General features: G+C 66.3%; 102 protein-coding genes, 7 tRNA genes, 6 pseudogenes and 1 riboswitch (1 of these 116 only partly in view). Of the genes and pseudogenes, 75 read left to right on the top strand and 40 right to left on the bottom strand.

The window, feature by feature from the left end; genetic code table 11:
- The first annotated feature begins 102 nt into the window (after positions 1-102).
- The 5 genes from B1A87_RS10205 to B1A87_RS24640 all read left to right on the top strand — a co-directional run bounded on the left by B1A87_RS10205 (position 103) and on the right by B1A87_RS24640 (position 4799).
- On the top strand, positions 103-1704 hold the full coding sequence (locus B1A87_RS10205; protein WP_078026838.1) for a cytochrome ubiquinol oxidase subunit I: 1602 nt from the start codon (positions 103-105) through the stop codon (positions 1702-1704).
- 18 nt (positions 1705-1722) lie between these two features.
- Entirely contained in the window at positions 1723-2094 is a 372-nt protein-coding gene (gene cydB, locus B1A87_RS24980) for a cytochrome d ubiquinol oxidase subunit II (protein ID WP_395940236.1), read from the top strand.
- 37 nt (positions 2095-2131) lie between these two features.
- Positions 2132-2791 carry a cytochrome d ubiquinol oxidase subunit II gene (locus B1A87_RS24975; protein ID WP_395940235.1) on the top strand — a complete coding sequence of 220 codons (660 nt, stop codon included), beginning with the start codon at positions 2132-2134 and terminating at the stop codon, positions 2789-2791.
- Positions 2792-2797: 6 nt separating this feature from the next.
- Positions 2798-2995, top strand: coding sequence for a hypothetical protein (locus B1A87_RS22975; protein ID WP_185982297.1), 198 nt, complete (start codon positions 2798-2800; stop codon positions 2993-2995).
- Between the two features lie 130 nt (positions 2996-3125).
- Positions 3126-4799 (top strand): ABC transporter transmembrane domain-containing protein, encoded by a 1674-nt coding sequence (locus B1A87_RS24640; protein ID WP_313902469.1) that lies wholly within the window; start codon positions 3126-3128, stop codon positions 4797-4799.
- 89 nt (positions 4800-4888) lie between these two features.
- On the opposite strand, the gene B1A87_RS23805 is transcribed toward B1A87_RS24640, so the two are convergent.
- Positions 4889-5191, bottom strand: coding sequence for a hypothetical protein (locus B1A87_RS23805; protein WP_260680780.1), 303 nt, complete (start codon positions 5189-5191; stop codon positions 4889-4891).
- Between B1A87_RS23805 and B1A87_RS23800 the strand changes: the two genes are divergently transcribed.
- Entirely contained in the window at positions 5178-6311 is a 1134-nt protein-coding gene (locus tag B1A87_RS23800; protein WP_260680778.1) for an ATP-binding cassette domain-containing protein, read from the top strand. The two genes, B1A87_RS23805 and B1A87_RS23800, sit on opposite strands and share 14 nt — an antisense overlap.
- Before the next feature lie 174 nt (positions 6312-6485).
- On the top strand, positions 6486-7331 hold the full coding sequence (locus B1A87_RS10190) for a GNAT family N-acetyltransferase (protein WP_395940234.1): 846 nt from the start codon (positions 6486-6488) through the stop codon (positions 7329-7331).
- Between the two features lie 198 nt (positions 7332-7529).
- Here B1A87_RS10190 and B1A87_RS10185 read toward each other — a convergent pair whose 3' ends face one another.
- Positions 7530-8048, bottom strand: a complete 519-nt coding sequence (locus B1A87_RS10185; protein WP_078026834.1) for a DinB family protein — start codon at positions 8046-8048, stop codon at positions 7530-7532.
- A gap of 35 nt (positions 8049-8083) precedes the next feature.
- Positions 8084-10594 carry a DNA topoisomerase (ATP-hydrolyzing) subunit A gene (locus B1A87_RS10180; RefSeq protein ID WP_078026833.1) on the bottom strand — a complete coding sequence of 837 codons (2511 nt, stop codon included), beginning with the start codon at positions 10592-10594 and terminating at the stop codon, positions 8084-8086.
- Between the two features lie 56 nt (positions 10595-10650).
- Between B1A87_RS10180 and B1A87_RS10175 the strand changes: the two genes are divergently transcribed.
- The 4 genes from B1A87_RS10175 to B1A87_RS10160 all read left to right on the top strand — a co-directional run bounded on the left by B1A87_RS10175 (position 10651) and on the right by B1A87_RS10160 (position 16116).
- Positions 10651-13341: a bifunctional GNAT family N-acetyltransferase/acetate--CoA ligase family protein gene (locus B1A87_RS10175; RefSeq protein WP_078026832.1), complete on the top strand. Its 2691-nt coding sequence runs from the start codon at positions 10651-10653 to the stop codon at positions 13339-13341.
- Between the two features lie 43 nt (positions 13342-13384).
- A complete protein-coding gene (locus B1A87_RS10170) occupies positions 13385-14128 on the top strand; it encodes a DUF5998 family protein (RefSeq protein ID WP_078026831.1) in 744 nt (247 codons plus the stop codon).
- Between the two features lie 70 nt (positions 14129-14198).
- Positions 14199-15407, top strand: coding sequence for an alkaline phosphatase family protein (locus tag B1A87_RS10165; RefSeq protein WP_395940233.1), 1209 nt, complete (start codon positions 14199-14201; stop codon positions 15405-15407).
- Positions 15400-16116 carry a thymidine kinase gene (locus B1A87_RS10160; protein WP_078026829.1) on the top strand — a complete coding sequence of 239 codons (717 nt, stop codon included), beginning with the start codon at positions 15400-15402 and terminating at the stop codon, positions 16114-16116. The genes B1A87_RS10165 and B1A87_RS10160 overlap by 8 nt, the downstream gene beginning before the upstream one ends.
- Here the strand turns inward: B1A87_RS10160 and sepH are convergent.
- A complete protein-coding gene (gene sepH, locus B1A87_RS10155) occupies positions 16113-17519 on the bottom strand; it encodes a septation protein SepH (RefSeq protein ID WP_078026828.1) in 1407 nt (468 codons plus the stop codon). The two genes, B1A87_RS10160 and sepH, sit on opposite strands and share 4 nt — an antisense overlap.
- 260 nt (positions 17520-17779) lie before the next feature.
- On the opposite strand from sepH, the gene B1A87_RS10150 reads away from it, so the two are divergent.
- Positions 17780-18079 (top strand): DUF4193 domain-containing protein, encoded by a 300-nt coding sequence (locus B1A87_RS10150; RefSeq protein ID WP_078026827.1) that lies wholly within the window; start codon positions 17780-17782, stop codon positions 18077-18079.
- Positions 18080-18123: 44 nt separating this feature from the next.
- On the opposite strand, the gene B1A87_RS10145 is transcribed toward B1A87_RS10150, so the two are convergent.
- On the bottom strand, positions 18124-18612 hold the full coding sequence (locus tag B1A87_RS10145; protein WP_078026826.1) for a DUF3093 domain-containing protein: 489 nt from the start codon (positions 18610-18612) through the stop codon (positions 18124-18126).
- 108 nt (positions 18613-18720) lie between these two features.
- On the opposite strand from B1A87_RS10145, the gene dut reads away from it, so the two are divergent.
- The 4 genes from dut (at position 18721) to B1A87_RS10125 (ending at position 21258) form a co-directional block, all read left to right on the top strand.
- Positions 18721-19266, top strand: coding sequence for a dUTP diphosphatase (dut, locus tag B1A87_RS10140; protein ID WP_078026825.1), 546 nt, complete (start codon positions 18721-18723; stop codon positions 19264-19266).
- 126 nt (positions 19267-19392) lie between these two features.
- Complete coding sequence (locus B1A87_RS10135) at positions 19393-20106, top strand: DUF3710 domain-containing protein (protein WP_078026824.1); 714 nt, start codon at positions 19393-19395, stop codon at positions 20104-20106.
- On the top strand, positions 20099-20503 hold the full coding sequence (locus tag B1A87_RS10130; protein ID WP_078026823.1) for a hypothetical protein: 405 nt from the start codon (positions 20099-20101) through the stop codon (positions 20501-20503). Before B1A87_RS10135 ends, B1A87_RS10130 begins: the two co-directional genes overlap by 8 nt.
- Positions 20500-21258, top strand: a complete 759-nt coding sequence (locus B1A87_RS10125; protein WP_078026822.1) for a DUF3159 domain-containing protein — start codon at positions 20500-20502, stop codon at positions 21256-21258. Before B1A87_RS10130 ends, B1A87_RS10125 begins: the two co-directional genes overlap by 4 nt.
- Here the strand turns inward: B1A87_RS10125 and B1A87_RS10120 are convergent.
- Together B1A87_RS10120 and B1A87_RS10115 are read right to left on the bottom strand one after the other, a co-directional pair.
- Complete coding sequence (locus tag B1A87_RS10120) at positions 21225-21998, bottom strand: TrkA family potassium uptake protein (RefSeq protein ID WP_078026821.1); 774 nt, start codon at positions 21996-21998, stop codon at positions 21225-21227. The genes B1A87_RS10125 and B1A87_RS10120 overlap by 34 nt on opposite strands.
- Positions 21999-22670 (bottom strand): TrkA family potassium uptake protein, encoded by a 672-nt coding sequence (locus B1A87_RS10115; protein ID WP_078026820.1) that lies wholly within the window; start codon positions 22668-22670, stop codon positions 21999-22001.
- 93 nt (positions 22671-22763) lie between these two features.
- Between B1A87_RS10115 and B1A87_RS10110 the strand changes: the two genes are divergently transcribed.
- From B1A87_RS10110 to B1A87_RS10055, 12 genes are all read left to right on the top strand, one after another.
- A complete protein-coding gene (locus tag B1A87_RS10110; protein WP_185982397.1) occupies positions 22764-24740 on the top strand; it encodes an APC family permease in 1977 nt (658 codons plus the stop codon).
- Positions 24737-26110 carry a class I SAM-dependent RNA methyltransferase gene (locus B1A87_RS10105; protein ID WP_078026818.1) on the top strand — a complete coding sequence of 458 codons (1374 nt, stop codon included), beginning with the start codon at positions 24737-24739 and terminating at the stop codon, positions 26108-26110. Before B1A87_RS10110 ends, B1A87_RS10105 begins: the two co-directional genes overlap by 4 nt.
- Before the next feature lie 152 nt (positions 26111-26262).
- Positions 26263-29073 carry an aconitate hydratase AcnA gene (gene acnA, locus B1A87_RS10100; protein WP_078026817.1) on the top strand — a complete coding sequence of 937 codons (2811 nt, stop codon included), beginning with the start codon at positions 26263-26265 and terminating at the stop codon, positions 29071-29073.
- A gap of 141 nt (positions 29074-29214) precedes the next feature.
- The gene (dxs, locus tag B1A87_RS10095; protein ID WP_078026816.1) at positions 29215-31188 is read left to right on the top strand and encodes a 1-deoxy-D-xylulose-5-phosphate synthase; all 1974 of its coding nucleotides are present in this window, start codon (positions 29215-29217) and stop codon (positions 31186-31188) included.
- Positions 31185-31730, top strand: a complete 546-nt coding sequence (locus B1A87_RS10090; RefSeq protein ID WP_078026815.1) for a DUF402 domain-containing protein — start codon at positions 31185-31187, stop codon at positions 31728-31730. The genes dxs and B1A87_RS10090 overlap by 4 nt, the downstream gene beginning before the upstream one ends.
- Positions 31727-32287, top strand: a complete 561-nt coding sequence (locus B1A87_RS10085; RefSeq protein WP_078026814.1) for a hypothetical protein — start codon at positions 31727-31729, stop codon at positions 32285-32287. Before B1A87_RS10090 ends, B1A87_RS10085 begins: the two co-directional genes overlap by 4 nt.
- Before the next feature lie 33 nt (positions 32288-32320).
- Entirely contained in the window at positions 32321-32539 is a 219-nt protein-coding gene (locus B1A87_RS10080) for a hypothetical protein (protein ID WP_078026813.1), read from the top strand.
- A 94-nt stretch (positions 32540-32633) separates the two neighbouring features.
- Complete coding sequence (locus B1A87_RS10075; RefSeq protein WP_078026812.1) at positions 32634-33611, top strand: aldo/keto reductase; 978 nt, start codon at positions 32634-32636, stop codon at positions 33609-33611.
- Positions 33611-34660 (top strand): nucleoside hydrolase, encoded by a 1050-nt coding sequence (locus tag B1A87_RS10070; protein WP_078026811.1) that lies wholly within the window; start codon positions 33611-33613, stop codon positions 34658-34660. The genes B1A87_RS10075 and B1A87_RS10070 overlap by 1 nt, the downstream gene beginning before the upstream one ends.
- 124 nt (positions 34661-34784) lie before the next feature.
- A complete protein-coding gene (locus tag B1A87_RS10065) occupies positions 34785-35606 on the top strand; it encodes a glycosyl transferase family 9 (RefSeq protein ID WP_078026810.1) in 822 nt (273 codons plus the stop codon).
- 2 nt (positions 35607-35608) lie between these two features.
- A complete protein-coding gene (locus B1A87_RS10060) occupies positions 35609-36367 on the top strand; it encodes an energy-coupling factor transporter transmembrane protein EcfT (RefSeq protein ID WP_078026809.1) in 759 nt (252 codons plus the stop codon).
- Positions 36364-37917: an ABC transporter ATP-binding protein gene (locus B1A87_RS10055; RefSeq protein ID WP_144275776.1), complete on the top strand. Its 1554-nt coding sequence runs from the start codon at positions 36364-36366 to the stop codon at positions 37915-37917. The genes B1A87_RS10060 and B1A87_RS10055 overlap by 4 nt, the downstream gene beginning before the upstream one ends.
- 122 nt (positions 37918-38039) lie before the next feature.
- On the opposite strand, the gene B1A87_RS10050 is transcribed toward B1A87_RS10055, so the two are convergent.
- Positions 38040-38477: a DUF1003 domain-containing protein gene (locus B1A87_RS10050; protein WP_078026807.1), complete on the bottom strand. Its 438-nt coding sequence runs from the start codon at positions 38475-38477 to the stop codon at positions 38040-38042.
- Positions 38478-38532: 55 nt separating this feature from the next.
- Between B1A87_RS10050 and B1A87_RS10045 the strand changes: the two genes are divergently transcribed.
- Positions 38533-40320, top strand: a complete 1788-nt coding sequence (locus tag B1A87_RS10045) for a molybdopterin-dependent oxidoreductase (protein WP_078026806.1) — start codon at positions 38533-38535, stop codon at positions 40318-40320.
- A gap of 161 nt (positions 40321-40481) precedes the next feature.
- On the opposite strand, the gene B1A87_RS10040 is transcribed toward B1A87_RS10045, so the two are convergent.
- A complete protein-coding gene (locus tag B1A87_RS10040) occupies positions 40482-41486 on the bottom strand; it encodes a LacI family DNA-binding transcriptional regulator (RefSeq protein WP_078026805.1) in 1005 nt (334 codons plus the stop codon).
- A 107-nt stretch (positions 41487-41593) separates the two neighbouring features.
- Here B1A87_RS10040 and B1A87_RS10035 point away from each other — a divergent pair, with 107 nt between their 5' ends.
- From B1A87_RS10035 to B1A87_RS23305, 3 genes and pseudogenes are all read left to right on the top strand, one after another.
- Positions 41594-42715, top strand: a complete 1122-nt coding sequence (locus B1A87_RS10035) for a Gfo/Idh/MocA family oxidoreductase (RefSeq protein ID WP_078026804.1) — start codon at positions 41594-41596, stop codon at positions 42713-42715.
- A pseudogene (locus B1A87_RS10030) lies at positions 42712-43502 on the top strand (TIM barrel protein). The gene B1A87_RS10035 and the pseudogene B1A87_RS10030 overlap by 4 nt, the downstream one beginning before the upstream one ends.
- Positions 43503-43734: 232 nt before the next feature.
- Positions 43735-44804, top strand: a pseudogene (locus B1A87_RS23305) (hypothetical protein).
- 33 nt (positions 44805-44837) lie between these two features.
- Here B1A87_RS23305 and B1A87_RS10020 read toward each other — a convergent pair.
- From B1A87_RS10020 to B1A87_RS09980, 9 genes and pseudogenes are all read right to left on the bottom strand, one after another.
- Positions 44838-46994, bottom strand: coding sequence for a 3-hydroxyacyl-CoA dehydrogenase NAD-binding domain-containing protein (locus B1A87_RS10020; RefSeq protein ID WP_078029708.1), 2157 nt, complete (start codon positions 46992-46994; stop codon positions 44838-44840).
- Positions 46991-48283 (bottom strand): annotated as a pseudogene (locus B1A87_RS10015) (thiolase family protein). The gene B1A87_RS10020 and the pseudogene B1A87_RS10015 overlap by 4 nt, the downstream one beginning before the upstream one ends.
- Before the next feature lie 160 nt (positions 48284-48443).
- Positions 48444-49757, bottom strand: a complete 1314-nt coding sequence (locus B1A87_RS10010; protein ID WP_078029710.1) for an HRDC domain-containing protein — start codon at positions 49755-49757, stop codon at positions 48444-48446.
- A 58-nt stretch (positions 49758-49815) separates the two neighbouring features.
- Positions 49816-50539: pseudogene (locus B1A87_RS10005) on the bottom strand (DUF3000 domain-containing protein).
- Between the two features lie 71 nt (positions 50540-50610).
- Entirely contained in the window at positions 50611-51726 is a 1116-nt protein-coding gene (locus tag B1A87_RS10000; protein ID WP_078029712.1) for a low specificity L-threonine aldolase, read from the bottom strand.
- Positions 51727-51747: 21 nt separating this feature from the next.
- The gene (locus tag B1A87_RS09995) at positions 51748-52533 is read right to left on the bottom strand and encodes an SDR family oxidoreductase (RefSeq protein WP_078029713.1); all 786 of its coding nucleotides are present in this window, start codon (positions 52531-52533) and stop codon (positions 51748-51750) included.
- Positions 52530-53942, bottom strand: a complete 1413-nt coding sequence (locus tag B1A87_RS09990; RefSeq protein ID WP_078029714.1) for a DUF6421 family protein — start codon at positions 53940-53942, stop codon at positions 52530-52532. Before B1A87_RS09990 ends, B1A87_RS09995 begins: the two co-directional genes overlap by 4 nt.
- 146 nt (positions 53943-54088) lie before the next feature.
- Positions 54089-54556 (bottom strand): peptide-methionine (R)-S-oxide reductase MsrB, encoded by a 468-nt coding sequence (gene msrB / locus B1A87_RS09985; protein ID WP_078029715.1) that lies wholly within the window; start codon positions 54554-54556, stop codon positions 54089-54091.
- Between the two features lie 14 nt (positions 54557-54570).
- Entirely contained in the window at positions 54571-55062 is a 492-nt protein-coding gene (locus B1A87_RS09980; RefSeq protein WP_078029716.1) for a hypothetical protein, read from the bottom strand.
- A gap of 179 nt (positions 55063-55241) precedes the next feature.
- On the opposite strand from B1A87_RS09980, the gene B1A87_RS09975 reads away from it, so the two are divergent.
- On the top strand, positions 55242-56489 hold the full coding sequence (locus B1A87_RS09975) for a S9 family peptidase (RefSeq protein ID WP_139362930.1): 1248 nt from the start codon (positions 55242-55244) through the stop codon (positions 56487-56489).
- Here B1A87_RS09975 and ybaK read toward each other — a convergent pair.
- Genes ybaK through B1A87_RS09960 form a run of 3 tightly spaced genes read right to left on the bottom strand, consistent with a single transcriptional unit; the run spans position 56486 to position 58469 of the window.
- Positions 56486-57019 (bottom strand): Cys-tRNA(Pro) deacylase, encoded by a 534-nt coding sequence (gene ybaK / locus B1A87_RS09970; RefSeq protein ID WP_078029718.1) that lies wholly within the window; start codon positions 57017-57019, stop codon positions 56486-56488. The two genes, B1A87_RS09975 and ybaK, sit on opposite strands and share 4 nt — an antisense overlap.
- A 16-nt stretch (positions 57020-57035) precedes the next feature.
- Positions 57036-57497: a SufE family protein gene (locus B1A87_RS09965; protein WP_185982295.1), complete on the bottom strand. Its 462-nt coding sequence runs from the start codon at positions 57495-57497 to the stop codon at positions 57036-57038.
- A gap of 51 nt (positions 57498-57548) precedes the next feature.
- Complete coding sequence (locus B1A87_RS09960) at positions 57549-58469, bottom strand: sulfurtransferase (RefSeq protein WP_078029720.1); 921 nt, start codon at positions 58467-58469, stop codon at positions 57549-57551.
- A gap of 220 nt (positions 58470-58689) precedes the next feature.
- Between B1A87_RS09960 and zapE the strand changes: the two genes are divergently transcribed.
- Complete coding sequence (gene zapE, locus B1A87_RS09955; protein WP_078029721.1) at positions 58690-59730, top strand: cell division protein ZapE; 1041 nt, start codon at positions 58690-58692, stop codon at positions 59728-59730.
- A gap of 88 nt (positions 59731-59818) precedes the next feature.
- Here zapE and B1A87_RS09950 read toward each other — a convergent pair whose 3' ends face one another.
- From B1A87_RS09950 to B1A87_RS09925, 6 genes are all read right to left on the bottom strand, one after another.
- The gene (locus B1A87_RS09950; protein ID WP_395940231.1) at positions 59819-60064 is read right to left on the bottom strand and encodes an antitoxin; all 246 of its coding nucleotides are present in this window, start codon (positions 60062-60064) and stop codon (positions 59819-59821) included.
- A gap of 141 nt (positions 60065-60205) precedes the next feature.
- A tRNA-Val gene (locus B1A87_RS09945) sits at positions 60206-60277 on the bottom strand.
- 51 nt (positions 60278-60328) lie between these two features.
- Positions 60329-60401, bottom strand: a tRNA-Gly gene (locus B1A87_RS09940).
- Between the two features lie 56 nt (positions 60402-60457).
- A tRNA-Val gene (locus B1A87_RS09935) sits at positions 60458-60532 on the bottom strand.
- 38 nt (positions 60533-60570) lie between these two features.
- Positions 60571-60641, bottom strand: a tRNA-Cys gene (locus tag B1A87_RS09930).
- Positions 60642-60688: 47 nt separating this feature from the next.
- Positions 60689-60761, bottom strand: a tRNA-Gly gene (locus B1A87_RS09925).
- Between the two features lie 274 nt (positions 60762-61035).
- On the opposite strand from B1A87_RS09925, the gene B1A87_RS09920 reads away from it, so the two are divergent.
- The 14 genes from B1A87_RS09920 to hisF all read left to right on the top strand — a co-directional run bounded on the left by B1A87_RS09920 (position 61036) and on the right by hisF (position 72173).
- A tRNA-Val gene (locus B1A87_RS09920) sits at positions 61036-61107 on the top strand.
- Between the two features lie 94 nt (positions 61108-61201).
- Positions 61202-62047 (top strand): cytochrome, encoded by an 846-nt coding sequence (locus B1A87_RS09915; protein WP_078029722.1) that lies wholly within the window; start codon positions 61202-61204, stop codon positions 62045-62047.
- Positions 62048-62146: 99 nt separating this feature from the next.
- The gene (gene def, locus B1A87_RS09910; protein ID WP_078029723.1) at positions 62147-62719 is read left to right on the top strand and encodes a peptide deformylase; all 573 of its coding nucleotides are present in this window, start codon (positions 62147-62149) and stop codon (positions 62717-62719) included.
- Positions 62716-63618, top strand: coding sequence for a methionyl-tRNA formyltransferase (gene fmt / locus B1A87_RS09905; RefSeq protein WP_144275775.1), 903 nt, complete (start codon positions 62716-62718; stop codon positions 63616-63618). Before def ends, fmt begins: the two co-directional genes overlap by 4 nt.
- Positions 63615-65219 carry an RsmB/NOP family class I SAM-dependent RNA methyltransferase gene (locus B1A87_RS09900; RefSeq protein ID WP_144275774.1) on the top strand — a complete coding sequence of 535 codons (1605 nt, stop codon included), beginning with the start codon at positions 63615-63617 and terminating at the stop codon, positions 65217-65219. The genes fmt and B1A87_RS09900 overlap by 4 nt, the downstream gene beginning before the upstream one ends.
- Before the next feature lie 28 nt (positions 65220-65247).
- Positions 65248-65904, top strand: a complete 657-nt coding sequence (rpe, locus tag B1A87_RS09895; protein WP_078029726.1) for a ribulose-phosphate 3-epimerase — start codon at positions 65248-65250, stop codon at positions 65902-65904.
- A 128-nt stretch (positions 65905-66032) separates the two neighbouring features.
- Positions 66033-66180, top strand: a riboswitch (FMN riboswitch).
- Positions 66181-66366: 186 nt separating this feature from the next.
- A complete protein-coding gene (ribD, locus tag B1A87_RS09890) occupies positions 66367-67479 on the top strand; it encodes a bifunctional diaminohydroxyphosphoribosylaminopyrimidine deaminase/5-amino-6-(5-phosphoribosylamino)uracil reductase RibD (protein WP_078029777.1) in 1113 nt (370 codons plus the stop codon).
- A complete protein-coding gene (locus tag B1A87_RS09885) occupies positions 67479-68120 on the top strand; it encodes a riboflavin synthase (RefSeq protein ID WP_078029727.1) in 642 nt (213 codons plus the stop codon). The genes ribD and B1A87_RS09885 overlap by 1 nt, the downstream gene beginning before the upstream one ends.
- Entirely contained in the window at positions 68117-68830 is a 714-nt protein-coding gene (gene ribB / locus B1A87_RS09880; RefSeq protein ID WP_078029728.1) for a 3,4-dihydroxy-2-butanone-4-phosphate synthase, read from the top strand. Before B1A87_RS09885 ends, ribB begins: the two co-directional genes overlap by 4 nt.
- A complete protein-coding gene (gene ribA / locus B1A87_RS09875) occupies positions 68827-69528 on the top strand; it encodes a GTP cyclohydrolase II (protein ID WP_078029729.1) in 702 nt (233 codons plus the stop codon). The genes ribB and ribA overlap by 4 nt, the downstream gene beginning before the upstream one ends.
- 18 nt (positions 69529-69546) lie before the next feature.
- On the top strand, positions 69547-70029 hold the full coding sequence (ribH, locus tag B1A87_RS09870) for a 6,7-dimethyl-8-ribityllumazine synthase (protein ID WP_078029730.1): 483 nt from the start codon (positions 69547-69549) through the stop codon (positions 70027-70029).
- A gap of 118 nt (positions 70030-70147) precedes the next feature.
- A complete protein-coding gene (locus tag B1A87_RS09865; RefSeq protein WP_056625926.1) occupies positions 70148-70411 on the top strand; it encodes a phosphoribosyl-ATP diphosphatase in 264 nt (87 codons plus the stop codon).
- A gap of 57 nt (positions 70412-70468) precedes the next feature.
- Positions 70469-71329 carry an ATP phosphoribosyltransferase gene (hisG, locus tag B1A87_RS09860; protein WP_078029731.1) on the top strand — a complete coding sequence of 287 codons (861 nt, stop codon included), beginning with the start codon at positions 70469-70471 and terminating at the stop codon, positions 71327-71329.
- Positions 71330-71396: 67 nt separating this feature from the next.
- Positions 71397-72173 carry an imidazole glycerol phosphate synthase subunit HisF gene (gene hisF, locus B1A87_RS09855; RefSeq protein WP_078029732.1) on the top strand — a complete coding sequence of 259 codons (777 nt, stop codon included), beginning with the start codon at positions 71397-71399 and terminating at the stop codon, positions 72171-72173.
- A 74-nt stretch (positions 72174-72247) separates the two neighbouring features.
- Here hisF and B1A87_RS09850 read toward each other — a convergent pair whose 3' ends face one another.
- The gene (locus B1A87_RS09850; protein ID WP_078029733.1) at positions 72248-72892 is read right to left on the bottom strand and encodes a TIGR03085 family metal-binding protein; all 645 of its coding nucleotides are present in this window, start codon (positions 72890-72892) and stop codon (positions 72248-72250) included.
- A 251-nt stretch (positions 72893-73143) separates the two neighbouring features.
- Here B1A87_RS09850 and B1A87_RS09845 point away from each other — a divergent pair, with 251 nt between their 5' ends.
- Positions 73144-75030 (top strand): hypothetical protein, encoded by a 1887-nt coding sequence (locus B1A87_RS09845; protein ID WP_078029734.1) that lies wholly within the window; start codon positions 73144-73146, stop codon positions 75028-75030.
- 34 nt (positions 75031-75064) lie between these two features.
- On the opposite strand, the gene B1A87_RS09840 is transcribed toward B1A87_RS09845, so the two are convergent.
- Positions 75065-76072, bottom strand: a complete 1008-nt coding sequence (locus tag B1A87_RS09840) for a sugar phosphate isomerase/epimerase (RefSeq protein WP_078029735.1) — start codon at positions 76070-76072, stop codon at positions 75065-75067.
- Positions 76069-77247, bottom strand: a complete 1179-nt coding sequence (locus B1A87_RS09835) for a Gfo/Idh/MocA family protein (RefSeq protein WP_078029736.1) — start codon at positions 77245-77247, stop codon at positions 76069-76071. The genes B1A87_RS09840 and B1A87_RS09835 overlap by 4 nt, the downstream gene beginning before the upstream one ends.
- Before the next feature lie 129 nt (positions 77248-77376).
- Between B1A87_RS09835 and B1A87_RS09830 the strand changes: the two genes are divergently transcribed.
- Positions 77377-78396, top strand: coding sequence for a LacI family DNA-binding transcriptional regulator (locus B1A87_RS09830; protein WP_185982294.1), 1020 nt, complete (start codon positions 77377-77379; stop codon positions 78394-78396).
- An 83-nt stretch (positions 78397-78479) separates the two neighbouring features.
- Here the strand turns inward: B1A87_RS09830 and B1A87_RS09825 are convergent, their stop codons facing one another.
- A complete protein-coding gene (locus tag B1A87_RS09825; protein ID WP_078029737.1) occupies positions 78480-79475 on the bottom strand; it encodes an oxidoreductase in 996 nt (331 codons plus the stop codon).
- An 87-nt stretch (positions 79476-79562) separates the two neighbouring features.
- On the opposite strand from B1A87_RS09825, the gene hisI reads away from it, so the two are divergent.
- From hisI to pyk, 11 genes and pseudogenes are all read left to right on the top strand, one after another.
- Positions 79563-80006, top strand: coding sequence for a phosphoribosyl-AMP cyclohydrolase (gene hisI / locus B1A87_RS09820; protein WP_078029738.1), 444 nt, complete (start codon positions 79563-79565; stop codon positions 80004-80006).
- Positions 80007-80127: 121 nt separating this feature from the next.
- The gene (locus B1A87_RS09815; RefSeq protein ID WP_078029739.1) at positions 80128-81744 is read left to right on the top strand and encodes an anthranilate synthase component I; all 1617 of its coding nucleotides are present in this window, start codon (positions 80128-80130) and stop codon (positions 81742-81744) included.
- Positions 81744-82373, top strand: a complete 630-nt coding sequence (locus B1A87_RS09810; RefSeq protein WP_078029740.1) for a Trp biosynthesis-associated membrane protein — start codon at positions 81744-81746, stop codon at positions 82371-82373. The genes B1A87_RS09815 and B1A87_RS09810 overlap by 1 nt, the downstream gene beginning before the upstream one ends.
- Before the next feature lie 96 nt (positions 82374-82469).
- Complete coding sequence (locus tag B1A87_RS09805; protein WP_078029741.1) at positions 82470-82757, top strand: HGxxPAAW family protein; 288 nt, start codon at positions 82470-82472, stop codon at positions 82755-82757.
- 2 nt (positions 82758-82759) lie between these two features.
- Complete coding sequence (gene trpC, locus B1A87_RS09800) at positions 82760-83578, top strand: indole-3-glycerol phosphate synthase TrpC (protein WP_078029742.1); 819 nt, start codon at positions 82760-82762, stop codon at positions 83576-83578.
- A gap of 96 nt (positions 83579-83674) precedes the next feature.
- On the top strand, positions 83675-84991 hold the full coding sequence (trpB, locus tag B1A87_RS09795) for a tryptophan synthase subunit beta (RefSeq protein WP_078029743.1): 1317 nt from the start codon (positions 83675-83677) through the stop codon (positions 84989-84991).
- Positions 84992-85002: 11 nt separating this feature from the next.
- Positions 85003-85791 (top strand): tryptophan synthase subunit alpha, encoded by a 789-nt coding sequence (gene trpA / locus B1A87_RS09790; RefSeq protein WP_078029779.1) that lies wholly within the window; start codon positions 85003-85005, stop codon positions 85789-85791.
- A gap of 8 nt (positions 85792-85799) precedes the next feature.
- Positions 85800-87157: pseudogene (gene lgt, locus B1A87_RS09785) on the top strand (prolipoprotein diacylglyceryl transferase).
- Between the two features lie 268 nt (positions 87158-87425).
- Complete coding sequence (gltB, locus tag B1A87_RS09780; protein WP_078029745.1) at positions 87426-92042, top strand: glutamate synthase large subunit; 4617 nt, start codon at positions 87426-87428, stop codon at positions 92040-92042.
- A complete protein-coding gene (locus B1A87_RS09775) occupies positions 92035-93492 on the top strand; it encodes a glutamate synthase subunit beta (RefSeq protein WP_078029746.1) in 1458 nt (485 codons plus the stop codon). Before gltB ends, B1A87_RS09775 begins: the two co-directional genes overlap by 8 nt.
- 73 nt (positions 93493-93565) lie before the next feature.
- The gene (pyk, locus tag B1A87_RS09770; protein WP_078029747.1) at positions 93566-95056 is read left to right on the top strand and encodes a pyruvate kinase; all 1491 of its coding nucleotides are present in this window, start codon (positions 93566-93568) and stop codon (positions 95054-95056) included.
- A 164-nt stretch (positions 95057-95220) separates the two neighbouring features.
- Here the strand turns inward: pyk and B1A87_RS09765 are convergent, their stop codons facing one another.
- Positions 95221-95826, bottom strand: a complete 606-nt coding sequence (locus B1A87_RS09765; protein ID WP_078029748.1) for an ANTAR domain-containing response regulator — start codon at positions 95824-95826, stop codon at positions 95221-95223.
- Between the two features lie 206 nt (positions 95827-96032).
- Here B1A87_RS09765 and B1A87_RS09760 point away from each other — a divergent pair.
- A tRNA-Leu gene (locus B1A87_RS09760) sits at positions 96033-96114 on the top strand.
- An 884-nt stretch (positions 96115-96998) separates the two neighbouring features.
- Positions 96999-97235 (top strand): annotated as a pseudogene (locus tag B1A87_RS24970) (tyrosine-type recombinase/integrase); the annotation flags it as partial.
- A 61-nt stretch (positions 97236-97296) separates the two neighbouring features.
- On the opposite strand, the gene B1A87_RS23300 reads toward B1A87_RS24970, so the two are convergent.
- The 7 genes from B1A87_RS23300 to B1A87_RS09725 all read right to left on the bottom strand — a co-directional run bounded on the left by B1A87_RS23300 (position 97297) and on the right by B1A87_RS09725 (position 101966).
- Positions 97297-97818 (bottom strand): amidohydrolase family protein, encoded by a 522-nt coding sequence (locus tag B1A87_RS23300; RefSeq protein ID WP_221937576.1) that lies wholly within the window; start codon positions 97816-97818, stop codon positions 97297-97299.
- A 1-nt stretch (position 97819) separates the two neighbouring features.
- A complete protein-coding gene (locus B1A87_RS23295) occupies positions 97820-98374 on the bottom strand; it encodes a hypothetical protein (protein ID WP_221937575.1) in 555 nt (184 codons plus the stop codon).
- A gap of 119 nt (positions 98375-98493) precedes the next feature.
- Positions 98494-98961 carry a fumarylacetoacetate hydrolase family protein gene (locus tag B1A87_RS09745; RefSeq protein ID WP_078029750.1) on the bottom strand — a complete coding sequence of 156 codons (468 nt, stop codon included), beginning with the start codon at positions 98959-98961 and terminating at the stop codon, positions 98494-98496.
- 8 nt (positions 98962-98969) lie between these two features.
- The gene (locus B1A87_RS09740) at positions 98970-99665 is read right to left on the bottom strand and encodes a 3-oxoacid CoA-transferase subunit B (RefSeq protein ID WP_078029751.1); all 696 of its coding nucleotides are present in this window, start codon (positions 99663-99665) and stop codon (positions 98970-98972) included.
- Between the two features lies 1 nt (position 99666).
- A complete protein-coding gene (locus tag B1A87_RS09735) occupies positions 99667-100326 on the bottom strand; it encodes a 3-oxoacid CoA-transferase subunit A (protein ID WP_078029752.1) in 660 nt (219 codons plus the stop codon).
- 3 nt (positions 100327-100329) lie between these two features.
- Positions 100330-101526, bottom strand: a complete 1197-nt coding sequence (locus B1A87_RS09730; protein ID WP_078029753.1) for a thiolase family protein — start codon at positions 101524-101526, stop codon at positions 100330-100332.
- A 38-nt stretch (positions 101527-101564) separates the two neighbouring features.
- Positions 101565-101966: a nuclear transport factor 2 family protein gene (locus B1A87_RS09725; RefSeq protein WP_221937574.1), complete on the bottom strand. Its 402-nt coding sequence runs from the start codon at positions 101964-101966 to the stop codon at positions 101565-101567.
- Between the two features lie 435 nt (positions 101967-102401).
- Between B1A87_RS09725 and B1A87_RS09720 the strand changes: the two genes are divergently transcribed.
- From B1A87_RS09720 to B1A87_RS09690, 7 genes are read left to right on the top strand one after another with little or no spacing between them, the layout of a single operon-like run.
- Positions 102402-103892 (top strand): sugar ABC transporter ATP-binding protein, encoded by a 1491-nt coding sequence (locus tag B1A87_RS09720; RefSeq protein WP_078029755.1) that lies wholly within the window; start codon positions 102402-102404, stop codon positions 103890-103892.
- The gene (locus B1A87_RS09715; RefSeq protein WP_078029756.1) at positions 103889-104902 is read left to right on the top strand and encodes an ABC transporter permease; all 1014 of its coding nucleotides are present in this window, start codon (positions 103889-103891) and stop codon (positions 104900-104902) included. The genes B1A87_RS09720 and B1A87_RS09715 overlap by 4 nt, the downstream gene beginning before the upstream one ends.
- Positions 104903-104906: 4 nt before the next feature.
- Positions 104907-105899: an ABC transporter permease gene (locus B1A87_RS09710; protein WP_078029757.1), complete on the top strand. Its 993-nt coding sequence runs from the start codon at positions 104907-104909 to the stop codon at positions 105897-105899.
- A gap of 8 nt (positions 105900-105907) precedes the next feature.
- Positions 105908-106924: a sugar ABC transporter substrate-binding protein gene (locus B1A87_RS09705; RefSeq protein WP_078029758.1), complete on the top strand. Its 1017-nt coding sequence runs from the start codon at positions 105908-105910 to the stop codon at positions 106922-106924.
- 11 nt (positions 106925-106935) lie between these two features.
- Positions 106936-107736, top strand: a complete 801-nt coding sequence (locus B1A87_RS09700) for an SDR family NAD(P)-dependent oxidoreductase (protein ID WP_078029759.1) — start codon at positions 106936-106938, stop codon at positions 107734-107736.
- A gap of 39 nt (positions 107737-107775) precedes the next feature.
- Entirely contained in the window at positions 107776-108576 is an 801-nt protein-coding gene (locus B1A87_RS09695) for an SDR family NAD(P)-dependent oxidoreductase (RefSeq protein WP_078029760.1), read from the top strand.
- A 34-nt stretch (positions 108577-108610) separates the two neighbouring features.
- The gene (locus B1A87_RS09690; protein ID WP_221937573.1) at positions 108611-109048 is read left to right on the top strand and encodes a nuclear transport factor 2 family protein; all 438 of its coding nucleotides are present in this window, start codon (positions 108611-108613) and stop codon (positions 109046-109048) included.
- 205 nt (positions 109049-109253) lie between these two features.
- On the opposite strand, the gene B1A87_RS09685 is transcribed toward B1A87_RS09690, so the two are convergent.
- The gene (locus B1A87_RS09685; protein ID WP_078029762.1) at positions 109254-110009 is read right to left on the bottom strand and encodes a helix-turn-helix domain-containing protein; all 756 of its coding nucleotides are present in this window, start codon (positions 110007-110009) and stop codon (positions 109254-109256) included.
- 407 nt (positions 110010-110416) lie between these two features.
- Between B1A87_RS09685 and B1A87_RS09680 the strand changes: the two genes are divergently transcribed.
- The 5 genes from B1A87_RS09680 to B1A87_RS09660 all read left to right on the top strand — a co-directional run.
- Positions 110417-111475: a sugar ABC transporter substrate-binding protein gene (locus B1A87_RS09680; RefSeq protein WP_078029763.1), complete on the top strand. Its 1059-nt coding sequence runs from the start codon at positions 110417-110419 to the stop codon at positions 111473-111475.
- 57 nt (positions 111476-111532) lie between these two features.
- Positions 111533-113062, top strand: a complete 1530-nt coding sequence (locus tag B1A87_RS09675) for a sugar ABC transporter ATP-binding protein (protein WP_139362927.1) — start codon at positions 111533-111535, stop codon at positions 113060-113062.
- Positions 113063-113124: 62 nt separating this feature from the next.
- Positions 113125-114168, top strand: a complete 1044-nt coding sequence (locus B1A87_RS09670) for an ABC transporter permease (RefSeq protein ID WP_078029765.1) — start codon at positions 113125-113127, stop codon at positions 114166-114168.
- A gap of 37 nt (positions 114169-114205) precedes the next feature.
- Positions 114206-114934: an SDR family NAD(P)-dependent oxidoreductase gene (locus B1A87_RS09665; RefSeq protein ID WP_078029766.1), complete on the top strand. Its 729-nt coding sequence runs from the start codon at positions 114206-114208 to the stop codon at positions 114932-114934.
- Between the two features lie 44 nt (positions 114935-114978).
- Positions 114979-115343, top strand: the 5' portion of a protein-coding gene (locus B1A87_RS09660; RefSeq protein WP_078029767.1) for a dioxygenase. It continues 583 nt past the right edge of the window; 365 of the gene's 948 nt are visible here — the first part of the coding sequence; its start codon is at positions 114979-114981; the stop codon falls past the right edge of the window.

The following is a 115343-nucleotide window of genomic DNA, read 5'->3' as shown; positions in this document are numbered from 1 at the left end:
AGCGTCGGATGCCGTGTTCTACACTCTGTAGAAGTTGATGTTCTACGTAACGTAGAAAACAGCGCATGAGAGCTTGAGACCTAGCCAAAAGTAGGGACCGCCTTGGAAGCCTTGGAAATCGCACGCTGGCAATTCGGGATCACCACCGTCTACCACTTCATGATGGTGCCGCTGACAATTGGCCTGGGCCTCGTCGTGGCAGTCATCCAGACCATCTGGCACCGGACGGGCAACCCGGCCTACCTGCGGATGACGAAATTCTGGGGCAAGCTCTTCCTGATCAACTTCATCATGGGCGTGGCCACCGGAATCGTGCAGGAATTCCAGTTCGGCATGGCGTGGAGCGAATACAGCCGGTTCGTGGGCGACGTCTTCGGCGCTCCGCTGGCATTGGAAGCGCTGCTGGCGTTCTTCGTTGAATCGACCTTCCTGGGCCTCTGGATCTTCGGCTGGAAGCAGCTCAAGCAAGGCGTCCACCTGGCCTGCCTCTGGATCGCCGTGATCGGATCCTTCTTTTCCGCGTACTTCATCATTGTGGCCAACAGCTGGATGCAGCACCCGGTGGGCGTCAAGATGATCGACGGCCGGCCGGTCATGACCGACGCGTGGGCGGTCTTTACCAACAACACCGCACTCGTGGCCGTGCCGCACACCCTCTTCGGCGCACTCGCGGTGGCCGGCGGTTTCCTGCTCGGCATCGCCTGGTACCACCTCTGGCGGCGGCGCAGGGACGGCATCGACACCGTCGGGGCCGACGGCAAGGTCATCCCGGGCGCTGCCGACATTCCGGGACGCGACCTTACCGACCACACCGTCTGGATCCGCTCGCTGCGGATCGGCGCCGTCGTCGCCATGATCTCCTTCGCAGGCACCGCGCTGACCGGAGACCTGCAGGGAAAGTTGATGTTCGAACAGCAGCCCATGAAAATGGCCGCCGCCGAGGCCGCCTGCCACGACGGGACGGGCTTCTCGGTCCTCAGCGTCGGCAACCTCGGTTCCCGGAACTGCGACGACATCGTGGCGCTGATCGAGGTCCCGGGCATCCTCTCCTACCTCGCCAAGGGTGACTTCACCACCGAGGTCAAGGGCGTCAACAGCCTCCTGGACCAGTACAAGGCCGATTACGGCACGCACGTGCCGAATGACCCGATCTACGGCGACCGGGCCGGCCAAGAGGTCCAGTACGTGCCCGTCATGGAGGTCACCTACTGGGGGTTCCGCATGATGATCGGCTTCGGGGGCGTCGCGGCGCTGGCCGCACTCCTGGCCCTGTGGGTCACCCGGCGCGGCACCGTGCCGGAGTCCCGCTGGCTCATGAGGCTCGCCGTGTTCGGCATCCTGGCTCCGTTTGGTGCGAACGCCGCCGGCTGGATCTTCACGGAGATGGGCCGCCAGCCGTTCGTCGTGGCGCCCAACCCCGACCTCAACGGCATCGACCAGGTCTTCATGTTCACCGCGGCGGCCGTTTCGCCCGGAGTCTCAGCCGGTGAGATCCTCACGTCACTGATCGTGCTCACCACCATCTATGCGGTGCTGCTCGTGGTGGAGGTGAAACTCCTCGTCAAGTACGTCCGCGGCGGCGTCGTTTCGGCCATGCCGGAACTGGTCCACGCACCGGTTGACGAGAACGAGGACAACATTCCGGGCCCGGGCGGGCCGGGGAAGTCCGGAACAGCCGACGACGTCCTGGCATTCGCCTACTAAGAGCTGAGGATACTGAGCATGGAACTGCTGCCGACCATCTGGTTCATCGCCATCGCCGTCCTGTGGACCGGATACCTCTTCCTCGAGGGTTTCGACCTGGGGGTGGGAATGCTGATGAAGATCTTTGCCCGCAACAACACTGAACGCCGCGTGCTGCTCAACACGATCGGTCCCGTCTGGGACGGCAACGAGGTATGGCTCCTGACGGCGGGCGGTGCCACCTTTGCGGCGTTCCCGTTCTGGTACGCGTCCCTTTTCTCGGCCCTGTACCTGCCGCTGCTCCTGGTTCTGGTCGCCCTGATCTTCCGGGCGGTTGCATTTGAGTACCGCGGCAAGGTGGACACCGACCGGTGGCGCAACACCTGGGACCTGTCTCTTATACACATCTAGATGTGTATAAGAGACATCCTTCCTTGCCGCCTTCGGGGTGGGCGCCGCTCTGGCGCTGACCACAACGGGCCTGCCCCTGGACGCCAACGGAGACCGCGACGGCGGCCCGTTCTCCTGGTTCAACGGATACGCGCTGCTTGGCGGGTTCGCGGTGGCGGGGTTCGCCCTGCTGCACGCCCTGGCCTTCCTGGCGTTGAAGACCGACGGCGATGTGCGGCACCGGGCCCGGCGCTGGTTTGTGCGGCTGCTGCCGGTCCTGCTGCTTCCGCTGGCCGGCTGGGCCGTCAGCGTGCAGCTGCTCAGCGGCGAGGCCTGGACGGTGGCCGTGCTCGCCGTTGCGGTGGTCGCGGCGGCTGCCGCCTGGCTCCAGGCCCGGAGGGGCAACGAAGGCCGGGCTTTCCTTGCAGTCGGCGTGTTCCTGCTGTGCGGTTCGGCCTCCATCTTCGGAGCCGTGTTCCCGGTGGTCCTTCCGTCCACCATCGACCCCGCGTTCAGCCTGACCATCTCCAACGCGTCATCGTCCGACTACACGCTGGGCCTCATGAGCATCGTGGCATGCGTCGGCCTGCCGCTGGTGATCGCCTATCAGGCCTGGACCTACTGGGTGTTCCGCCGCCGGGTCAGCGCCTCGCACATCCCGGAGGCGCACAGCTTCCTGCCGGCGGTTGCCGCCAAGGCCTTCACCAGGAATGACTAACCGGCCGTGAGATCGCAGTTCCCCGCCGGTCCCTCAACGCGCCGCGCACTCTACGGCCTTGGCCTGCTCGCAGCGCTGAAGGCCCTGTCCCTGGTGCTCATGGCCCAGGCCGTGGCCTCCGTGTTGGCCGGGCTCATGGCGCACGACGCCGCCTGGGCTGCTCAGCTGGGCTGGGGGCGGCAGGCGTCCTCCTCCGGTCCCTGACCGTCTGGGCGCAGGGAGTCGCCTCGCGCCGGGCCGCCCTTGGCGTCAAGGAGGAGCTGCGTGCACGGCTCCTTGAAACGGCGCTGCGCAACGGTGTCCGCGAGGCCGGCCCGCCGACGGCGGGCTGGCCGTGCTCGCGACCCGGGGGCTGGATGCCCTGGACAGTTACTACACCCAGTACCTCCCGGCACTGGTGAACTGCGCCGCCATTCCGTTGCTGCTGGGCGCCCGCATCCTTCTCGCCGATTGGGTCAGCGCGGTGGTGATCGTGCTGACGGTTCCGCTCGTGCCTGTGTTTATGGTGCTGATCGGCCGCTACACGGAGGACAGGGTCCAGGAAGCGCAGGCGGCGCTGGCCCGGCTGTCCGCGCACATGCTTGAACTGGCCAAGGGGCTGCCGGTGCTGGTTGGCCTGGGCCGCGCTTCAGCCCAGCGCCGAGCCTTGGAGGAAATCTCCGAGGAGTACAGGTCGCGCACCACGGGGACCCTCCGGACCGCATTTCTGTCCGCCCTGGCCCTGGAGCTGATCGCAACGATCTCGGTGGCAGTGGTGGCCGTCTTCATCGGCGTCCGGCTGGTCCACGGCGACATGGTCCTCGAAGCCGGCCTGCTCGCGCTGATTCTGGCGCCGGACTGCTACCTGCCCCTTCGGGAGTTGGGAACGGCACACCACGCAAGCGACGACGGCAGGGCCGCACTCACGGAAACGACGGCGGTGCTGGAAGCAGCCGGGCAGCAGCGGCTGGAGCCCGTGCCGCCAGGCCAGACCGGGCTGGCCGTTCCGGCTGACCTGACCGTCAGGGACCTGACCGTCAGCTACGCGGGGAGGCAGGGCGCCGCCGTCGGCCCCCTCACCTTTTCGGCACCGGCCGGCCTGGTCACCGCGCTGGACGGCCCCAGCGGAGCAGGCAAGAGCACGGTCCTTGGCGTCCTCGCCGGCATCATCGGCTCCGGAGGAGGCGCCGACGTGAGCGGCGTCGTCGGCGGCTACATGGCCGGGGACGTTGCCTGGGTGCCTCAGCACCCCGTGATGGTGGCGGAGACGGTGCGGGACGAGATCCTGCTCTATCTCACGGCTAACGGCCAGACAGCCGCGGGCCAGGCGGCACCGGCCCGGGGACCGCGGACCCGGCACCGGACGGTGACGTGCTGCGCTGTCTTGCGGCCGCCGGCGCCGGGCACCTGGCCGGCAAGCACCCGGCCGAACTCAGCCCCGGCGAGCTGCGCCGCGTTGCCCTTGCCCGAGGCCTGGCCCGCATCGAGGCAGGCGCCACGGTCCTCCTGCTCGACGAGCCGACGGCGCACCTGGACCGGGCATCAGCCAACGTGGTCCATGACGCCATCCGGGCCCTGCGCGGCCGGGCCACGGTCATTCTGGTGGCCCATGACCGCCAGACACGCGAGCTCGCCGACGAACTGGTGCCGCTGGCGGGGTCCGGCCGTGCCGCCGGAGCCACAGAAGCCGCAGGTGCCGAAGCGCCGGGTGCCGGGCGGCATCACGGCGGCATCCGGGCGGCAGCTTGTCGGCTCCGGCTACGGAACCGCGCAATTTACCCGCGCTGCGCACACCGCCCGCGCTGCGCACACCGCCCGCGCCGCGCACACTGCCGGTGCCGCGCACACCCCGCCCTCCGCTCCTCCGACGGCCATGCTCCTGCGCCGCCTGCTCGCACCAGTGGGCGGCAGGTTCGCCCTGGCCGCGTCGTCGGCATACTGGCCGCGCTCTTTGCCGCAGCACTCTCCGGCCTGTCGGGGTGGCTCATCCTGCGGGCAAGCGAACAGCCGCCCATCCTGTACCTGCTGACGGCCATCGTGGGTGTCCGGTTCTTCGGAATCGGCCGGGCAGTCCTGCGCTACTGCGAACGGCTCCTGGTGCATGAAACCGTCTTCGCCTCACTGACCGTCCTGCGGGGCACCCTCTGGCAGTCGCTGAGCCAGCGGGCCCTGTCCCTCCGGCGCCTCCTGCAGGGCGGCAACGTGCTGGGTGCCATCATCGACGACGTCGACACCGTCCGGGACCTGCTTCCGCGGGTTGTCCTGCCGCCGGTCACGGCGCTCGCCGTCGCGGCCGCCGCCGCGGGCACCTCGGCGTGGATACTGCCAGCCGCCCTGCCAGCCGTTCTTGCCGCGGCTGTGGCCAGCCTGGTTGCGGCGCCGGGCGGCCGCACTCGTTGCAGACCGGATGTCGGCAACCACCGAGCAGCGTCTGCGCTCCGGAGTCCTCCGCCGCATCGCTGCAGCGCTCGACGCCAGGGCCGAACTGCATGCCAACGGCGCGGCTCTGCCCGTGCTCGCGGACATCCGATCCCTGGACCGCGCGGCCACCCGTGCCGCCCAGCGTTCGGCCTGGGCCGAAGGACTGGGCACAGCGATGACGGTGGCCGCCTGCGGCGCTGGCGCGCTGGCCACTGCCGTCATGGCGGCGCCGCAGGTGCTGGCGGGGTCCGTCGCGGCCCCGATGGTCGCCGTCGTCGTCCTGTTGCAACTGGCGCTCGTGGAACCGTTTGCGGCCACGACGACGGCGGTGCGCCAGTTCCCGGCCCTGCGTGCCGTGCTGCGGCGGATCGGTGAGTCCGGTGTCCTCAGCCCCGGCGGGCCGGACGCGGGCGTGTCCGTCAAGCCCGGTGCGCGCCAGGGGGACCGGGCCGGACTGGAACTGGCTGGACTGTCCGCGGCATGGCCCGGCGGCGGAACCGTCTTCAGCGGGCTCTCTGCCGTCGCGGAACCCGGCCGCTGGCTCGCCGTCACGGGGCCGTCCGGTGCGGGCAAATCCACGCTGCTGGCCGTGGCCCTTGGCTTCCTCCCGGCCAGCGGGGGAGCGATAGCAGTCACCGGCGCCGCGGCGTGGTGTCCGCAGGAGGCCCACCTCTTTGATTCCACGGTGCGCGGCAACCTGCTGCTCGGACGCCAGGGGCAGCAGGCGGCGGACGGAGATGGCGCCGAACGGGACATGCGGGACGCACTCGCCGCTGTCGGCCTGGCACCGCTCGTCGCCCGGCTGGAGAACGGCCTCGACACGCGGATCGGCCCGGGCGGCGCGTTCCTCAGCGGCGGCGAACGCCAGCGGCTGGCCGTTGCCCGGACCCTGATGACCAAGGCCGACGTGATCCTACTCGATGAGCCCACGGCGCATTTGGACGCCGCATCGGGCCGGGAGCTGATGGCGGACCTCCGGGCCGGACTGAGCGCCCGGACGGTGGTGCTGGTAACGCACAACCCGGCCGACATCAGCCCCCATGACGCCTTGCTTGCCCTCGACGGGGACGGCCGGCCGGACGTGGCCGGGGTGATGGCGCGCTCAGTTTCCGCCGGTTAGCCTGATGCCAGGACGCAAAACGATGTTGCCGCCGCCTGCGCCGTTGACTTTCCGGCGCTGCACTGGCGGAACGCAGAGGCCGGGGACCTCGACTCGTGGGCGGCGCTCATCGCCCGCACGGCAGCGGCCGAGAAGCCCGTCTGGTTTGAGCACCGCGCCGAACTGGAGCAGCTCATGGAGTCCCGGAAGAACCCGCCCCGGTCCAACACCGTGCTGGGATTCGACCCCGACGGCGTCCCGCGGGCCTACGCCCGCATCTCCAAGAACAGGGACGGCGAGAAAGCGCACGGCTTCGGCTGCGTCGATCCGCAGTGGCAGCGCCGCGGCGTCGGCTCAGCCCTCCTGCAGTGGCTGGAGGCGCGGACGCGGCAGCGGTTCGCGGAGGATGCCGGCGCTGCCGGCGGGCCCGATGCCGAACCCCGGCTCAGGATTTTCATCGAGCAAAAGCATGAGCACCAGGCCGCCCTCCTGGCCAGCAGTGGCTACCACGTGGTCCGGTACTTCAATGAAATGCACCGGCCGCTGGCAGGGCCGCTGCCCCAGGCGGTCCTAGACGCCGGCCTGGAGCTCGTGACCATGGAGCCGCACCTGAGCGAAGCCGTTCGCCTGGCGCACAACCAGGCCTTCGCCGATCACTGGGGCAGCGAGCCGCGCGACGAGGAATCGTGGAGGTTTACCGTCAACGACCCCCTGGCCCGCCCAGACCTCAGTGCGGTTGTCCTGGAAACGGGCACCGGTGATGTGGCCGGCTACCAGCTGGCGAGCCATGACCCCGAGAGCGCGGCGACGCGCGGCTTCAGCGAGGGCTACACGGAACTCCTGGGCGTGCGCCGTGAATTCCGCGGGCGGGGCATTGCGCAGGCCCTGCTGGCCGATGCCATGCGGCGGTTCGCGGCCGCGGGAATGGACAAGGCTTCACTGGACGTGGATTCCGAAAACCCGACGGGTGCGCTGGCGCTGTATCTCAAGATGGGGTACCACCCCGTCAACCGGAGCGTGGCCTGGGACAAGGTCCTCTGAACCGGCCTGCCGGAGCTGGCTCCACCCGCCGCGGGAGAGACCGTGGAGCCAGCCCTTAACGGCAGTGTCCCCCGAGGCGAAGACCGTTCAAGCCGCCCCCCAATCAGGTTTGACGGACACTCCCAAGCCAAAGACTATTCACCGGCGCCGCAACAGGCAATGGTCCGGGGGCAGTGAATTGTTTCCTGGCGGGCCCGGTCAGCCGTCGACGTCGTGGAGATGGTGAACGACGTCGTGCAGGAAATACTGCGCCAGTGTCAGCACGGTGAACTCCGAGCCGTTACTGCGGAGCCCGGTCCGGCCCCATTGCGACTCCGCAACGCGGGCGAAGGAGGCAGCCACCTGCTCGCCTTCCGCGGTGAGTTCGGCGCTCACCACGGCGGAGTCCGCATTGGCGTAATCCTTCTCCACCGCGGTGGCGTCCTGGTCCCAGTTCGCAAACTCAGCGTTGTCCTGGCCCAGCATCAGGTTCAGGCGCTGGTCGAAGAGGCTGAAGACATCGCGGACGTGGCAGGAGTACTCCAGCGGCGACCACGTACTGTCATCGGGGCGTTCGGCGGCATCCGGCCGGCGGAGTACGGCGCGCCAGCGGGGCAGCATGTTTTCGACGCTGCCGGGAACAGTCGCCGGCGTAACGGTGGAGGCATCAAATCCGCAGTCGCTGCACGGGCGGGACAGGACCCACGTCCAGTCTTTTTCATCCGGGATGATAGGCATGGCAGTAGTGTAGGCCGGATCCGGCCCGGCGCCGGTCAGGCGGGCTGCTCGTCGGCCCAGGTCATGCTGGGCCCGATTGCCTCCACCGCTTGGGACAGCGGGATGCCGGAACCGTCGCGCCGGCCGTGCTCCTGTGGGAGGGACCGGGCAACTCCGGCGAGGGACGAGGCTTTCGCCGGGCCGTGCCCCGCCCATGCCTGCAGCAGCGTGTCTTCGCCCTTAAGGAACCGGTGCGCCCGGACCCCGCCGGTAGCGCGGCCCTTGACGGGGTACTCGGAGAAAGCCGTGACCTTCGCGGCCCCCGGCGCGGTGCCCGGCAGGGCACCGTCGGTGCCGGAAATCGTGACGACGACGGCGGCGTCGTCACCGGGGGCGACGGCGCCGAAGAACATCACCTGGTCGCCGGGCGCCAGCTTGATGCCCGCCATGCCGCCTGCGGTCCGGCCCTGCGGCCGGACGTTGGCCGCACTGAACCGCAAAAGCTGGGCCTGCCCCGTGAGGAACACGAGGTCGGCGTCGTCGGATCCCGCAGGCGAAACGCCCACTACGGTGTCCTTGTCCTTGAGTGCGATGACCTCCCAGTCCTCGCGGTTCAGGGGATAGTCGGGCTGCACACGCTTGACCACGCCCTGGGCGGTGCCGATCGCCAGCACCTCGTCCAGCGGTGCGAAGGCCACGAGGGATTCCCCCTTGAGCAGCGTGATGAAGTCCCTGGCCTGCACTCCGCCTGCCAAGTTCGGCAGGCCGGACATCGGAGGTAGGACCGGCATGTCCATCACCTGGATGCGCAGCATGCGCCCCTGCGAAGTGACCGCCGCGATCTCGCCGCGGGCCGAGGTCTTGACCACGGAACGGAATACATCGTGCTTCGAGCGCGGCCCGGCTTCCGCGAGGCTGTCCTGGTTGGACGTCCGTGCGATCTGGCCCGACGCCGTAAGAATGGCCCAGCAGGGATCGTCCGCTATTTCGAGGGCCAGCGGGGCCGCCTTGCCCTTGATCCCGGGGAGCGCCGCGGCCGCGACGGTGGGGGAGACGGCCTCGGATTCGAGGAGCACGGTGCGCCGCGGGGTGCCGTACTTCTCGGCGATTTCCGCCAGCTCCCCGGACACCAGCTCGCGCAGCAGCTCGTCGGAAGCGAGGATGGCTTCGAGTTCCTCGATCTCCCGGCGGAGCTGGTCCTGCTCCTTCTCGAGTTCGATCCGGGAGTATTTGGTCAGCTGGCGAAGCCGGAGTTCCAGGATGTAGTTTGCCTGGACCTCGGAGAGGTCGTAGATGGACATCAGCCGTTCCCGGGCTGCCGACACCTCGTCGGATGACCGGATGATCTGGATGACCTCGTCGATGTCCACGATGGCGATGAGGAGGCCCTCCACCAGGTGCAGGCGGTCCTTCTTCTTGCCGAGCCGGAACGCTGTCCGGCGCCGCACCACGTCGATCCGGTGGTCCACGTAGACGGTCAGCAGCTTGAGCAGGCCGAGGGTCTGCGGCTGCCCGTCCACGAGCGTGACATTGTTGATGCCGAAGGAGTCTTCCATCGGCGAGTAGCGGTAGAGCTGCTGGAGCACGGCGTTCGGGTTGAAGCCGTTCTTGAGTTCGATCACCAGGCGCAGGCCGTGCTTGCGGTCTGTGAGGTCGACGATGTCGCTGATGCCGGCGAGCTTCTTGCCGTTGACGGCGTCCTTGATCTTTTCGATCACCTTCTCCGGGCCCACCATGTAGGGCAGCTCGGTGACCACAAGGCCGGTCCGGCGGGCGGACAACTGTTCCACCTCCACCTTGGCGCGCGTCTTGAAGGACCCGCGGCCGGTGGCGTAGGCGTCGCGGATGCCGTCCAGGCCCACGATCCGCCCGCCGGTGGGAAGGTCCGGGCCCGGGACGAACTGCATGACGTCCTTGAGCGTGGCATCCGGGTGGGCGATGAGGTGCCGGGCCGCGGAGATGACCTCCACGAGGTTGTGCGGGGCCATGTTGGTGGCCATGCCGACGGCGATGCCCGTGGCACCGTTGACCAGCAGGTTGGGGAACGCTGCCGGCAGGACCTCCGGCTGGGTGAGCTGGTTGTCGTAGTTCGGGACGAAGTCCACCACGTCTTCGTCGAGGTGGTCCGTCAGCGTGAGCGCCGCCGCCGCGAGGCGGGCCTCCGTGTACCGCGGCGCCGCCGGGCCGTCGTCGAGCGATCCGAAGTTGCCGTGGCCGTCGATCAGCGGAAGCCGCAGCGAGAAGTCCTGGGCCATGCGGACCATGGCATCGTAGATGGCCGTGTCACCGTGCGGGTGGAGCTTGCCCATGACCTCGCCCACCACGCGGGCGCTCTTGACGTGGCCCCGGTCCGGCCGCAGGCCCATCTCGCTCATCATGTACAGAATGCGCCGCTGGACCGGTTTGAGGCCGTCCCGGGCGTCGGGCAGGGCCCGCGAGTAGATGACCGAATAGGCGTACTCGAGGAACGAGCCTTCCATCTCGGAAGTGACGTCTATGTCAACGATGTTTTCGACGTAGTCCTGGACGGTTTCCCCTGCGGGGGTTGAATTCTGGCGGCGGGCCATGGGGCTGGTAAATCCTTTTTGGGGTGCACTTCGGGAGTCTTGGCTAGGCTAAGCCTATGGTGGATCAGCCCGCGGACGGCGTATATCCGGAATATTGGGAAGCCGATGTCGTCCTGCGGGACGGCGGGACGGCACACTTGCGCCCCATTCACCCGTCCGATTCTGACGCGGTGCAGGCGTTCCACACGGGCCAGTCGCAGAACTCCATCTACATGCGGTTCTTCGCGTTCAAGGCCAGGCTCTCGAGCAAGGAGCTCAAGCGGTTCACGGAGGTGGACTACAGGGACCGGGTGGCGCTGGTGATCACCATCGGCGGGGACATCATCGGGATCGGCCGCTACGACCGGCTGGACGATCCCGCGGAGGCGGAAGTGGCCTTCAACATCGCCGACGCCCACCAGGGCCGCGGCATCGGATCCATCCTGCTCGAGCATCTGGCGGCAGCCGCCCGGGAAAACGGGATCCGCCGGTTCAGCGCCGAGGTGCTGCCCGAGAACCGCAAGATGCTGATGGTCTTTTCCGACGCGGGTTACGACGTCAAGCGCCATTTCGACGACGGCGTGGTGAGCCTGGAATTCAACATCGACCCCACCGACAAATCGCGCGCCGTGATGGAATCCCGGGAGCACCGCGCGGAGGCGAGGAGCGTGCGGGACCTGCTGGCGCCGTCGTCGGTGGCCGTGATCGGCGCCAGCCGCAAATGGGGCAAGGTGGGGTACCAGTTCCTGGAGCACATCATTGAGGGCGGATTCACCGGCCCCGTCTACGCCATCAATCCGGAGGCGTTTGAGCTTGCCGGAATGCTGTCCTTCGGCCGGCTCTCCGAAGTGCCCGGGCCCGTACAGCTGGCCATTGTCGCCGTCCCGTACGACGAAGTCCCCAAGGTGGTGGATGATTGCGCAGCCGCCGGCGTCAAGGGAGTCCTTGTGGCCTCGGCAGGCTTCACCGAGGACGGTGAGCGCGGCCTGGCGCGCCAGCGGGCCCTTGTCCGGCAGGCCAGGGCCAACGGCATGCGGGTGATCGGGCCCGCGTCGCTGGGCATTGTCAACACCAATCCGGCCGTCTCCCTCAACGCCTCCATGGCGCCCAGCCTGGCCCGGCGCGGCGGACTGGGGCTGTTCAGCCAGTCCGCGGCCATCGGGGTGGCGCTGTACGCGGCGTCCAGCCGCCGCCGCGCGGGCATCTCCACCTTCCTCTCCGCCGGCAACCGGGCCGACGTTTCCGGCAACGACATGATGCAGTTCTGGGAGGACGACGCCGACACCACTGCCGTGGGACTGTATCTGGAGTCGATCGGCAACCCGCGCAAATTCTCCCGGCTGGCCCGCCGGCTTGCCCTGACCAAACCCGTCATCGTGGCCAAGTCCGACTCCATGGGCCTGCAGCTTCCGCCCGGTCATGCCGTGCGGACCACGCAGGCCCCCGCCGATGCCCTGGATGCGATGATGCGCCAGGCGGGCGTGATCCGCGTGGAGACCATCGAGCAGCTCATGGACGTCGCGCAGATCGTGTCCGGGCAGCCGCTGCCCAAGGGCGCCGGAGTGGCGGTCTTCAGCAACTCGGGGGCGCTGGGGAAGGTGGTGGCGGACAGTGCGTCCGCCCACGGCCTCGGTGTGGAACAACTTGTCGCGGAGCTGGACCTCGACGCCGGCATGTCGCTCGCGCTGCCGGCCCTGCGGGAGAGGCTGCGGGAGGTCCTGGCCAGGGAGTCAGTGCACGCGGCGGTGGTAGCGTTCCTTCCGGCCCGGGGACTGACCGTGGAGAACATCGCCCGGGTCCTGGCCGACTCTTCGGCCGAGGCGGGAAAGCCCGTGGTCGCGGCCTTCACCGGCATCCTGGACCCGTCCGTGTACGTCGAGGGAATGGTGGCGGCGGACGCCGGCACGTCGCCGGTCCCGTGCTACTCAAACCCCGGAGCCGCCGTCGCCGCCCTGGCAGCGGTGGTGCGCTACGCCGAGTGGGCGGGGCGGGACCAGGGCCTCTTTGCGGAACCCGACGGGTGCGACGCGGAAGCCGCCCATGCCGATCTCGAGCGACTGCTGGCCGACGTCAGCGGTGAACAGCTGAAGCAACTGGATTCCGCGGACGCCGCCCGCCTGCTGGGCCACTACGGAATCGACGTGCTGCCCGCCGCCGGCTTCGACACCGCCGATGAGGCCGTGGAGGCAGCCGGAAAACTGGGCTGGCCGGTGGCGCTCAAGACCACTGATCCGACCCTGCGGCACAGGCTGGACCTGGGCGGCGTGCGGCTGGACATCCAGGACGCGGAGTCACTGCGGCTGAACATCCTCCAGATGCGCCGCGCCCTTGAGCCGTACGGTTCGTCCTCGTTGGAGGTCCAGGCGATGGCGCCGGTGGGCCAGGCCTGCACGTTCCGGGCCATCGAGGACCCGCTGCTGGGGCCCGTGGTCTCCTTCGGGCTGGCGGGCGACGCGGTGAACCTGCTGGACGACTGGGCGCACCGGGTGCCGCCGCTGTCCGCCGCCGACCTGCGGGAGTTCATCCGCAGCCCGCGGGCGTCCCGCAAGCTCTTCGGCTACCAGGGCCTGCCCGCCGTGGACGTATCAGCTCTCGAGGACCTGGCCGCACGGCTGGCCCGGCTCAAGGACGCCCACCCGGAAATTGCCCTCGTGGAGTTCAACCCCGTCCAGGCCACCCCCCAGGGGGCGTTCATCCTGGCCGCCGACGTCCGGATCGGCAACGCCGCGCAGCGGACCGACAGCGCACGGCGGGCCATGCGCAGTTGACGCCGGGTTAGCATGTGCCAAGCCGATCTGTGAAAATGGGGAAATGAGCTCCCAGCCTCCCACCTCGAAGCCTCAAGCGCCCGACCACAGCCCGCAGCAGGTTTTCCACCACGGCTCACACAACCACAGCGCCCAGGGCCAGAGCCTTGAAGGCGCGCTCCAGCAGGCCGGCTTCTACCCCCGGCTGGTGGCCGACGTCGTCGATGACGCCTTGGACGGCCGCGACTGCGTGGCCCACCTCGTCCACCTGGAGACGCATTTTGACCGCGCCGAGGTGCGGCGGCACATCACCGTGCTGGTACTCACCGACGACATGCTGGTGATCACCCACGTTGACGACCAGCAGCTGGATGAGGCGGGCGAACAGATCGTCGCGCAGATTTCCACGGAGTCCGTGCCCGTGACCCAGATCCGTTCGGTGGTGCTGAGCTACATGTACTCGCAGCCGCAGAACTACAAGCCGTCGGATCCGGTCCGCGAAGTGACCCTTTCCATTGCCTGGTCCGGCGGGCAGCGGCTCGACATGGGCCCGGCAAGCTGCGGCGATCCGCAGTGCGAGGCCGACCACGGGTACAGCGGAACCATCGCCCAGGAGGACATCGTCCTGCGCATCAGCGCCGAGGCGGACGGACTGCAGGCGGTCCAGGACGCCAAGCTGTTTGCCCGTGCCCTCCGGGCCGTCAACACCGCGTCCGCCGCCCCTGTTCCGCACGGGCTGCCCGTACCCCAGCCGCGTCCCCGCATGGGCGTGTTCTCGAACCGCCTGAGCCGCGGGCACCAGCGCTGAGATGGGGCCGGAACACGAAACGCCCTCCTCCGCCACCCGGTCAACACTTTCCCCGCAGCTATCCGCGGCCGTGCAGTCGCAACCGGCAGCGGCTGAACTGCCCGCCGCCCCGGCCTACGGGCGCCGCTCGGTCGCTGAAGTACTGAGCAGCGCGGCGGCCAGCCTGGGTGTGGACGGGTTCGAGAACGCGCTGGGCCTGCCGCCGGCCAAGCGCATCTGTGTGGTCCTCGCAGACGGGCTGGGCCGCAGCCTGCTCAAGCAGAAGTCCGCCCATACCCCCTTCCTCCGCGGAATCATGCAGCAGGGGCAGGGCGCAGTCCCCGTGTGGCTGGATTCCGCGTTCCCCTCCACCACGGCGGCTTCCCTGGCCAGCCTGGGCACGGGGCTCGCTCCCGGCCAGCACGGACTGGTGGGATACGACGTCCTGGACCCGGCCCAGGACAAGGTGGTCAACATGCTGGGCAACTGGGATGCCGGCGTCGACCCGCTGAAATGGCAGCCCTTCCCCACGGTCTTCGAGCGCGCGGCGGAGCACGTTGACGTCGCCACCGTCAGCCTTCCGCAGTTCGGCAGCTCGCCCATGACCCTCGCGGCGCTCCGCGGCGGCAGGTTCATCTCTGCTACCACCTCGCACGCCCGGACCGCTGCCGCCGCCGAGGCGATGGCCGGGGCGGACGCGAGCCTCATGTACTTCTACCTGAACGACCTCGACAAGGCCGGCCACCGCTACGGCTCCCAATCGCCGCAGTGGGAGCATCAGTTTGAAGAGCTGGACGCCACCGTCAAACGCCTGGACGCCACCCTCCCTACCGGGACCACAGTCCTGGTCACAGCCGATCACGGAATGCTTGACGTCGCCGAGGCCCAGCGCATCGACTATTCCGCCGAGCCTGCGCTGGTCGCCGGGGTCCGGCACACGGCCGGCGAGCCGCGGATGGTCCACTTGTACCTGGAAGACGGTGCCGACGGGAACGCCCGGCAGCGGCTGCTGGACGCCTGGCGCGGCCGGTTCGGCGACAGGATCTGGGCCTTTACCCGGGAAGAAGCCCTGGCTGCCGGACTCTTCGGCCCGGTCCGGCCGGAAGTTGCCGGGCGCGTGGGGGATGTGATGATCGCCGCCCGCGATGCCCTGGCGTTGTACGACACCCGCCGCGTGCGGGCGACCGCCCTGGAGGTGGTGGGTCAGCACGGCTCCCTGACCAAGGCGGAACGGGAAGTTCCGCTGCTTTGCTTCAAGGCGGCAGGGAAGCCCGCCGGCCGGAGGGGAGCCCGTGGCTGAGCTCGTCTTTTTCTCGGGCACCATGGACTGCGGAAAATCGACACTGGCGCTCCAGATGGACTACAACCACCGCGCCCGCGGACGCGGCGGAGTGCGGTTCAGCCGCAACGACCGCGCCGGCGGGTCCCGTATCTCCAGCCGCCTCGGGCTGGAGACGGACGCCGTCGAGGTCGTGGACACCACCGATTTCTGGGACGAAGTGGTGCTCCGCCGCACCCGGGGGATCCGCGTTGACTACCTCATCTGCGACGAAGCCCAGTTCTATTCGCCGGCCCAGGTGGAGCAGCTTGCCCGGGTGGTGGACGAGATCGACGTCGACGTCTTTGCTTTCGGGATCACCGCAGATTTCCGCACGCGGCTCTTCCCCGGATCGCAGCGGCTGATTGAACTTGCGGACCGCGTCCAGGTCCTCCAAGTGGAAGCCCTGTGCTGGTGCGGGCGCCGCGCCACGCACAACGCCAGGACAGTGGACGGCGTCATGGTGATGGAAGGTGCGCAGGTGGTGGTGGGCGACGTCGACATGGCAGGCGATGCGGTGTCCGCGGAGACCGGCCACATGCCGGCAGTCGGCTACGAGACACTGTGCCGGCGCCATTTCATGCGCCGCGTCACCGCCCACGGAGCCAACATCATGGCCCAGCAGGACCAGTTGCTGCCGTTCGAGGTTGATGCATGCCTCTGGCACGGGACCGGCGACAGGACCGCTTAGTCGCCCCGGGTGCCGAAGACGATTTCATCCCAGCTGGGAACGCTGGAGCGCTTCGGCCTCGATGGCTGGCGTTCGGGTTCATCGCGTTCTTGGTCGGGGCGGGGCGTGGTTCCCTGGCCCGGCTGTGTCCGGTTGGCTTCCAGCCGGCGGCGCGGAGTACCGCGGCCCAGCAATTCGTCCAACCCGACGTTGCCGGCCGCCGGCCTTTGCGGGGCCTCGGCAGGCTGGTCCGCCGCAGCGTCGTCGGCTGCCGAACCCGCCGCGGAAACCGCGGCGGTGTCCTTACCCGCAGTGCTGACTGGGCGCAGCCGGGACGGCACAATGGTGATTTCCCGCGTGTCCGTGCTGACGCCGTCGTGCAGCTTCAGGGAATCGTCGTCGGAATCCTGGTGCTGGGGTGCAAGGCTGAGGCGGGAGAGCATCGAGGGCCGGCCATCGCGCCTGCGGCCCGGCTGGCCAAACTGGGCGGCCGGGGAATCGGACAGATCCCCTTCGGCCGGGCCCTGTTCCTGCTCTTCCGGCTCCGGGTCGGTGTCGACGGCGGCAGGAACTTCGGAAGGCCTCGGGTGGGCCGCGGGGACGCCGTTGGTCAGCAGCAGGGCGAGGGCGTCATCGCCATCTTCGTCAACACCGATCCGCTGGCCCCGCCGGGAGCGCAGCATGTCCAGGAGCCCGTCAGGGTCCTTCTGCTGCTCTGCTCCGGTGCGGGCTGCGGCCTCGGCATCGGTTTCGAAATCAAAGGGCCGGTCTGAGACGGCGGAGAGCCGGCGGGCGGGCACCGGCCCGTCCAGGGGCTCCAGCTCGCTGAGCTGCTGCGCCCAACGGTTGGCGTTCTGCAGGGACTTGCGCGAGGGATTGAACGTCCACATGGCCGGGGGTTCTTCGCCGATGCTGGCATGACCGCCCGGCGCGACCTCAAACCGGGCCACTACAGTCCAGGTGCCGTCGGGACGCCGCCAGGAGTCCCACTCAAGCGAGGACGAATCAATGCCGTGCGCGGTGAGCCGGTGGGCCACCATGTCGGCCAGTGTGGCGGGGTTGTCACCGAACGCCGACCGGTAGATGTCGTGGCCGGGGGCCGGCGAAGCGACTTCCACCTTGCGGGCCTGCTGGGCGACGTATTCGCGCTCGGCCAGGACCGGGCCTTCGTAACGTTCAACTTTTTCGAGCGGCATGCCGGAAGCCGCCGCCACCTCCGCAGCCGTGGAGCCGCTGCGGATCCTGGCCTGGATGTCGCGGGGGGACATGGCCACAACACTGGCCGCCGATGTCCTCACCGAGGGCCGGCTGGCCGCCATCCGTAATGCTTCGTTGATCGGCAACTGGAACATTTCGCCGCCGGTGCCGCTTAACAGGAGATGCTCCCCGTCGTCGTGGACGCCTACAAGCCGTAGATCCTGCATACAATCCTCCACCCTGGCATTACTATCAATCGAAACTCTGCCACCCAAGGCGGTCATTTCCTGTTAGGACGGAGGGCGCGCCGCGATATTCCGGGACTTTCGGTGCCGTGGGGCCAAGGCATCGCCAGTCTTCGGCTGGACTCTGGCTTTTCCTTGCGGCTTAGGGAAAAATGTGCCCGTGATCGGGCACAAATCGCACGTGTTCGGTGTTGTGTACGGTGAATTAATCAAGCGAGTCGACGGAGCGTGAACAGCAGACCATGGCGACAGACTATGATGCGCCGAGGAAATCCGAAGAGGACCTCAACGAGGACTCGATCGAGGAGCTGAAAACCCGCCGCGCCGACAAACCGACGGCAGTCGTCGAAGAGGATGAAGCCGATCTCGCGGAAGGATACGAGCTGCCCGGGGCGGACCTGTCCGGTGAAGAGCTGCTGGTCCGCGTCATGCCCGCCCAGGCTGACGAGTTCACCTGTTCCTCATGCTTCCTGGTCCGGCACCGCTCGCAGATCGCCCGCGAAAAGGACGGCCACCTGTACTGCAAGGACTGCGAAGGCTAGGCCCCACCGGCCAGGCTGCCGACCTGCCTATTTTTTCCGTCTGCCTATTTTCCCGTCAGCGCGGCCACGAGTTCGTCCGGGCGGCGCGTGGAAGTCAGCCAGTAGGGAGTGGAGTCCGAGGGGTCGGTGATCTCGATCCGCACCACGGGATCGATCCAGCCGCGGATGCAAAGGTATGCCAGGCCGTTCAGGCGCGTGCCGCGTTCCGCCGTCGCCTCGCTGCCGCGGTAGGCGGACGCCTGTCCCGTGAGGCTGCGCTCAATGCTGGCCCGGCCCACCTGGAGCCGCCCTGCCGTCACGGTCACGGCAGGGGTGGACACAATCAGCAGGACCGCCTCGATGGCAAACAGCACGCAGGCAGCCGTGATCCCGGCCGCCATGCTGATGGGGGCAAAGACCAGGATGCCGGCGCCGGCGATGCCCGCCGCGACCACCCAGATCCAGACGCCGGGCCACAGCTTTTCGCTGAAAAGAACGGTCTCATCGGGGGAGGACTGGTGGTGGGCAGGCATGGCTGCGCTTGAATCGGGCATGCACCCAGCTTTCCACCTTTGCCGAGTCTTTTCATCCCGCGCGGTACGGCGCCGACGCCCCCGCGGCCGGTAGGAGTATGCACCGCGCGGGCGATAGAGTGAGGGACTGTGACTGACGAAACAACGCCTATTACGCCTCCGCCGCATGCAGCGGCACCCGCCGGCCCGGCAGAGCCCTTTCCCGCAGGGTTCGGGTCGCCAACTGTGCAGGTTCAATTGAAAATGCTCGACGCCGGCCTGGAAGCACCGTCCTACGCCCACCCCGGCGACGCCGGAGCCGATTTGCGGGCCCGCGAGGATGTTGTGCTGCAGCCAGGCGAGCGGCGGCTGGTGCCGACCGGCGTCTCCATCGCCCTTCCGCACGGCTTTGTGGCCCTCATCCACCCGCGCTCGGGCCTCGCCACGAAACACGGGCTGACGGTGGTTAACGCGCCGGGCACCGTCGATGCGGGGTACCGCGGCGAAATCGCCGTGACGCTGCTAAACACCGACCGTGACCAGGCAATAGAACTGCGCCGCGGCGATAGAATTGCACAGATGGTCATCCAGCGCGTGGAGCATGCGCAGTTCGTCGCCGTGGGGGAGTTGAACGACTCCGTCCGCGGTGCCGGAGGCTTCGGCTCCACGGGCGGCTTCAACGTTCCGGACGCCTAGCTTCACACCGGACACCCCGAGCGTTCCGCGAGGGCGAAGCCTCCCGCGACGCCGCCGGCGGTCAGCAAGACATGACGCGGCGCCTGCGGGGCTGGCGCGGCAAGATCACAACTAAGGAGACAACCCATGGTTTTTGGGCGTGGCAGGAAAGCCAAGAAGCACGAGGCGGCAGAGCCTGAGGACGTCCAGGCGGACATCGCGGCCGATTCAGCTGACGACGCCGCCGACGGCCGCAGCGCCACCGGCCCCTTCGATGTCTCCGAGATCAGCAGCCGCGACGGCTACGTGGATCTCGGCGCCCTCCTCATTGCACCGCGTGAGGGTCTCCAGCTGAGGCTTGAGGTCGAAGAGGCAACGCAGCGGGTCGTGGCAGTGACCATGGACCTGGACGGCTCGAGCCTGCAGCTGCAGGCCTTCGCTGCGCCGCGCTCGGAAGGCCTCTGGGAGGAAATCCGCGAACAGATCGGCCAGTCCGTGGGCAGCCAGGGCGGCCAGGTGGAGGAAGTCACCGGTGACTTCGGCACGGAGCTGGTGGCCAAGCTGCCGGCCGGAGCTGCCGACGGCAGCCAGGGCTACCGCGTTGCCCGGTTCATCGGCATCGACGGTCCCCGCTGGTTCCTCCGCGGGGTATTCGGCGGCGAAGCAGCGATTGACCGCGGTGCGGCAGCCGGCCTGGAGGATCTGTTCCGTAAAATCGTTGTGATCCGCGGCGACAACCCCATGCCTCCCCGTGACCTCTTGCAGCTGCGGCTCCCCAAGGATGCCACGGGCTCGGTGCCGCCCGGAGCGCCGGAGTTCGAGCAGCCCGAACGCGGTCCGGAGATCACCCAGATTGGTTGATACCAGCCAACCCCCGGGCGCGGCAGTACACATCAGCGGACTGCCGGAGCGGGGGCGCGTCCTTTGCGAGGGCTTCATTGAATCCGTGACGTACGCGCCGGCAACGCAGGTGGCGGCGTTCACCGCGATTGTCACGGACCACGACCGTCCGGGCCGGACCCGGCCCGCCGAACCCGCCCCCGCGGAATCGTCCCAGGCCCCTGCCGGTGCCGGCAGGAACCGTCCTTCGTCCGGGCGACGGAACCGCCTGCGGGTGATCTGGCTGGGGCGCCGCCGCATTCCGGGCATCGATGCCGGAACGGAGTTGCGGCTCGAAGGCATGCTGACGGTACGGGACGGACTGCCCACCATCTTCAACCCCCGCTACGAAATACTGTCCCACCAGGAGAACCAATGACTTTGCCCGAGAACCCGGACCGGGGTACTGGACGGCCGGAGCCGGACTCGGCGCCGGAAGCTCCCGGTTTTGCCGGGCTGGCCGAAGGGTATGCGTCCAAAGCCGGCCTGCACCGTACCGATGACGGGCGCATCGACGTGCTCAAGAGCGCCGGCGGCTACCAGGGCATCGCGGAGAGCATCCTGCCCGGGCTGGTCTTCCTCATTACTTTCACCGCGACCGGTGCGTTGACGCCGTCGCTCATCGCGGCCCTCGGCGCAGCAGCCGTGTTTACCGTGGTCCGGCTCGTGCAGCGCCGCCCCCTGACCCAGGCCCTGGCAGGGATCGTGGGCGTCGCCATCTCCGCGTGGTTCGCCAACAGCACCGGCAAGGCGGAGGACTTCTACCTGCCCGGATTCCTCACCAACGCGGCCTACATCGTCGCGATGGTGATCTCCATTGCCGTCAGGTGGCCCATTGCCGGGCTGCTGTTCGGCTTTATCCGGAACGAGGGGCTGGACTGGCGCCGGCACCCTGCCAGGGTCCGCGCCTACCGGCTCGGCACGTGGATCATCGTCGGCGTACTTGCCCTGCGCCTGCTGGTGCAGGTGCCGCTGTATCTGATGGGCCCCGACGGCCTGGCGGCGCTGGCAACCACGAGGCTCATCATGGGTGCGCCGCTGTACATCCTGGGCGTATGGCTGGCCTGGCTGGTCACCCGGCCCGCGGGCGTTGCCGCGGTTCAGCCGTCGAAGCCGTCAGCCTCCGGCGACTGATCCAGCCGGGTCTGCACGGCGGCCGGCAACTGCGCCCCGGCTTCCCCTGCTGACTCTTCACCGGCGCCGGATCCTACGCTGGAACCGGGTGACAGGAGTTCTCGCAGCTGGTCCTCCGCGGCGATGGTGGTGACGAAGAACAGTTCGTCGCCCCCGTCGATCACGTCGTCCCGGCTGGGGGTAATCGGGGCCTGGTCCCGCAGGATGGCCACGAGCGTCGAGTCCTCCGGCCAGTCGATGTCGCCCACGGTCAGCCCGATCGCGTGCGAGTCATGGGGCACCGTGAACTCCACGAGCGACGACACTCCGGTCTGCAGCGTGAGCAGCCGCACGAGGTCTCCGATCTCCACCGCTTCCTCCACGAGGGCCGTCATGAGCTGCGGCGTGTTGACGGCGACGTCGACGCCCCAGGAATCATTGAACATCCAGTCGTTCTTCGGGTTGTTGACGCGCCCCACGGTGCGCCCGACGCCGAACTCGGTCTTGGCCAGCAGTGACACGACGAGGTTCACCTTGTCATCACCCGTGGCCGACACCACCACATCCGCGTCGTCGAGCTTCGCGTCCTGCAGGGTGCTGAGCTCGCACGCGTCACCGACCAGCCAGTGCGCCCCGCGCAGCCCGCTCCGGCCAATGACTTCCGGTTTGAGATCGATGAGCAGGATCTCGTGCTTGTGGGAAAGCAGCTCACGGGCGATCGAGGAGCCCACGCTTCCGGCTCCGACGATGACGACTTTCACTTAAGACTCCTTGGCGGGTGCTTTGGCCAGAACATGGGCCACTTCGGCGCTGCGGTCCACACGCAGCATGGCGTGGACGGTATCGCCTTCCTGGTACGAGGTGCCGGGGGAAGGAAGGACGCCTTCGCCGAACCGGGTCAGGTACGCGACGCGGACATCGGCGGCCTTCTCGATCGAGGACACGGTATGGCCGATCCAGGCGGGATCCAGTTCGAGTTCGGCCAGCACCAGGCGGCCGGACGGCTCGCGGAAGTCACCGGCGAGGTGCTGTTCCGGCAGGATCCGCCTGAGGACCTGGTCGGCGCTCCAGCGCACTGCCGCGACTGTGGGGATGCCCAGGCGCTGGTAGATCTCGGCACGGCCCGGATCGTAGATCCTGGCGACGACGTGCGGTACATGGAAGGTTTCGCGGGCCACCCGCGTGGCGAGGATGTTGGAATTGTCGCCGCTGGACACCGCGGCGAAGGCGTACGCGTCGGCGACACCGGCCTGCTTGAGCGTGTCACGGTCAAAGCCGACGCCCGTCACTTTCCGGCCGGTGAAGCCGGAACGGAGCCGGCGGAATGCGCGGTCATCCTGGTCGATGATGGCCACGGAATGGCCTGCATCCTCCAGCGTGTGCGCCAGGGTTGCCCCTACGCGTCCACAACCCATGATCACGAAGTGCGCCACACTGTCTCCTCAACTTCTCGCCGACTGCTCCGTAAGACTCTACCGCCGGAATCCTGCCATGACATCGCGTCCGAATCAGACTAACTTTGTGTGGTGCTGACAATTTTGAATGCCGTGAAGCGGGTGCTGGTGGGGCGGCCCTTCCGGAACGACCGGCTGGCCCACACGCTGTTGCCGAAGCGGATCGCGCTGCCCATTTTCGCCTCGGACGCTTTGTCGTCCGTGGCATACGCTCCGGACGAGATCCTGCTCACGCTGGCCTTGGCAGGCGTCAGCGCCGTGGCGTTCTCGCCGCTCGTCGGCCTAGCCGTCATGGTGGTCCTGCTGACGGTCGTGGCCTCCTACCGGCAGAACGTCCACGCCTACCCCTCCGGTGGCGGTGACTACGAGATCGCGAACGTGAACCTGGGGAAGTTCGCCGGCCTGACCGTGGCTTCCGCGCTGCTCGTGGACTACGTGCTCACCGTGGCCGTGTCGATGTCGTCGGCGGCCGCGTACCTCACCACCGCCGTTCCGTCGCTCCACGGCCAGCAGGCCATCATCGCCACCATCGGCGTGGTGATCCTGGCGCTCGTCAACCTGCGCGGCATCAAGGAGGCCGGCAGCGTGTTTGCCGTGCCCACCTACATCTTCATGGCGTCGATCCTGGGCATGACCGCCGTCGGCGTGTTCCAGGCGGTAACAGGCCAGCTTGGCGAGGCGCCGTCGGCCGCGTTCACCATTGTCCCGGACCCGGGTTTCGATCAGGGCCTCGTCGGACTGGCCGGGGCGTTCCTGCTGCTCCGCGCATTTTCCTCCGGAGCCGCCGCCCTGACCGGGGTGGAAGCCATCAGCAACGGTGTCCCCAACTTCCAAAAGCCGAAGAGCAAAAACGCGGCCACCACGCTGCTGTTGCTAGGTGTCATCGGTTCGGCCATGCTGGCCGGCATCATCTACCTTGCCAACGCCACGAAGGTTCACATCGTCCTGGACCCGGCCAAAGAGTTCCTGCTGAACGGCAAGCCGCTGCCGGAGGACTACATCCAGAACCCGGCCATCAGCCAGATTGCGCAGACAATTTTCGGGGCCGGCTCCATCCCCTTCTACATCGTGGTCGCCGCCACCGGCGTCATCCTCGTGTTTGCCTCCAACACGGCCTTCAACGGCTTCCCGGTCCTGGGATCCATCCTCGCCCAGGACGGCTACCTTCCCCGCCAGCTGCGCACCCGCGGCGACAGGCTGGCGTTCAGCAACGGCGTCCTCGCCCTGGCCGCCGGTGCGCTCGTGCTCATCCTCGCCTTCAACGCCGACGTCACCAAGCTCATTCAGCTGTACATCGTGGGCGTCTTCATTTCGTTCACCATGAGCCAGATCGGCATGGTCCGGCACTGGGGCCGGGAGCTGAAGCTGGCCAAGGACAAGGCGCTGCGCCGCCGCATGATCAAGTCCCGCACCATCAACATGATCGGCTTCGGCATGACGGCGCTGGTGCTGGTGATCGTGCTCATCACCAAGTTCGAGCAGGGCGCCTGGATCGCCCTGCTGGCGATGTTCGTGCTGTTCCTGATCATGTGGAGCATCCGCGCCCACTACGACAACGTGGCCAAGGAACTGGCCGTGGACGAGGACTCCTCGCCCCGCGCGCTCCCGACCCGCGTCCATGCCGTGCTGCTCGTGTCCCACGTCCGGAAGCCCGTCCTCCGGGCCCTCGCCTACGCCCGCGCCTCCCGCCCTTCCCGGCTGGATGCGATCACCGTGGACATCAACGCCGAGGAAACGGCGCATACGCTGGCCGACTGGGACAAGCTCGAAATCCCGGTGCCGCTGACGGTGCTCGCGAGCCCCTACCGCGAGACCATCACCCCGATCATGGATTACATCAAGAGCATGCGCCGGGACTCTCCCCGCGACCTCATCGTGGTGTACATCCCGGAATACGTGGTGGGCAAGTGGTGGGAGCAACTGGTCCACAACCAGACGGCGCTGCGGATCAAGACCCGGCTCCACTTTGAGCCCGGGGTCATGGTCGCCAGCGTTCCGTGGCAACTCAAATCATCCGAAGAAGCAAAGAAACTGCAGGACATCCAATGAGCGTGCCGGACACCCAGACCACCCATTCAATCGGCGCCGAACTGGTCGTGGACATCGGCCCCGTGGCCCACGGCGGCCACTGCGTGGCACGCCACGAAGGCCGGGTGGTGTTCGTCCGTCACGGCATCCCCGGGGAACGCGCCCGGATCCGGCTCACCGACGCGGGAGAGTCCGCCAAATTCTGGCGCGCCGACGTCGTGGACGTCCTCGAACCGTCGCCCGACCGTGTCCCGCACTTCTGGCGTGTGGCCGACTCCTCCAGTTCCTGGGCCCACGGGCACCCGCCGGTGGGCGGTGCCGAACTGGGCCACGTCTCCCTGTCCCGCCAGCGCAGCCTGAAGGGTGAGGTACTGACCGAACAGCTCAAGCGGCTGGCCGGCGTCGAACTGTCCACCGATGTTGAGCCGGTGGGCGCGGCCAGCGCCGCAGACGCGGCAACCAACGACGGCGGTGACGGCCTCGCGTGGCGCACGCGGGCGAGTTTTGCGGTGACCGCCGCCGGAAAGCTGGGAATGCACGCCCACCGCTCGGACCACATCATTCCGGTGCGGGAGATGCCACTCGCCGTTGACGGCGTCAACGCCCTGCGCCTGTGGGAGATCGACCTGCAGGGCATCGAGCGCGTGGAGGTGGCGGTGCCGGCCAACGGCTCGCGGGCGCTGGTGCTCCTGGCACCGGCGCCCGGGACCCGCGCCAAACGGCTCAGCACCATCCTCGCCCAGCTTCCCGCGGACGTTTCCGTGGCGAGCTACGATCCCCTCAAGGACGAGACGCTGCAGCTGCGCGGCCGCACGTGGGTGCAGGAGTCCGCCGCCGGGCACGACTACAGGGTCACGGGTGCCGGCTTCTGGCAGATCCACCGCGACGCCCCGGAGACGCTGGTGGGCGCCGTGACGGGCTTCCTGCACGACGGCGGGTTCCTGGAGCCGGGCGCGGCGGTAGCCGATCTCTACGCCGGGGCCGGGCTGTTCACGGCACCGCTCGCGGACGCCGTCGGCGAGACAGGTTCGGTGCTGTCGGTGGAAGGCGCGCCCGGAACGAGCCGGGACGCGCGGAAAAACCTGCACGGTGCACCGCAGGTCGAAATCGTGCAGGGCCGCGTGGAGCGCGTGCTGCGCGAGCGGCCGCGCAGCTTTGACGCCCTCCTGCTGGATCCGCCGCGCGCCGGAGCAGGCAAGGCAGTGGTCAACCAGTTGGTGGCCTCAAGCCCCCGTGCCATCGCCTACGTGTCCTGCGACCCGGCATCGTTTGCCCGCGACATCGGGTACTTCCAGCAGGGCGGCTGGTCCCTGTCGGCGCTTCGGGCCTTCGACCTGTACCCGCACACCCACCACCTGGAGACGGTGGCACTGCTGACTCCCCGCGGCTGATACCACTACTATGGGCCTAGTAGTCCCACGTCGCGCTCCGTAATCACGGTTGACCCATGCAATTTGTCAGGGCCTGCACTAATTAGGTTCCCCTAACTAGCAAGCGGTCTACCGCGCGACAAAGATGAAACTGTTGCGAGAGGAGTCCTGCGATGAGCATTGTGGACAGCTTCGGTTCAAAAGGCAAACTTAATGTAGCCGGTACCGAATACGAAATTTTCCGGTTGAACTCCGTTGAAGGTGCAGAAAACCTTCCGTTCAGCCTCAAGGTATTGCTTGAAAACCTGTTGAGGACCGAGGACGGCGCGAACATCACGGCCGATCACGTCCGAGCACTGGCCGGTTGGGATCCCAATGCCGAGCCCGACACTGAAATCCAGTTCACGCCGGCGCGCGTGATCATGCAGGACTTCACTGGCGTGCCCTGCGTTGTTGACCTGGCCACCATGCGTGAAGCGGTCAAGGAGCTGGGCGGCGATCCGAAGAGGGTGAACCCGCTGGCACCTGCCGAGATGGTGATTGACCACTCGGTGCAGATCGACGCATTCGGTAACTCCGGCGCACTGGAGCGCAACATGGAGATCGAATACCAGCGCAATGGTGAGCGCTACCAGTTCCTGCGCTGGGGCCAGACCGCGTTTGATGACTTCAAGGTCGTCCCGCCGGGAACCGGCATCGTGCACCAGGTGAACATCGAATACCTGGCCCGCACCGTCATGACCCGCGAAATTGACGGCGTCGTCCGGGCCTACCCGGACACCTGCGTCGGCACCGACTCGCACACCACCATGGTCAACGGCCTGGGCGTGCTCGGCTGGGGCGTCGGCGGCATCGAAGCCGAGGCCGCAATGCTGGGCCAGCCCGTGTCCATGCTGATCCCGCGCGTCGTGGGCTTCAAGCTGACCGGGTCCATCCCGGCCGGCGCCACGGCCACCGACGTCGTGCTGACCATCACCGAACAGCTGCGCAAGCACGGTGTTGTGGGCAAGTTCGTGGAGTTCTACGGCGAGGGTGTGGCGGCAGTGCCGCTGGCCAACCGCGCCACCATCGGCAACATGAGCCCGGAGTTCGGCTCCACGGCCGCCATGTTCCCGATCGACGACGTCACCATCGAGTACCTGCGCCTCACCGGCCGCTCCGAGGAGAACGTCGCCCTCGTCGAGGCCTACGCGAAGGAACAGGGCCTCTGGCACGATCCTTCGCACGAGATCAAGTTCTCCGAGTACCTCGAGCTGGACCTGTCCACGGTTGTTCCCTCCATCTCCGGCCCGAAGCGTCCCCAGGACCGCATCGTGCTCACGGATGCCAAGGAGCAGTTCCGCAAGGACATCCACAACTACGTGAGCATCGAAGACGGCAGCGTCGACGAGTCCCTGGAAGAGTCCTTCCCGGCCTCGGATCCGCCCTCCTTCACGCACGCCGATTCCCACACCACGGAAACGGCACGCGTTGAGTCCGCAGCCAACGGCGCCGCAGGGCGCCCGTCCAACCCGGTGCACGTTGTCACCGAAGACGGCCGCGAGTTCGAGCTGGACCACGGCGCGGTATCCATCGCGTCGATCACGTCCTGCACCAACACGTCCAACCCGTCCGTGATGCTCGCCGCAGCCCTGCTGGCGCGCAACGCCGTGGACAAGGGACTGGCCTCCAAGCCGTGGGTCAAGACCTCGGTTGCTCCCGGCTCCAAGGTCGTCACCGACTACTACGAGAAGTCCGGCCTCACCCCGTACCTGGAGAAGCTCGGCTTCTACATCGTGGGCTACGGCTGCGCCACCTGCATCGGAAACTCCGGACCGCTGGACGCCGAAATCTCCGAGGCCATCCAGGCCAACGACCTTTCCGTCACCGCCGTTCTGTCCGGTAACCGCAACTTCGAAGGCCGGATCAACCCGGACGTAAAGATGAACTACCTGGCCTCCCCGCCGCTGGTCATCGCCTACGCCCTGGCCGGTTCCATGGACTTCGACTTCGACACCGACGCCCTGGGCCAGGACGAGGCCGGCAACGATGTCTTCCTGAAGGACATCTGGCCGAACCCGGTCGAGGTCCAGCAGGTCATCGATTCCTCGATCGACAAGGAAATGTTCGCCCGCGGCTACGAGGGCGTCTTCGACGGCGACGACCGCTGGAAGGCCCTCGACACCCCGGCCGGCGACACCTTCGCCTGGGACGAGAAGTCCACGTATGTCCGGAAACCCCCTTACTTCGAAGGCATGAAGGCACAGCCGGAGCCAGTCACGGACATTTCCGGCGCCCGGGTGCTGCTGAAGCTCGGCGATTCCGTCACCACGGACCACATCTCCCCGGCCGGCTCGTTCAAGTCGGACACCCCGGCCGGCCAGTACCTGCTGGCCAACGGCGTGGAGCGCAAGGACTTCAACTCCTACGGCTCGCGCCGTGGCAACCACGAGGTCATGATCCGCGGCACGTTCGCCAACATCCGGATCAAGAACCAGCTGCTTGACGGCGTGGAGGGCGGCTTCACCCGCGACTTCACCCAGGCGGACGGCCCGCAGGCTTACGTCTACGACGCCGCCCAGAACTACCAGGCAGCCGGCACCCCGCTGGTGGTCCTGGCAGGCAAGGAGTACGGTTCCGGCTCGTCCCGCGACTGGGCCGCCAAGGGCACCGCGCTGCTGGGCGTCAAGGCTGTCATCGCCGAAAGCTACGAGCGCATCCACCGCTCGAACCTGATCGGCATGGGTGTCCTTCCGCTGCAGTTCCCGGCCGGCGAGTCCGCTGCCACCCTGGGGCTGACGGGCACGGAAACCTTCGCTGTTGAGGGCGTCACCGCCCTGAACGAAGGCACCACGCCGAAGACCCTCAAGGTCACGGCCACCGCCGAAGACGGCACCGCCAAGTCGTTCGATGCCGTGCTCCGCATCGATACCCCGGGCGAAGCCGACTACTACCGCAACGGCGGCATCCTGCAGTACGTTCTGCGCCAGATCTCCGCGAACTAGGCGGAGTCGCCGGCCAATACCGGTAACGCACGCGAAGGCCCCGGCCGGTCACAGACCAGCCGGGGCTTTCGCGTTCCGGCGCGGCGGCAACGGCAGAGGCGTTAGAGTTAAAAGGCACGTCTACCATCGAAGGAGGGGCCGTTGGGAATCTTGGAGACCATCCGGAACCCGCAGGACCTGAGCAAATTGTCCGCAGCGCAGCTCGAACAGCTGGCTACCGACATCCGGAAATTCCTGATCAGCAACGTCTCACAGACCGGTGGACACCTCGGACCCAATCTCGGCGTCGTGGAACTCACCATGGCCGTGCACCGCATCTTTGACTCGCCCCGGGACAGCATCGTGTTTGACACCGGGCACCAGTCCTACGTGCACAAACTCCTGACCGGCCGGCAGGACTTCGGCACCCTGCGCCAGCAGGGCGGCATGTCCGGCTATCCGGCGCGCGGCGAATCCGAACACGACATCGTGGAGAGCTCGCACGCGTCCTCCTCGCTGTCCTGGGCGGACGGCATTTCACGGGCCCGTCAGCTGACCGGCGACGGCGACCGTTACGTCATTGCGGTGGTGGGCGACGGCGCCCTGACCGGCGGCATGGCCTGGGAGGCCATCAACAACATCGCCGCGGACAAGAAGCGCCGCGTGGTGATCGTCGTCAACGACAACGGCCGCTCGTATGCGCCCACGGTGGGCGGCTTCGCCGACTACCTGGCCTCGCTGCGCCCCACCATCGACTCCTTCCGCACGGCCCCGGCCTACGAGGGCACCCTGGACTGGTGGAAGCAGAAGCTCCAGAACGGCGGCCCGCTCGGCCAGCTGACCTACCGCAGCCTGCACGCCATGAAAAAGGGCATCAAGGACTGGTGGGCACCCCAGGGCATGTTCGAGGACCTGGGCATGAAGTACATCGGGCCCGTGGACGGGCACAACCTCCACGCCATGGAGCACGCCCTCGCGCAGGCCAAGCAGTACGCCGGGCCGGTGATCGTCCATGCCATCACGGAGAAGGGCCACGGCTACGCCCCGGCCCGCGCCCACGAGGCGGACCAGTTCCACGCCGTCGGCGTCATCGATCCCGAGACCGGCGAGCCCACCGAAGGCTCGGGCGCCCAGTCCTGGACCTCCGTCTTTGCCAATGAAATTGCCGATATCGCGGACGAACGCCCGGACATCGTCGGCATCACCGGCGCCATGCTAATCCCCGTAGGGCTGCACAAGTTCGCCGCGCGCCACCCTGAGCGGGTCATCGACGTCGGAATCGCCGAACAGCATGCCCTCACGTCCGCGGCCGGCATGGCCTTCGGCGGACTCCACCCGGTGGTGGCCATCTACGCCACGTTCCTCAACCGGGCGTTCGACCAGCTGCTCATGGATGTGGCCCTGCACAAGGCGGGCGTGACGATCGTCCTGGACCGGGCCGGCGTGACCGGCCCGGACGGCGCCAGCCACCACGGCATGTGGGACATGGCCATGGTCCAGATCGTTCCCGGACTCCACCTCGCCGCACCCCGCGATGCCTCCCGCCTCCGCGAGGAGCTCCGGGAAGCGGTCGCCATCAAGGACGCCCCCAGCGTGGTCAGGTTCTCCAAGGGCAGTGTCGGCGCGGAAGTCGAAGCCATAGAACGGCTGGGCGACGGCGTCGATGTGCTGGCCCGCCGCCCCGCCGGATCCAGCGAAAACGATGTCCTGATCGTGAGCGTCGGCGCCATGTCCGAACTCGCCCTGGATGTCTCCAACCGGCTCGGCGCACAGGGGATCAGCTCCACGGTGGTGGATCCCCGGTGGGTCCTTCCCGTGCGCCGGTCCATCGTGGCCCTCGCATCCCACCACCGCCTCGTCATCTGCATCGAAGACGGCGTGCGCGCCGGCGGAGTCGGATCGCGGATCCGCCAGGAGATGCGCGCCGCCGGCGTGGACACAGCCCTGAACGAGGTCGGACTCCCGGTCGACTTCCTTGACCACGGCACCCGCGGCCAGGTCCTGGAACGGGTGGGACTCACCGCCAAGAAGATCACGCACGACGTCGTGGCGCAGGTTCTCGGGACGAAGGTGCCTTTTGCCCGTCCCCTGCCGGGCCAGGAACGCCCCAGCACCGGCAGCCTGCCAATCCTGTGAGGATTCCGCACGGACTGAAGCAGGGCGACCTGGTGGTGGCCCGCAACCGCAAGTGGGACGGCCGGGCACACTGGGTGGTTCCCGGCCGGTACCTCGGCGAGGACGCGCACGGCTGGTGGATTTTCCAGGGCACCAACGAATTCTGCGCCCGTCCCGGCGCTGCCTTCTACACGGCGTCAGACGCGGTGCTCCTGGTTCCCCGGACCGGTGAATTCGTGGTCACGTTCTATGACGACGCCTATCCCGGTGATTTCCGCGTCTACGTCGACCTCGCCACAGCCCATGAATGGAAGAACGTCAGGCCCGGCGTGGCGGAATTCCACGTGATTGACATGGACCTTGACGTGATCCGCTCGGCGGATCGCGGCGTATTCGTCGATGACGAGGACGAATTCGCAGAGCACAGGATTGAGATGGCTTACCCCGTGCAGCTTGTTGACCGGATCAGGTCGGCATCCGACGAGCTCTACCAGGCCGTAAAGGCACAACAGCCACCGTTCGACGGCACAGACCGTGAATGGTTTAGGAAAGGACGGGCATGAGCGGAATTATCCGGGTCTACAAGCGCGATGAAGAAGGGGCCCTCCAGTTTAGGGAAGCCTGGTTCGACGAGGACTACAGCCAGTTCATCATGAACCACGGGGTAGTGGGGCACCAGAGCAAGACCGAGGAGACGGACGTACCGGATGCCGAGGCCGCCGAGAGGCTGATGGACGCCTTCGCGGTGCAGTGTGCCGAGGACGGCTACGCCGAGATTCCGGAGGAGGAGCAGTTCTGGGTGGTCGCGCAGTACGCGCTGAAGACCAAGGAAGGCACCAGCCGGGACCGCTACCTTGAGGAAAAGGCCAAGGACGCCCTGATCAGCCACCTGGCGTGGCGCGGCCTGGGTGTCGTGGACCGCTCGGAATTCAGCGACTCCAAGCTCAATATCTTCTGCCTGTGCCCGGATGTGAACAAGGCCGTGGCCGCCATCAAGGTCTGCATCCGCGGCGAGGACCTGGATTTCACCAAGCTGAGCATCGGCGCGGCTCCGTTCAGCGACCCGACGGCGTTGAAGCTTAAGCACTCACCCAAGCAGGCCGCCAGCTTCAGCCTCTAAGAGTAGTTCCACGCACAAGGAAGGCAGGACGTCATGACACCGAAGTCAGTCCAACCAGGCCGGACACCGCTTCCGCGGGGCATCGCCTCGCCTGCGCGCCGGCTTCTCGCCCACTCCGGGGTGGAGACGCTTGAGCAGGTGGCGCAGCTGGGGCAGCGCCAGGTTGCGGCACTCCCGGGCATGTGCGCCAAGACCCTGGCGCAGCTTCAGGACGCCCTCGACGAGCACGGACTGGAATTCCAATCCGCCTGAGCTGCGCGGGCTGACGGGGCTGTGCGGGCGCCAGGGCGGCCGCAAGCTTACGCCGGCCAACGGGCGGCCGTCCGTGCCGTTATAGGGTGTTTCCATGACTGAATATCGCCGTCTTGGAAAATCCGGATTGACTGTCTCCGTGGTCGGGCTCGGCTGCAACAACCTGGGCCGGGCCAATACGGTGACGGAATCGCAGGAGGGGACAGACGCCGTCGTTCATGCCGCCCTTGACGCCGGCGTGACGCTGTTCGACGTCGCCGATACCTACGGCCGCGAGCCGGGACTCAGCGAGACCATGCTCGGCAAGGCGCTCGGCAGCAGGCGCGAGGAAGCCATCGTGGCCACCAAGTTCGGCATGGACATGCAGGGTGGCAACGGCAAGGACTTCGGGGCCCGCGGCTCGCGGCGCTACATCATCCGCGCCGCGGAGGCCTCCCTGCGCCGGCTCGGTACAGACTGGATCGACCTCTACCAGTTCCACACCCCGGACCCGCTGACCCCCATCGACGAGACCCTCGACGCCCTCGACGAGCTGGTGACGAGCGGCAAGGTGCGGTACATCGGCCACTCGAACCGGGCCGGCTGGCAGATCGCCGAGGCCGAATTCGTGGCCCGTGCCCGCGGCGGCTCGCGCTTCATCTCGTCACAGAACCACTACAACCTGCTGGACCGGCGTGCCGAACTGGAGGTCACCCCCGCGGCCGAGGCCTACGGGATCGGCCTCCTGCCGTACTTCCCGCTGGCCAATGGGCTCCTGACCGGAAAGTACGCGCCGGACCAGGCCCCCGCCGGCTCGCGGCTCAGCCACACCCGCACCAGCCTGGTACGGGATGCGGACTGGCAGCAGCTGGAGCAGTTCAGTGCGTTCGCGGCTGCCCGGGACCTCACCGAAGTGCAGGTGGCTTTCTCCTGGCTGGCCGCCCAGCCGTCCGTCGGCAGCGTCATAGCCGGCGCCACGCGGCCCGAGCAGGTCCGCCAGAATGCGGAGGCCGTGGCCTGGGTGCCGGACGCGGCCGAATTGGACGAACTGGATGCCATCTTCCCGCAGACACCCAAGGTGGCCCTGTTCTGATGCAGTCCGTCCTGATGGACGTCGACACCGGGATTGACGACGCCCTTGCACTGGTCTACTTGCTCTCCCGGCCCGAGATCGCCATCCGGGCCATCACGTGCACGGCCGGCAACGTGGGTGCCAGGCAGGTGGCCCTGAACAACCTGGCACTTCTGGAACTCTGCGGCCGCACCGGCGTGGAAGTGGCACTCGGCGCCGAGGTGCCGCTGGACATCCCCCTGGTGACCACCGAGGAGACCCACGGCCCGCAGGGGATCGGCTACGCGGAGCTGCCGAAGCCGGCACAGGAGATATCACCGCGGCACGCCGTGGACGTGTGGGTGGAGACGGTCCGGGAACACCCGGGAGAAATCACCGGGCTGATCACCGGCCCGCTGACCAACTTCGCGCTGGCCCTGCGCCGTGAGCCTGAGCTTCCCAGGTTGCTGAAGGGCCTGGTCATCATGGGCGGGTGCTTCAACTACCAGGGCAACACCACGCCCACGGCGGAATGGAACGTGTCCGTGGACCCGCATGCGGCGCAGGAGGTCTTCGCGGCCTACAGCGGCCTCCCGGAGGACGGCCTGCCGGTGGTGTGCGCCCTGGAAACCACCGAGCGGATCGAGATGCGCCCGGAGCACCTGCAGCGCCTGGCCGAGGCCGCAGGCGCGGACGAACCGGAGCTCGTGCTGCCGGAGCAGCCCGAGGGGCAGCGCAGCGTGTCCGGGAATCCGCTCGTGGCCTGCCTGTCCGACGCCATCCGCTTCTACATGGAATTCCACCGGCTGTACGACCAGGGATTCGTTGCGCACATGCACGACGCCTTCGCTGCCGCCGTCGCAATCGGCCGCACGCCGTACGGGACGCGGCCCGCCACCGTCCACGTGGAAACCGGGTCGCCCCGGCTCATCGGCACCACGGTGGCCGACTTCCGCGGCATCTGGAAAGAACCGGCCAACGCGCGGATCGTCATCTCCAACGATCCCGGGCAGTGCTTCGATGAGCTGATCTCGTCCGTGGGCGCGCTGGCACGCACGCTGCCGGTCCGCAGCAGCCAGGATTCCCCGTAGCAGGCACCTCCGGCAGTCGGTAGGATGGTAGCCGCGCCAAGGTGACATAGGCGCCCCACTTTTGCGTACGCGGAGCATCCCGCCACGGGTGCGGACCCCGCCGTCATCAGCCTAAGGAACCACCATGTCACAGCCGTCCCTCACCCTCCCCACCCCCGGCCAGCAGGCGGGCCGGAACCGCCGGCTGTTGGAAATCCTTGGTGCCGCCGCGATCGCAGCCACGTTCATCTACCTGGTGCTCACCCAGCCGGCCGACATCGCCGGCGGGCTCGGCAGCGTCTCCGCCCTCGTCGCGCTCGGCGGGTTCCTGCTCGGCGCGGTCCTGCTGATCGTGGGCGTGCTTCCCACCCTCCCCACCTCCACGGTGGTGCTGATGCCCGTCGCGCTGGTCCTGAACATCGTGCTCGGGCAGCTCATGGGCAGCAGCGGCCTGCCCTTCTACCTCGATGCCATCGGCACCGTGCTGATCGCCGTCCTTGCGGGCCCCGCGGCGGGTGCCGCCACCGGCGCGCTGAGCAGCATCGTGTGGTCCTTCATCAACCCCACCGTCCTGCCCTTCGCGGCAGGCGCGGCGCTCATCGGCTTCCTCGCGGGCACCGCTGCCCGCTACGGGCTGTTCCGGCGCTTCTACCTCGCCCCTGTTGCCGGATTCGTCACCGGGATTGTCGCCGGCGTCGTCTCGGCTCCCATCGCTGCCTTCGTGTTCGGTGGAACCTCCGGAGCCGGGACCGGCGCGATCGTCAGTGCGTTCCGGGCGATGGGTGACACGCTGCTGGCCGCCATCACCAAGCAGGCCCTGATCTCGGACCCCATGGACAAGGCCATCGTCTTCGCCATCGCGGCGTTGCTGGTCTACGCACTGCCTCGCCGCACCACGTTCCAGTTCCCGTTCGTCCGCCGCCACAACGTCCTCGCAGGCAAGGAGCCGGCCAAGCCGAACGCCTGACCGTGGCGTCCCGCCTCAACCCGCTCACCACCCTGACGGCGGCCGCGGCCGTCCTGGTGATCACGACGGCGGCGTCCAGCTGGGCGGTTTCCCTCACCTTCGCGGCAAGTGCGGTGCTGCTGGCCGCCGTCACCGGCACCGCGCGCCGCGTCCTCCTCGCCGCCGGGGTCATCCTGGCGCCGTTCTGGCTGTCGCTGCTGGTGATGCACGGACTGTTCTTCCCCGAGGGCCGCACCGTGCTCGCTAGTTGGGGACCTGCGCGGATCACCACGGAAGGACTGGGATTCGCTGTGGACATGGGGCTGCGCACCGCTGCATTCGTCGTGGTCCTGCTGCTGTTTTCGTTCAGTGTCCGGGTGCCGGAACTGGTCTCCTCCCTGGCCGCACTCCGCCTTCCGCCGCAGTTCGGCTACGTGCTGGCGTCCACGCTGATGCTCGCCCCCATCATTGCCGCGCGGCTCGAGAAGGTCCGCCAGGCGCAGGAATCGCGGGGCCTGGTGGTGGAGAAGGGCCTCGGAAGCCGCCTCGGGGCGGCGCGGCTGCAGATGGTTCCGCTGGTGCTGGGGCTCGTCCACGACGCCGGCATCCGGGCCCAGGCTCTCGATGCGCGGGGGTTTCGGCGCCCCGGCCCCCGGACCTCCTACACGCAGGTCCATGATTCGCCGGCCCAGCGGGGCTTCCGTATTCTCGCTGCCCTGCTGGCCGCGGCTGCAGTGGCAGTGCGCATTGCAGCATCCCTGTCTGGGGGCGGCCAGGCATGAACGGGCACGGACCAGCCGCGGTCACCCTCCGGGCGGTCATAGAATCCTTCACGTTCCACGGCGACTCCCGTCCCGCTCTGCAGGGAGTGGACATGGTGGCGGCCCCGGGCTCGCTGACGGCGGTGCTGGGCGGTTCCGGCAGCGGAAAATCCACCCTGGGGAGGCTGCTCGGGGGCTGGCTGGCCGGCGGCCGTGACGGGACGCTGAAGGGGCGGCTGCAGCTGGAACCCGGGGGAGATCAGGAGGCCTGGCGGCCGCTGGTCTTTTCCGGAGCGGACAGTGACCCGCAGCTCGATCCCGCCGCCTGGGCCGAGCATGTGGGATACGTGCCGCAGGACCCGGCCGCCATGCTGTCTGCGGTCCGGGCCACCGTGGAAGAGGAACTTGCCTTCGGACTGGAAAACCGCGGGACCGAGCGCGCCGAGATGGTCCGGATCGTCGCCGAGGCAACCCGCCGGACCGGCCTCGCCGGCCTCCTCAAGCGCGACCCCGCGACGCTGTCCGGGGGAGAACTGCGGCGCCTGGCCGTGGGCTGCGCCATTGTGGCTGACCCCGCCGTCCTGATCCTCGATGAGCCGCTGGCGTCCCTGGACGCGGACGGAACCCGGACCGTCACGGAGCTGGTGACCGCGGAACTGGCCCGGGGGACCGCTGTCGTGGTCCTGAGCCAGAGCGCGGACCCGCTGACGCGCTCGGCCGAACACTGGCTCGTGCTGGAGGACGGGATCGCGACGGCGGCCGGACCGCCGGACCGGCTCCTTGCCGGCGAGGAGCCGGCCAGATCCGGAGTAGTCGTTAGCGAGCGGTCAGGACAGTACCCGGATCAGGGGCCGGGCTTGGTTCAGGCGCAGCTGTCAGCCCCGTCCCGGCCCGGGACGCGCCCGGCACCCGCCGATGTGCCGGCGGTGGAACTGGACGGCGTATCGTTCGGGTTCGGCGCGAAAAACTCCGGCCGGCCGCTCCTGCTCGAGAACGTGGACCTGGCCGTGTGGCCCGGGGAAATCGTGGCCGTGACGGGGCCGAACGGTGCGGGGAAGTCGACGCTGCTGCGGATGCTCAACGGGCAGCTCAGGCCGCTCCACGGGGAGGTCCGCATTGGCGGCGAGGGCATTGCCGGGGTCCCGACGGGCATCGTCGCCCAGCGGCTCGGGCTGCTGTTCCAGCACCCCCACGACCAGCTGTTCGAACGGACCGTCCTCCGCGAGGTGATGTTCGGCCTGGACCGCATGTTCGGTGACGAGGCCGCCGCCCGCGCCGGTGACGCGTTGGCGTCGGCGGGACTGGGCGCTGCCGGCAGCGCCCATCCGCACGAGCTATCCGGCTCGGGCCAGCGGATGCTGGCACTGGCCACCGTCCTGGCGCGCGAGCCTGACGTGCTGGCCCTGGACGAACCTACGGTCGCACTGGACGCCCGGCGACTGTCCGGCGCCATGGCAGCGGCGGCCGGCCGCGGCGCCGCCGTCGTCCTTGTGACGCATGACATCGCCTTCGCCCGGGCACACTCGCACCGGCTGGTGGAGCTGCGGAACGGTGTCCTCGCAGGCCCGTAGCTGCGCGTCCTCGTGTGCCGAGAAGCCTGCCAATGTTCACCGTGTCCCAAGGGGAATCGGATAGGGTGCTGTTGGCGTCCGGTCGGGTTATTCGTGAGGAGTACAAGCGCGCCGGCCGCGTTTCAGGCCCCGGTGGTTGCGCCCACGTCATGGTGTCCGTGTCCTGCGAGTTGCTGCAGTTCGCGGAGGATCTCCAGCTGTTGCCGGTTGACGTCCATCAGACGTTCGATCTCTTCCTTGGATTTGAGGTTCGTGGCGTAGTCATGCTGGGCCATGACTCCGGCGATTGCGTCCTGGCGTTTGGCTGCGATGAGCAGAATTGCCCCCTGCAGACCTGCCAGCATGGACAGAAAGAGGTTGAGAAGGATGTAGGGGTATGGATCCCAGGCGCGGGATGCCAGTGCCCACGTGTTTACGGCCGCCCAGACCAGCATAAAGCCGATGAAGCCTCCCACGAACGGCCAGCTGCCCATCCCGTTGCGCATAAGGTCCGCCGCCCGCTGCCCGCGGGTGAGGGAAGCCTTGTGTCTTTCGTGCCAGGTGTTCGGTTCGTCGGTCATTCTCTACCTTAGCCGGATCGGACGGGGCGGCGCTGAGGTTCTGTTAGCCTGCACTATGAGCCCTGATTCGCCGGAAAAATCCGACCTTCCGGCACCTGCCCAGTCGGCCGTGACCCCGGAGGTGGTGAAAAGCTATAGGGATGAACTGGTCGAAGGCCTCGACGCCGTCGATCCTGCCACGTTTGCGGGCACGATCCCGCAGGACCGCGGCATAGCCCCACGGGTGCGGGTGGGGAAGAAATGGTTCAATCTGCTGTGGATGCTCCCGCTCGGCTTCGTGCTCCTGATTGCTGCCGTCGCGGTAGCGAAAGGGCTGCGTGAGCTGCCGGACGTCCAGTCGTTCATGCGCCAATTCCCGGGAATGTCAGATCTCCCTTCGGACGCGCCGTTGGGGCTTCCTGCGTGGCTGGGGTGGCAGCATTTTCTGAACCTGTTCTTCATGATGTTCATCATTCGTTCAGGGGCTCAGATTTTCACGGACCACCCCCGGCTGTACTGGACCCGTCACAGTACTCCGGGCAGGGACTGGTTTCGAGCCCAAAAGCCCGTTCCTGCTGACCCGTTGTGGACAGCGAAAAAAGACTCCATCAGTCTTCCCGGCCAGTTCGGGATTCCTGGACTTCGACATTCGATCGGGCTCGCCCGGTGGTGGCATCTGGGAGTCGACACGCTTTGGCTAGCGAACGGCATTGTCTTCTACATACTCTTGTTCACAACAGGGCAATGGATGCGACTGGTGCCAGTGCATTGGGACGTGTTCCCCAATGCACTGTCGGTGGCCATCCAGTACCTGTCCATGGACTGGCCGGCCGAGAGCGGGTGGACCAACTACAACAGCCTGCAACTGCTTTCCTATTGCATAACCGTCTTCATCGCCGCACCCCTGGCCCTTATCACCGGGCTCGGCATGTCTCCGGCACTTTCGACCCGGTTCCGGCGGATCAGCACCGTGCTCAGCATCCAGGCCGCCCGGTCGGTCCACTTCCTGGTGCTGGTGTGGTTCCTGCTCTTCATCGTCATCCACGTTACCTTCGTCTCCACCACCGGAGCCCTGAACAATCTCAACCACATGTTTGCCGGCCGCGCCGACAACTCCTGGACAGGCTTTTGGATCTTCGTCCTGTCTATGGCGGTGGTTGTCACCGGTTGGGTTGCCGCGACGCCCCTTACCATCCGCCGTCCGCGTGTGATCCAACGTGTCGGGTATGCATTGACTGGACCGGCGCAGCGTTTGTTCGAACACGTTGACTCCAGGCCCGGGCAATACAGCGAGAAGGACATATCCCCCTACTTCTGGCACAACGGCCAGTACCCGGACTCCGACGAGTACAAGGCCCTCTTCGAGGGAAACTTCGCCGATTACCGGCTGAAAATCGACGGCTTGGTGGCCAACCCCGTTGAGCTGGACCTGTTGCAGCTGCGCGCCATGCCCTACCGTGAGCAGATCACCCAACACTTCTGTATTCAGGGATGGTCGGGGATAGCCAAATGGGGTGGGGTCTCCATGCAAACCATTCTCGATCTCGTTCAGCCCAAGCCCGAGGCGAAATGGGTGGTGTTCTACTCCCTCGGTGACGGGCCCGAGAAAGGCATCTACTACGACGCGCACCCGCTCGAACAGATGAGTTACGAACTGACCATGCTTGCCTACGATATGAACGGAAAGCCGCTTTCCTTTGGACACGGCGCCCCGCTGAGGCTCCGCAACGAAACCCAGCTGGGTTTCAAAATGGTCAAGTGGATCAAAGGAATTGAATTTGTGGAAAATTTCGAGCACCTCGGCGGCGGCTTTGGAGGGTACAACGAAGACCACGAATTCTTCGGCTACCGCCAATCGATATGACGGCCCTCCGCCTCGAGCGCTCGCGGTTCTCAAACTCTATTTCGGGTAGTGAAAATTGTTCCGTGTCCGCCAGCCTGGCAGATACCCGAAGATCGCCCCTCAAGAACGAGGCAATCGATTCCCGGCCAGCTGCGTCATAGGCCGCAGCCGCTGCGGGGGCTCTACTGGCCCGCGGCGGGCCCGGGAGGTGCCGTGGTCCTGCGGACCACCAGGTGCGGGGTTCGGACGACATGGGCGGGCGCTTGGGTTCCCTCTATCCGGTCAACGGCGCGGTCAACGGCTGCGGCAGCGAGCAACGGCGCGTCCTGGCTGACGGACGACAACTGCAGGTAGCTGAGCCGGGCGAACTGGCTGTCGTCGTAGCCCAGCACGGACACGTCGTCAGGCACTTTCAGCCCGTCCGCCCGGAGGCTTTCGATCACGCCCAGGGCGCACCTGTCATTGAAGGTGATGATGGCTGACGGGAGGTCCGCGCGCAGGGACCGGGCGGCCCTCAGCCCGTCTTCCTCGGTGGGTCCGCCGGCGAGGATCCTGGCCGCCAGCCCGTGACGGTCCATTTCGGCGCGGAACGCCGCCCTGCGCTGGTCGGCGGAAACCGCCGTGCCGCCGTCGACATGAACAATACTGTGGTGACCAAGGCCGGTCAGGTGGTCCACCGCCATGCGTATGCCGGCGTGGTCGTCGCTGCTGACGGAGTCCACGGTATCGCCGACGTCGTCGCGCAGGAGGCTGACGACGGGCACCTGGCCGGCATATCCTGCCAGCTCCTGGTGACTGAGGGTCGGCGAAATCATGATGAGCGCTGCGGAGCCGAAATCGAGCAGCGATTCGATGGCCCGGGTCTCCGGACGGCCGTTGGCCACCGCACTCAGGGCCAGTTCATACCCCCGCGACGTGGCGGCGGCGTAGGCGGCATCCACAATCTCGGCGTGAAAGGCGTGCGCGCTGAAGAAACTCAGGCCAAGGAGTTTGGTGCTGCTGCTGCGGAGCAGGCGGGCGCGGCTGTCTGGCCGGTAGCCGAGGTCCCGTGCCGCTTCGAGGACCTTTTGCCGGGTGGATTCCGCGGCGCCGGGCGCGCCGCGCATCACAATGGAAACCAGGGCCCGTGAGACGCCGGCCGCATGGGCCACGTCCATCAGGGTTGGGCGGCGCTGCTGTTCCGGCATGGTCCTCCTCGTCCGCTCCAGTCTATAGAACGATCTAGACATGCAGTGAATCCCATGCCAACATGGTGTCACTAGAACGATCTAGAAGCCCAAGCCCAGGAGTATTCATGAGTTACCTTCAGCATCCGGTCAGTGAAGACCGGCCTGTCCGCGTCGCCCTGATCGGCGCAGGCTGGATCGGAAGTTTCCACGCCGAGTCTGTTGCGCACCGCATACCCGGCGCCCGCCTCGACGCGATTGCGGATCCTTCCCTTCCCGCCGTCGAGGCACTGGCCGGCAGGCTCCGGGTCGGCAAGATCAGTGCCGACCCCGCCGATGTGATCAGCGATCCGGAGATCGACGCCGTCCTCATCGCAGCCCCGGCGCGGTTCCACTCCGGCCTGATCGCGGCCGCCGCACGGGCCGGGAAGGACGTGTTCTGCGAAAAGCCCGGCGGACGCACAATTGAGGAACTCGATGAAGCCCTGGAGGCAGCCGAATCCGCCGGGATCACCGTTCAGTTCGGGTTCAACCGCCGCTACGCGGCCGATTTCGCCGCGGCCCGCAAGCTCATCCACGGCGGCAGCGTGGGAGTCCCGCAGTTGCTCCGGTCCCTGACGCGGGATCCCGGCAGTGCGGCCGGAATCGCAAACCCGGACCGTACACCGCCGGGAACGATTTTCCTGGAAACCCTGATCCACGACTTTGACACCCTCAACTGGCTGAATCCCGGTGCCGTTCCGGTCCGCGTCCACGCGGTCGCTGACGCGCTCGTGGCCCCGGAAGCCAAGGACGGCGGCTTCCTGGACACGGCAGTTGTGACCGTGACCTACAGCAACGGCGCCATCGCGGTGGCGGAGGCGAACTTCAACGCCCTCTACGGCTACGACGTGCGCGGTGAAGTGTTCGGATCCGCCGGCATGGTGACCGCCGGCGGACCGCAGGCCACCAGTGCGACGAGCTACACCGCCGCCGGTATCGGTGCCGACACGGTGCGGCTGAATGTGGACCTATTCCATGACGCCTACACGGCGGAGCTGGCCCACTTCGTCGACGCCGTGAAAGCACGCCGCGACGGCGTGCAAGGCCCAGCCACACCGGGCCCGGGCGGAACCGATGCCCGCAATGCCCTGGCGGTTGCACTTGCGGCCCTGCGTTCTGCTGAAACCGGGCTGCCGGTCGATGTTGCCTCGGTCGCCGAACTGCGGGCCGCTGAGCCCGGACTCCATCCGGTGGGGGACGGCGCATGAGCTTCCGCCTGGCCGTCTGTGCCGAGATGGTCTACGGCGAGCTGCCCCTGATCGAACGCGTACGGCAAATTCACGGGCAGGGCTTCGAGGTGGAGCTCTGGGACACCCGGGGTCGGGACATCCCGGCCCTGGCCGGCACCGGAGCCCGGTTCTCTTCCATGAGTGGCTACTTCGGCGGCAGCCTCATTGACCCGGACGGCGCTCACGAAGTGCTCGCCTCGGCGGAGAAGCTCATTCCCGCGGCGCTGGAACTCGGCGTGGAGCGGATGGTGGTGCATCCGGCCGAACTCGGGGAAGGCGGCCTCGCGGTCCGGCCGATTCACCGGTCCACCGGCGAGATGTGGCTGACCGGCTTGCGCACCCTGGAACGGCTGGCCGTGCTGGGGGAGAAACACGGGCTGACGTTTGCCCTCGAAAACCTGAACACGATCCTCGACCATCCGGGTATACCGCTGGCCCGGGCCAAGGACACGATGGCTTTGGTGTCCGCCGTGGACCATCCGAACGTGAAGATGATGCTGGATCTCTACCACGCCCAGATAGGGGAGGGAAACCTGATCGAACTTGTCAGGTCCGCGCTGCCCTGGATCGGGGAGATCCAGGTCGCCGACGTCCCCGGGCGGTTCGAACCGGGCACCGGCGAGATCAACTACCGTGCCGTTGCAACGGCCCTCAGTGATGCCGGCTATTCCGGTGTCATCGGCCTGGAGGCCGGCGCTGCCGGGGTCAAAGCCCGGCGGCGGGTGATGCGGCGCTCGCCGCCTTCCGGGCGGCTTTCGCGGACTGACGTCGGGTCGACGCCAGGTCCTGGACTCGCAGAAGCGCCGCCCCCGCGCCATTTCCTCATCGGCGCGCGGGCGGACCACTGGCTCGGCCGAGTGCGCCGGCCTTCTGTTGGGAAGGAACTGGCTCGGTCACAGCCTCCCGATTGCTCCCCCATCGGGATTCAGGGTTCAGGGTTCGGATTTGTAGTTCCGTGGCCGCCGTTTTTTGTCAGTGGTCGCTGGCAGACTTCAGGTATGGGAGGCGTGGGGGAATCGGGACAGGATCGAGAAGTGGCGGCGGGAGCCGGCACGAGTGTGCGGGACCTGATCGCGTCCCTGGCCGGCATCCGCCCCTGTCACGGCGGCGGTGCCGGGATGATTGATCAGGTGCGGGATCTGGAGGATCTGAAGTCCGCCGCGGCCGCGCTGCAGGCCCGGATCGCGGTGGGGTTCGACGTCGGCCAGCGCCGCGCGCAGGCCGCGGCGGGGGTCCCGGCGGATGAACGCGGCCAGGGCGTGGGGGCGCAGATCGCGCTGGCCCGGCGTGAATCCCCGGCCCGCGGGTCCCGGCTGTTGGGCCTGGCCAGGGCCCTGGTGACGGAGATGCCCCGCACCCTGGCTGCGCTGAGCGCCGGGGAACTGAACGAATGGCGCGTTGCTCCCGGTCACCCGGCGTCGCCGTCCACGCCGCCCTTACCCGGCACGCGGACACCCTCGCCGGGACGGGAGACGGCCGCTCCCGCGGGCAGATCATGGCCGATGACCTCGTCGAACGGATCACCGGCACGCCGGGCGGGATCACCGGCATCGAGATCCAGCTCGTCATGACCGACCGCACCCTCCTCCAGGGCGACTCCGAACCCGCCCGCCTCCCTGGCTACGGCATCGTCGCTGCCGCCTGGGTCCGGGCAGCCGTCCGGGACGCCGCGGCAAGGGAGGGCCGGCCAGCCGCTGCGGAAGACGCACATATCGCGGAAGGCGCACTCAGCGCGGAAGCCGCCACGGGGAACGCCACTGTGGATGTCTGGCTGCGGCGGCTGTACACCGCCCCGGGCACCGGGGAACTCACGGCCATGGATTCCCGTGCCAGGCTCTTCCCGGCCGGGCTGCGCCGCGTCATCCGGGCCCGCGACCACACCTGCCGCACGCCCTACTGCGAGGCACCGATCCGTCACCACGACCACACACGGCTCACCGAAGCTGCGTTGGCTAGTGCTGCCCTGCAGGACACCGCACTGCCCACGAGCGGCCGGCGCAAACGCCAACTCCTGCATCACGCCAAATCGCTCAAACCCGCGCACCTCAAAGATGCGCGGGCAGCCTAAGCATTGTCACAGGCGGTGCGGCGGCGGCAGAATCTATGCTCGGGATGCCACGCCCGGGTCGAGGAACCTCTTGCCCGTGACGCGCTCGGATGCTCCCGTCCGGTCCAGGTACGGGGTGATGCCGCCGAGGAACATCGGCCAGCCCGCCCCGAGAATCATGCAGAGGTCGATGTCCTCCGGCCCGGCCACCACGCCCTCGTCGAGCATCAGGGCGATCTCCTCGGCCAGGGCGTCCTGCGTCCGGCGCAGGACCTCGTCCGCAGTCGACGGCGACGTTCCGAACGACATCAGCGCCAGCGTCGATTCCGGAATTTCCTTGCCGCCGTCCGCGGCCGGCGACCACAGCGACCGCACGCCGTTGTCGATCAGTTTCTGCAGGTTCTGCGAAACCCTGAAGCGGTCGCCGAACGCGGCATGCAGCGATTCCTGGACGTGCTGGGCCACCGGCAGCCCCACCATCGCGCCCAGGTCGAACGGAGTCATCGGCAAACCCATGGGCCGCAGGGCGTTATCCGCGACGTCCGCCGGCGTGCCCTCGTCGAACGCTGCGGTGACCTCGCCCATCAGCCTCAGGAGGATCCGATTGACCACGAAGGCCGGGGCATCCCTGACCAGGACCGCGGTCTTCTTCAGCCCCCTCGCCAGCTCGAAAGCCGTGGCCACCACGGCATCGTCCGTCTTCGGCGCGCGCACGATTTCCAGCAGCGGCATGACGGCCACCGGATTGAAGAAATGGAAACCTACCAGCCGTTCCGGGTTCCTCAGGCCGTCGGCCATGGCTGTCACGGACAGCGAGGACGTGTTGGTCGCGAGGACGCAGTCGGGAGAGACGATGGCCTCGAGTTCCGCGAAAACCTGCTTCTTGACGTTGAGTTCCTCGAACACCGCTTCGATCACGAAGTCGGCATCCGCGAAAGGCTCCTTGGAGACCGATCCCGTCACGAGGGCCTTCGTCCGGTTCGCCGCATCCTGGCTGATGCGCCCCTTGCCGAGCAGCTTGTCCACCTCAGCATGGACGTAACCCACGCCCTTGTCCACGCGGGCCTGGTCAATGTCCGTCATGACCACCGGAACCTTGAGCTGCCGGGCGAACAGCAGGGACAGCTGGCTGGCCATCAGCCCTGCGCCCACCACGCCCACCTTGGTGACCGGCCGGGCGAGTCTGCGGTCCGGGGCACCGGCGGGGCGCTTTGACCTCTTCTGCACGAGGTCCAGGAACGCATAGACCGTGGAACGGAACTCGTCTGACTGCATGAGCCCGGCCAGGGTTTCGCATTCCAGCGCGGCGGACTCCGCCTGGCCCATGGTCCGGTTGGCCTCCATGATGTCCAGCACCTTGGCCGGTGCGGGGGAGGCGTTGGACGTCTTGGATTCCACGAACGCGCGGCCGGCCGCCACGGCCCTGGCCCAGCGGCCGGCCACTTCGGGGCTGGACGGGTCGACGGCGGACTGCCGTTCCGGCGTGATGATGCCGGCGATGACTCCCGCGGCCCAGGCAACCGACTGCTCCACGAAGTCTGCCGGTTCGAAGATCGCGTCCGCGATGCCGAGCTTGGCGGCCTCGGGCCCTGACAGGGTGCGGTTGTTGTTCAGCGGGTTCTCGATCATCACCCGGACGGCGTTTTCCGGACCGATGAGCCGGGGCAGGATATAGACGCCGCCCCAGCCCGGAACCAGGCCGAGGAAGGCCTCCGGAAGGGCCAGCGCCCCGGCGGCGGCCGACACGGTGCGGTATGTGGACTGCAGGGCGATCTCCAGCCCGCCGCCCAAGGCCACTCCGTTGATGAAGGCGAAGCTGGGAACGCCAAGGTTGGCCAGGGTCGCATAGACGTCGTGACCCAGCTGCGCCATCCACAGCCCGTGCTCCCGGCTGTTGAGTGACTTCACCGCGGACAGGTCCGCGCCGGCCACCAGGTAATGCGGCTTGCCCGTCACTCCGACGCCGACAATCTCGCCATTGGCGGCCCGCTCCCTGAGGCCCTCGAGCACGGTCCCGAGTTCCACCAGGGTGTTGGGTCCCAGCGTGGTGGGCTTGGTGTGGTCCAGCCCGTTGTCGAGCGTGATCAGGGCGAGGACGCCCGGACTGGTGTCGCCGCCCACGGCCGGCAGCTCGATATCCTGCACATAGGAATGGGTGACCGTCTCATCCGGGAAAAGGTCGGCAAGCTTGCGGAAATCTGCGGCGCTCATGCTGAGGCTCCTGCGGTTGAGGTGGAAGCGGAATCGGCGATGTCTGACCGGTCGGCGCCGCTGTAGTTTGCGTGATGCGGGTTTTCCCAGATGACCGTGGCACCCATGCCAAGGCCGACGCACATGGCCGTGATGCCGTAGCGCACTGAGTGATCCTCATGGAACTGGCGGGCCAGCTGGTTCATGAGCCGGACGCCCGACGATGCGAGGGGGTGGCCCACCGCGATGGCGCCGCCGTAGCGGTTGACCCGGGGGTCGTCGTCGGCGATCCCGAAGTGGTCCAGGAAGCTCAGGACCTGCACTGCAAATGCCTCGTTGATTTCGAACAGGCCGATGTCGCCGATGTCCAGGCCGGCGTTGGCCAGGGCTTTCTCGGTTGAGGGCACAGGCCCGATCCCATGACCTCCGGTTCCACCCCGGCGTAGGCGTAGCTGACCAGCCGCATCCTGACGGGCAGGCCCAGTTCAGCGGCGGCGTCGGAGGACGCCAGCAGCGCGGCGGTGGCGCCGTCGTTAAGTCCTGCTGCGTTGCCGGCCGTCACCCGGCCGTGGGCCCGGAACGGCTGTCTCTTATACCCATCTAGATGTGTATAAGAGACAGGTGCCCGGCCGCGGCGGCTCGTCCACGGTGTTGACGGTCCAGCCCTGGCCCGGCTTCATGGTGGCCACAGGGACAAGGTCCGGCTGGATCACCCCGTTGCTGTACGCGGCAGCCAGCTTGTTCTGGGACGCCACCGCGTATGCGTCGGTGCGGTCCTTGGTGATGCGCGGAAAACGGTCATGCAGGTTTTCGGCAGTGTTGCCCATGTTGAGCGCGGCGGGGTCCACGAGGCGTTCGGACACAAAGCGGGGGTTGGGGTCGGCGCCCGCGCCCATGGGATGGTTCCCCATGTGTTCCACGCCGCCGGCGATGACGACGTCATAGGCGCCGAAACCGATGCCGCTGGCGGTGGTGGTCACGGCCGTCATGGCGCCCGCGCACATGCGGTCGATGGCGAAGCCGGGCACCGTGCGCGGCAGGCCGGCCAGCAGGGCGGCGGTCCGGCCGATGGTGAGGCCCTGGTCCCCGGTCTGCGTGGTTGCGGCGACCGCCACTTCGTCGACGCGTTCGGCGGGAAGGGCGGGGTTGCGCCGCATTAGCTCGCGGATGCACTTGACCACGAGGTCATCAGCGCGCATTCCTGCGTAGATGCCCTTCTCGCCGGCGCGGCCGAAAGGCGTGCGCACGCCGTCCACGAAGACGACGTCGCGGACAGTGCGTTGATTTCCGCTGCTTCGGTGTTGGCTCACGTGCTGCTCCTCATTGAGACGTTGATGCCGGATCCTGACCGAGGTCAGCGCGGATCCGGGCGACAGTGAGCCCTATGTTACTCGCCAGTAACATTGGGTGCAAGGAGCCTGCGGCGCGGCGGACACGGCGAAAAGGAAGCCCGGCCGCAGGCGCGGCCGCCTAGGTCTTGGCTTCCTTCGGCGGCAGCGGCTGCGGGTGGAGGAATGCTTCGGTGATGAGGGGTGTGACCAGTTCGACCTGCCATGGCCGGGCGCCCAGGCCCCGGAGGTCGGCGGCAACGGCAGCCTCGCTGATTTCGGCCGGAGGGCGCCAGGCGATGCGCCGCAGGAAGTCCGGGGTCAGCAGGTTCTCCAACGGAAGATTGAATTCCTCGGCCTTCTTCTGCAGCAGCGGCCGCGCAGTGGAGAGCCTCTCCGCGGCAGCAAGGTCGCGGTCGGCCCAGACACGCGGCGGCGGCGGGGCGTTGGTGGGAAGGTGCAGCGGGGGAAGGTCCTCCATTGACCGGGCAGTCGAGATACAGCGGAGCCAGCGCGGAGCCTCGCGCTGGGCGGCCCGGCCGTGGAAGCCCTTGGTGCCCAGGAGTTGCGGGACCGTTGCCGGCATGGCCTTGGCGGCGGCCACGAGGGACGAATCGGGGATCAGCCGGCCGGGAGCGACGTCCCGTTTCTGGGCCAGGGCGTCGCGTTCGAGCCACATTTCACGGACGGCGGCAAGCTGGCGCCGGTCCCTGATCTGGTGGAGGCCTGACGTTTTGCGCCAGGGATCGACGCGCGGCGGCGCGAGTCCCGCCGAAAGGATGGCGGCGAACTCCTGCTCGGCGAATTCAAGCTTCCCGTCTGCCTCAAGCAGTTCGATAAGTTCCTCGCGCAGTTCCGTCAGGACCTCGACGTCGAGGGCCGCGTACCTGAGCCAGGGCTCCGGCAGGGGGCGGGTGGACCAGTCGGCGGCGGAGTGTTCCTTGGCCAAGCCGAATCCGAGCAGCTGCTCGATGACCGCGGCGAGCCCCACGCGGGGCAGCCCCGCCAGCCGTGCCGCGAGTTCGGTGTCGAACAGTTTGTCCGGCCACATGCCAAGCTCCGAGAGGCAGGGGAGGTCCTGGCTGGCCGCGTGCAGGATCCATTCGACGCCCTTGAGGGCATCGTTGATGATCCGAAGGTCCTCGAATGGTTCGGGATCGATGAGCCAGGTACCGGATCCCTCTCGCCGGATCTGCACCAGGAAGGCCCGCTGGCCGTACCGGAAGCCGGACGCCCGCTCCGCATCGACACCCGCGGGGCCGGTGCCGGCTGCAATTGCGGCCGCGCAGCGCTCCAGTCCCGCCTGGGTTTCGATGACCAGCGGCACGCCGTCGCGGGGCGAATCCAGATCAATGACAACGGGAACGAGGCTGTCGAAGCCCTCCACCGTAATGTGGGGTGCGGTTTCAGCAGCCGGAGCGCCGGCTGTGGTGTTTTCCGGAATTTGAGGGGTCATGATGCCCCTAGTTTACCGGCAGCACGCCGGCGGACGGATTCGGCACAGGCGGCGCCCGCTAGTTCCGGCGCCTGCGGGGTAGTGCGGAGACGCCGTCGGGCAGCGGCGGGAGGCCGGCGAACGTGCACACCATATCGGACCAGGCCTCAAGATGGGCCTGGATGTCCGCACTCGCAGGGGTCCAGGAGGCGCGGAGTTCGATGTCGATCGAGCCCGGCCGCCCGGACAGCGTGCCGAAGCTTTCCGACAGCACGCGCGTGGCTGTTCCGCCGGCCGCGCGGTACGGTGCGTGGTGCGTTTCCAGGGCTTCCACGAGCCATGTCCAGGCCACGGAGCCGAGCATCTCGTCGTTGCCCATCTCGGCCTCGAGCTGGGCGCGGATGTACGTAACGATGCGGAACTCACCGTCCCAGACGGCCGAGCCGTCGGGGTCGTACAGCAGGATGAACCTGCCGGTGGCGAGTTCATCGCCGTCGGGGTCGTCGCCTGCTGCCGCGGAGCGGGCCAGCGCCTGTCTCTTATACACATCTAGATGTGTATAAGCGCCATGGCCGCGGGGCCGTTATACACATCTAGATGTGTATAAGAGACAGGTGCACGGCCGCGTAGTCGCCGGTGCCGCCGGTGGGAACAATCACCTCGGCGCCGAGGGCCACGGCAAACGGTGCCAGCCGCGAGGGTGCCGGAATCTCGTCCAGGCGCAACTCGCTGCGGCATCGTGCTTTCCGGAGCGTTCCCAAGGCGTGAAGGAAATCCGAGGGAACCTGGGCAAGTGCGTTCACATTCGCAGGGTACGCAATAGAATCCGCCGCCGGCGGCAGGCTCGCCGCCGGCTCATGCAATCACGTGCATGCTACTGCGCGCCCGCCGTCGACGCCGTACCGTGGCTGGCCAGTTCCCGCTTGATGGCCTTGACGAACGCATCGACGTCCTCCTCGCTCGTATCAAACGAGCACATCCAGCGGACCTCCCGGGCGGCCTCGTTCCAGTCGTAGAAGCGGAAGGATTCCCGCAGCCTGTCCGCGACGCCCTCGGGCAGGATGGCGAAGACGCCGTTGGACTCCGTCTTCTGCGTGGGTTCGACGCCGTCAATGGCGTCCACCGCTGATCGCAGCCTGGCGGCCATGGCGTTCGCGTGGGCGGCCGAGCGCAGCCATAGATCGCCCTCCAGCAGCGCGATGAACTGCGCGGACATGAAGCGCATCTTGGACGCCAGCTGCATGTTCATTTTCCGCAGGAAGAGCAGGCCGTGGGCGGCATCCGGATTCAGTGCCACCACCACCTCGCCGAACAGCAGGCCGTTCTTGGTGCCGCCGAAGGACAGGATGTCCACGCCGGCGTCGCGGGTGAAGGCCCGCAGCGGAACCTCCAGGTGCGCCGCCGCGTTCGCCAGCCGGGCGCCGTCCATGTGCAGCTTCATGCCCTTGGCGTGGACGTGCTCGGCGATCGCCCGCACTTCCTCCGGCGTGTAGCACGTGCCCAGCTCAGTGGTCTGGGTGATGGAGACGGCCAGCGGCTGGGCCCGGTGCTCGTCACCCCAGCCCCACGCCTCACGGTCAATGAGCTCCGGCGTCAGCTTGCCGTCCGGCGTGGGAACCTGCAACAGCTTGATGCCGCCGATGCGTTCCGGGGCGCCGTTCTCGTCCATGTTGATGTGGGCCGTCGACGCGCAGATCACGGCACCCCAGCGGGGGAGCAGGGACTGCAGCGAGAGCACGTTGGCCCCGGTGCCGTTGAAGACGGGGAAGCACTCGATGCCTTCGCCGAAGTGCTCCTCCATGAGTTCCTGGAGCCGCGCCGTGTAGTCGTCTTCGCCGTAGGACACCTGGTGCCCCTCATTGGCGGCCGCCAGGGCAGCAAGCACTTCCGGGTGGACGCCGGAGTAGTTGTCGGAGGCGAATCCCCGCACGGTGGCGTCGTGCAGCCGGGACATGGTGCCGTTGCCGGTCGTTTCAACTGTGGTTGTCATCGCTTTGGTCACGCTTTCAGTCTAGGTAGTTCCGGCGAATGGTGCCGGGCCAGGGGTCAATGGCAGCCGCTTCCCGTTCAGTTCCGCGGCGGACTGGCCAAAAAGCCCGACGACGGCGGACGCCAGGTCCTCGACGTCGGTGTAGCCCGGGAACTTGCGTTCCGGCTGCCGGCTTCGCATGCCGGCGTCCACCAGGGCCTTCACCACGAACACGACGGCGGCGCTGTTCAGTTTGGGGGGGCCGTTCAGTTTGGGGCTGCCGGGGACGTCCGGGTCTCCGGCCTGGTTGCTGCGGAACCCGTCCGCCACTGCCATGGTCCAGGCTTCGGCAGCCGCCTTGGCTGCCACATAGTTTGCGACGCCCGCGGCGGGCTGGCCGACCGCCGTCGACGACACCATGGCGAAGCGCCCGCTGTCCGAGGCCGCGAGGTCCCCGTAGAAGACGCGGGTGACGTTCCTGAGCGTGGTTACGGCGCTGCGCTCGAGGAAGTCCCAGTCCTCGTCGCTTTGGTCGGTGATGCCCTGGGCCCCGCGCCAGCCGCCGACGAGGTGGATGACGCCGTCGATCCTCCCCGCGGTCCGGGCGAGGGTCCGGTGAAGTTCGCGGACCGCAGGGAGGCTGGCGAGATCGCAGGTAAACGGGACGACGCCGGCACCGGCCTGGGCCGCGGCGGCCTCAATCCTCGCCTGGTCCGAACCGACGGTGAAGACGGTGAAGCCCGCCCGCCGCAGTGCCCCTGCCACAGCTATTCCCGACGGGCCGCTGCCGCCGGTGACCAGGACGACGAGGCCGTTGCCGGCGGTCATCCGGCGGTCATCGGCGTCGCCACAGGACCCGTGCTTGAGCCAGCCGGGTCCGACGTTCCGGTGATGCCGGCGGTTGACTCGATCACGGGCCGCATCTTCTTTTCGAGTGCCTCGTAGAACATGGACAGTGGGAACTCGTCGTCCAGCACCCGGTCAGTGAGCCCGCGGGGCGGTCCGTCGAGGGGGAGGGCCCCGGGGCCCTTGGCCCAAACGGAGGCCGGATTGGGCGTGACGGTGCCAGAGATGAGTTCATACGCGGCCAGCCAGTGGGCCGTCTTGGGCCGGTCGATGGAACGCCAGTACAGCTCGTCGATCCGAGCGCCGAGTTCGACGACGACCGCGGCAACTTCCTCCCAGTCGATGCTGAGGCGGCTGTCGGTCCAGTGGAGCACCCGGTGCTGGTGCAGCCAGGCGAACAGCAGCTGGCCGCCGAGTCCGTCGTAGTTGCGCACCCGGCTGCCCGTGATCGCGAAGCGGAAAATGCGGTCGAAGATGACGGCGTACTGGACCAGTTTCGCGTGCCGGCGGGCTTCTGGATCCGCCTCTTCGTCTTTCTCGATTTTCACGGATTCCCGGAAGGCGGTCAGGTCGCAGCGCAGCTCCTCCAGCGAATACAGGAAGAACGGCATGCGCTGCTTGATCATGAACGGATCGAAGGGCAGGTCGCCGCGCATGTGGGTGCGGTCGTGGATCAGGTCCCACATCACGAACGTTTCCTGGGTGAGCCCCTGGTCCCCGAGGAGCTCGGCGGCGTCGGCCGGCAGTTCAAGGCCCGTGATGTCCGCGGCGGCACGAAGGACGCGGCGGAAGCGGGCGGCCTCGCGGTCTGCGAAGATTGCGCCCCACGTGAACTTGGGGGTCTCACGGACGGCCACGGTCTCAGGAAAGAGCACCGCCGAGTTGGTGTCATACCCCGGCGTGAAGTCCAGGAAACGGATGGGGACGAAGAGCTTGTTCGAGTAGTCGCCCTGTTCCAGGCCGGCGATGAATTCGGGCCAGACAACCTCGATCAGCACAGCTTCCACCAGCCGGCTGCTGCTGCCGTTCTGGGTGTACATGGGGAAGACCACAAGGTGCTGGAGCCCGTTTTCGCGGTGCACCTGCGGCTGGAACGCGAGCAGGGAGTCCAGGAAGTCGGGAACGCCGAAGCCGGCTTCCGCCCAGCGGCCGAAGTCGCGGACCAGCAGTTCAAGGTAGCCGGCATCGTGTGGGAAGGCCGGGGCAAGGGTTTGAACGGCATCGACGATGGCAGCGACATGGCTGGCCGCGGCCGCGTGGTCGGCCTTTTCCGGAACGGAACCGTCCTGCACCTGGAGCGCCCGGAGCGCCGTGGCGGAAGCCTTCAGCCGCTTCCACTCGGGGTGGTCAGCGGTGATCGTGGCGGGTGCGGTGGTTGCGGTGATTGTCATCTTCGGCGTCGCCTTTCTGGTTGCCTGAGCGTCTACGCCGAGCGTAGCAAGCAGCCAGAGTTCCTAATTCATTATCGGCATTAGCATAAGAAACTGTAAGGCTAAGGGTCCGATTACGCCGCGTCAGGTGCAGCCGGCGCATATCCTCAGGAGTCGCCTGCGGTGCCGTCGGCAGGGACCAGTTTCAGCGAAATCGAGTTGATGCAGTAGCGCTGGTCCGTAGGCGTGCCGTAGCCCTCGCCCTCAAAGACGTGCCCCAGGTGGGAATCGCAGTTTGAGCACCGCACTTCGATGCGTTCCATGCCGAGGGTGCGGTCGTGGATGTACCGTACGCGTTCCTCAGCCAGCGGCGCCCAGAAGGACGGCCAGCCGCAGTGCGAATCGAATTTCTCGTTGCTGGTGAAAAGCTCAGCCCCGCAGGCGCGGCAATGATAGACGCCTGCCGTGTGCGTGTCCCAGTACTCGCCTGTGTACGGGCGTTCCGTGCCGGCCTGGCGCAGCACGCGGTACTCCTCGGGAGTCAGTTCCCTGCGCCAGTCCTCGTCGTCCCGGGCGACGGTCGGATTTCCGGCGTCCGTGGTGTTGGTGCTGTCAGCTTGGTCTGGAGTGTTCATAGCTTTGTCAACGTTCAGGAGTCGCCGATAAATCCCGAACCGGCATACAGGTGCAGCACCGGCAGCCCGAGCCGGTCCTGGGCTTTATTGGCCCAGTCGGTGTGGAAGGTGTCCGCCACTGCGTGCGGCCGGGTGATGACCACAGCCTGCGCGGCTCCAAGTTCCTTGACCTTGGTCACGAGGCCGTTGACCGCTTCGCCATCCACTACCTCACCCGAAACTCCGCCGCCCACGCCCTCGAGTGCACTGAGCGATGTGGCCAGGGTTTCCGTCGCAGCCGCCCGCTGCTTGTCCGGGTCCGGGGCGTGCGCCGTTAGCTCGCGGAAGGCTTTCGCGATGTCCAGCATTGAGAGGTTCTCGAGGAAGTCCACCAGCAGGTGCCGTTCCGTATTGGCAGGCACCAGCACTACCAGGCGCGCATCACCTCCGTCCACCAGGCGTTCGATGTTGACGCGGTCGTCCGCACCCAGCGGCTCTTCTGTGAGAATGACGATTGGATCGCTCATGCCATCAGCCTAGTCCCGAGGAACCGCCCCCGCATGCATTTGCCACCCGATGTGCCTCGGACGCCCGCTCCGGCGAGAATGGTGCCATGGACTCCTCCTTCACACTTCCCAAAGCGCTGCAGCGCCATCTGGTTCCTGACATCGGTCAGCAGCCGGCGGCCGGCCCCCAAGACAGCAGGATGACGCTGAGGGCCAAGTGGACAGTGGGCGGGGTCATCGCGGGCGGCGCCGCGGCCGGACTCCTTGGAGCTGGTTCGTCGGCGCTGGCGCTGTACTTCGCCCGGCGCGTGCTCACCCCGTCGCGGGCGCGACCCGCCGACCAGGAAGTGCTGGCGGTCATCAGGGAAGGCCGCGGGCTGCAGGTCATTCTGGCCGCCACGCCGGACACAACCCTGGACGGCGTCTACGGACTCTACTTCGACGGCGGCAGCGGCCACGCCCGAATCGGCAGGATCGTGTCCTATTCGCCGGCCGAGCGGACGGTGCTCCGCGAGGTCGAGGCGGTCTACAGCGGCGACCTCGCGAAGGCCCGGCGCGGCTGGTGGAGCGGCGCCGTCTATCCGGATCCCCCCGCCGTCGGGCTGGCGTCCGAAGAAGTCGGCATCGAGGTCGACGGCGGAACCGCTCCGGCCTGGCTGATCAGGGCCGAGCCCGACTCCGGGACGTGGGCCATCATGGTCCACGGCCGCGGTGCAACGAGGCAGGAGGGCCTCCGGGCCGTCCGGGCTGCCCGCGAGCTGGGACTCTCCAGCCTGCTGGTGTCCTACCGCAACGACGGACTGGCGCCCTCGGCACCCGACGGCAGGTACGGCCTGGGGTCCACCGAGTGGCGGGACATCGACGCCGCTATCTCCTTCGCGCTCGCCAACGGGGCCAAGGATGTGGTGCTCTTCGGCTGGTCCATGGGCGGTGCCATCTGCCTGCAGACCGCCGATCTCTCAAAGCACCGGACGGTCATCCGGGCCATGGTTTTGGACGCGCCCGTCATCGACTGGGTCAATGTGCTGGCCCATCACGCCGAATTGAACCGGATTCCGTCCGGCGTCGGCCGGTACGGACAGCTCATGATGGGCCACCGGCTGGGGCGCCGCCTGACCGGGCTGGCCGCACCCGTGGACCTGAAGTCCATGGACTGGGTGTCCAGGGCAGTGGAACTGCGGACACCCACCCTCATTGTTCACAGTGTGGACGACGAATATGTCCCGTACCGGCCCTCGGCACTCCTGGCCGAAAGGAATCCGGAGATGGTGACGTTCGAGGCGTTCGAGCAGGCCAGGCACACCAAGGAATGGAATGTTGATCCGGGCCGCTGGGAAAGCCTGGTCAAAGCCTGGCTGCAACAGCAGCTCGCGCCAAAGTTGAATCCGGGGCAGGCGCCCGGCCAGGGGTCAGACCAGCCTGGAGCCGAACGGGACCTGCAGGATTAGAGCGGCCGGCTGGCGGTCCTGCCGCCGGGCGTTCTGATTGGGGCCGTGCCGATCGGGGCAGTGACGGCGCCCGTGAGGCGGATCAGGTCCCGGGGATCGAGCTCGATATCAAGCCCGCGGCGGCCGCCGGACACCAGGATGCTGGTCAGCGCCAGCGCGCTGTCATCTACCACCGTGGGGGAGGGCTGGCGCTGGCCCAGCGGCGAGATGCCGCCCAGGACGTAGCCCGTCCGACGTTCAGCCGCGGCAGGATCGGCCATGGCGGTTTTCTTGCTCCCGAGGGCCGCCGCGATGGCCTTCAGGTCAAGGTTTCCGCTCACCGGAACGACGCCGACGGCGAGCCGGCCGTCGACTTCGACCATCAGCGTTTTGAAGACCCTGGCCGGGTCAATCCCCAGGACTTCCGCGGCTTCCAGTCCGTAACTGGCGGCGGCGGGGTCGTGCGTGTAGGGATGCAGGCCGAAGGAAACGCCTGCCGCAGCCAGGGCGGCTGTGGCAGGCGTTCCCTGCGAGGTGTTCTTGCGGGCCACGGCCGGTTGGGACCGCTTAGCTTTGGAGCCGGGCGGACGCGGCCACTTTGCGCTTGATGCGGCCCAGCATTGCCGTCATCCCGCGCATCCGCAACGGCGTAATGGCCCGCGTGAGCCCCAGCAGTTCCGGCATGTCGTCCGGCACGGCCAGGATCTCCTGCGCCGTCAGGCCGTCGAGGCCCTCGTGGAGCACGCCAGCGAATCCCCGCGTGGTGGGCGCCTCGGGAGGGGCCTTGAAGAACAGCCGGAAAGCTGCGGGGGACCCGTCGTCGTCCTTTTCAGCCTCGATCGTCAGGAACAGTGGCGACTGGCACTCGACCACCTGCTCCAGCAGCTCCGGGTGATCCCGGAGCCGCTCCGGCAGTTCGGGCAGGCCACGGGAAAACTCCAGGAGCAGCTGAAGCCGGTCAGGCTCGGTCAGTGCCTGGAAGTCATCGACAATCTCCGCCAGCGCGGTGGGCAGTGCATAAGTACTCATCCCTTCCAGCTTACGCAAATTTGCCCCGGCGCGGCCCTTTCTTACGGCTGCTTACCTGGCGCCGGCCGGAACGGAGCCGCGCTCGGTTCCCTTGACGATGGGCACGCGCACGGCGTTGCCCCACTCCGTCCAGGAACCGTCGTAGTTGCGGACAGTCTCGAAACCGAGCAGGTACTTCAGCGCAAACCACGTGTGGCTCGAGCGTTCGCCGATGCGGCAGTAAGCCACGACGTCGTCCCCTTCAGCAAGCCCGGCTTCCTCCAGGTAGAGGGCCTCCAGTTCGGGCCGGGTGCGGTAGGTGCCGTCCTCCGCTGCCGCGCGTGCCCAGGGGATGGACGCCGCCGTCGGAATGTGTCCGCCGCGGAGGGCGCCCTCCTCCGGGTACGCCGGCATGTGGGTGCGCTGGCCCGTGTATTCCTCGGGGGAGCGGACGTCAATGAGCGGTTTGCCAAGGTGCGCGAGGACATCGTCCTTGAATGCGCGGATGGGCGAATCGTTGCGTTCGACGACGGGGTAGTCGCCGGCGGCCGGGGCCGGAACGTCGGTTGTCAGCTCGCGGCCTTCGGCGATCCATTTGTCCCGCCCGCCGTCCAGCAGCCTGACGTCTTCGTGGCCGAAGAGGGTGAACACCCAGAGGGCGTAGGCGGCCCACCAGTTGGACTTGTCCCCGTAGATCACTACGGTGGTGTCGCGGGAAATGCCCTTGGCCGCTGCCAGGGCGGCAAAGGCGTTGCCGTCCACGTAGTCCCGGGTCACCTCGTCGTTCAGGTCCGTGTGCCAGTCAACCTTGACGGCGCCGGGGATGTGCCCGGTCTCGTACAGCAGGACGTCCTCGTCGGACTCCACCACCACGAGCTTTCGGTCGCTGAGGGCACCGCCCTCGATGGCAGCGGCGAGCCACTCCGTGGAGACGAGCCGCTCCGGGTGGGCGTAGGCGGTGAACTTCTCGTTCTGTTCAACTGGGTAGGACATTCGTATGGCCTTTCACTGAAACGGTCACGTCGGACCGCCGTAAGAGACGGTCGGTCACTGCTCCAACCCTAGCCACGGCCCGCGGTGAATGCTCCCCATCGTTAATAGGACGAAATGTGCGGTTGGTCACGGCGGGCGACGGCCGGCGGGCTCACACCCGGGCTGCACCCTCAGTGCCGGTATCCTGTCTGGGGACAAGTCACCAGCAGAACGGACCACCTTGGTACAGATTGAAAAGCTCGCGACCCGGACGCCGTCGGTGTCTGTGGATGAGCTCCTCAAAGGTTTTTACCCGTCACCAAGGTTCGGGAAGGTGTCCTTCGCAAGCTACCGGCCGGATCCTTCGCAGCCTAGCCAGGCAGCGGCCGTCCATGCCCTGGAGGCGTTTGCCGGCGGCGTCGGCGCGGGCGACGGCGCGGGACTCTTCAAGCGGCTCTTCGCCAAGAAGGACACATCGCGGGCCGGCATCTACCTCGACGGCGGCTTCGGCGTCGGCAAAACCCACCTCTTGGCCTCGCTGTGGCACGCCGCGCCCGGTCCGAAGGCCTTCGGCACGTTCGTGGAGTACACCAACCTGGTGGGGGCGCTCTCCTTCCGGAAAACGGTAGAAGCGCTGAGTTCCTACAAGCTGGTCTGCATCGATGAGTTCGAGCTGGATGACCCGGGCGACACCGTCCTGATGTCCCGGCTCATGCGCGAACTCGCCGACGCCGGTGTCAAACTCGCCGCCACCTCCAACACGCTGCCCGGCTCCCTGGGCGACGGCCGCTTCGCCGCGGTCGACTTCCAGCGGGAGATCCAGGTCCTGGCCGATCAGTTCGATGTCCTCAGGATCGACGGTGAGGACTTCCGGCACCGCGGTCTGCCCGCTGCCCCGCTGCCCCTCAGGAACAGCGAACTTCACGCCCACATGAAGGCGGAGTTCGACGGCCAGACCGTTGCCGAGGACGACTTTAAGACCCTGATCGCCCACCTTGCAGGTGTCCACCCGAGCCGCTACCGGAAACTCATCGACGGCGTGGACGGTGTTGTCTGGCGCGACGTGGAAACCATCACCGAACAGGCGGTGGCGCTGAGGTTCGTGGTGCTGGCGGACCGTTTGTACGACAAGGACGTTCCGATCCTGGCCAGCGGCGTCCCGTTCGACCAGCTCTTCACACATGAAATGATGACCGGCGGCTACATGAAGAAGTACTTCCGGGCCGTCTCCCGCCTGACGGCACTGGCCCGTGAAGGCCAGAACCACGAGCCGGCCCTCTAGGCCGTTAAACGCCAAAGGTGGCGGCGCCGCCTCTCGGCGGGACCGCCACCCGGTTGACGTGTCTGGGCAAGGCCCGGGCAAATCCTGGTTACGGAGCCTTCTCGGCCGGCGGCACTACCTGGCCCGCCGGAGCCTCGTTGGGCGTTCCGTCTGCGTTGTCAACGAAGGTGGAAGCACCATCCTGGACCTTATCTACGTGGCCGGCGTACTTGCCGCCGGTCTTCGAGTCGACCAAGTCGCCCGCTTTTTCGATACCGTCCTTGATGGCCTGCTCGTTGCCGCGGATCAGACCCTGAGCTTTGCCCTTTAGATCGTCAATCAGTCCCACGAGCACCTCCCTTCAATCGCGGAGCCAGTTCGCTCCTCCGCATTCGATCCTAGCTGCCAGGCCGGTGCCTGCCAAGGAGCTGTTGACAGAAATTGTCAAACGGTGCGAGGGCAAGAAAAAAGCAGCTCCGGGGAGCTGCTTCAATCGTGGGCGATACTGGGATCGAACCAGTGACCTCTTCCGTGTCAGGGAAGCGCGCTACCGCTGCGCCAATCGCCCGGAACCGGAAGGCCGGCTATATCCTGGGTTCGGATCCTTAAGGATCAAGAGAGCGGACGACGAGATTCGAACTCGCGACATCCACCTTGGCAAGGTGGTGCTCTACCAGCTGAGCTACGTCCGCGCATGAAGTCCGTACGGTTTGACCGGACGTTCAACAACAAGCAAGTTGCCTTGCTCTGGTGGGCGATACTGGGATCGAACCAGTGACCTCTTCCGTGTCAGGGAAGCGCGCTACCGCTGCGCCAATCGCCCATTGCATCCGGTCAGACCGGAAACCATGGTTTTCACCGAGGTGGGTACGGGATTCGAACCCGTGTATACGGCTTTGCAGGCCGCTGCCTCGCCTCTCGGCCAACCCACCGTGTAAGCGTCGATTCCGGGGAATCTTTGCCGTGACAGTGTCCTGCGAGCGGACGACGAGATTCGAACTCGCGACATCCACCTTGGCAAGGTGGTGCTCTACCAGCTGAGCTACGTCCGCATTCGGAGCGCTGATTCCTTGCCGTGAGCGGCATTTCCTCGCGTTCCAACGAGTAAAAACTCTATAGGAGGTTCAGGGAATCTCCAAATCGTGCCACGACACAGTCACGCAGACCCCCTTACTTCCTTGAATTCTAGGGAAATTTTCGAATTACAGGTCTGTAATTCAGCAGCCGGGGACGCCCGGCGCGTGCCCGGCTCTTCCCGCGGCTTCCCCGCCGGGGAGGTCCGATTTCCGAAAACCCCGCATCGTCGGCTAGCATTCAAATGCATCGGGGCGATTGGCGCAGTGGTAGCGCGCTTCGTTCACACCGAAGAGGTCACTGGTTCGAACCCAGTATCGCCCACCGATGAATGGTCCGTTCCGCCCGGGGAAATCCCGGCGGGGCGGACTTTTCTGTTTCCGGACTTATTGTCAGCCCCCCGTGAAAGAGTTTTGCCATGACTGATCCACTCCTCGCCCACGCCACGGAATACGGCCGGATGTACGCGCGCTCCACCACGGAAGCGTTCTCGGTACCGTCCATCACCACAGTCATCGGCCAGCAGCCCCACGGGCTGGACGGATGGTTCGGCTACATGGGCGCCAGCAGTCTGGCCAAGGATCCGTCGCTTCCCGAAATCCTGGGCAGCCCGGCAAAGGTCCGGCAGGCGGTGAACCGCGCAGCCAAGGCGGCGGAGGCTTACCGCGACGACGCCGCCCAGCGCGGAGACCGCGTCCACAACTACTGCGAACAGGTTGCGCTGCGGGCCCTCGGCCGGCCCCACCGGATGCAGGAAACGCGGGAAGCCCTGGCGTCCAACGGTGAAGAGGCCTTCGCCGCCCGTTTCGACGAATGGTGGGAGCTGTTCCGGGTCGAACCCCTGGCGCCGGAGATCACGGTATGGAACAAAACGGTGGGATACGCCGGAACGCTGGATCTCGTGGCGCGGATCAACGGGCGGACCTGCCTCATTGACTACAAGACCAAAGGAACCACCCGCGACGGCCAGGTCAAGGCGCTGGACGACAAAGTGGTCATGCAGCTCGTCGCAGGCATGAAGGCTGAGGAAAGCCTGGTGGATGCCGTGGCGGGGGAGTGGGAACCCTGGCGGCACGGTGATTCCCCCGTGCTGCTCGCGGTCGCCATCGGCGAATCGGAGGTGCGCCCGGTGAGGGCGAACCCGGAGGTGCTGCGGCACCACTGGTGGAAATTCTGCGCGCTGCGGCGTGTGTGGGAGATGTCAGCGGACACGGTCAGTGCCGGACCTGCGCTGCTGCCGGTGGCACCGCCCGTGTTCACATGAGCGTGTCCACCTGAGCTGCCGTCCGGGGAGCCACCGGTACGGCCGCAGCAACTAAACTGGACTGGATCCGTTAACCCCACCGTGAGGAAATGACCGCAGATGGCAATTCTGAATATCCGTATCATCGGCGACCCCGTGCTGCGCACGGTTGCCGACCCCGTCACGGAATTCGGGCCGGAGCTGGCCAAGCTCGTTGCAGACATGACCGAAACCATGGAGGACGTGGAAGGCGCCGGCCTGGCCGCGCCGCAGATCGGAGTCAGCCTCAGGGTTTTCACCTACCGCATCGGCGGTGTTGAGGGCCACGTCATTAACCCGGTCCTGGAAAACAGCGATGACTTTCAGCCTGACGAAGTGGAAGGCTGCCTCTCCATCCCGGGCCTCGGTTTCCCCGTCCGCCGGTACCGCGCCACGCGGGTCACCGGCGTGGACGTCAACGGAGAGCCCGTCTCTGTGGAGGCAGAGGGACTGCTGGCCCGCTGCTTCCAGCACGAAACCGACCACCTCGACGGCATTCTCTACACGGACCGCCTTGAGGGCGATGACCGCAAGGCAGCGCTGCGCTCCATCCGCAACGCCAACTACGACTCCATCACGGAACGGACGACGGCGAAGCGCGCCAAGACGGTCGGCTCCAGTTTCGGCGGCGGCAGCTTTGGCGCTGCCGGATGAGGGTCCTCTTCGCGGGAACGCCGGCGGTAGCCGTACCGTCACTTGATGCGCTCGTCGCCGCCGGCTTCGACGTCGTCGCGGTGCTGACCCGGCCGGACGCGCCGATCGGGCGCAAACGCGTGCTCACGCCGTCGCCCGTTGCCGCCCGTGCCGCCGAGCTGGGACTCGAAGTCATACATGCCGCGCGCGTGGACGACGCCGTCACGGCGAGGATCGCGGCAGTCCGTCCGGACGTGGCCGCCATCGTGGCCTACGGCGGACTTGTGCCGCGTGCCGCCCTGGACATTCCGCCACACGGCTGGGTCAACCTGCACTTTTCGCTGTTGCCGGCCTGGCGCGGCGCTGCACCGGTGCAGCGCTCTGTCATTGCCGGCGACGACATCACCGGAGCGGTGACCTTCCTCCTCGAGGAAGGGCTCGACACCGGCCCTGTCATTGGCACGCTGACCGAACCCGTCCGGCCCGACGACACCTCCGGAGCGCTGCTGGAGCGGTTGTCGCACAGCGGCGCCGTGCTGCTGGCCCAGACGCTGTCCGCTGTCGAGTCGGGCGCGGCCTCCCCGCGGCCGCAACAGGGCGAGGTCACCCTCGCCCCCAAGCTGACCATCGACGACGGCCGGATCGACTGGTCCGAACCGGCCCTTTCCGTCGGCCGGCGCGCCCGGGGCGTTACGCCGGAGCCGGGGGCATGGACCACGTTCGACGGCCAGCGCCTGAAACTTGAGCCGGTGGTGCTGCGGTCCGAGGCCGCCGCGCAGGCGCCGGGCACAGTGGCGCTGGACGGCAAGAGCGTGCTGGTGGGAACCGGCTCGCATCCAGTCGAGCTGACCCGGGTCCAGCCTGCGGGCAAGAAAATGATGGCCGCGGCCGATTGGGCCCGCGGACAAGCTTCCCTTTGAAAGCGTGGTGTTCGAATGAGCGAGTCCGGGACAAGCGGCAGCGGCCGGGGCCGGGGCCCCAGCGGGCAGGACAGGGCGGCCAGGGCGGCGGCCAGCGGGGCGGTTCCAGCCGGCGCGATGCGCAGGGCCGGGAACGCAACCGCGGGCCGCAGCGCAGCTACACCGAGAACGCGCCGTCCCAGCGCACCCGCCGCGCCGATCCGGCCCGGCTGGTCGCTTTCGAGGTGCTGCGTGCGGTGGCCGCCGAGGACGCGTACGCCAACCTCGTCCTGCCGGCGAGGATCCGGCACCACGGCCTGGACAAGCGTGACGCCGGCTTCGCCACGGAACTGAGCTATGGCGCCCTCCGCGGGCAGGGCACGTATGACGCTGTCCTGGCACGGTGCGTGGACCGGCCGCTGGACCTGCTGGACCCTGCCGTCCTCGATGCCCTGCGCATCGGCACGCACCAGCTGCTGGCCATGCGGGTGCCGGCGCACGCTGCGCTTGACCAGACTGTGGGACTTGCCCGCGCCGTGATCGGGGCGGGACCCTCCGCCCTGATCAACGCCGTGCTGCGCAAGGTCTCCGCGCACACGGTGGAGGAGTGGCTGGAATTGCTGCTCAGCGACGAGCAGGATCCCACCAAGGTGGCCTCGGTCCGGTACGCCCATCCGGAGTGGATCGTGCGTGCCTTCAGGCAGTCCCTCGTGGCGCACGGCAGGCCGGTCACCGAAATCAACGATCTCCTCGAGGCGGACAACGCCGCCCCGGTGGTCAACCTCGTGGCCCTTCCCGGGCTCGGAAGCCTGGACGAGGCCCTCGAAGGCGGAGCCACGCCCGGAGAGCTCGTCGAAGGATCCGCGCTCTCCAGCGGCGGGGACCTCGGCCGGCTTGCCTCGGTCAGGGAAGGCACCACTCGAGTCCAGGACGTCGGCTCCCAACTCGTGGCCCGTGCCATGGCTGCGCTGCCGCTGGGCAGTGCTGAAGGCAGCGGCGCAGAAGGCAACGGCCGGGAGGGGACAGAAGCCTGGCTGGACCTGTGCGCCGGTCCCGGCGGCAAGGCCGCCCTGCTCGGAGCGCTGGCCAATGAGCGCGGCGCCACCCTGCTCGCCAACGAACCGGCGCCGCACCGGGCCAAACTGGTCAGCCAGGCACTGTCCGCCGTCCCGTCCGGAGTGTGGAAGGTCCGCACCGGCGACGGCCGCGAGGTCGGCGAGGAACAGCCGGAAGCGTTCGACCGCGTGCTCGTGGACGTGCCCTGCACCGGACTTGGCGCCCTGCGCCGCCGGCCCGAGTCACGGTGGCGGCGGACGCCCAAGGACCTGGCAGATCTCGGACCGCTGCAGCGGGAGCTGCTCAAGTCGGCCCTTGACGCGGTCAAACCCGGCGGGGTGGTCGCCTACGTGACCTGTTCGCCCCACCCTGCTGAGACCACTGCCGTGGTCAGCGACGCACTGCGCAAGCGCGATGACCTGGAACTGCTGGACGCCGGGAGCGCACTGGATGCTGTCAGCCTGACCGGGCACCTTGACGCCGGTCACGAGCTCACCGCCCAGCTGTGGCCCCACATTCACCGCACGGATGCCATGTTCCTTGCCCTCATCCGCAAGAAGCCCTGAACTTCCCCTCCCCGCGAAAGGACCCCGCATGCCGCAGTGCTGCATCAACCCGAGCATCCTCTCCGCCGACTTTGTGAACCTTGAAGCCGAGCTGCAGAGAATCAGCAACGCCGATTCGGTGCACGTGGACGTGATGGACAACCAGTTCGTCCCCAACCTGACCATCGGGCTCCCCGTGGTGCAGCGGATCCAGGCCGTCAGCCCGGTCCCCCTGGATGTGCACCTCATGATCGCCGATGCTGACCGCTGGGCCCCGGGCTACGCGGACGCCGGAGTGGCCTCCGTGACGTTCCACGCGGAGGCGTCGATCGCCCCCGTCAAACTGGCCCGGGAACTGCGCGGGCGCGGATCCAAGGCCGGCATGGCCCTGCGTCCCGCCACCCCCGTTGAGCCGTACCTGGACATGCTCCCGGAGCTGGACATGCTCCTGATCATGACCGTGGAGCCCGGATTCGGCGGGCAGGCGTTCCTGGACCTCACGCTGCCGAAGATCCGCCGGGCGCGTGCCGCCATCGAAGGTTCCGGCGTCAACGTCGCGCTCCAGGTGGACGGCGGCATCACCGAGGAAACCATCCTCCGTGCCGCGGAGGCCGGCGCCAACGTGTTCGTGGCAGGATCGGCCGTCTACGGTGCGGCGGACCCGTCCGAGGCAATCGACCGGCTCCGGAAGGCCGGAACCGTCTAGGGACTCCCGGAAGGGGGACAGCGGCCGGCAGGCCGCATCCGTGCTGGGCCACGTTACGGATTCTGTGACCTCCCATGGCTGGGAATACACGGACCATCCGCAAGGTTGTGCCACAATAGCAACACACATTACGTGCTCCGGGGTCGGTGTAAGTCCGAACCGGCGGTGACAGTCCGCGACCCGCGAGCCGGCGTTTTCCCAGGAAAACCCGGCGGACGGTTGAACTGGTGAAATTCCGGTACCGACAGTTAAAGTCTGGATGAGAGAAGCGCGTACAGCTGTATTTTGTGACGTCCCACGGGCGTCGCAGCATTTCGCTGTCGTATACCCCCGGAGCCATAGAGGTTCTAGAGGGAAGGAACGACACACTCGCATGGACACCCGTACCGTGTCGCCGGATCCGGCGGTTTCATAGTGGGCAGCCAGCCGATCCACGCCTTCAGCGCCGCCGAAACCGCCGCGATGGAAGCAGCTTTGGACGCCGCCCTGCAGGGGCCGCGCGGTGCCAATCCCTTGGTGGGGGCCGTCGTCGTCGGTCCTGACGGCCGGCGCCTGGCGACGGGCTACCACCGGGGAGCCGGCACCGCCCATGCCGAAGCCGATGCGATCGCGACGGCGATCAGCGCCGGCGTGGATCTTCGGGGGGCCACCATGGTGGTCACGCTCGAACCCTGCAACCACATTGGCCGCACGGGACCCTGCGCGCAGGCGATCATCGACGCCGGAATAACCGGCGTTGTGTACGCCGTCGACGACCCCCACGATCCCGCGGCCGGCGGGGCAGCGACCCTCCGGAATGCCGGCGTCAGCGTTCGCAGCGGACTGGCTGCCGAGCGTGCGTTCGAACTGAACCGCCGCTGGTTCCTGGCCGTCGAGGCGAAGCGTCCCTTCGTCACCTTGCACATTGCCCAGACGCTGGACAGCCGGATCGCTGCCGAGGACGGAACGAGCCAGTGGATTTCCTGCCCGGAATCGCTGGCCGACAACCACGCCATCCGGCGCCGGATCGACGCCATCCTCGTCGGCACGCAGACAGTCCTGGTGGACAACCCGCGGCTCACGGCGAGGGACGTCAACGGTGAAGCCTCCGGCGAACAGCCGCTGCGCGCCGTCATGGGGCTTCGGGACGTTCCGCCGGACGCCGCGGTGCGCGGTGACGACGGCAAGGTCCTGCACCTGCCCACCCGCGATCCCCAGAGAGCCCTGGCCCTGCTGTTTGAGGCGGGGGCGCGGCACGTCATGGTGGAGGGCGGCTCCAGGATCCTGAGCGCCTTCCTCGGCGCAGGACTCGTGGACGAACTCATCGTCTACCTGGCGCCCACGCTGCTTGGATCCGGGACACCCGCCCTCAACGGCCTGGGCATCGGAACGCTTGCCGACGCCCAGCGCTGGGAGTGGGATGCCGCCTCCGGCGGCGCCGTCCAGGTGCTGGGAAGCGACCTGCGGCTGCACCTGCTGCCGGAAAGGCCAGCCCGACCAGATGAAGCAACGCGGCCGCCGTCAGCGGCCCAGTCAACCCCAACCGATTCACTACCGGCCCGCGCAGCAGCGGGCACAGCCACGGGAGGCTACTGATGTTCACCGGAATTATTGCCGAACAGGGGAAGGTCCTGTCCGTGGACCGGAACGGCGACACGAGCGCAACGCTGCGTCTCCACGCCCCCGGAACCGCTGACGGATTGCCGCTGGGCGGATCCATCGCCGTCAACGGCGTGTGCCTGACCGCCACGGCGATCGACGGCAAGGATTTCAGCGTGGATGTCATGGGGGAGACCCTCGTCCGCAGCACCATCGGCGAACTTTCCGCCGGTGACGCCGTCAACCTGGAGCGATGTGTTCCGGCAGGCGGCCGCCTCGACGGACACGTCGTGCAGGGGCACGTGGACGGGGTGGGCGAACTCCTCGAACGCGAAGCCCAGGGAAACTGGGAGCGGCTGCGCTTCGGTGTGCCGCTGAGGCTCGCACGCTACATCGCGGAAAAGGGGTCAATCGCCATTGACGGCGTTTCCCTCACGGTCACGGCCGTCAGCCCCGCTGCCGAAACCGTGCCCTGGTTCGAGGTGGGCCTCATCCCCACCACGCTCGCCGATACCGGCCTGGGCGCCAAGGCTACCGGCAGCAGGGTGAACCTGGAGGTGGACGTGCTGGCAAAGTACACCGAACGCCTGCTGGCGTTCACCGGGCGCGGCACCGAAGTGGCGGAGGACCAGCTGTGAGCGCGGCGGCAAGGCTTGACCCGGCCGCTTCAGGCACCCTGACCCTCGATCCCATCGAGGAGGCAGTGCAGGCGATGGCAGCGGGACGGCCCGTGCTGGTGGTCGACAACGAGGACCGCGAAAACGAAGGGGACATCATCTTCGCGGCGCAGCATGCCACTCCATCCCTGATGGGATGGACCATCCGCTACAGCTCGGGTGTCATCTGCGTGCCGCTTGACGGTGCGCGTGCCGACGCGCTGGCACTGCCTCCCATGGTGCAGGTCAACGAGGACGCGAAGGGCACCGCCTACACCGTCTCGTGCGACGCCGCCACGGGAGTAAGCACCGGAATCTCGGCCACGGACCGGGCACTGACTGCCCGGGTCATCGCCGATCCGGGCAGCGGCCCTGAAACCCTGACGCGCCCCGGGCATATTTTTCCGCTGCGGGCCGTTAAGGGGGGAGTGCGTGAACGCCCCGGCCACACCGAAGCGGCCGTGGAACTATGCCGGCTCGCCGGCCTGGAACCGGTGGGCGTGATCGCAGAGGTTGTGTACGACGACGGCGAAATGATGCGGCTGGACGGCCTGCGCGTTTTCGCCGCCGAGCATGGTTGCCCCTTGATTTCGATTGAGGACCTCGTGGCGTACCTCGAGGCGAACGACCATGTATCTTCACAGGAGAGCAGTCCGGAAGCGAGTCCGGCCGGAGAAGGAGAAAGACGATGACGGCATCTCAAGCAACGGAGGCCAGCAGCAACGGGCGGACCCCGCATCCCGTGAGTGCCGGACCCGTGGTCCAGCTGCCCGGTGCGTTCGGGAACTTCGTGACGCAGGCATGGACCGATCTGGTCACCGGCGCAGAGCACCTCGCGGTCAGCTCACCCAACCCTCCCCGGGACGGGAAGGCGCCCCTGGTGCGCCTGCATTCGGAATGCCTGACCGGGGACGTCTTCGGCTCCTACCGCTGCGACTGCGGCGAGCAGCTTGCGTACGCCCTGGAGCTGATCGAGGCCAACGGCGGCACCCTCCTGTACCTCCGCGGCCAGGAAGGCCGCGGAATCGGCCTGGCCAACAAGATCAAGGCCTACGCCCTGCAGGAGGCGGGCTTCGATACGGTCGAGGCCAACGAACAGCTCGGACTGCCGGTCGACGCGCGGTGCTACAACGCCGCCGCGCAGATCCTGGCCGAGATGGGCCTGCATGAGATCCGGTTGCTGAGCAATAACCCGGACAAGCAGAACCGCCTGGCCAAGGCGGGCGTGACGGTGGTGGAGATGGTCCCCACCGAGGTGCCCTCCCGCGAACAGAACATCCGGTACTTGCAGACCAAGAAGGACCGCATGGACCACCTGCTCACCCTGGACGCCCAGGCCGCAGGCGTGCCCGGCAGCGGCACCAACACTTTTGAACACGAACAAGACTGAACGGATCAGGATCACTTTATGAGCGGACACGGCGCACCCCAGATCGACCTCACCACCCTCAACCCTGCGGAAACCTCGCAGCTGAAGCTGGCCATCGTTGCCGCCAGCTGGCACACCGAGATCATGGACGGACTCCTGGACGGAGCCCTCCGGGCCGCCAAGGACGCCGGCATCAACGAGCCAACGGTCGTCCGCGTGCCGGGCAGCTTCGAGCTGCCGGTGGCCGCCGCGCGGCTGGCACCGCACTTCGACGCCGTCGTTGCCCTCGGCGTCGTCATCCGCGGCGGAACGCCGCACTTTGACTACGTCTGCCAGGCCGCGACGTCGGGACTTACCGACGTCAGCGTCAACACGGGCGTCCCGGTCGGGTTCGGCGTGCTGACATGTGACACCGAACAGCAGGGCCTGGACCGGGCCGGGCTGCCGGGCTCCACCGAAGACAAGGGCCACGAGGCAGTCACCGCCGCGCTGACCACCGCGCTGCTGCTCAAGCAGTACTGATACTGCGCCGGGCGGGGATGGGTGCGGAAGCGCACGCCGTGTGTATTCGCTCACATCCCCGCCGTCATGCAACGGCCCGACAGGCGGCGTCCGGCCCGGAGCAAGTAGGCTGGAGGGCGTGAAGAATTTCGAGACGCTGTTCGCAGAGCTCAGTGAGAAGGCAGCCACCCGCCCGGAGGGCTCCCGCACCGTTGCCGAGTTGGAGTCCGGAATCCACGGCATCGGCAAGAAAGTCGTGGAGGAAGCAGCTGAAGTCTGGATGGCTGCGGAGTACGAATCCGACGACGCCGCTGCCGAAGAGATCTCGCAGCTCCTGTACCACCTGCAGGTTCTGATGCTTGCAAAAGGACTCAGCCTGGAAGACGTCTACAAGCATCTGTAGCCGCGTCCGCGTGGCCCGTTTGCTGATCCAAGACTTCCAACCCCAGAAAGACCTCCAATGCTGCGTGTAGCCGTACCCAATAAGGGATCCCTGTCCGAAGCCGCCTCCGCCATGCTCTCCGAGGCCGGCTACCGCCAGCGCCGCGATAGCCGCGAGCTGGTCATGGTGGACCCGGACAATGACATTGAATTCTTCTTCCTCCGCCCCCGCGACATCGCCGTATACGTGGGGCAGGGAACCCTCGACGTCGGCATCACCGGCCGCGACCTCCTCCTGGACGCGCAGGTTGAGGCCGAGGAACTGCTTCCGCTCGGATTCGCCGCTTCCACTTTCCGCTTCGCCGGCCCGATCGGTGACTTCTCCAGCCTGGAGCAGCTCGAAGGCAAGCGGCTCGCCACCAGCTACGACGGCCTCCTGCGTGACTACCTGGCGGACCGCGGCGTCAAGGCCAGGGTGGTCCGCCTGGACGGCGCTGTCGAGTCCTCGGTCCGGCTGGGCGTCGCTGACGCGATTGCCGACGTCGTCGAGACCGGCAACACGCTCAAGGCCGCCGGCATGGAGATCTTCGGCGAGCCCATCCTCAAGTCCGAGGCCGTCCTTATCCGCCGCACCGGCGAGAGGGGAGCCGCGAACGGCACGGCGAAGGAAATCGAAGTGCTGATCCGTCGCCTCCAGGGTGTCCTCGTGGCGCGCCAGTATGTGCTGATGGACTACGATATCCGCAAGGAACTCGTCGAACAGGCCGCCGCGCTGACCCCCGGACTCGAGTCGCCCACGGTGTCGCCGCTGCGCGATTCGGACTGGGTTGCCGTCCGGTCCATGGTGCCGAAGAAGGAAACCAACCGGATCATGGATGAGCTGTACGACCTCGGCGCCCGCGCCATCCTGGTCAGCAGCATCCACGCCTGCCGCATCTGACCCGCTGCCGCCGGCGCCGCCCCGCCGGCAGTCCAAAAGCAACCTCTGCAGTACAACAGGAGAAGTCATGGCTGTAGCCGTCCGCGTTATCCCGTGCCTGGACGTTGATGCCGGCCGCGTGGTCAAGGGCATCAACTTCGAAGGGCTCCGCGACGCCGGAGACCCCGTGGAGCTCGCGCACCGTTACGACAACGCCGGCGCGGATGAGCTGACCTTCCTGGACGTGACCGCGTCGTCGGGCAACCGGGAAACCACGTTCGACGTCGTCCGGCGCACGGCCGAGGAAGTATTCATTCCGCTGACCGTCGGCGGCGGCGTGCGCGGCGTGGCCGAGGTGGACAAGCTGCTCCGCTTCGGCGCAGACAAAGCCTCCATCAACACTGCAGCAGTGGCCCGGCCGGACGTCATCGACGAGATCACGCGCCACTTCGGCTCCCAGGTGCTGGTGCTGTCCGTGGACGCCCGCCGCACCCGCCCCGGGGCCCAGCCCACGCCGTCGGGCTTTGAGGTCACCACCCACGGCGGCCGCCAGGGCACCGGCATCGACGCCGTCGCCTGGGCTAAGGAAGCCGCCGACCGCGGCGTCGGGGAAATCCTGCTCAACTCGATCGACGCCGACGGCACCAAGGACGGGTTCGACCTCGAGCTCATCCGGCTGGTCCGGGCCGCGGTCAAGGTTCCGATCATCGCCTCCGGCGGTGCCGGTGAGCCTGCGCACTTCGCGCCCGCCGTGCAGGCCGGCGCCGATGCCGTGCTCGCCGCGTCCATCTTCCACTGGGGCCCGGATGACATGATGTCGCGGGTCAAGGCCGCAATCCGCGAGGCTGGGTTCGAGGTCCGCTAGAAACTGCAACGCGGGGTCAGATATCGCCCAATAAACCCTGTTCATTGGGCGATATCTGACCCCGCGTTGCTTTGTTAAAGGCCCACTTCGGCGGACTGAAGAAGCGCGACGGCGTCCGGCTGGCCTTCGAAGGTGACCAGCGCATGGCGCGTGCGGCCGTGGGCGTGCATGAGCAGTTCGCCGGGCTCGCCCACGATGGCAACCGACACGGGCGCCCGTTTGGCGACATGGCGCGGGCCCGAGGGACACACCAGGACGATGCCGAGGTCAACGCCCCGATACAGGATGGCGGCGCGCTTGACCAGTTCATCCCACAGCGCATCCGAGTATTCTTCGTCGAGGGCCCGCGGCGCCCAGCGGTCGACGGCGCGCCGGACGTCCTCGGTGTGGACGAAGTATTCGATGAGGTTGGAGCTCTCATCCAGCGCCTTGATTTTCATCGGCGACAGGACGGGCGGACCGGCCCGGAAGGTGTTCACCAGCTCCGTGTATTCGTCGGCGGTCTGGATCTTCGCGGCGAGCTTTGCCGTGGCTTTATCGGACGCCTTGGACAGGCTCTTGATGACCAGCCCCAGCCCGACGGCCGCCTTACGCTCGCGGAGGTACAGGTGAGCTGCCAGGTCCTTGGTCTTCCAGCCCCTGCAGAGCGTGGGGGAGTCAGGACCGGCCGCCAACAGGGTTTCGGCCAGGACTTCTCGGGACGGATCGACGAAATGCATCACTTGTGAAACTAGCACGTCCCCGCGGGACTTGCGCAGTGTGTCCGCGCGTGAATTTGTCCCGTTCTGTACACCGGCCCGTGCGTCGTGCAGTGGCGTGCGGCATGCGGGGAACGCACCCACCTCGGGAGGAATAGTTCGGTCGTGTTGGCGGCAATTGGCTTGTTGACAGGGTCCCGTGCCGCGAGTAGACCGGACGCATCAAATGACCGATCCGCTGTCAAGATGACGACTTCAGAAGTGTGATCAGCATGGGGCCCGCCGACATTGTTGAAATCAGAGTTCACGGGATAGGCAACAAGGAACTGCTTGATGCCTTGGGGCGTCCGCGGTTTGAACGACTGAATCCGGCCAGTGAAGTCACCACAGCGCCCGCCTTGCCGGACCACAAAGTCCGCATTATCAACTGGGCGCGGTCCAACAAGGAGTTCACGAGGGGTTTCTTCTGGTACGTGGCGCTTCCATTCACGCTTGCGAACGTGATCGGCTACATGAGGCCGCCCAGGGGGAGCTCGCGGTTCTTCGCACTCGTGGCCTTCGCCGGCGGACTGCTCCTGACGGCGGCCCAGGTGGCCTGGGCCGCGGTGATAGCGGAAACGGTCTTTTCATTCACTCCCATCGACATTGCCGACAAGAGCATCGGAGGGGCTATTCCACTGGTGGTGTCTGCCGGCCTCGCCTTGGTGATGTTGTACCGGGCATCCGAAATCCGCCATGCCAACGACGTACGGGATCCTGGTCCAAAGCTGCCCGTGTTGGCGGCTAACGTGCTTTCCGCCTTGGTGACCGGTTATTTCCTGAGCGGCCGCTATCTGTCCGGCTGGCTTGACGGGCTGGGCCTCGATCCGGCGTTCCGACTCAATCCGATGCTCGTCGTGGTGGTCGGATCGACACTCGCCGCCTATGGCCTGGCCGGCATCATCCTGCTCCTTTACATGGGTGTGGGGCGCAAGGAGATTGCCAGTGACGACGCTCCTGCCGAAGCAGACGGAGCTCGTGCAAGAATCCGCTTCAGCAGCATGAGGCGGCAATACGCCGCAGCAGCCTTGGCCCTGATCGTCTCCATGGTCATGATGCACGCACTCGGAGGCCTGCTGAGGATAGCCGCCTCGGACCTGATGTGGCTTTTGCGGGCTCTTGCATTCCCGAGCATGCCCGTGGAACTGCAGAAGGATGCGGTCACGCTCCTCGTCTCGGCCGACGACACCGGAACGTTCAAGGACAACCTGCTGGACATGGTCCCGGTGTACTGCCTTGGGGTGCTCGCCATTCTTGGACTCAGCTGGGAAATTGCTGCGCGGGAGAGGTTCGGGCCGAACGAGCGATGGCCCAGGCCACTGAAACTCCGCGCCGAACTGCAACGATCGGCGGTCCATCGCCTTGGGGAGTTGTTGCCGAAGGTAACGGCGGGGTTCATGGGAGGGTCCTTGGTGTTCCTCATGGTTGCCGGCTTCCTGACAGCCCGGGCAGGAGAAGCTTCACGTGCTCTGGAGTTCCTCATCGGCAGCAGCCACGGGCTTTCGTACGTCGTCCTGCTGGCAACCGTCGTCGGTCAGTTTCCGGAGATCACGTCCAAGACGCGTCTCGTGGCCGACGTGGTTGGTTTCTGGCCCATCCGTAACCATCCACTGGCGGGCGTTTCGTATCGCAGGCGCGTTGTGGCCGGCATCCGGCTGGAAATGGGCCGCCACCCCCAGCACACCGTGGTTCTCATAGGGCACAGCCAGGGATCCGTGATTTGCGCTTGGCTGATCCGCGCCGGACTTCTGCCCATCGACGAAAATCGAGTCCACTTGATCACCTGCGGGTGCCCGTTGATGACTCTTTATTCAACGCTGTTTCCGGCCTTTTTTACGCTGGAGGACCTCAGGGCTACAAGACGGAATGTCGCTTCATGGACCAATTTCTGGCGAAGTACCGACGCCATCTCCTCCAAAGTGCCGTGCGCGGTGAACCGTGAAATTCCCGAACCGGGCCCTGACGGGCTCATTGAAAAACACGGGAACTATTGGACATCGTCCCTGCTCGCCGATCGGGTAAGCCGCATTGAGTCCACCGCTCGGAGCCCGAAGCCCGGGCCGGTGACGGAGCAGACGCCACAGAGAACATCCGACGTCACGATCCTCCGGCATGCCTAGGCGACGTTGGGCCGCCGTGGCGGCCCAACGCCTGTCAGGCAGAGACGCTCAGGGCGGCGTCGGCTTCTTTGAGAACCTTGGCGGCTACCTCGAGGCCCTCGATCCGGCCCAGTTCGACATCTTCGTGCTCGATGTTGACGAGCATGTTGGGATCCACTTCGTGGAGGGCACGGAGGAACTCGGTCCAGTACGCGACGTCGTGGCCCTTGCCGAGGGCGACGAAGTCCCACGCGGCTGGCTTCGGCCATTCGTTGGCCCACTCGTCGCCGCCGAGGTTTGTGCGGTTCTCTTCGGGGGACAACCTCCGGAAGCGGTTGTCGAGGACGCCGTAGATGGCGGCAGTTTCCTTGTTGACCCGCACGTCCTTGGCCGCGGCCTGGAAGACGAGCGGTCCCAGTTCGCGGATGACGGCCACCGGGTCCATCTGCTGCCAGAACAGGTGCGACGCATCGAGTTCGACGCCAACGTGGGTAGCGCCGGTGAGTTCGACGAGCTTGTGCACATCGGCGGGGTTGAACACGAGGTTCTGCGGGTGCAGTTCCAGGGCCACCTTGACGTCCAGATCCCGGGCGAGCCGGTCGGTTTCCTTCCAGAACTCCGCGGCGATGCCCCACTGGTAGTCGAGCACGTCCAGGGCGGCCGAGTTCCACGCGTTGACGATCCAGTTCGGCACGGTGGCTCCGGGTTCCCCGCCGGGAAGCCCGGACATGGTCACGACACGGTGCTGTCCCAGCCGGTGCGCGAGGCGGATGGACCGGCGGATGTCCTCGGCGTGCTTGTCGCCGATGGCGCGGTTGGGGTGCAGCGGGTTGCCGTTGCAGTTCAGGCCGGCAATTGACACTCCGGTGCCCTCGAAAATGGCCAGATAGTCGTCCCGTGCCGCGTCGCTTTCCAGAATGTCATCGAAGGTGGGGACGTGGACGGCCGGCAGGAATCCGCCCGTGTTGATTTCGATGCCGGTCAGCCCGAGGTCCGCGATGACCTTGAGGGCCTCGGGAAGCGGCCGGTCGTGCAGGATAGCGTTGTAGACGCCGAGCTTCATAGCGTGATCTTCTTTCCGTTGTTGAGCGCGGATTCCGTGACGGCGCCGAGCAGTTCCATGTTGCGCACGCCTTCGTCGAAGCTGGCGCAGCGGGGCAGGGATTCTTCCTCACTGAGGCCGGCAACCTCTTCGAGGAATGCGCGGGCCTGGTAGCCGAACGCGTCGTTCTGGCCGAAGCCGACCTCGGGGGCGTCCATGGCCAGGCCGCCGGCGATGTAGGGGTGGCCCGGGCCGAGGATCACCTGGCGGTAGCCGTTCTCGTTGCCGGATCCGTCGTTGAGGAAGAGCTGAATTTCAGAGGGGCGGCGCTGGTCAAACTTGGCGGCACCATTCTCGCAGAACACCTCGAAGTTGAGGCTGTTGGCGTGGCCGGCGGCAACACGGGAGACCTCAAAGCTGCCGGCACCGTTTTCGAACTCCGCGTTGAATGCTGCGTAGTCGTCGTTCTCTACGGCCTCGAAGGTGTCGCTGACGGCAGCGTGGTCGTGCCCGATGACTGCGCCCAGCGGCAGGGGCCGCTTGTCGATCGCCGTGCTGAGGCGGCCGCCGCTGATGGACTTGATGTCGCCGCACAGGAACTCGGAGACGTAGGCCAGGTGGCTTCCGACGTCGGCAAGGGCACCGGAGCCGGGCCCGCCCTTATAGCGCCAGCTCATGGGAGCGGACGGGCTGAAGCCGTAGTCGGTCCAGTAACGGCCGCTGAAGTGCAGCACCTTGCCGAGGACGCCGGTGCGGATGAGGTCCCGGATGTAGGCGATGCCGGGGGTGCGGCGGAAGGTAAAGCCAATGCGGGCGATGCTGGCGGCGTTGCGGGCCGCATCGGCCATGGCGCGGGCGTCTTCCAGTGAGTCGCTCAGCGGCTTCTCGCACAGCACGTGCTTGCCGGCGGCGAGCAGGCCCTCCACGACTTCGCGGTGGAGGGAGTTGGCGATAACCACGCTGACGACGTCGATGTCATCGGCCTCGGCGATTGCCTGCCATGACGTGTCGTTGCGCTCGTAGCCAAAGCGGCGTGCGGCCAGCGAGCCGAATTCGGCATTGACGTCGCCGATCGAGACGAGGCGAATCGGCGGAAGAACGGGGTTGTACAGTGCGGACGCGGTGCGGTAGGCAGCTGCATGGGCTTTGCCGGCCATGCCTGCCCCTATGACGGCGACGCCGATATCTTTGGGCATTGGTTTTCTCCTTCGAAACTCAGCCGAGTTTGCGCGGCTTGGCCGCTATCAAGATGGGATAAAAATGGAGCGCTCCAGAACACGATAGAGCCGGAACTTTGTCCTGTCAATATCCCAAAGTAGGAGAGGATGGGTGACAATGGCAGGGTGACGCAGGAGATCGGCAGACGCCCGAACATTTATGACGTGGCCTCCGCGGCTGGGGTTTCAAAGTCCCTGGTCTCGTTGGTCTTGCGGGGTGCCCCCGGTGTTTCCCCGGCGCGCCGCGCGGCCGTCGAGGAGGCCATTGAACGGCTGAACTATCGCCCCAGCCGCGCCGCGGCAACCCTGGCCGGCAATAGGTCCCGCACCATTGGCGTGGTCCTGGACGATTATCGGAACCTTTGGTTTGTCAGCCTGTTGGCCGGATTGCACGATCAACTCGCGCCTCTCGGTTTTCGGGTGGCCGTCGCTGATCCTTCGTTCAATGCCCACCTTGACGGGACCGCCGTGGACGGACTCATGTCGCTGCGCGTGGACGGCATCGTGATCGCAACCGAGCCAACCGAGGATATGTTCGCGGCTTTGGACGTTCCCGCGGTTGTCGCCGGAAACCGGGACATCGTGGTTCCCGGAGCCGACATCGTGGCCAACGACGACCTTGTGGGCGGCCGTCTCGCCACCGAGCACCTGATCGGCCTGGGCCACCGGCACATCGGGCATATCACCGGTGGGGGAGGTGCGGCCCGACTGCGTGCCAAGGGGTTCGACGCCGCGATGCGGGAACGCGGGCTGCGGCCGCACGCCGCCCAGGGCCACGGGCTCACCACGGAGTCTGACGGTTACCAGGCGGCGCTGAAACTGCTGGACGAAAACCCCTCACTCACCGCCATTTTTGCTGCAAACGACACCATGGCCCTCGGCGCGGCGGGCGTGGCCCGGGACAAGGGGCGGCGCATCCCGGAGGATCTGTCGCTCATCGGCTACGACAATTCGCCGTTGGCGTCGGCCAACCTGTTGCGGCTCACCACGATCGATGGCCGCAACGCTGAAGTCGGAGCCGGGGCGGCGAAGGCGTTGCTGAATCGCATGGAAGACCCGGCGGCGCCGGTTGGAACCATGCTGGTGGAACCGGACCTGGTCATCAGGGCCTCCACGGCCGCCCTGTAAGGAGCACGAGCCGACCCTGGGCGGGTAGCCCGCTGGTAGCCCGCTTATTTGATCAGGCCGGCCACCGTGTTCCGGGGCGCGCCTTAGCCCAGCTCGGTGATGAGTTCTGCTTCCTCGTCTTGGGTGAGGCCGGCGCGGCGCGGCTTCTCGATTCCTGTGCTTTCTTCCCATTCCAGCGTGTCACGAAGCGTTTGCGCGAGCGGGCGAAGCACCAGTCCGGCGTCCTTCGCCCGTACGTTTGAGCGGGCGTTCATGCCTTGCCAGTCCGGGTCACTCAGCCACAGGGGCAGGGACTTCGGGCCGGCCCATTCCCCGACACCATGCCCATGAAGCCACTCGGCGTCGGCCGCGGCGAGCTGTCCTCGGTGGCCGGCTAATTCCCGGGCAGCAGCTATGTGCTCGGCGAAGGAATGTGTCTCTCCAGTGGCGTTGTAGAAACCACCCAGCTGCCTGTCGCAGTTATGAACCAGCCAGGCAGCGAGGTCCCGGACATCAATGACCTGCACGGGAAGCGACGGTGCATCAGGCACGAGCACCGTTCCGTCTTCAATCGAGGGGTTGGCAAAGCGCATCGGCCAGTACCCTGTGCGGCCGAAGATGTCTCCCGGGCCCCCGATGAGCCCCACCCGGGCGATCATGCACCGCCCGGCTCCCAGTCCGTCGAGGACGGCCTTCTCGCACGCGGCCTTCGCCTCACCGTACGTCTCCATGGTCTCCATGACCTCAGACTCGAGCGGAGGCAGCAGCGGGGCATCCTCGTCCTGTCCCAGGGGTCCGTGATCCGCGTAAACGCTGGCCGAGGACACAAAGACGTAGTGGCCAGCCGACCCCAGGTCCCGCACCGCACGCTTCACCTGGCCCGGTTGGCGGGACACGTCCAAAACCGCGTCCCAGTGCACGGCGGCCACGGCCGCAAGACCGTGGTCGTCATCCCGGTCTGACTGAACATGGGACGCACCGTCAGGAACGGATCCTGATACACCCCTGGTCACGCACGTCACGTCGTGGCCGCGTCCGACCGCCTGGCGGGCAACCTCATGACCAAGCCAGGCGGTGCCTCCGAGGATAAGAAGTTTCATAGTGACATCCAACCAAAGAAGCGGCCCCGTGGGGACCCGGCGGGCCGTTTGTGCCGGGGCCCGGCGATGGGCACTAGACTTGATCTGATGTCTGAGCAGCCCGCCCCCAGCCCCACTTCCGGTTCACCCCTTCGTGCCGACGCCGGCACTGCCGCGGGTGCCCAGCTTTCCGGAGGCCCTCTTCCGGCCGACATTGCGTCAGCCCTCAAGCGGGACAGCGCCGGCCTTGTCGCCGCCATCGTGCAGCAGTTCGACACCCACGAGGTGCTCATGCTGGGCTGGATGGACGACGAAGCCCTCAACCGCACCATGACCACCGGTCGGGTCACCTTTTACTCCCGCTCGCGCCAGGAGTACTGGCGCAAGGGGGATACCTCCGGCCACGTGCAGTGGGTGAAGTCCGTGGCCCTTGACTGCGACGGCGACGCCCTCTTGGTGAGGGTCGACCAGGTCGGCGCTGCGTGCCACACCGGAACGCGAACGTGCTTCGACGGCCGGACCCTGGACGTCGTGGCAGGCTCTGCAGACTAGCCCGGGCGGCCAAGGCCACCCAAGCGGACGGGGAACGCCAGGCCGGCCCCTGCGTCCGATGATCAGGCATCCCGCCTGCGAACCCAGGAACCATCCCAGAACAGACGGAGAACCAATAGCCATGCAGGACCTAGGAATCATCAGCCCAGGCCTCGAAGAATTCCGTGAACTCGCCGGGCACAGCCGCGTCATCCCTGTCCGGCTCAAGGTGCTGGCGGATGCCGAAACTCCGATCGGGCTGTACCGGAAACTGGCACAGGGCCAGCCGGGCACGTTCCTCATGGAGTCCGCGGCTGTCGGCGGCGCCTGGTCCCGCTATTCCTTCATTGGCTCCCGTTCCCGGGCCACGCTCACCACCAAGGACGGCCAGGCCCACTGGCTCGGCGAGCCGCCTGCCGGCGTTCCGGTGGACGGAAACCCGGTGGATGCCATCCGTGACACGATCGATGCCCTGCGCACCGACCGTTTCGACGACCTGCCGCCCTTCACCTCCGGCCTCGTAGGCTTCCTCGGCTGGGAAACAGTCCGCCACTGGGAGAAACTGACCAGCCCGCCCGAAGACGACCTGCAGCTTCCCGAAATGGCACTGAACCTCGTCACGGACATGGCCGTCCACGACAACATGGACGGCTCCGTGCTGCTCATCGCCAACGCCATCAACTTCGACAACAGCTCCGAACGGGTGGATGAGGCCTGGCACGACGCCGTCCGCCGCGTCAAGGAACTCCTCGCCCGCGTCAGCACGCCCGTAAACCAGCCGGTGTCCGTGCTGGAACCTGCCGCCCTCGATTTTGCCGCCAGCGTCCAGGAACGGTGGGATGAAACCGACTACCTGGCCGCTCTTGACCGGGGCAAGGAGGCGATCGTGGACGGGGAAGTCTTCCAGGTGGTCATTTCTCGCCGCTTCGAGATGGAGTGCGGAGCCTCCCCGCTGGACGTCTACCGCGTGCTCCGCAACACCAACCCGAGCCCGTACATGTACATCTTCAGCCTGGAAGATGCGGCCGGGCGCGAATACTCGATCGTCGGCTCCTCACCCGAGGCGCTCGTGACGGTCACGGGCGAGGACGTCATCACCCACCCCATCGCCGGTTCCCGGCCCCGCGGCAAGACCGTGGATGCGGACAAGGCACTCGCCGAAGAACTCCTCGCGGACCAGAAGGAACGCGCCGAACACCTGATGCTCGTGGATCTGTCCCGGAACGACCTTTCCAAGGTGTGCGTGGCGGGCTCCGTGGACGTCACACAGTTCATGGAGGTGGAGCGGTTCAGCCACATCATGCACCTCGTGTCCACGGTGGTGGGCCGGCTGGCCCCGTCGGCGAAGGCCTATGACGTCCTGAAGGCCACCTTCCCGGCGGGAACGCTGTCCGGCGCGCCGAAACCCCGCGCCCTGCGCCTCCTCGACGAGCTCGAGCCGCACCGCCGCGGAATCTACGGCGGCGTGGTGGGCTATTTGGACTTCGCCGGCGACATGGACATGGCCATCGCCATCCGCTCCGCCCTGCTGCGGGAAGGGCGGGCCTACGTCCAGGCCGGCGGCGGCATCGTTGCGGACTCGGTCAAAGCCGCCGAAGCGCAGGAAACCGTCAACAAGGCGGCCGCACCCCTCCGGGCCGTCCACACCGCGGGCTCGCTGCACAACATCACGCCGGAGTCGGTCACCGAGGCCGGACCAACCGGTACCCGGTCAACGGGAACATCAACAGGGACGGCGTCCGCCGGGGCGGAATCCTGATGGCGGTTCCGGCAAGTTCCGGCGCGCAGGCCAAGGCCCGCAGCAGCACGCCGGCGTGGGCACGCAAGTCCACGCTGGTCCTGCTCATCGCCGCGATCGCGCTGGCGGTCTTCGGCACCACCACCCAGACCTGGATGACCGTCAACCTGGACCCCCAGCAACTGGGCCAGGCCACGGGCCAGGGCGGACTCCAGGTCCAGGGCAGCAAGGCCGCCACCACGGTAACGGCCCTTGCCCTCGTCGCCCTCGCAGGCGGCCTCGCCGCGTCCATCGCCGGCAAGATCGCACGCTGGATCATCACGGCCATCGTCGTCCTGGCGGCAGCGGGCATCATCACCGCCGCCGCGACCGTCCTCGCGGATCCGCTGGCGGCCGCGCAGGGCTCCATCGCCGCGGCCACCGGCGTCAGCGGGAGCAGCGCTGACGTGAGTGTCACCGCGTTTCCGGTCCTCGCCGTCGTCGCCGGTTCGCTCCTGGCGCTGTGCGGACTGCTGGTGATTCCGGCTGGGCGGTACTGGAAGACGCGGACCAAGTACGATGCCGCCGCGCAGGGTGCCGCCGCCCAGTCCGGCCCGGTGGACGAGATCGACAGCTGGGACCGGCTCTCCCGCGGCGACGACCCCACCTGACGGGGAGCGTCACGGAGGCGCGCGCCTGCCAGCGATGCCGAAGGCCGAGCCAAAAAATGGCAGAATGTAAGCAGTATTGATCCTGAGGAGATTCACATGAGCAAAGCCACTGTTTCCGGTACCAAGCCCGCGGCGGCCCCCAAGACCCACCACGGCATCGACCACAGCATTGATCTTGGCCACGGCAACAGCCCTGCGGCCTGGACCTGCGTGATCGTCATGCTGATCGGCGCCCTCATCGCCTCCATCGCCTTCGTCATCGCCAACACCCCCATCTTCGTGGCCGGCGCGGCGATCATGGTCCTCGGCCTGCTGGCCGGCTTCATCATGCGCAAAGCGGGCTACGGCGTGGGCGGCAGCAAGCTGAAGAACACCGGCCACTAACCGTGACGGTTCTCGACGACATCAATGCCGGTGTCAGGGAGGACATGGAGGCCCGCAAGCGTCTCGTGTCCCTCGCGGAACTGAAGGACCGCGCACTGGCAGCGGCTCCGGCACGCGATGCTTGGACTGCCCTCGACGGCCCGTCCGCCACGCGCGAGCATCTCAAGGTCATCGCTGAGATTAAGCGCCGGAGCCCGTCCAAGGGCGATCTCGCGAACATCGTTGACCCGGCCTCGCTGGCCCAGCAGTACGCCGACGGCGGCGCCGCCGTTATCAGCGTGCTCACGGAACAGCGCCGCTTCAACGGTTCGCTCGCGGATCTGGACGCGGTCCGTGACCGGGTGGACGTCCCGCTGCTCCGCAAGGACTTCACCCTGGACGAGTACCAGATCTGGGAAGCCCGCGCCCACGGCGCGGACCTCATCCTGCTGATCGTGGCGTCCCTGTCCGACCAGCAGCTGCGCGAATTCAGTGCCCTCAGCCGTGAACTCGGCATGAACGTGCTCGTGGAAACGCACACGCCGGAGGAAGTCGAACGTGCGGTGGCTGCCGAGGCCCGGATCATCGGCGTCAACGTGCGCAACCTCAAGACGCTCGACGTCGACCGCTCCGTTTTCGACACACTCGCCGGAAGCATTCCGGCCGGCGCAGTTGTGGTTGCGGAGTCCGGCGTCAGGGGTGCCGACGACGTCGCGCACTACGCGGCGCACGGCGCCAACGCCATCCTCGTGGGGGAGGCGCTCGTCAGCGACGCCACGCCGCGGGAACGCATTGCGGAGTTCACCGCGGCCGGGGCGGCAGCGATCGCCGCGCGGGTCTGAGCTCCGACCAACCGTGGCACCACCCGCTCCGCAAAGTTTGGCGGCGGGATGGTGCATGACATCAATCAGTGAAAAGTGAACAGGATGGTGAGACTGATGGCCGAAGCGCCAACAGCCGGCTCTGACGAAGGCTCGGTGGATGCATTCCTGCAGGGAGGCACGTCGCTGCGTCACGCTCCGGGACCCTACTTCGGCTCCTACGGGGGCCGATGGATGCCTGAATCACTGATCGCGGCCCTCGACGAACTCGAAGACACCTTTGAAAAGGCGAAGGCCGATCCCGAGTTCACCGCGCAGATCGCCGATCTCAATAAGAACTACTCCGGCCGGCCCTCCCTCCTGACCGAGGCGAAGCGGTTCGCCGAGCACGCCGGGGGAGTCCGGGTCTTCCTCAAGCGCGAAGACCTCAACCACACTGGCTCGCACAAGATCAACAACGTGCTGGGCCAGGCCCTCCTGGCCAAGCGCATGGGCAAGACCCGCGTCATCGCCGAAACCGGCGCAGGCCAGCACGGCGTGGCCAGCGCCACGGCCGCCGCACTGCTCGGACTCGAATGCGTCGTCTACATGGGCGCCGAAGACTGCCGCCGCCAGGCACTGAACGTGGCCCGGATGGAGCTGCTCGGGGCAACCGTCGTGCCGGTCACCAACGGCTCGCAGACCCTCAAGGATGCCATCAACGAGGCGCTCCGCGACTGGGTGGCGAACGTCGGAAACACGCACTACCTGCTGGGCACGGCCGCCGGCGCGCACCCGTTCCCGGCGATGGTCCGCTACTTCCACGAGGTCATCGGCGAGGAGGCCCGCGCGCAGATCCTGGAGCAGACCGGCCGCCTGCCGGACGCCGTCTGCGCCTGCATCGGCGGCGGCTCCAACGCCATCGGCATCTTCCACGGCTTCCTGGACGACCCCTCGGTCAAGATCTACGGCTTCGAGGCCGGCGGCGACGGCGTGGACACCGGCCGGCACGCGGCCACCATCACGCTCGGCAAGCCCGGCGTGCTGCACGGCGCCCGCTCGTACCTCATGCAGGACGACGACGGCCAGACCATCGAATCCCACTCCATCTCGGCGGGGCTGGACTACCCCGGCGTCGGGCCGGAGCACTCCTACCTCGCCGACATCGGACGGGTCAGCTACGAGCCCATCACGGACAGCGAAGCCATGGAGGCCTTCCGGCTCCTGTGCCGCACCGAGGGCATCATTCCGGCCATCGAGTCCTCCCACGCCCTCGCCGGCGCCATCAAGGTGGGGCAGCGGCTGGCCGCCGAAGGCGATGCGTCGGACAAGATCGTGGTGGTCAACCTGTCCGGCCGCGGCGACAAGGACGTGGCAACAGCCGCCGAGTGGTTCGACCTCCTGGACAAGGACTCCGCAGAGGCAGCCATCGGCAAGGAAGGGGAACAGTTGTGAGCACCGCACAGATGACCAGCAAATCGGCGATCGCCATTGACAAGGCCCGGGCCGAGGGGCGGGCGGCCCTGATCGGCTACCTGCCCGCCGGGTACCCCAGCGTCGAGGACACCATCGCCGCCGGCATTGCCCTCGCGCGCAACGGCGCGGACCTCATCGAGATCGGCATCCCCTACTCTGACCCGGTCATGGACGGCCCGGTCATCCAGGCGGCCACCACCGAGGCGCTGGCAAAGGGGTTCTCCGTCCGCCAGGTGTTCGACGTCGTTGCCGGCATTACGGCCGAAACCGACGCTGCCGTCCTGGTCATGACCTACTGGAACCCCGTGGTCCGGATGGGCGTGGACGAGTTTTCGCGGCGCCTGGCCGAAGCCGGGGGAGCCGGCCTGATCACCCCCGACCTCATTCCGGATGAGGCCGCCGAGTGGATGGACGCCTCGGACAAGTACGGGCTGGACCGGGTGTTCCTGGTGGCGCCGTCATCATCGCCCGAGCGCATGCGGCGGACCGTCGAGGCAAGCCGCGGCTTTGTGTACGCCGTTTCCATCATGGGGGTCACCGGCGCCCGCTCGTCGGTGAGCACGGCGGCCAAGGGCGTGGTGGCAGCAGCCAAGCACGCCGGCGCGGAGCGTGTGTGCGTGGGCCTCGGAGTGTCCAACGCCGACCAGGTGGCGGAAATCGCCGCCTACGCCGACGGCGTGATCGTGGGAACAGCCCTCGTGTCCGCCATCCGTGACGGCGGAGTGGACGCCGTGGCCAGCCTTACCAAAGACCTCAGCGCCGGACTGACCAGGAAGTAACCTCCAACATGCAGACGTTCCTCACCGCGGCCGCCATGGTCCCCGCGAGCATTCCGAGCCCGGACTGGTCCGGCTTCGACATCCCGCTGCCGTGGGGTTCGCTGCGGATCCACGCCTACGCCCTGTGCATCCTTGCCGGGATCGTCGTCGGCCTGTGGCTGACGTCGGTCCGCTGGGCCAAGCGCGGAACACCGGAGGGCAGCGTCTGGGACATCGTCATCTGGGCCATTCCGTTCGGCATCATCGGCGGCAGGCTCTACCACGTGTTTTCCTCCCCGGACGCCTACTTCGGTCCGGGATTCAACGGCACCGGCGACCTCTCCCTGATTCCGCAGATCCAGCGCGGCGGCCTCGGAATCTGGGGCGCCGTGGTGCTCGGTGCCTTCGGTGCCTGGATCGGCTGCCGGCGGGCCGGGGTCAAGCTCACGGCCTTCCTGGACGCCGCGGCGCCCGGACTGCTGCTCGCCCAGGCGGTGGGCCGCTGGGGGAACTACTTCAACCAGGAGCTGTTCGGCGGCCCCACCACCCTGCCCTGGGGGCTTCAGGTGGACTCCGACAACGCGAACTTCCCGCAGGGCTTCCCGGCCGACACGCTGTTCCACCCCACCTTCCTGTACGAATCCCTGTGGAACCTCATGGGTGTGGTCATCCTGCTGGCCCTGGACCGCCGGTTCCACTTCCGCCGCGGCCGGCTCTTCTGCGTCTACGCCATGTACTACACGCTGGGCCGGGTCTGGATCGAGGCCATGCGCATCGATGATGCGGAGCAGATCCTGTCTCTTATACACATCTAGATGTGTATAAGAGACAGCATTTTCGTGTTCGTCGCAGCGTTGGCCGTGTTTATCGTGCTGGGCCGCCGCAAGGCCGGCGATCCCGAGGACCCGTACCTTCCGGGCCGCGCGCCCGCCCCGAGGCTGAGGCCGCCGCCGTCGACGGTGACGCAGCCACTGCCGCCGAGGGCAGAGCGGCTGCCGACGACGACAACGTGGCCGTTGCCGCCGTCAATGAGGACAAGACGGCTGAGGAAGACCAAACCGACGACGACGGCGACAAGGCACCGGCCGCCGTGGGTCCCGTGCCGGCGGGGCGCAGAGCGGCCCGCACCGCGGGCGACACGGCCGCGGCCCCCGCCGCCGGGCCCGCCGTCAAGATGTGTATAAGAGACAGTGCGGACGCTGTTGTCTCAGATAGTGAATCGCGTGATAATCTGCCTGATAACCAAAGCGGTTCCAGGCGCTCTTCTGCCCCAACGGAAGCAGTGCCGGCATCCACCGGGGGCAATGCGTCCGCCGGGGAAGCGGACGCCGGAAATTCCGGTACCAAAGCCACCGGAACCGCGCCGGAAGCTGACGGCACACGCTAGCTCAGCACCGGCAACCAGGGCAGCCAGAGCCACCGCTTGTAGCGCCCACCACCACAGCGTCGTGGCATCAGGGCCCACCACCGGGCAGCATAGAGCTGCTGTCCGGTCAAGCCCGGGCCGGGAACCTGCGTAACTGTTAGTTCAGCAGGTCTCCCTGCCCTACAATTTCCACTAAGTAACACACTTTGTTGTGCCCATCACAGCGGCGCTCTGAGTGGGGCCAACGTTGTCCCTTCCATACGCACGATCAGGAGGAAGGACGTCTCCCATGACCCAAACTCTTCACAGCCCCAGCTGGTCCGAAGCGAACCAGCCGGACGCCGCCATGTCACCGTTTAAGCGGTTCGCGGCGCTCCCCGAGGCAGCCGGGCTCTACAACCCGGAGCAGGAGAAGGACGCCTGCGGTCTTGCGATCATCGCCACCCTGCGCGGCGAACCCGGGTACGACATTGTCGATGCCGCCCTCACCGCCCTGCGCAACCTCGAGCACCGCGGTGCCGTGGGCGCCGATGAGGGAACGGGCGACGGCGCCGGCCTGCTGATGCAGGTACCGGACGAGTTCTTCCGTGCCGTCACCGAATTCGAACTCCCGGCACCCGGGCAGTACGTTGTGGGCACCGCCTTCCTCCCCGCCGAGCAGCGTGAAGCCGATGCCGCGAAGGCAGGCATCGAAGGCCTCGCCGCCGATGAGGGCCTCACCGTCCTGGGCTGGCGCGAAGTGCCTGTCGTGGCCGACCTCGTGGGAGCCATGGCCCGCGCCTGCATGCCGTACTTCTCGCAGCCGTTCTTTGCCTCGTCCACCGGAGAGCAGTTGGAGCGCAACGAGCTCGACTCCCGGGCCTGGCGGATCCGCAAGCGCGCGCAGAACAAGTACGGCGTCTACTTCCCCTCGCTGTCCTCACGGACCATCGTGTACAAGGGCATGCTGACCACGGCCCAGCTTGAGCCGTTCTACCCGGACCTCTCCGACAAGCGCTTCAAGACCAAGCTGGCGATCGTCCACTCGCGGTTCTCCACCAACACCTTCCCGTCGTGGCCCCTGGCGCAGCCGTTCCGCACCATCGCCCACAACGGTGAAATCAACACGGTCAAGGGCAACCGGAACTGGATGCGCGCCCGCCAGTCGCAGCTCGCCAACCCGCTCCTGGGCCAGTCCCCGGAAGAGCTGTTCCCGATCTGCACCCCCGGTGCGTCGGACTCGGCGTCCTTCGACGAAGTGGCTGAGCTGCTGTGGCTGTCCGGCCGCCCCATCACGCACTCGATCATGATGATGATCCCCGAGGCGTGGGAAAACCACGCCACCATGGATCCGGCCCGCCGCGCGTTCTACGAATACCACTCCCTGCTGATGGAACCATGGGACGGGCCGGCCGCTGTGTCGTTCACCGACGGCAACCTGGTCGGCGCCACCCTGGACCGCAACGGCCTGCGCCCGGGCCGCTACTGGATCACGGAAGACGGCCTCGTCGTGTTCGCCTCCGAGGTGGGCGTCATCGACGTCGAACCCTCCAAGGTGGTCAAGAAGGGCCGGGTTTCGCCGGGCAAGATGTTCCTCGTGGACACCGAGGCCGGCCGGATCATCGACGATGAAGAGGTCAAGGCCGAAGTCGCCGCCTCCAACCCGTGGGCGGAGTGGGTCAAGGACAACCTGATCGACCTCAACGATCTGCCCGAGCGCGAGCACGTGGTGCACACGGCCGCGTCCGTGAACATCCGCCAGCGGACCTTCGGCTACACCACCGAAGAGCTCAAGATCCTGCTGGGTCCGATGGCGCGCACCGGTGCCGAGCCCCTCGGCGCCATGGGTTCCGATACCCCCGTGGCCGTGCTGTCCAAGCGCCCCCGGCTCCTCTTCGACTACTTTGTGCAGTCCTTCGCTCAGGTGACCAACCCGCCGCTCGACGCCATCCGCGAAGAGCTGGTCACATCCCTGATGTGCGCCATCGGTCCAAACGGTAACCTGCTGGACACCAAGCAGGTGCGCCAGCCGCAGGTTTCGCTGCCGTTCCCGGTGATCAACAACGACCAGCTCGCCAAGATCGCCAACATCGAAAGCCCGGACGGCGACAGGATCGCCATGAAGGTCCGCGGCCTCTACCGCCCCGAAGGCGGCGAGAACGCCCTCCGCGCCCGGCTGACCGAGATCTGCGAGCAGGTTTCCGGCGCCATCAACCGCGGCGTGCAGTACGTGGTGCTGTCCGACCGCGACTCCAACGCCCAGTGGGCGCCCATCCCGTCGCTACTGCTGGTCAGCGCCGTGCACCACCACCTGCTGCGCAGCGCCAACCGCACCAAGACCGCCCTGGTGGTCGAGGCCGGCGACGTCCGCGAGACGCACCACGTGGCGGTGCTCGTGGGCTACGGCGCGTCCGCCGTCAACCCGTACCTGGCCATGGAATCCGTGGAGCAGCTCATCGCCGCCGGCGACGTCGTGGGCGTCACCCCGCAGGACGGCGTGTACAACCTGATCAAGGGCCTCGGCAAGGGCGTCCTGAAGATCATGTCCAAGATGGGCATCTCCACCGTGGCGTCCTACACCGGCGCGCAGACCTTCGAAGCGCTTGGCCTCGGCCAGGAGCTCGTGGACGAATTCTTCGCCGGCACGCACTCCCAGCTGGGCGGCGTGGGGCTGGACGTCATCGCGGCAGAGGTTTCCGCTCGGCACCAGATGGCCTACCCCGAGGGCGGTATCGAGCAGCCGCACCGCCCGCTGCTGGGCGGCGGCGAGTACCAGTGGCGCCGCGACGGCGAACCGCACCTCTTCAACCCGGAGACCGTCTTCCGGCTGCAGCACGCCACGCGCGAGCGCCGCTACGACATCTTCAAGGCCTACACCAAGGGCGTTGATGACCAGTCCGAGAACCTGATGACCCTGCGCGGGCTCCTCAAGTTCAAGGACGGCCTGCGTCCTGCCGTGCCGCTCGAGGAAGTGGAGCCGATCTCCAGCATCGTCAAGCGGTTCTCCACGGGCGCTATGAGCTACGGCTCCATCTCCAAGGAAGCCCACGAGACGCTCGCCATCGCCATGAACCGGCTGGGCGGCAAGTCCAACACCGGCGAAGGAGGCGAGGACGTGGACCGCCTCCTGGATCCGGAGCGCCGTTCCGCTGTCAAGCAGATCGCCTCCGGCCGGTTCGGCGTCACCAGCCTGTACCTGACCAACGCTGACGACATCCAGATCAAGATGGCCCAGGGCGCCAAGCCCGGCGAGGGCGGCCAGCTGATGGCCCAGAAGGTCTACCCCTGGGTTGCCCGCACGCGCCACTCAACGCCCGGCGTCGGACTCATCTCGCCGCCCCCGCACCACGACATCTACTCCATCGAGGACCTCGCGCAGCTGATCTACGATGCCAAGCGCGCCAATCCCTCGGCCCGCGTTCACGTCAAGCTCGTTTCCGAGGTGGGCATCGGCACAGTTGCCGCCGGTGTCACCAAGGCGAAGGCCGACGTCGTGCTCGTTTCCGGGCACGACGGCGGAACCGGCGCCTCGCCGCTGAACTCGCTCAAACACGCCGGCGTCCCGTGGGAGCTGGGGCTCGCAGAGACCCAGCAGACCCTGATGCTCAACGGCCTGCGCGACCGTGTGGTGGTCCAGGTCGACGGCCAGCTCAAGACCGGCCGCGACGTCGTCATTGCCGCGCTGCTCGGCGGCGAGGAATTCGGCTTCGCCACGGCACCGCTGGTGGTGGAGGGCTGCATCATGATGCGCGTCTGCCACCTGGACACCTGCCCGGTGGGCGTCGCCACGCAGAACCCCGAACTGCGGGCCCGCTTCAGCGGCAAGCCCGAGTTCGTGGTCAACTTCTTCGAATTCCTGGCCGAGGAAGTCCGCGAAATCCTCGCGGAACTTGGCTTCCGGAGCATCGAAGAGGCGATCGGCCACGCGGAAGCGCTCGACACCCGCGAGGCGATCAACCACTGGAAGGCCGAAGGCCTGGACCTCGACCCCATCCTGCACGGGCTGGAGTTCGACGATGACGCCCCGCTGCGCAACCTGACCGGCCAGAACCACGAGCTGGACAAGCACTTCGACCAGCGGCTCATCACCATGGCCGCCGAGGCGCTGACCGACCGCAGCCCGGTGAAGATCGCCGTGGACGTCATCAACACGGACCGCTCCGTCGGCACCATGCTGGGCCACGTCGTGACCAAGACGTTCAGCACCGACGTGCTGGCAACGGACACGATCGACATCACGCTGACCGGCACCGCGGGCCAGTCGCTGGGCGCCTTCCTGCCCGCCGGCATCACCCTGCGCATGTACGGCGACTCCAACGACTACGTGGGCAAGGGCCTCTCCGGCGGCCGCATCATCGTCCGGCCGGACCGCACCAACGTGTTCCAGGCCGAGAGCAACGTGATCGCCGGAAACGTGATCGGCTACGGCGCCACCAGCGGCGAGATGTTCCTGCGCGGCCAGGTGGGCGAACGCTTCCTGGTCCGCAACTCCGGCGCCACGGCGGTTGTCGAGGGCATCGGCGACCACGGCTGCGAGTACATGACCGGCGGCCAGACGCTCATCATCGGCCGGACCGGACGCAACTTCGGTGCGGGCATGTCCGGCGGAACGGCGTACGTGCTGGACCTGCGGATCACCCGCGTGAACAAGCAGGCGCTGGAATCCGGCGAACTCCAGCTCCAGGAGCTGGATGCCGAGGACCGCGACATCGTCCACGGCCTGCTGGTCAAGCATGTCGAGGAAACCGAATCCCAGCTGGCCGCGCGTCTGCTCGAGAACTTCGACGACACCGCTGCCCGCATTACCAAAGTGCTGCCGCGCGATTACGCGGCCGTCCTGCAAACCCGTCTGAGCGCCATCGAAGAGGGCCTTGACCCCGACGGCGAAGAAGTTTGGTCTCGAATCCTGGAGGTGACCGGTGGCTGATCCACGCGGATTTCTGAAAGTACGTCAGCGTGAAACCCAGCCACGCCGCCCGGTTCCCGTCCGCATCATGGACTGGAAGGAAGTCTACGAGGCCCAGGAAAAGGGTGTCCTCAAGAGCCAGGCCGGGCGCTGCATGGACTGCGGTGTGCCGTTCTGCCACCAGGGCTGCCCGCTGGGGAACCTGATTCCCGAGTGGAACGACCTCATGTGGCGGGACAAGGGCGAGGAAGCGATTGAGCGGCTGCATGCCACCAACAACTTCCCCGAATGGACCGGCCGCCTGTGCCCGGCACCCTGCGAGGCGTCCTGCGTGCTGGGCATCAACCAGCCCGCCGTGACCATCAAGCAGGTTGAGGTGTCCATCATCGATGAGGCCTTCGACAACGGCTGGGTCAACCCGCTGCCGCCCGCGCGCCTGACCGGCAAGACGGTCGCCGTCGTGGGTTCCGGCCCCGCAGGTCTGGCCGTTGCCCAGCAGCTGACCCGCGTGGGCCACACCGTGGCCGTGTACGAGCGCGACGACAAGATCGGTGGCCTGCTGCGCTACGGCATCCCCGATTTTAAGATGGAGAAAGAGCAGGTGGACCGCCGACTCGAGCAGATGAAGGCGGAAGGCACCCGCTTCCGCACCGGCGTCGCCGTCGGCGCGGATGTGACGTGGGAGCAGCTGCGCCGGCGTTACGACGCCGTCGTGATCGCCACCGGCGCCACCGTTCCGCGTGACCTCCCGATCCCGGGCCGCGAGCTCGAGGGCGTGCACTTCGCCATGGACTACCTTGTCCCGGCGAACCGCGTAGTGGCGGGGGAGACGGTCGAGAACCAGATCCACGCCAAGGGCAAGCACGTGGTGATCCTCGGCGGCGGCGACACCGGCGCCGACTGCCTCGGCACCGCGCACCGCCACGGTGCGGCATCCGTCACCACCCTCGCCATCGGCAAGCAGCCTCCCGTGGAGCGCGCCGGCCACCAGCCGTGGCCGACGTTCCCCACGCTCTTTGAAATGGCCAGTGCCCACGAAGAGGGCGGTGAACGCACCTACCTCGCCTCGACCGTTGAGTTCGTCGGCGAAAACGGCAAGCTCACCGGCGTCAAGGTGGCCGAGACCGAATTCGTTGACGGCAAGCGCCTCCCGAAGGCCGGCACGGAGCGGATCATTCCCGCTGACCTGGTGTTCCTGTCCCTGGGCTTCACGGGAGCCGAACCGGCCGGAATCTCCGAGCAGGTCAGCGCCGAGTTTGACGGGCGCGGAAACGTGGCCCGCGACGGCTACTACATGACCAACACCGAAGGCGTGTTCGTGGCCGGTGACGCCGGCCGCGGCCAGTCGCTCATCGTGTGGGCCATTGCCGAAGGGCGGGCCGCCGCCGCGGCGGTGGACAAGTTCCTGATGGGAAGCACCATTCTTCCCGCTCCTGTGGCCCCGACGGATCGGGCCATTGCCGTCCTGTAGTCACAAACGGGGGACCACGGATGTTCACCTGCGGTACAACTCCAAACCAGAAACACACCAATAGGGTAGGTATATGAGACGCGCTAAGATCGTGGCAACATTCGGACCGGCCATTTCCAGCTTCGAGAACACCCTCGCAGTTATTGAAGCCGGCGTCGATGTTGCCCGCATGAACATGAGCCACGGAGACTACTCCGTGCATGACGGCACTTACGAGAACGTCCGTAAGGCCTCGAAGCAGCTGGCCAAGCCCGTTGCCATCATGGCCGACCTCCAGGGCCCCAAGATCCGTCTTGGCCGCTTTGTCGACGGCCCGCACGAACTGTTCGTCGGCGACATCTTCACCATCACCACCGAAGATGTGCCGGGCACCAAGGAGATCTGCTCCACCACGCTCAAGAGCCTTACCGACGACGTCAATGTCGGCGATGCGCTGCTGATCGACGACGGCAAGGTGGCGTTGCGCGCCATCGAGGTCGACGACGTCAAGGTGGTCGCCCAGGTGACAGTCGGTGGAATGGTCTCCAACAACAAGGGCATTAACCTGCCCGGCGTTGCCGTCAACGTTCCCGCCCTGAGCGAAAAGGACGAGGACGATCTCCGCTGGGCCATGCGCCGCGGCGTGGACATGGTTGCTCTTTCCTTCGTCCGGGACGCCTCGGACATCAAGCGCGTCCACGAAATCATGGACGAAGAAGGCAGCCGCGTGCCGGTGATCGCCAAGATCGAAAAGCCGCAGGCCGTGGAGCAGCTGCACGAGATCATCGACGCCTTCGACGCCATCATGGTGGCCCGTGGCGACCTTGGTGTGGAGCTTCCCCTCGAAGAGGTTCCGATCGTCCAGAAGCGCGCCATCGAACTGGCCCGCCGCTGGGCCAAGCCGGTCATCGTTGCCACCCAGGTGCTCGAGTCCATGATCGACAACCCGCGCCCCACGCGCGCGGAGGCCTCCGACTGCGCCAACGCGGTGCTCGACGGCGCCGACGCAGTGATGCTTTCCGGCGAGACCAGCGTGGGCAAGTACCCGATCGAAACGGTCAAGGTCATGGCCCGGATCATTGAATCCACCGAAGTCCACGGTCTTGAGCGCGTTCCTCCGCTGGGCACCAAGCCCAAGACCCGCGGTGGCGCCATCACCCGTGCCGCCGTCGAAATCGCCGACCAGCTGGACGCGAAGTACATCTGTGCGTTCACGCAGTCCGGTGACTCCGCGCGCCGCCTGTCGCGCCTCCGCCCGATCAAGCCGGTCTTCGCGTTCACTCCGGTGGAGCACGTCTGGAACCAGCTCGCGCTGACCTGGGGCATTCAGCCGGTCCTCGTGCCGATGGTGGACCACACGGATGAAATGACCGCACAGGTGGACCGCAGCCTCCTGGACATGGGGATCGTGGAAGACGGTGACCTGGTGGTCATCGCCGCCGGTTCCCCTCCCGGAAGGGCCGGTTCCACCAACTCCCTGAAGGTCCACAAGGTTGGGGACCTGGCCGACACCGGTCGCGTTGGCGAAGCCGCCAGCAACAAGGAAAAGGTTGGACCCTGGCCCGAAAAGAAGAAGAAGGCCTAGCAAGTCCTCTGGTGCGGCGGTAGCCGCACCCAGAACAAAGGGAGGCTCCCCGCCAATTGGCGGGGAGCCTCCTTTTTGTCTTTTTCTGGTTGTGCTGGCCGGCGGTGCCGGAGCCTTGAGGCCCGGCAGCCCGTCGTCGTACGGGGCCTGCCGGTGCCCTGAGGTTAGTTGACCTGGTTGATGATAGTCTCGGCCACTTCGCGCATGCTCAGGCGGCGGTCCATGGAGGTCTTCTGGATCCAGCGGAAGGCTTCCGGCTCCGTGAGGCCCATCTTGGTCGTGAGCAGGCTCTTGGCGCGCTCAACGAGCTTGCGGGTGGCGAACTGCTCCTGCAGGTCCGTGACCTCGTTTTCGAGGGCCTTGATCTCCTCGTGGCGGGAGAGGGCGATCTCCAGGGCAGGGATCAGGTCCGCGGGCGTGAAGGGCTTGACGACGTAGGCCATGGCGCCGGCGTCGCGTGCGCGCTCCACGAGTTCCTTCTGGCTGAAGGCGGTCAGCAGCACCACGGGGGCGATGCGGGCCTTGACGATCTTCTCGGCGGCGGTGATGCCGTCCATGACGGGCATCTTGACGTCCATGAGGACGAGATCCGGCTTGAGCTCCTCGGCCAGCTGCACGGCCTTCTCGCCGTTGTCAGCCTCGCCGACGACGTCGTAGCCCTCGCCCCGCAGGATTTCGATGATGTCGAGGCGGATGAGGGTTTCGTCTTCGGCCACAATGACGCGGCGCGCCGGCTGGGACGTGGTGTTTGACTCCGTCGGTTCTGACACGGGATCTCCTTGAAAAGGTACGGCGGGAACATCACTATCTTAGGTGCGCCCGCGGCGGTACTTGGATCTGCATGGCTTGTTGCGGCGTCACTGGCGCGATTCTGGAATTTAGCCTATCTGCATGTAGAGTAAATCCGCGCACTGGAAGTGGCTGCGTTGCTCACAATCACGTTGTGAGCCTACGATTGTTACTCCGTGTACTCCGCGCCCGAGTGGCGGAATTGGCAGACGCGCCGCACTCAAAATGCGGTATCGAAAGGTGTGTGGGTTCGAGTCCCACCTCGGGCACGCATTCCCCCTGGTCAGAGGGGGTTTTGCTTTTAATGTGTTGACATTGACCCTCCGGGGGTCCCTCTGACTCTGGCCGCGGTCTGTGCCTGGCGCCGCGGTTACCTATGAAATTGTGTGGGTGGCGGGGTCAGGGCCCTTGGCTGGTGGGCCCTCCGCCTGCTGGGATCTAGGGTATGTGCCGTCCTATCTGGCTGTTCCGTGGGCCAGTAGTTGGCCGTCACCCATTCATGGTCAGGAGTTGTGGTGACGACATGACCAAGGCGAATCTTCTTCGAGGACCTTCCTGGGATAGCTGCTTCTGAGAGCCAGGCAGAGTGCGCTCATCGCGTGTTTGTCAGGCCAAAAGGGTGTGCACATTGTGCACGGCTTTGTGCGCGGGTGACTTTTGGACATTCATTTTGGTCCCTATCCTCCTGATTCTGCCTTTACCACTTCATGCAGTTCTCTGTTCAGGCGACATGACTTTGCGGCCCAGACCGTCGGTTTCGTAGGACTTACCGAGTCAAGCGGGGAACCTCTGTGGGGTATCTATGGCTGGCGTACGATCCGTCCACGAGCGGAAGGGTGTGTGGGATCCGGATCTCCTTCCGGCAGTTCTGGTCTTGGTTGATCCGCCCGACTTTGCCATGTCAGGCGTCAGGGCTTTGGAGATGACCACATGATCCGTTGCGGACCGGCTGGGATAAGCTGCGGTGTCGTATGCCGTGGGGCAAGGTGCACGCTAGATAGTGCTTTTCGGCTGGCCACCGGGCACTGAGCATCCAGCGCAAGGGAGGGAAGACAGCCAAAGTCGCGGTTCCCGCTCCGGCTGTCGAGGCGCTCAACCTTTACTAGGGCACCACCGGCGCTGATTTGATCCTTGGGCAGGGCCCTGGAACCGCTCTGAGTCATTTAGGACTGTTCAGAGACTGGCCCGCAAAGCCGGTGTGGAAGGACAGATCAGCCCGCACAGCATGCGCCACACATTCGCCACGATTGCCCTGGACAATGGCGTGACTCTGCACGATTTGCAGTACAGCCTGGGGCAGGCGGATCCGCGGACGACGAGACGCTACGACCGGTCACGGCACAAGCTGGCTAAGTCGGCCGGCTACGACGTGGCACGGGCGTTGGCGTAATCCAGCGGTTGAAGAGCAGTCCTCATACCTGTCACGCGTCGCGCTGAGGATCGTCGTGGTTCTACTGTTTGCCTCCCGCAGAATCTTTCACCTGCAACTGCATGGAGGAGCTCACGCGCTGCCCGGATTCTCTGAGAGGGTCCAGCCATGCTGCAGGGTCGAGCGTCCTGCCTTCGACGCTGTCGAGTTTGTTATGACGTTTGCGCCATGTCCCATCGATCATGACGGCTTCTATATTCGCCAGGCTCGTCTGCATTACGACTGTGTCGACGGGGTTATGCACGGGCTGCATGTTCGGTTGCCTTGCATCAATGACGACGAGGTCGGCCTTCTTGCCAGGTGAGATGGAACCGATATGGTCGGCCAAGCCCATCATTCTGGCACCTTCAATGGTGGCCCACCGAAGGGCTTCATGGGTGGTGATCGTCGTCGTTTGAGGAATTGAGGCTCTTCCCGGCTGACTGTTCGCGTACTCGAAGTTATCAAGGGCGCGCTGGTGAACGAGCGCGATTCGGGCAGCGAGGAACATCTCGCCTGAGAGGCCGGACTCAAGGTCTATTCCTATCGATGGGCGAGCACCCAAATCACGCAGACGCCCGGTAAGAGGGTGACCCGTGTCCCTGTGTCATCTCGTTCTCGGGAGTCACCGAGAACGTCACTCCATGATCAAGGAATGTTTGCAGCTGGGGCTTTGAAAGGTCGTTTCCATGGACGATGTTGATGTGCGGCCCAAGGAGGCCTTCTCTTTCGAGGACGAGCCATCCCTGTGGGGAACGGGCAGCGCCCCCGCCCTGTTGCATGGAGGTGACCATCGATAATTCCCGGGCGAGCCGGAAGTCGGTGAGGGCCACTTCGAGGTCGGAGTAGTGGGGTCCGAGTACGGCCATGCCGAGTTGGAGTTTTCCGTCCCGGGAAAGCCTCGGGTCGTCTAGGAGCCGCTCGATTTCAGACCGGTCGTGGGGTATTTCCCAGAAGGGCGTCTGCCCGGGTTTGGGGCCGGGTTTCGGGCTGCCGTGGAAGTAGGTGGCCCGTATACCGCTGTCTCGGAGCGCGTCAACGGCGGCATCGGTGTGCGCCGGGGTTGGGTTGTTGTGGCACCAGTCTGCGAGCGTCGTGGTTCCGCAGTTGATCTGGTTCATTGCTCCGGCGAACGTCCCCCAATAGATGTCCGCCGGTCCGTAGTGCGTTGCCAGCCCGGCGTGGGTCCACCGAAAGTACTCGAGAAGCGTCCAATTGCTCGCAAGGCTGCGAAGACCGGTTACCCTATTACTGCCGCTCTTGCTGCATCGGCTGAGGCATCTGACAGTGACTTTCCGACATAGGCAGCGATTTCACCTTCCCAGTCCAGTCCGTTTTCTCCTGATGGCACGGGAACAGCTGAGTTACCGGTGGTAAGCGATTGTGTCCACCGGCCAAAGACGGTTGGGTGCGAGGGCAGCTCCTCGTGACGATGGCTTCCTTCGGCAGCGTGGGCGAGGTAGTTCAGCCCTATGCACAAGACCCTTGCGGACGGAAGAATGGGGGGAACGATGCTGACGTCCTGCACCGGAAACACGCGCCCGTCGGATATGGCCGTTTCCTTGTCGGGGGACAGCCAGGCGAAGGGGTCGGACCAGAAGGCCTGAAGGTCGCTGAGGAGCAGAACTGTTGATTGATCGCCGTCCTCTTCCAGGCGACCAGCAAAGACCGGATCGGCTTCGGAGAGTTTTACTCCGACAATTCTCATTTGAGGCCCTACTCTTCGACGGCGGGGGCTGCGGTGAGGGGGACTGGGACCAGTTCCTGCAGTTCCTCGAGCGTGCAGCCGAAGGTTTCGCGGACCTGAACGCCGCCGGGGCCGGTGAGGAACACGGCTTTGTCGGTGTACACACGGGTGACGCAGCCGACGCCGGTGAGCGGGTAGCTGCAGGCGTCCACGATCTTGGACGCGCCTTCCCGGGTCAGGAGCGTCATCATCACGAAAACGTCCTTGGCCCCGGTTGCCAGGTCCATCGCCCCGCCCACGGCAGGGATGGCATCGGGGGCGCCGGTGTGCCAGTTGGCGAGGTCGCCGGTGGCGGAGACCTGGAAAGCGCCCAGGACGCAGATGTCCAGGTGCCCGCCGCGCATGATCGCGAAGGAGTCGGCGTGGTGGAAGTAGGACGCCCCCGGGAGTTCGGTCACGGGGATCTTGCCGGCGTTGATGAGGTCGCCGTCGATCTCCCCGCCGGTGGCTTCAGGGCCCATGCCGAGCATGCCGTTCTCGGTGTGGAGCGTGATGTCCTGGTCCGCGGTGAGGTAGTTGGAGACCAGGGTGGGCTGGCCGATGCCCAGGTTAACGAACGAACCGGGCTTGATGTCCTTCGCCACGAGCCGGGCCAGGTTGTCGCGACCCAGGGGCGCCTCGGACGTCTGGATCGATCTGGCCTCACTGCTTGTCTGCGCGCTCATATCAGGCCACCTTCACAATGCTGTTGACGTAAATACCGGGGGTGACCACGTTCTCCGGGTCGAGTCCGCCCGTCGGCACAATTTCCGATACCTGGGCGATGGTGTGCTTTGCCGCGGCGGCCATGATGGGGCCGAAGTTCCGGGCTGTCTTGCGGTAGACGAGGTTGCCCTTGCCGTCCGCCTTGAGCGCCTTGATGAGTGCGATGTCGGCGTGGATGGGGGTCTCGAAGACCTGGCCGCGGCCGTCGATGATGCGGGTTTCCTTGCCTTCGGCCAGCATGGTGCCGTAGCCGGTGGGGGTGAAGAACCCGCCGATGCCGGCCCCGGCCGCGCGGATACGTTCGGCCAGGTTGCCCTGTGGGACGAGTTCCAGTTCGATCTGTCCGGCCTTGTATTTGGTGTCGAAGTGCCAGGAGTCGGACTGCCGCGGGAAGGAGCAGATCATCTTCTTCACCCGGCCTTCCTTGATCAGCAGCGCCAGGCCCTGGTCGCCCTGGCCGGCGTTGTTGTTGACCACGGTCAGATCAGTGGCGCCGCAGTCCATCAGTGCATCAATCAGTTCGAACGGCTGGCCGGCGTTGCCGAACCCGCCGATCATCATGGTGGAACCGTCCCTGATGCCGGCGACGGCGTCGGCCACGGTGTCTACGAAGTTGAGCATCGCTTAGCCCTTTCCAGAAGTGACGTTTTCGAGCACCACGGCCAGGGCCTGGCCGACGCCGATGCAGATCGCAGCGACGCCCCAGCGTTCCCCTGAGGCCTGCAGGGACCGGGCGAGGGTGCCCAGGAGCCGGGTCCCGGACGCGCCGAGGGGGTGGCCCATCGCGATGGCACCGCCGTGCCGGTTCACGATTGAGTGGTCGATGCCCCAGGCGTTGATGCACGCCAGGGACTGTGCGGCAAAGGCTTCGTTGAGTTCGACGGCGCCGACCTGGTCCCAGCCGATGCCCGCTTTCGCGAGGGCCTTGTTCGCGGCCTCTACCGGGGCGTAGCCGAAGTACTGGGGGTCGTTGCCGTGGGCTCCGCGGCCGGCGATGCGCGCCAGCGGTTCGAGTCCGAGCAGCCCGGCGGCGGCCTCGGACCCGATCCAGGCTGCGGAGGCGCCGTCGTTGAGCGGGGACGCGTTGCCGGCGGTGACTGTGCCGTTCTCGGTGCGGAAGACCGTCTTGAGCCCGGCCAGCTTCTCCGCCGTGGAGCCGGCGCGGATGCCTTCGTCGCGGACCAGGTCGGTGCCCGGAACCGGGGCCACCAGGTTGTCGTAGAAGCCCTCATCCCACGCGGCGGCGGACAGGTTGTGGGAGTTCGCGGCGAACTCGTCCTGCTGCTCGCGGGTCACACCGTACTTCTCGCGGAGCCGCTCGGTGGCCTCGCCCAGTGAAATGGTCCACTCCTTGGGCATGGCCTTGTTCACCAGGCGCCAGCCCAGCGTCGTGGAGGCCAGGGTCATGTCACCGGCCGGGTAGGGCTTCTCCGTCTTGGGCAGCACCCACGGCGCGCGGGACATCGATTCGGCACCGCCCACCAGCATGAGCTCGGCATCGCCGGCGTTGATCTGGCGCGAGGCGATGATCGCGGCGTCCAGCGAGGATCCGCACAGCCGGTTGACCGTCGTCCCCGGGATGGACACCGGCAGGCCGGCAAGCAGCGTGCCCATCCGGGCGACGTTGCGGTTCTCCTCGCCGGCGCCGTTGGCGTTGCCGAACACCACCTCATCGATCCGCTCGGGATCGAGCCCGGGGGCCCGCTTCACCGATTCCCTGATCACGTGCGCGGCCAAGTCATCCGGGCGGACCCCGGCGAGGCCCGAGCCGAACTTCCCGAACGGGGTGCGAACGGCGTCGTACACAAAAGCCTGATTCATGGTTCTTCCTTCGTTGGCGCGAACAGAGGTTGCGGGGTCTAGGCTGCCGCAGCCGCGGCCCTGCGCGGAGTCGGCTGATATGCCAGGAATTTCCAGGTCTCGCCCTCTTTGATCCATACCGAGAGTGCGCTGTTGGCAAGTGTTTTGTGAGTTCCGTTGACCGTAAGATCCGCGTTCATCTGTCCCAGTACAAGGGCGGTGTCCCCAATCAGGACGATATCTTCGATGGGGTGGTCGATCCGGTGGTACCTGTAGAAGCCCTTGCGAAGCTTCTCCAGGTAGCTGCTCAGCGTGTCACGATCACCCAGCGAATGGGTGTAGACCAGGCGCTGGTGGCACAGATCCTCGAAGGCGTCGTAATCACCATCGACCACGGCTTGGTAGCGCCTTTCTTCCAAGGCTACGATCTTGTCTTTCTCGGCTGCAGTGGCGTAATCCACGGAGCACTCTCCTTGCTCAAAATGTTGGCGACCATAGGCCACGAGTCTGATTTCGCCTGCTGTCCACGCCCAACGCTGCTTCTTCACGACGTTGAGCCGGGCCTTCGTTAGGGAAAGCCAAACCTGAGCTGATGATTCTTGGCCCAGCCTCATTCCAAGGTAAGTCACAGCAGGCTGGCGCGTCAACTGATAGTTGACACAATTCGCGGGCCTGATCGCGCGACAGAGCCTGCGACCAGCCTTCTCTCACCACGTATTCAGCAGAGGAACGGGCCATAATTCGCAGGAGAACGCGCTTTCTAAGGTCGTTTCCATGACGCGTTGACCCGTGGCCGGAGGTTTACAGGATTGGTACACATGTAATCTTTTACTTGACACCTGTGTGTTGGATCACTTAACGTCGTCCACGAACCAATCAAACGGAATGAGGTCAAAGTGGTCCTTAGTACCGAGGTCCTGCTTTCTGTGAGCAGGATCAGCAAGAGCTTCGGCGGGGCGAAGGCGCTCAACGACGTTTCCGTGGACTTTCGGGCGGGCGAAGTGCACGCGCTGCTGGGAGAAAACGGTGCCGGAAAGAGCACCCTGGTCAAAGTGATAGCCGGTGTAGTTACCGCCGATGCCGGCGAGGTGACATTCCCGGGAGGCTCCGAATCAACCGATGTTGCCATGGTGTTCCAGGAACTCTCAGTGATCCCCGAGCTGTCGGTCCGCGACAACATGGCTCTCAGCATGCGCCGGACCTCAGGTCTTTTAGTACGTAGGGAAAAACTGCAGGAGCGGATGCAGTCCGCGCTGGCTTCTGCGGGTCTTGAAGACCTGGATCTGGACATGCCCGTGGAGGCATTGCCGCTGGCCAAACGCCAACTGCTTGAGATCGCCCGCGGGCTCGTCGCCGACGCCCGCACCCTGATCCTGGATGAGCCCACCGCCACTCTGTCCGACATTGAAATCTCAAGCGTCCATAAGGTCGTGAGGTCGCTTGTGGCAGGCGGACGGTCAATCGTCTACATCACCCACCGGATGGGCGAAGTCTTCCGGCTGGCTGACCGGATCACCATCATGCGTTCCGGCAGCGTGGTGGCCAGCGGCCCGACGGCCGATTTCACGATGGATTCGGTTGTTACTCACATGCTGGGCGAAGAACACACAGCGGGGGAGGCCATCCACGTCAAGGAAAACTTTGCTCCGGAAAGCCGTCGGAAGCTGAACATCCGCGGACTGGCCTCCGGGCACCGCTTCTCGGACGTGTCTTTCACCGCGCAGGCCGGGGAGGTCACCGCGCTCTTTGGCCAGATAGGCTCCGGAGCTGATGACGTTGTTCGAGCCCTGGTCGGCCTCATCCCCGTGACCGCGGGGGACATTCAACTGAACGAGATTCAGCTGTCCGCCCTGACACGACCCAAGTCCCAGAAACACGGGATTGCCTACGTTTCCGCGGACCGTGTCCTGGAGGGTGTTTTCCTCAGCGGCAGTGTCGCCCAGAACGTCAGCTCGGGCGCACTGGCCGGCGTGAGCCGGCTGGGCACCCTCAGGGCAGAGCTGGAAACGGACCTCGCCCGTTCCATTGCCTCAAAGGTGGCCTTCGACCCGTCACGCATCCGGGTTCCCGTCGGATCCCTCAGCGGCGGCAACCAGCAGAAGATCGCAATCGGCAGGGCCCTTGCCACTCAACCCGATGTTCTGGTCCTGAACGAGCCGACCCGTGGCGTGGATATTGGTGCCCGCGCGGAAATCTATCGTGCACTCCGGCAGCTCTCCGCGAACAACGTCATCGTCATCGTTTATTCGAGCGACATCGTCGAGCTTCGCGAACTGGCCGACCGGGTCATCACCATGTTCCGCGGCCGCCCGGTCAGCAGCAACCATACAACCGATGTCACGGACTCCCAGATCCTCACCGAAATCCTTCACGGAGCCAAAGCATGAACACCAAAATCGCGGCACGGTCGACGGTACAAAAACCGTCATCACCAGCCACACCCGTTGCTGAAACCATCAAACGGATCATGACGGACAGTTCAGCCATCATCGCCGTAACCACCGTCCTGCTGTTCATCCTGGCTTGCATTTTCGTCAATGAGTTCGCCACGGTCACCAACCTGCGTGCACTGTTCCTCTCAGTTGCCCTGGTGGGAATTGCCGCCGTCGGCCTGAGTATCATCACCATCGTCGGCAGGCTATTCGCCCTGTCCGTCAGTGCGATGGTCGCGGTGTCTACCATCGTCTTCGCCTCCATCCTCCACACCGGTCCATGGACCGCCATGGCGGCCGCCGTCCTGTTCGGGGCCCTCGCCGGTGCAATACAGGGGTTCTTCGTCGGGCGCCTGGGCACCGACCCCATCGTCACGACCATCGCAGCCGCAGCAATTCTTATTGGCTTCGCGCAGATCGTGACCGGTGGACGCAACGTGCAGGGGGCAGGTGACGCCAGCGTCTTTGGACAAACGATCTTCGGCGTCATCCCCGTCCAGGTGCTTGCCTTCTTTGTCCTCACAGTGCTCGCCTGGTGGACGCACCGCTACACCGTGCTGGGCCGGAGGGTAACCCTCGTGGGCCTGAACGAAAAAGCAGCCCTTGTCTCAGGAATGCGCGCCTGGCCGGTAATCCTGTTTGCCTTTATCGCCTCGGGCGCCATGGCAGGCCTGGCCGGCGGGCTGCTGTCCTCTGAATCGGGACAAGGAAACCTCCAGCTGGGCGGCACCTTCGGCTTCGATGCCATCACGGCTGTCGTAGTCGGCGGCGTCAGCGTCAAAGGCGGAACAGGGAATCCCGTCGGCGCTGCAACCGGGGCCGTCCTCGTCGGCCTGCTCGGCAATGCACTGGTCCTGCTCGGGCTCAGCTACGAAGTCCAGCTCATCTTCAAGGGCGTCCTCGTCCTGCTGGCCGTCGTAGCAACCGGCATCGCATCCAACCGTCAATCAGGAAGAAAGCGCTGATCCCGTGGTTAGAATCTATTGGCACTTCCGGACACTTCTGGCATGGTCGCTGGCAGTCCTCGCATTCATCGCCTTCGCACTGACCAACCCGGCCTTCCTCAACGCCGGCAACCTCTACTCGCTTCTGCAGTCCTTCGCCGTCCTGGCTCTGGTCGCAACCGGTCTCGCGATCGTCATGATCGCCGGTGAATTCGACCTCTCCATCGCCGGAACCATCCCTTTGGCCGGGCTCATCGCGGTCAAGGTAGGTGAAACCGCCGGTATACCCCTCGGCGTCGCCGCCGCCATCGCCGTCACGGTCGCAGTGGGGGTCCTGAATGGCTGGCTCACCGCCCACTATGCCGTACCGTCCCTTGCCGTCACCGTCGGGACCCTGGTGCTGACCATTGGTCTGGGTTTCGCCGTGGCCGCCGGCAAGATCGTCACCCTCACCGACTTTGAACCGGGGCTCTGGCTGGACCAGGCCATCGCCGAGATCGTCTCACCCCGTGCACTGCTGCACGTGGTTCTCGTCGTGGCCGCGGGATGGTTCATGGCCAAGACGTGGTCCGGCATGAAACTCCGGGCCGTCGGAAGTGACCGCCAGCGCTCCGCAGCGTCCGGCCTTCCGGTGACCCGTGTCCTGATCCTGGCGTTCGTTATCTCCGGTCTGTTCGCCGGCGTGGCAGGCGCCCTTCAGGGACTGACCCTGGCTTCAGGGGCGCCCGGATCAGATGAAGCGACCCTCCTGCAGGCCGTCACCGCGGCGATTATCGGCGGTGTCGCGCTGACCGGTGGCAAGGGCAGTATCCCGGGCGTCGCCGCCGGAGCCATGCTGCTGGCCGTGGTCGGCAACGGGCTCAGCCTGCAAGGCACATCAACCGCCATCATCCAGCTGATCAACGGCGGAATTCTCCTCCTCATCGTTGTCATCGACCGCCCGCTGAACCGCATCGTCAACAAGTCGGTCGAGAACAGCATGTCCACCTCCCAACACCGCGTACCAACCAACCACTAAGGATCACCATGAAAACCACCTCAATGAAGAGACTGGCTGTCGCCCTTTCCCTCACCTCTGCACTGTTCCTGGCAGCTTGTGGATCAACGCCGGCAGCAGCCCCGAACGCCGGGGGCGGTTCAACCGACGTCAAAGGCAAGAAGGTGACCCTGCTGACGGTCGCCCAGAGCTGTGATTACTGCGCCAAGCACACCGAAGAATTCAAGAAGGTCGCCGAAGCCGCAGGCGTCCAGGTGACGGTCGTCGTCAACGACTTCAACGCTGCCGAACAGGCCCAGCAGGTCACCCAGGCCATCAGCACGCGCCCTGACGCCGTTGTATTGTGGCCCGCCGATGCGACCGCCATCATGCCGTCCCTGCAGCGGCTCAAGCAGTCCAAAATCCCGGTAGTCGTCACCAACTCACACCCGCAGTCCGACGATGACAGCCTCTGGAACACCTTCACCGGGCCCGATGACTACGCCAACGGCCAGGAGGCCGCCAAGGCCATGATCGCCGGCTTCAAAGAGAAAGGCTTCGGCGACTCGGGCTCGGTCGTTATCGTCGAAGGTGTACCCGGAACCCCGCCGGCCATCAACCGCACCAAAGGCTTCAAGGACGAACTGGCAAAGTTGGCCCCTGGAATCACCATCGCCGGTTCACAGCCGGGCAACTGGGATCAGACCCAGGCCACATCCGCAGCTGCCAGCCTCATCACCCAGTTCGGGAACAAGAACCTTCGCGGCATCTACGCCCAGGCAGACAACATGCTCGCCGGCGCCATCGTCGCGGCTGACCGGGCCGGCCTGAAATCCACGGACCTGGCCATGGTCGGATCGAACTGCTCCACCGAGGGTTACACCGGCATTGAAAAGGGAATCCAGTACGCCTCGGTTCTGCAAAGCCCCATCGAGGATGGTGAGTACGCCGCCAAGGCTGTCATTGATGTCCTCGAAGGCAAGAGTGTGGAGAAGAACAGCTATCTGACCCCCAAGATGATCACCAAAGCCAACCTTGCTGACTGCGCTGCAGCAGTAGGCAAGTAACGGAGAAATTTATGACTGACTGGACACTCACTCTTCCCGACCATGTCATCGTCACGGGCGCAGCCAGTGGGTTGGGCCTGGAATGCGCGAAGGCACTGCTGTCAGCGGGAAGCCACGTCTTCGGTGTCGACCTCGGAGGCAGCCCCGCAGAGTTGACGGACCACCCCCGGTACCAGCACATCGTCGGCAACGTCGCAGAAGAGGCGACCTGGCAGGAAGTAGCCAAAACGGCCACTGCAGGCGCCAACGGATCACTGGGGCTGATCGCCGCAGCAGCGATCCTTGGTGTCGGCACGCTTGAGGAAGAAACGCTGGAGTCGTGGAGGCGGACCTGGGAAGTGAACGTCCTCGGCAACGTCATCGCCCTCAAAACGCTGATGCCGCACCTGCAGAAAGCGGAGCACGCTTCCGTGGTCGTGGTGACCAGCGTCGATGCCCACTTCGCGGAACAGCAACTGGCGTCCTATGCGTCGTCCAAGGCCGCCCTCACCGGAGCCGTTCGCACCATTGCTTTGGACTACGCCCGCACGGGCATCCAATTCAACCTGTTGGCACCGGGGCCCATGCGGGCCGGACTTTTCGAACGCCACCTGGCCTCGGCCAGTGACCCGCAGAAATTCCTGGCCACCCGTGAGGCGCGGCAGCCCCTCGGACGCATCACCGGAGCGGATGAAGTCGCCAATTCGGCACTTTTCCTGCTCTCCAAGGAGTCCTCGGCCGTCTTCGGCACCACCGTTGTAGCTGACGGGGGCCTGACAACCGGTTTTGATTTCCGGACCGGCTCCGAAGGCTCTTCGGCGCATCAGAACTAAAACACCACAGGAACACCGAACCACCGAAAGGTACAACTCATGGAACTGGAACTGACCGGCAAAAAAGCCGTCATCACCGGCGCTGCCTTGGGCATTGGCCGTGCCACCGCCCTGCTGCTCACAGCCGAAGGAGCCACGGTCGCAGCCCTGGACATCGACAAGTCGGCTCTGACCGAACTTGAGGAACTGGCCGCCGACCACCCTGGCCGGATCGTCCCGACCGTTGTTGACTTCACCCAGGGTGAAGCCACGAACAACGCTGTTGCCGGGGCTATCGACCAGCTCGGCGGCCTGGACCTTCTCATCAACAACGTCGGCTCTGGAGCAGTCCGGACCTTCGAGCAGATCACCGACGAGGACTGGGCCCTCACGATGGAGCTGAACTTCATGAGTTACGTGCGCGCCATCCGCGCCGCTCTGCCCGCCCTGCGCGAGTCAGCGGCGCCGTGCATCGTCAACAACGCATCCGACCTCGCCCGGCAACCTGAAGCCCAGCCTGTCGACTACTCCGCCAGCAAGGCCGCAGTCTTGGCCCTGACGAAATCGATTGCCCGCGCGGAGGGCCCGAAGATCCGGGTCAACGCCGTGGCGCCCGGACCCATCTGGACGCCGTTCTGGACCAAGCCGGGCGGGTTCGCAGACACGCTCGCCACCGTGCACGGCATGGACCCCCAGGCAGCCGTCGAACACGAAATGAAGCTCCGCCAGCTTCCCTTGGAGCGGCTTGGCACCCCGGAGGAAGTTGCGCGCATTATCGCCTTGCTCTGTAGCCCGGTGACCAGCTTCGTCACTGGCTCGGTGTGGGGCGTGGATGGCGGCAGCATCCGTGGACTCATCTAGCCTTCAGCCCGCCCTGGATCGGAAGGAGCATCACGTGCCCGATCACCATTCTGCAAACGAACAGGAGATCCTGTCCCTCGAAGACCGCCGCTACGAGTGCGTGCTTAGGTCTGACTTCGACGCCTTCGCTGAACTTTGCCATGAGGACCTCGTCTACGCGCATTCAAACGGGGAACGCGATGACCTGAGGAGCTACATCGACAAGTGCCGGCAGGGTGTGTACGTCTATCACCGGATCGATCATCCGGTGGAGCAGGTCAAAATAGTGGGCGATGTAGCCCTCGTGATGGGAGAAATGCACGCTGATCTGACCATCCGGGGCACGCGTACCGCACTGGACAACGCCGCCTTGGCCGTGTGGATCCGCGTGGGTTCATCCTGGAAGCTGCTGGCCTACCAGCCGACGCCCAAGCCTGTGCAGGCGGCCCTCGGTCAGGAAGGCACAACCGCCTCCGCGGGCTCAAATGTCTAAAGTGCCCTAGGCCCGCAAAGCCAAAAGAGTGCCGGCGACACACGTCGCCGGCACTCTTTTTGACGTCTACCGCCTCCACGTCTTAGCAGGCGGTGCGCAAGGCGAGGAGCGTGCCCTTTTGTATTGCCCCGGTTGACACTCACAAACGAACGAACGCATCCGCACTGAAGGCACGACACGTCCATGCCATGAAAGGGGAGGAATGCTAAGAGTGGGAGTGTTCCGTCGTCGCGGAGTCCTCACCGTTCGATCCCTGTCCGGCCCTGGCCAGGTCGAGGGGATGGGCGAAGCCTTGACGGCCGACCACGGCCCAGATGGCTACGCAGTCCTCACCGGAGGTGTTGCTGAGACGGTGCGGCACGTTGGAATCGAAGTTCATGCTGTCTCCAGGCCCGAGAACATCGCTGTCGAAGGCGACCTGGACGTTGAGCCGGCCGGAAAGGATATGGATGTACTCCCATCCGGGGTGGCGCATCAGGGCGTCCGCGGCGCAGGACTCGCTCCCGGGCGCGTACGTCACCCGCAGGAACTCGACCAAAGGGTCGGCCCGTTCGGTGAGCCGCTCCCAGCGGACGCCTCCCATGTTGATCTCTGGACGGTCCCCGGCCCTCTGGATTCCCGGGATTGCCGTGCCTGCAGACGGGGCGAAGACGGAAAGGCCGGCCAGCTCGCTGGCAGTTGAATCAACGGTTGCGCCATTTCCTTCCGGGGCGGGAGCCGAGTGCTCACCACTCATGAGCGTGTCCAAGGAGAGGCCAAGCTCCGAAACGATGGTGTACAGGGTTCCGATGGAAGGGACGGCACGGCCCAACTCGACCTGTGACATGAAGCTCGCGGAGATGCCGACCCTGCGGGAGAGCTCCCTGAGGGAGATCTTCGCCTTGGTCCTGGCAGCCCTGAGCTGACTGCCCAGTTGGGCACGACCCTCCTGGGTCACCGGTGCAGTGGCTTGAATGCTCATCCTCGGCCTTTCCGGCGATCCAGTCCGTCAAAAGAAGGGACCGCTGATATGTCTGTCCACCACGGGGCCGGGGAACCAGCCATAGATGTACAGTGCGCGTACACACTAGTTTAGCTTCTCTACCGCATCATTGCCCAGACTTCACAGTTATTACGCCGGAAAAGGATCATGGAAGGGTGCGGAGGGGCCGAGTGTAAAGTCGTATGTGCTGTATTACTTGACACTGTGGGGTGTATCACTTTACATTTGAAGGGTGATGAAGCCGCGAGAGCTGATAACGGCGGGGGATCTCCCCGGCCGGTCGGCGCAGCGGCCAAGGCTTCCGGAAGCGCCGGACTCGAAGTCGAGGACGGGCAGCACCGGAGCCAGAGTTCCACTGTGTATGTCTACCTTCTAATTAGGAGCAAATGATGGTGCAGGATCGCAAAGGCGCCTCCGCATTCAAACTGAGCCGCCGCCACCTTGGTGTCGCCGTGCTCGCAGGCGCCACGTTGGCGCTCTCCGCCTGCGGCGGGGGTGCGTCATCGGGAAGCGACGGCAACCCCACCGTCGGCTTCTCAGCAGGTGTCCTCGACAATCCCTTCACGGCAGGTCTGGTGGACTCCGTCGTTACCGAGGCCAATTCGAATGGCCTGAACATGCTCCCGGCGTCCAATGCCGAGGGCGACCCCGCCAAGCAGGTGACCGACATCAACACCCTGATTTCACAGGACGTGAAAGGCCTGGTGACTATACCCCGGGACAGTGATGCCATCATCCCGGCCATCCAGGCCGCGAACGCCGCAAACATCCCCGTCGTGACCGTGGACACCGCAGCCAATGGCGGCAAAATCTACATGAACATCAGGGCGGACAATGTTGCCATGGGCACTAGCGTCTGTGAACAGATCGGCAAGCTGACCGGCGGCAAGGGCACGGTCCTGGAACTGCACGGCGCGCTGTCAACGACTTCCGGATTCGACCGCGACAAGGGCTTCAGCGAATGCATGAAGGCCAAGTTCTCCGGGATCTCAATCATCAAGAAGGACACCAACTGGGAATCCGCGAAGGCCGTGGAAAACGCCCAGACAGTTCTGAGCACCTCCAAGGTCGACGCTGTCTTCCTCGCCAGCGACTCCGTCATGCTCTCCGGCGTGCAGACCGTGATGGAAGGCCAGGGCAAGTGGGTTCCCGCCGGTCAGCCCGGACACATCCCGCTGGTAACGATTGACGGTTCCAAGGGATCCCTGGATGCCATCCGCTCAGGTCACGTTGACGCTGTTGTTTCCCAGCCCGTGGACCTCTACGGCAAGTACGGAGTCCAGTATCTCAAGGACGCCATCGCCGGCAAGGAATACAAGGTCGGTCCGTCCGAGCACGGCAGCGAAATCGTCGATTACAAGGGCAACCTTGCCGACATGCTTCCGTCCCCGGTCATCACCAAAGACAACGTTGAGGACCAGAATCTCTGGGGCAACAAGAAGTAGCCTCCTCCCGGCCGAGTGGGGCCAGGGTGAAGACTGAATTTGAGAAAGGGTGACATCGTGGTCACAGCCAATATCCAGAACGCCATCGAGATCCGAGGGCTGCAGAAGTCCTTCGGATCGACCCAGGCGTTGACAGATGCCAACCTGATCGTCCGTTCAGGCGAATCCCGGGCCCTTCTCGGCCGGAACGGTGCCGGAAAGTCCACCTTGATTGCGATGCTTACCGGTCTGGTGACTCCGGACGCCGGCAGCATCCACATCCAAGGCGCCAACGGTGAAGTCACCGAAGGGCCAGGATCCGATTCCATCGCCTGCGTCTATCAGAAAAGCACCCTCGTGCCGGAACTGACGGTGGCGGAAAACATCAGCCTGGGTGCCTACCCGCGCAAGCGGTGGGGGAGCGTGGACTGGCCTGCGATCCGCAGGACGGCCACTGACCAACTCAAGGACTGGGGTTACGAGCGCATTGTCGACAAGACGGTCGCTGACCTTGAACCGCTGGAAAAGAAAATCGTCGAAGTATGCCGGGCACTGTCCCGGGGACCGCGGATCCTCCTTCTGGACGAACCGACGGCCGGCCTGGATGAAGGGGCATCGCATGAACTCTTCGCCCAGATCAACAGCCTGCGCCAGCGCGGGGTCACCGTTATTTATGTGTCCCATCATCTGGAGGAAATCTTCAAGGTCTGTGATTCTGTCACTATCCTGCGTGACGGACGCGACGTCCTGACCGCACAGACGGCGGACCTTACGGTCAACCGGATCGTCAACGTCATGGCCGGAGTAAGCGAGGAAGAAGCTGCGGCGGCAAAGAAAGAGATTGCGGCTGAGCATCGCCGCCAGGACCAGTTGGGCGAGACGCGCCTCACCGTGACCGGCGCCGCCGTCGGCTCCCGAGTCCTGGCAGCCAACCTGACAGTCCGTGCCGGGGAATGTGTGGGCCTTACAGGCCTCGACGGGGCAGGTCACGTCCAGCTTGCACAGGCCATTGCCGGCCAGCTGGCACTGGATAAGGGCACCGTTGACCATAACGGCCACACCCTCGGCCAGGGAAATGTCATCAAGACCATTAACGCGGGTGTGGGCTTTGTTCCCGAAGACCGCCACGTTAATGGCTACGTCCCGGAACTGTCCGTTGAAGAGAACGCCACCCTGACGATAGTTGACCGGCTTCGCGGCCGCGGGGGCCTTATTAGCTCAGGCCGCCGCCGCGAACGCTTCACAGAACTCTCCGGGGCATGGGCCATCAAATGCGACGGACCGACCCAGGCCGTCGAAGAGCTCTCCGGAGGCAACCAGCAAAAAGTCGTGCTTGCACGGGCGCTGGCTTCCAACCCGGACACACTTGTCCTCGTCCACCCCACCGCCGGTGTGGACGTGACGGCCAAGGAATCCATCTACGAATCACTCCGGGCACTGCGCGACAGCGGACGGTCCTTACTGATCGTCTCCACCGACGACACCGACCTGGAAATCTGCGACAGGGTGATCGTCATGTACAAGGGCGAAATCCACGCCGAACTCAACGCCGGCTACGAAGAGTGGGAACTCGTAGGCGCCATTCAAGGGGCGGAGGCAGCGGCATGAAAACGTCCGCCCAGCCCCTGCAGCCCACGACCACAGAGTCAAAGAACCAAGGAGAAAGTCCAATGTCCACGCATACCCCGACCGTTGCGGGTACGCCGACCAGCCGCCGGCCCCTCAACATCATTGATCAAGCCCGCTCGTCCGGCTGGGCCCGTGAGCTCGCGCTGCTGCCCGCCATTATTTTGGCGATGGTGATCGGGGCCATCCTGTCCCCGCAGTTCCTCACGGCGAACAATCTCCTGAACAACGTCCTTGTTACCTCTGCGGTGCTTGGGATCGTCGTGATCGCTGAAAGCATCATCCTGATCTCCGGATACTTCGATCTCTCCCTCGAATCCGTCGTGGGCCTGGCCCCGATGCTTGCCGTTTGGCTGGTCCTGCCCGCCGCGGTCGGCGGCTCCGGATGGGGATGGTCGCCGTGGGGTGCGTTCGCTGCGATGTTCGTCCTGAGTATCGTCATCGGACTCATCAACGGATTCCTTGTCGGCAAGCTGAAGCTCAACGCCTTCATGGTCACCCTCGCCATGCTCACCCTGCTCCGTGGCCTGACCATGGGCCTGTCCGGTGGCAAGACCCTCTCGGGGCTGCCCGCTGAATTCCTCGCCCTCGGCAACACCAAGTGGCTGGGCATCTCCATCCAGATCTGGCTCTTCGTGATCTTCCTGGTCGCCGCCGCGATCTTCATGCGCAGCCACCCGGTCGGCCGCAAGCTCTACGCCATGGGCGGCAACAACGCTGCCGCCGCAGCAGCAGGCATCAAGACGCTGCGTCTGACCATCGGAGTATTCGTCGCCGGCGCCGTCATCGCCGCGTTCGCCGGCCTCATGCTCACCGGCCGTATCGCTTCCGTGACCGCCAACCAGGGCGACGGCCTCATCTTCACCGTCTTCGCAGCGGCCGTCATCGGTGGCATTAGCCTCAACGGTGGCAAGGGCTCCATGATCGGCGCGCTCAGCGGCGTGCTGCTGCTGGGTATCATCCAGAACATCCTCGTCCTGTCCCAGGTGCCCTCGTTCTGGATCCAGGCCATCTACGGCCTCATCATCCTCAGCGCCCTGATCTTCAACTACCTGGCCGGTTCCCGGCGCACCCGCCGCGTCGTCTAACCAATCCCGCCACTCTGGAAAGCAAGGAGCACACACCGTGAGTTCATCATCCTTCGACGGTAAAGTCGCCATCGTCACCGGCGCGGCCAGCGGCATCGGCCACGCCACAGCACTGGCACTGGCGGCACAGGGTGCAACCGTCTACGGAGCCGACGTAGCCGCCGGTGACGCAGCCGACGGAGCCATCCAATGGCGGCACCTCGACGTTGCCGAAGAAGACGGCTGGAAGGCACTCACGGAAGAAGTGCTCCAGGCCCACGGCCGGATCGACGTCCTGGTCAACAATGCAGGCCTGGTCGGATCGTACGAATCGATCACGGACATCGACATTCAGGACTGGCACCGGATCATCTCCATCAATCAGACCGGTGTCTTCCTGGGAATGCGCTCGGTCGCACCGGTCATGCTGGCGCAGGAATCCGGATCCATCGTGAATGTCTCGTCCATCTGGGGACTTGTCGGAGCAGCAGGCGTCGCCGCCTACCAGGCCTCCAAGGGTGCGGTGACCATGATGACGAAGAACGCCTCCGCCACCTGGGCAGCGCAGGGGATCCGCGTGAACTCGGTCCACCCCGGGCTGATCACAACACCCTTGACGGAAAACCAGGATCAGGCAATTTCCGATGAACTGATTGCCAAGACACCCATGCACAGGGCCGGAAAGGCCAGCGAAGTCGCCGATGCGATCGTCTATCTCGCCTCCGACAAGGCCTCCTACATCACCGGCGCACAGCTCGTTGTCGACGGCGGATTCACCAACATCTGAGCACCCCTTACCAGCCGCCCCAGCTCTAAGGAAGGAACAGCACCATGAGCACGGATCTCGGCCCCGAAACACTGACTGCCGCTGTCATCGACAGTTTCCGCAATACCCCGGATGACCGGCTTCGGACCATCCTGACCAGCCTCACCACCCACCTTCACAACTTCGTCAGGGAGATCGAACCCACGATCGAAGAATGGGAAACCGCCATCAACTTCCTGACCGCCACAGGCCAGAAGTGCGACTCCGTCCGACAGGAGTTCATCCTCCTCTCCGACGTGCTGGGCGTGTCCATGATGGTGGAAACGCTCAACGACGCCGAAACTCCGGACGCCACCGACTCCACTGTCCTGGGCCCCTTCCACATGGTCGAATCCCCAAATCGTGAACTGGGCGAGAATGCATCCCCGGA

It is taken from the genome of Arthrobacter sp. KBS0703 (genome assembly GCF_002008315.2).
In the GTDB taxonomy this organism is placed as follows: domain Bacteria; phylum Actinomycetota; class Actinomycetes; order Actinomycetales; family Micrococcaceae; genus Arthrobacter.
The sequence above is the reverse complement of the archived record's forward strand: the minus strand, read 5'-3'. Positions and strand labels throughout refer to the sequence as shown.

What these genes read in the sequence shown, in the direction of transcription:
- B1A87_RS10070 (WP_078026811.1), top strand. Translation starts at nt 33,611, where the DNA reads ATGCAGTCCGTCCTGATGGACGTCGACACCGGGATTGACGACGCCCTT.
- B1A87_RS10075 (WP_078026812.1), top strand. Translation starts at nt 32,634, where the DNA reads ATGACTGAATATCGCCGTCTTGGAAAATCCGGATTGACTGTCTCCGTG.
- B1A87_RS09695 (WP_078029760.1), top strand. Translation starts at nt 107,776, where the DNA reads ATGGAACTGGAACTGACCGGCAAAAAAGCCGTCATCACCGGCGCTGCC.
- B1A87_RS09980 (WP_078029716.1), bottom strand. Translation starts at nt 55,062, where the DNA reads ATGAGCGATCCAATCGTCATTCTCACAGAAGAGCCGCTGGGTGCGGAC.
- msrB (WP_078029715.1), bottom strand. Translation starts at nt 54,556, where the DNA reads ATGAACACTCCAGACCAAGCTGACAGCACCAACACCACGGACGCCGGA.
- hisF (WP_078029732.1), top strand. Translation starts at nt 71,397, where the DNA reads ATGGCTGTAGCCGTCCGCGTTATCCCGTGCCTGGACGTTGATGCCGGC.
- B1A87_RS10045 (WP_078026806.1), top strand. Translation starts at nt 38,533, where the DNA reads ATGAGCCCTGATTCGCCGGAAAAATCCGACCTTCCGGCACCTGCCCAG.
- B1A87_RS10170 (WP_078026831.1), top strand. Translation starts at nt 13,385, where the DNA reads ATGAGCTCCCAGCCTCCCACCTCGAAGCCTCAAGCGCCCGACCACAGC.
- acnA (WP_078026817.1), top strand. Translation starts at nt 26,263, where the DNA reads ATGAGCATTGTGGACAGCTTCGGTTCAAAAGGCAAACTTAATGTAGCC.
- def (WP_078029723.1), top strand. Translation starts at nt 62,147, where the DNA reads ATGGCAATTCTGAATATCCGTATCATCGGCGACCCCGTGCTGCGCACG.
- ribA (WP_078029729.1), top strand. Translation starts at nt 68,827, where the DNA reads ATGACGGCATCTCAAGCAACGGAGGCCAGCAGCAACGGGCGGACCCCG.
- B1A87_RS10105 (WP_078026818.1), top strand. Translation starts at nt 24,737, where the DNA reads ATGAGCGTGCCGGACACCCAGACCACCCATTCAATCGGCGCCGAACTG.
- B1A87_RS09815 (WP_078029739.1), top strand. Translation starts at nt 80,128, where the DNA reads ATGCAGGACCTAGGAATCATCAGCCCAGGCCTCGAAGAATTCCGTGAA.
- B1A87_RS10135 (WP_078026824.1), top strand. Translation starts at nt 19,393, where the DNA reads ATGGTTTTTGGGCGTGGCAGGAAAGCCAAGAAGCACGAGGCGGCAGAG.
- B1A87_RS09825 (WP_078029737.1), bottom strand. Translation starts at nt 79,475, where the DNA reads ATGAAACTTCTTATCCTCGGAGGCACCGCCTGGCTTGGTCATGAGGTT.
- hisI (WP_078029738.1), top strand. Translation starts at nt 79,563, where the DNA reads ATGTCTGAGCAGCCCGCCCCCAGCCCCACTTCCGGTTCACCCCTTCGT.
- B1A87_RS23800 (WP_260680778.1), top strand. Translation starts at nt 5,178, where the DNA reads ATGTCGGCAACCACCGAGCAGCGTCTGCGCTCCGGAGTCCTCCGCCGC.
- B1A87_RS10190 (WP_395940234.1), top strand. Translation starts at nt 6,486, where the DNA reads ATGGAGTCCCGGAAGAACCCGCCCCGGTCCAACACCGTGCTGGGATTC.
- B1A87_RS09705 (WP_078029758.1), top strand. Translation starts at nt 105,908, where the DNA reads ATGAAAACCACCTCAATGAAGAGACTGGCTGTCGCCCTTTCCCTCACC.
- B1A87_RS09680 (WP_078029763.1), top strand. Translation starts at nt 110,417, where the DNA reads ATGATGGTGCAGGATCGCAAAGGCGCCTCCGCATTCAAACTGAGCCGC.
- B1A87_RS10000 (WP_078029712.1), bottom strand. Translation starts at nt 51,726, where the DNA reads ATGACAACCACAGTTGAAACGACCGGCAACGGCACCATGTCCCGGCTG.
- sepH (WP_078026828.1), bottom strand. Translation starts at nt 17,519, where the DNA reads ATGCAGGATCTACGGCTTGTAGGCGTCCACGACGACGGGGAGCATCTC.
- B1A87_RS09685 (WP_078029762.1), bottom strand. Translation starts at nt 110,009, where the DNA reads ATGAGCATTCAAGCCACTGCACCGGTGACCCAGGAGGGTCGTGCCCAA.
- B1A87_RS10180 (WP_078026833.1), bottom strand. Translation starts at nt 10,594, where the DNA reads ATGGCCCGCCGCCAGAATTCAACCCCCGCAGGGGAAACCGTCCAGGAC.
- B1A87_RS09845 (WP_078029734.1), top strand. Translation starts at nt 73,144, where the DNA reads ATGGGGCCCGCCGACATTGTTGAAATCAGAGTTCACGGGATAGGCAAC.
- B1A87_RS09850 (WP_078029733.1), bottom strand. Translation starts at nt 72,892, where the DNA reads ATGCATTTCGTCGATCCGTCCCGAGAAGTCCTGGCCGAAACCCTGTTG.
- hisG (WP_078029731.1), top strand. Translation starts at nt 70,469, where the DNA reads ATGCTGCGTGTAGCCGTACCCAATAAGGGATCCCTGTCCGAAGCCGCC.
- B1A87_RS10035 (WP_078026804.1), top strand. Translation starts at nt 41,594, where the DNA reads ATGAGTTACCTTCAGCATCCGGTCAGTGAAGACCGGCCTGTCCGCGTC.
- B1A87_RS09740 (WP_078029751.1), bottom strand. Translation starts at nt 99,665, where the DNA reads ATGAGCGCGCAGACAAGCAGTGAGGCCAGATCGATCCAGACGTCCGAG.
- cydB (WP_395940236.1), top strand. Translation starts at nt 1,723, where the DNA reads ATGGAACTGCTGCCGACCATCTGGTTCATCGCCATCGCCGTCCTGTGG.
- B1A87_RS09805 (WP_078029741.1), top strand. Translation starts at nt 82,470, where the DNA reads ATGAGCAAAGCCACTGTTTCCGGTACCAAGCCCGCGGCGGCCCCCAAG.
- B1A87_RS09810 (WP_078029740.1), top strand. Translation starts at nt 81,744, where the DNA reads ATGGCGGTTCCGGCAAGTTCCGGCGCGCAGGCCAAGGCCCGCAGCAGC.
- B1A87_RS09995 (WP_078029713.1), bottom strand. Translation starts at nt 52,533, where the DNA reads ATGACCGCCGGCAACGGCCTCGTCGTCCTGGTCACCGGCGGCAGCGGC.
- B1A87_RS09730 (WP_078029753.1), bottom strand. Translation starts at nt 101,526, where the DNA reads ATGAATCAGGCTTTTGTGTACGACGCCGTTCGCACCCCGTTCGGGAAG.
- B1A87_RS09915 (WP_078029722.1), top strand. Translation starts at nt 61,202, where the DNA reads ATGACTGATCCACTCCTCGCCCACGCCACGGAATACGGCCGGATGTAC.
- B1A87_RS10055 (WP_144275776.1), top strand. Translation starts at nt 36,364, where the DNA reads ATGAACGGGCACGGACCAGCCGCGGTCACCCTCCGGGCGGTCATAGAA.
- B1A87_RS10040 (WP_078026805.1), bottom strand. Translation starts at nt 41,486, where the DNA reads ATGCCGGAACAGCAGCGCCGCCCAACCCTGATGGACGTGGCCCATGCG.
- B1A87_RS10080 (WP_078026813.1), top strand. Translation starts at nt 32,321, where the DNA reads ATGACACCGAAGTCAGTCCAACCAGGCCGGACACCGCTTCCGCGGGGC.
- trpB (WP_078029743.1), top strand. Translation starts at nt 83,675, where the DNA reads ATGGCCGAAGCGCCAACAGCCGGCTCTGACGAAGGCTCGGTGGATGCA.
- B1A87_RS10145 (WP_078026826.1), bottom strand. Translation starts at nt 18,612, where the DNA reads ATGCCCGATTCAAGCGCAGCCATGCCTGCCCACCACCAGTCCTCCCCC.
- B1A87_RS10150 (WP_078026827.1), top strand. Translation starts at nt 17,780, where the DNA reads ATGGCGACAGACTATGATGCGCCGAGGAAATCCGAAGAGGACCTCAAC.
- B1A87_RS09700 (WP_078029759.1), top strand. Translation starts at nt 106,936, where the DNA reads ATGACTGACTGGACACTCACTCTTCCCGACCATGTCATCGTCACGGGC.
- ribD (WP_078029777.1), top strand. Translation starts at nt 66,367, where the DNA reads ATGGAAGCAGCTTTGGACGCCGCCCTGCAGGGGCCGCGCGGTGCCAAT.
- B1A87_RS10020 (WP_078029708.1), bottom strand. Translation starts at nt 46,994, where the DNA reads ATGAGCGCCGCAGATTTCCGCAAGCTTGCCGACCTTTTCCCGGATGAG.
- B1A87_RS09990 (WP_078029714.1), bottom strand. Translation starts at nt 53,942, where the DNA reads ATGACAATCACCGCAACCACCGCACCCGCCACGATCACCGCTGACCAC.
- B1A87_RS09835 (WP_078029736.1), bottom strand. Translation starts at nt 77,247, where the DNA reads ATGCCCAAAGATATCGGCGTCGCCGTCATAGGGGCAGGCATGGCCGGC.
- B1A87_RS09670 (WP_078029765.1), top strand. Translation starts at nt 113,125, where the DNA reads ATGTCCACGCATACCCCGACCGTTGCGGGTACGCCGACCAGCCGCCGG.
- B1A87_RS10010 (WP_078029710.1), bottom strand. Translation starts at nt 49,757, where the DNA reads ATGACCCCTCAAATTCCGGAAAACACCACAGCCGGCGCTCCGGCTGCT.
- B1A87_RS09830 (WP_185982294.1), top strand. Translation starts at nt 77,377, where the DNA reads ATGGGTGACAATGGCAGGGTGACGCAGGAGATCGGCAGACGCCCGAAC.
- fmt (WP_144275775.1), top strand. Translation starts at nt 62,716, where the DNA reads ATGAGGGTCCTCTTCGCGGGAACGCCGGCGGTAGCCGTACCGTCACTT.
- ribH (WP_078029730.1), top strand. Translation starts at nt 69,547, where the DNA reads ATGAGCGGACACGGCGCACCCCAGATCGACCTCACCACCCTCAACCCT.
- B1A87_RS10065 (WP_078026810.1), top strand. Translation starts at nt 34,785, where the DNA reads ATGTCACAGCCGTCCCTCACCCTCCCCACCCCCGGCCAGCAGGCGGGC.
- B1A87_RS09975 (WP_139362930.1), top strand. Translation starts at nt 55,242, where the DNA reads ATGACGCTGAGGGCCAAGTGGACAGTGGGCGGGGTCATCGCGGGCGGC.
- B1A87_RS09965 (WP_185982295.1), bottom strand. Translation starts at nt 57,497, where the DNA reads ATGAGTACTTATGCACTGCCCACCGCGCTGGCGGAGATTGTCGATGAC.
- B1A87_RS09745 (WP_078029750.1), bottom strand. Translation starts at nt 98,961, where the DNA reads ATGAGAATTGTCGGAGTAAAACTCTCCGAAGCCGATCCGGTCTTTGCT.
- rpe (WP_078029726.1), top strand. Translation starts at nt 65,248, where the DNA reads ATGCCGCAGTGCTGCATCAACCCGAGCATCCTCTCCGCCGACTTTGTG.
- pyk (WP_078029747.1), top strand. Translation starts at nt 93,566, where the DNA reads ATGAGACGCGCTAAGATCGTGGCAACATTCGGACCGGCCATTTCCAGC.
- B1A87_RS09840 (WP_078029735.1), bottom strand. Translation starts at nt 76,072, where the DNA reads ATGAAGCTCGGCGTCTACAACGCTATCCTGCACGACCGGCCGCTTCCC.
- B1A87_RS10125 (WP_078026822.1), top strand. Translation starts at nt 20,500, where the DNA reads ATGACTTTGCCCGAGAACCCGGACCGGGGTACTGGACGGCCGGAGCCG.
- B1A87_RS10185 (WP_078026834.1), bottom strand. Translation starts at nt 8,048, where the DNA reads ATGCCTATCATCCCGGATGAAAAAGACTGGACGTGGGTCCTGTCCCGC.
- trpA (WP_078029779.1), top strand. Translation starts at nt 85,003, where the DNA reads ATGACCAGCAAATCGGCGATCGCCATTGACAAGGCCCGGGCCGAGGGG.
- B1A87_RS10085 (WP_078026814.1), top strand. Translation starts at nt 31,727, where the DNA reads ATGAGCGGAATTATCCGGGTCTACAAGCGCGATGAAGAAGGGGCCCTC.
- B1A87_RS09960 (WP_078029720.1), bottom strand. Translation starts at nt 58,469, where the DNA reads ATGTCCTACCCAGTTGAACAGAACGAGAAGTTCACCGCCTACGCCCAC.
- B1A87_RS23295 (WP_221937575.1), bottom strand. Translation starts at nt 98,374, where the DNA reads ATGAACCAGATCAACTGCGGAACCACGACGCTCGCAGACTGGTGCCAC.
- B1A87_RS10175 (WP_078026832.1), top strand. Translation starts at nt 10,651, where the DNA reads ATGGTGGATCAGCCCGCGGACGGCGTATATCCGGAATATTGGGAAGCC.
- B1A87_RS09715 (WP_078029756.1), top strand. Translation starts at nt 103,889, where the DNA reads ATGAACACCAAAATCGCGGCACGGTCGACGGTACAAAAACCGTCATCA.
- B1A87_RS09885 (WP_078029727.1), top strand. Translation starts at nt 67,479, where the DNA reads ATGTTCACCGGAATTATTGCCGAACAGGGGAAGGTCCTGTCCGTGGAC.
- gltB (WP_078029745.1), top strand. Translation starts at nt 87,426, where the DNA reads ATGACCCAAACTCTTCACAGCCCCAGCTGGTCCGAAGCGAACCAGCCG.
- B1A87_RS10050 (WP_078026807.1), bottom strand. Translation starts at nt 38,477, where the DNA reads ATGACCGACGAACCGAACACCTGGCACGAAAGACACAAGGCTTCCCTC.
- B1A87_RS09735 (WP_078029752.1), bottom strand. Translation starts at nt 100,326, where the DNA reads ATGCTCAACTTCGTAGACACCGTGGCCGACGCCGTCGCCGGCATCAGG.